This is a genomic window from Daejeonella sp. H1SJ63 (assembly GCF_029360775.1).
Lineage (GTDB): Bacteria > Bacteroidota > Bacteroidia > Sphingobacteriales > Sphingobacteriaceae > Daejeonella.
The window spans coordinates 1-109635 of sequence record NZ_JARKMZ010000032.1; the positions used below are offsets into that span (position 1 = coordinate 1).

The 109635-nt window shown below is 40.9% G+C and carries 88 protein-coding genes, 2 tRNA genes and 1 other RNA gene; 37 read left to right on the forward strand and 54 right to left on the reverse strand.

Annotated elements, in window-relative coordinates:
• Nucleotides 1-124: 124 nt before the first annotated feature.
• Complete coding sequence (locus tag P2W72_RS11430) at nucleotides 125-2356, reverse strand: DUF5916 domain-containing protein (protein WP_276362446.1); 2232 nt, start codon at nucleotides 2354-2356, stop codon at nucleotides 125-127.
• A gap of 169 nt (nucleotides 2357-2525) precedes the next feature.
• Here P2W72_RS11430 and trxB point away from each other — a divergent pair, with 169 nt between their 5' ends.
• Entirely contained in the window at nucleotides 2526-3473 is a 948-nt protein-coding gene (trxB, locus tag P2W72_RS11435) for a thioredoxin-disulfide reductase (protein ID WP_276362449.1), read from the forward strand.
• A gap of 183 nt (nucleotides 3474-3656) precedes the next feature.
• A complete protein-coding gene (locus tag P2W72_RS11440; protein ID WP_276362452.1) occupies nucleotides 3657-4289 on the forward strand; it encodes a hypothetical protein in 633 nt (210 codons plus the stop codon).
• Between the two features lie 5 nt (nucleotides 4290-4294).
• On the opposite strand, the gene P2W72_RS11445 is transcribed toward P2W72_RS11440, so the two are convergent.
• From P2W72_RS11445 to P2W72_RS11455, 3 genes are read right to left on the reverse strand one after another with little or no spacing between them, the layout of a single operon-like run.
• Complete coding sequence (locus tag P2W72_RS11445) at nucleotides 4295-4897, reverse strand: hypothetical protein (RefSeq protein WP_276362454.1); 603 nt, start codon at nucleotides 4895-4897, stop codon at nucleotides 4295-4297.
• The gene (locus P2W72_RS11450; protein WP_276362457.1) at nucleotides 4884-5378 is read right to left on the reverse strand and encodes an RNA polymerase sigma factor; all 495 of its coding nucleotides are present in this window, start codon (nucleotides 5376-5378) and stop codon (nucleotides 4884-4886) included. Before P2W72_RS11450 ends, P2W72_RS11445 begins: the two co-directional genes overlap by 14 nt.
• A 42-nt stretch (nucleotides 5379-5420) precedes the next feature.
• Nucleotides 5421-5939 (reverse strand): hypothetical protein, encoded by a 519-nt coding sequence (locus tag P2W72_RS11455; RefSeq protein WP_276362459.1) that lies wholly within the window; start codon nucleotides 5937-5939, stop codon nucleotides 5421-5423.
• 65 nt (nucleotides 5940-6004) lie between these two features.
• Between P2W72_RS11455 and P2W72_RS11460 the strand changes: the two genes are divergently transcribed.
• The 4 genes from P2W72_RS11460 to rpmA all read left to right on the forward strand — a co-directional run bounded on the left by P2W72_RS11460 (nucleotide 6005) and on the right by rpmA (nucleotide 8837).
• Complete coding sequence (locus P2W72_RS11460) at nucleotides 6005-7420, forward strand: cation:dicarboxylase symporter family transporter (protein ID WP_276362672.1); 1416 nt, start codon at nucleotides 6005-6007, stop codon at nucleotides 7418-7420.
• An 11-nt stretch (nucleotides 7421-7431) separates the two neighbouring features.
• Nucleotides 7432-7938, forward strand: a complete 507-nt coding sequence (locus P2W72_RS11465) for a hypothetical protein (RefSeq protein WP_276362461.1) — start codon at nucleotides 7432-7434, stop codon at nucleotides 7936-7938.
• A gap of 90 nt (nucleotides 7939-8028) precedes the next feature.
• Complete coding sequence (rplU, locus tag P2W72_RS11470; RefSeq protein WP_276362464.1) at nucleotides 8029-8340, forward strand: 50S ribosomal protein L21; 312 nt, start codon at nucleotides 8029-8031, stop codon at nucleotides 8338-8340.
• Between the two features lie 95 nt (nucleotides 8341-8435).
• On the forward strand, nucleotides 8436-8837 hold the full coding sequence (rpmA, locus tag P2W72_RS11475; protein WP_276362467.1) for a 50S ribosomal protein L27: 402 nt from the start codon (nucleotides 8436-8438) through the stop codon (nucleotides 8835-8837).
• A 57-nt stretch (nucleotides 8838-8894) separates the two neighbouring features.
• Here rpmA and P2W72_RS11480 read toward each other — a convergent pair whose 3' ends face one another.
• From P2W72_RS11480 to P2W72_RS11520, 9 genes are all read right to left on the reverse strand, one after another.
• Nucleotides 8895-9869, reverse strand: a complete 975-nt coding sequence (locus P2W72_RS11480) for a polyprenyl synthetase family protein (RefSeq protein ID WP_276362470.1) — start codon at nucleotides 9867-9869, stop codon at nucleotides 8895-8897.
• A gap of 126 nt (nucleotides 9870-9995) precedes the next feature.
• Nucleotides 9996-11210, reverse strand: a complete 1215-nt coding sequence (locus P2W72_RS11485; protein WP_276362472.1) for a heparan-alpha-glucosaminide N-acetyltransferase domain-containing protein — start codon at nucleotides 11208-11210, stop codon at nucleotides 9996-9998.
• Between the two features lie 163 nt (nucleotides 11211-11373).
• On the reverse strand, nucleotides 11374-13503 hold the full coding sequence (gene rnr, locus P2W72_RS11490; RefSeq protein WP_276362475.1) for a ribonuclease R: 2130 nt from the start codon (nucleotides 13501-13503) through the stop codon (nucleotides 11374-11376).
• Nucleotides 13504-13601: 98 nt separating this feature from the next.
• Nucleotides 13602-14315, reverse strand: a complete 714-nt coding sequence (locus P2W72_RS11495; protein WP_276362479.1) for a 3'-5' exonuclease — start codon at nucleotides 14313-14315, stop codon at nucleotides 13602-13604.
• 68 nt (nucleotides 14316-14383) lie between these two features.
• Complete coding sequence (locus tag P2W72_RS11500; protein ID WP_276362482.1) at nucleotides 14384-15034, reverse strand: YceH family protein; 651 nt, start codon at nucleotides 15032-15034, stop codon at nucleotides 14384-14386.
• A gap of 48 nt (nucleotides 15035-15082) precedes the next feature.
• Nucleotides 15083-15487: a hypothetical protein gene (locus tag P2W72_RS11505; protein ID WP_276362485.1), complete on the reverse strand. Its 405-nt coding sequence runs from the start codon at nucleotides 15485-15487 to the stop codon at nucleotides 15083-15085.
• A gap of 29 nt (nucleotides 15488-15516) precedes the next feature.
• The gene (topA, locus tag P2W72_RS11510; RefSeq protein ID WP_276362487.1) at nucleotides 15517-18099 is read right to left on the reverse strand and encodes a type I DNA topoisomerase; all 2583 of its coding nucleotides are present in this window, start codon (nucleotides 18097-18099) and stop codon (nucleotides 15517-15519) included.
• Nucleotides 18100-18240: 141 nt separating this feature from the next.
• Nucleotides 18241-19329, reverse strand: coding sequence for a tRNA 2-thiouridine(34) synthase MnmA (mnmA, locus tag P2W72_RS11515; RefSeq protein ID WP_276362490.1), 1089 nt, complete (start codon nucleotides 19327-19329; stop codon nucleotides 18241-18243).
• A 175-nt stretch (nucleotides 19330-19504) separates the two neighbouring features.
• Nucleotides 19505-20872, reverse strand: coding sequence for an NAD-dependent succinate-semialdehyde dehydrogenase (locus P2W72_RS11520; protein WP_276362493.1), 1368 nt, complete (start codon nucleotides 20870-20872; stop codon nucleotides 19505-19507).
• A 219-nt stretch (nucleotides 20873-21091) separates the two neighbouring features.
• On the opposite strand from P2W72_RS11520, the gene P2W72_RS11525 reads away from it, so the two are divergent.
• From P2W72_RS11525 to rlmF, 4 genes are read left to right on the forward strand one after another with little or no spacing between them, the layout of a single operon-like run.
• A complete protein-coding gene (locus P2W72_RS11525) occupies nucleotides 21092-21427 on the forward strand; it encodes an arsenosugar biosynthesis-associated peroxidase-like protein (RefSeq protein WP_276362496.1) in 336 nt (111 codons plus the stop codon).
• A gap of 7 nt (nucleotides 21428-21434) precedes the next feature.
• Entirely contained in the window at nucleotides 21435-22478 is a 1044-nt protein-coding gene (gene arsS / locus P2W72_RS11530; RefSeq protein ID WP_276362499.1) for an arsenosugar biosynthesis radical SAM (seleno)protein ArsS, read from the forward strand.
• 2 nt (nucleotides 22479-22480) lie between these two features.
• Nucleotides 22481-23095 carry a TIGR04282 family arsenosugar biosynthesis glycosyltransferase gene (locus tag P2W72_RS11535; RefSeq protein WP_276362502.1) on the forward strand — a complete coding sequence of 205 codons (615 nt, stop codon included), beginning with the start codon at nucleotides 22481-22483 and terminating at the stop codon, nucleotides 23093-23095.
• A gap of 32 nt (nucleotides 23096-23127) precedes the next feature.
• Complete coding sequence (rlmF, locus tag P2W72_RS11540; protein WP_276362505.1) at nucleotides 23128-24033, forward strand: 23S rRNA (adenine(1618)-N(6))-methyltransferase RlmF; 906 nt, start codon at nucleotides 23128-23130, stop codon at nucleotides 24031-24033.
• Between the two features lie 74 nt (nucleotides 24034-24107).
• On the opposite strand, the gene P2W72_RS11545 is transcribed toward rlmF, so the two are convergent.
• From P2W72_RS11545 to P2W72_RS11555, 3 genes are read right to left on the reverse strand one after another with little or no spacing between them, the layout of a single operon-like run.
• Entirely contained in the window at nucleotides 24108-25901 is a 1794-nt protein-coding gene (locus tag P2W72_RS11545; protein ID WP_276362507.1) for a c-type cytochrome, read from the reverse strand.
• A 32-nt stretch (nucleotides 25902-25933) separates the two neighbouring features.
• The gene (locus tag P2W72_RS11550) at nucleotides 25934-27688 is read right to left on the reverse strand and encodes a c-type cytochrome (protein ID WP_276362509.1); all 1755 of its coding nucleotides are present in this window, start codon (nucleotides 27686-27688) and stop codon (nucleotides 25934-25936) included.
• Between the two features lie 56 nt (nucleotides 27689-27744).
• Complete coding sequence (locus P2W72_RS11555; RefSeq protein WP_276362511.1) at nucleotides 27745-28893, reverse strand: serine hydrolase domain-containing protein; 1149 nt, start codon at nucleotides 28891-28893, stop codon at nucleotides 27745-27747.
• A 752-nt stretch (nucleotides 28894-29645) separates the two neighbouring features.
• Between P2W72_RS11555 and P2W72_RS11560 the strand changes: the two genes are divergently transcribed.
• Nucleotides 29646-31379 (forward strand): sodium:solute symporter family protein, encoded by a 1734-nt coding sequence (locus P2W72_RS11560; RefSeq protein WP_276362514.1) that lies wholly within the window; start codon nucleotides 29646-29648, stop codon nucleotides 31377-31379.
• 31 nt (nucleotides 31380-31410) lie between these two features.
• Nucleotides 31411-33684 carry an FAD-dependent oxidoreductase gene (locus tag P2W72_RS11565; RefSeq protein ID WP_276362516.1) on the forward strand — a complete coding sequence of 758 codons (2274 nt, stop codon included), beginning with the start codon at nucleotides 31411-31413 and terminating at the stop codon, nucleotides 33682-33684.
• A 12-nt stretch (nucleotides 33685-33696) separates the two neighbouring features.
• Here P2W72_RS11565 and P2W72_RS11570 read toward each other — a convergent pair whose 3' ends face one another.
• The 4 genes from P2W72_RS11570 to P2W72_RS11585 all read right to left on the reverse strand — a co-directional run bounded on the left by P2W72_RS11570 (nucleotide 33697) and on the right by P2W72_RS11585 (nucleotide 36062).
• On the reverse strand, nucleotides 33697-34731 hold the full coding sequence (locus tag P2W72_RS11570; RefSeq protein WP_276362519.1) for a LacI family DNA-binding transcriptional regulator: 1035 nt from the start codon (nucleotides 34729-34731) through the stop codon (nucleotides 33697-33699).
• A gap of 556 nt (nucleotides 34732-35287) precedes the next feature.
• Nucleotides 35288-35373, reverse strand: a tRNA-Leu gene (locus P2W72_RS11575).
• A gap of 57 nt (nucleotides 35374-35430) precedes the next feature.
• Nucleotides 35431-35506, reverse strand: a tRNA-Gly gene (locus P2W72_RS11580).
• 70 nt (nucleotides 35507-35576) lie between these two features.
• Nucleotides 35577-36062 (reverse strand): regulatory protein RecX, encoded by a 486-nt coding sequence (locus P2W72_RS11585; RefSeq protein WP_276362522.1) that lies wholly within the window; start codon nucleotides 36060-36062, stop codon nucleotides 35577-35579.
• 59 nt (nucleotides 36063-36121) lie between these two features.
• Between P2W72_RS11585 and P2W72_RS11590 the strand changes: the two genes are divergently transcribed.
• Both P2W72_RS11590 and P2W72_RS11595 read left to right on the forward strand, forming a co-directional pair.
• Nucleotides 36122-38581, forward strand: a complete 2460-nt coding sequence (locus tag P2W72_RS11590; RefSeq protein ID WP_276362525.1) for a bifunctional UDP-N-acetylmuramoyl-tripeptide:D-alanyl-D-alanine ligase/alanine racemase — start codon at nucleotides 36122-36124, stop codon at nucleotides 38579-38581.
• Nucleotides 38574-39164, forward strand: a complete 591-nt coding sequence (locus P2W72_RS11595) for a DUF502 domain-containing protein (RefSeq protein WP_276362527.1) — start codon at nucleotides 38574-38576, stop codon at nucleotides 39162-39164. Before P2W72_RS11590 ends, P2W72_RS11595 begins: the two co-directional genes overlap by 8 nt.
• An 80-nt stretch (nucleotides 39165-39244) precedes the next feature.
• Here the strand turns inward: P2W72_RS11595 and P2W72_RS11600 are convergent, their stop codons facing one another.
• Nucleotides 39245-41296 carry an OPT/YSL family transporter gene (locus P2W72_RS11600; protein WP_276362530.1) on the reverse strand — a complete coding sequence of 684 codons (2052 nt, stop codon included), beginning with the start codon at nucleotides 41294-41296 and terminating at the stop codon, nucleotides 39245-39247.
• Nucleotides 41297-41383: 87 nt separating this feature from the next.
• On the opposite strand from P2W72_RS11600, the gene P2W72_RS11605 reads away from it, so the two are divergent.
• A complete protein-coding gene (locus P2W72_RS11605) occupies nucleotides 41384-41869 on the forward strand; it encodes an HAD family hydrolase (RefSeq protein ID WP_276362533.1) in 486 nt (161 codons plus the stop codon).
• Between the two features lie 208 nt (nucleotides 41870-42077).
• On the opposite strand, the gene P2W72_RS11610 is transcribed toward P2W72_RS11605, so the two are convergent.
• From P2W72_RS11610 to ffs, 4 genes are all read right to left on the reverse strand, one after another.
• Nucleotides 42078-43046, reverse strand: a complete 969-nt coding sequence (locus P2W72_RS11610) for a YpdA family putative bacillithiol disulfide reductase (protein WP_276362535.1) — start codon at nucleotides 43044-43046, stop codon at nucleotides 42078-42080.
• 75 nt (nucleotides 43047-43121) lie between these two features.
• Nucleotides 43122-43781 carry a fructose-6-phosphate aldolase gene (gene fsa / locus P2W72_RS11615; RefSeq protein ID WP_276362538.1) on the reverse strand — a complete coding sequence of 220 codons (660 nt, stop codon included), beginning with the start codon at nucleotides 43779-43781 and terminating at the stop codon, nucleotides 43122-43124.
• A 43-nt stretch (nucleotides 43782-43824) separates the two neighbouring features.
• Entirely contained in the window at nucleotides 43825-44181 is a 357-nt protein-coding gene (locus P2W72_RS11620) for a four helix bundle protein (protein WP_276362540.1), read from the reverse strand.
• A 56-nt stretch (nucleotides 44182-44237) separates the two neighbouring features.
• An RNA gene (gene ffs / locus P2W72_RS11625) (signal recognition particle sRNA small type) lies at nucleotides 44238-44337 on the reverse strand.
• A 218-nt stretch (nucleotides 44338-44555) separates the two neighbouring features.
• On the opposite strand from ffs, the gene gltB reads away from it, so the two are divergent.
• A complete protein-coding gene (gltB, locus tag P2W72_RS11630) occupies nucleotides 44556-49082 on the forward strand; it encodes a glutamate synthase large subunit (RefSeq protein WP_276362542.1) in 4527 nt (1508 codons plus the stop codon).
• The gene (locus tag P2W72_RS11635) at nucleotides 49082-50554 is read left to right on the forward strand and encodes a glutamate synthase subunit beta (RefSeq protein ID WP_276362544.1); all 1473 of its coding nucleotides are present in this window, start codon (nucleotides 49082-49084) and stop codon (nucleotides 50552-50554) included. The genes gltB and P2W72_RS11635 overlap by 1 nt, the downstream gene beginning before the upstream one ends.
• Nucleotides 50555-50613: 59 nt before the next feature.
• On the opposite strand, the gene P2W72_RS11640 is transcribed toward P2W72_RS11635, so the two are convergent.
• From P2W72_RS11640 to P2W72_RS11650, 3 genes are read right to left on the reverse strand one after another with little or no spacing between them, the layout of a single operon-like run.
• Entirely contained in the window at nucleotides 50614-51414 is an 801-nt protein-coding gene (locus tag P2W72_RS11640) for a GNAT family N-acetyltransferase (protein ID WP_276362548.1), read from the reverse strand.
• A 1-nt stretch (nucleotide 51415) separates the two neighbouring features.
• A complete protein-coding gene (locus P2W72_RS11645) occupies nucleotides 51416-52075 on the reverse strand; it encodes a YdeI/OmpD-associated family protein (protein ID WP_276362551.1) in 660 nt (219 codons plus the stop codon).
• 9 nt (nucleotides 52076-52084) lie between these two features.
• Nucleotides 52085-52615 carry an RNA methyltransferase gene (locus P2W72_RS11650; RefSeq protein ID WP_276362553.1) on the reverse strand — a complete coding sequence of 177 codons (531 nt, stop codon included), beginning with the start codon at nucleotides 52613-52615 and terminating at the stop codon, nucleotides 52085-52087.
• Between the two features lie 106 nt (nucleotides 52616-52721).
• On the opposite strand from P2W72_RS11650, the gene P2W72_RS11655 reads away from it, so the two are divergent.
• On the forward strand, nucleotides 52722-53753 hold the full coding sequence (locus tag P2W72_RS11655; RefSeq protein WP_276362557.1) for an aldose epimerase family protein: 1032 nt from the start codon (nucleotides 52722-52724) through the stop codon (nucleotides 53751-53753).
• Here P2W72_RS11655 and P2W72_RS11660 read toward each other — a convergent pair.
• Nucleotides 53750-54988: an MFS transporter gene (locus P2W72_RS11660; protein ID WP_276362560.1), complete on the reverse strand. Its 1239-nt coding sequence runs from the start codon at nucleotides 54986-54988 to the stop codon at nucleotides 53750-53752. The two genes, P2W72_RS11655 and P2W72_RS11660, sit on opposite strands and share 4 nt — an antisense overlap.
• A 221-nt stretch (nucleotides 54989-55209) precedes the next feature.
• Between P2W72_RS11660 and mutS the strand changes: the two genes are divergently transcribed.
• Nucleotides 55210-57786 (forward strand): DNA mismatch repair protein MutS, encoded by a 2577-nt coding sequence (mutS, locus tag P2W72_RS11665; protein WP_276362688.1) that lies wholly within the window; start codon nucleotides 55210-55212, stop codon nucleotides 57784-57786.
• A gap of 4 nt (nucleotides 57787-57790) precedes the next feature.
• On the opposite strand, the gene P2W72_RS11670 is transcribed toward mutS, so the two are convergent.
• Nucleotides 57791-57988: a hypothetical protein gene (locus tag P2W72_RS11670; RefSeq protein WP_276362563.1), complete on the reverse strand. Its 198-nt coding sequence runs from the start codon at nucleotides 57986-57988 to the stop codon at nucleotides 57791-57793.
• A 14-nt stretch (nucleotides 57989-58002) separates the two neighbouring features.
• Here P2W72_RS11670 and P2W72_RS11675 point away from each other — a divergent pair, with 14 nt between their 5' ends.
• From P2W72_RS11675 to P2W72_RS11705, 7 genes are all read left to right on the forward strand, one after another.
• On the forward strand, nucleotides 58003-58932 hold the full coding sequence (locus P2W72_RS11675) for an RraA family protein (protein WP_276362566.1): 930 nt from the start codon (nucleotides 58003-58005) through the stop codon (nucleotides 58930-58932).
• Between the two features lie 24 nt (nucleotides 58933-58956).
• Nucleotides 58957-60456 carry a mandelate racemase/muconate lactonizing enzyme family protein gene (locus tag P2W72_RS11680; protein ID WP_276362569.1) on the forward strand — a complete coding sequence of 500 codons (1500 nt, stop codon included), beginning with the start codon at nucleotides 58957-58959 and terminating at the stop codon, nucleotides 60454-60456.
• A 132-nt stretch (nucleotides 60457-60588) separates the two neighbouring features.
• Nucleotides 60589-60891: a hypothetical protein gene (locus P2W72_RS11685; protein WP_276362571.1), complete on the forward strand. Its 303-nt coding sequence runs from the start codon at nucleotides 60589-60591 to the stop codon at nucleotides 60889-60891.
• Nucleotides 60888-61544, forward strand: coding sequence for an ATP-binding cassette domain-containing protein (locus tag P2W72_RS11690; RefSeq protein ID WP_276362574.1), 657 nt, complete (start codon nucleotides 60888-60890; stop codon nucleotides 61542-61544). The genes P2W72_RS11685 and P2W72_RS11690 overlap by 4 nt, the downstream gene beginning before the upstream one ends.
• 126 nt (nucleotides 61545-61670) lie before the next feature.
• Nucleotides 61671-62159, forward strand: a complete 489-nt coding sequence (locus P2W72_RS11695) for an NlpC/P60 family protein (RefSeq protein WP_276362577.1) — start codon at nucleotides 61671-61673, stop codon at nucleotides 62157-62159.
• Between the two features lie 70 nt (nucleotides 62160-62229).
• Nucleotides 62230-62352, forward strand: coding sequence for a hypothetical protein (locus tag P2W72_RS11700; protein WP_276362578.1), 123 nt, complete (start codon nucleotides 62230-62232; stop codon nucleotides 62350-62352).
• A 4-nt stretch (nucleotides 62353-62356) separates the two neighbouring features.
• A complete protein-coding gene (locus P2W72_RS11705) occupies nucleotides 62357-63301 on the forward strand; it encodes a 3'-5' exonuclease (RefSeq protein WP_276362579.1) in 945 nt (314 codons plus the stop codon).
• Between the two features lie 43 nt (nucleotides 63302-63344).
• Here P2W72_RS11705 and P2W72_RS11710 read toward each other — a convergent pair whose 3' ends face one another.
• From P2W72_RS11710 to queG, 4 genes are all read right to left on the reverse strand, one after another.
• A complete protein-coding gene (locus tag P2W72_RS11710; RefSeq protein WP_276362580.1) occupies nucleotides 63345-64025 on the reverse strand; it encodes a LytTR family DNA-binding domain-containing protein in 681 nt (226 codons plus the stop codon).
• On the reverse strand, nucleotides 64022-64309 hold the full coding sequence (locus P2W72_RS11715) for a hypothetical protein (protein ID WP_276362581.1): 288 nt from the start codon (nucleotides 64307-64309) through the stop codon (nucleotides 64022-64024). Before P2W72_RS11715 ends, P2W72_RS11710 begins: the two co-directional genes overlap by 4 nt.
• A gap of 11 nt (nucleotides 64310-64320) precedes the next feature.
• Nucleotides 64321-65844, reverse strand: coding sequence for a histidine kinase (locus P2W72_RS11720; protein WP_276362582.1), 1524 nt, complete (start codon nucleotides 65842-65844; stop codon nucleotides 64321-64323).
• 147 nt (nucleotides 65845-65991) lie between these two features.
• Nucleotides 65992-66924: a tRNA epoxyqueuosine(34) reductase QueG gene (gene queG, locus P2W72_RS11725; RefSeq protein ID WP_276362583.1), complete on the reverse strand. Its 933-nt coding sequence runs from the start codon at nucleotides 66922-66924 to the stop codon at nucleotides 65992-65994.
• Nucleotides 66925-67054: 130 nt separating this feature from the next.
• Here queG and P2W72_RS11730 point away from each other — a divergent pair, with 130 nt between their 5' ends.
• Nucleotides 67055-68404, forward strand: a complete 1350-nt coding sequence (locus P2W72_RS11730) for an OmpA family protein (protein ID WP_276362584.1) — start codon at nucleotides 67055-67057, stop codon at nucleotides 68402-68404.
• 44 nt (nucleotides 68405-68448) lie between these two features.
• Here the strand turns inward: P2W72_RS11730 and P2W72_RS11735 are convergent, their stop codons facing one another.
• The 4 genes from P2W72_RS11735 to P2W72_RS11750 all read right to left on the reverse strand — a co-directional run bounded on the left by P2W72_RS11735 (nucleotide 68449) and on the right by P2W72_RS11750 (nucleotide 72624).
• Nucleotides 68449-69306, reverse strand: coding sequence for a dienelactone hydrolase family protein (locus P2W72_RS11735; protein WP_276362586.1), 858 nt, complete (start codon nucleotides 69304-69306; stop codon nucleotides 68449-68451).
• A gap of 39 nt (nucleotides 69307-69345) precedes the next feature.
• Nucleotides 69346-70365, reverse strand: a complete 1020-nt coding sequence (gene ruvB / locus P2W72_RS11740; RefSeq protein WP_276362589.1) for a Holliday junction branch migration DNA helicase RuvB — start codon at nucleotides 70363-70365, stop codon at nucleotides 69346-69348.
• An 83-nt stretch (nucleotides 70366-70448) separates the two neighbouring features.
• Nucleotides 70449-71186 carry a polyprenol monophosphomannose synthase gene (locus P2W72_RS11745; RefSeq protein ID WP_276362593.1) on the reverse strand — a complete coding sequence of 246 codons (738 nt, stop codon included), beginning with the start codon at nucleotides 71184-71186 and terminating at the stop codon, nucleotides 70449-70451.
• 76 nt (nucleotides 71187-71262) lie between these two features.
• Nucleotides 71263-72624 carry a peptide MFS transporter gene (locus tag P2W72_RS11750; protein ID WP_276362595.1) on the reverse strand — a complete coding sequence of 454 codons (1362 nt, stop codon included), beginning with the start codon at nucleotides 72622-72624 and terminating at the stop codon, nucleotides 71263-71265.
• A 140-nt stretch (nucleotides 72625-72764) separates the two neighbouring features.
• Here P2W72_RS11750 and P2W72_RS11755 point away from each other — a divergent pair, with 140 nt between their 5' ends.
• A complete protein-coding gene (locus P2W72_RS11755) occupies nucleotides 72765-74015 on the forward strand; it encodes a DUF819 family protein (protein WP_276362598.1) in 1251 nt (416 codons plus the stop codon).
• Between the two features lie 117 nt (nucleotides 74016-74132).
• Here the strand turns inward: P2W72_RS11755 and P2W72_RS11760 are convergent, their stop codons facing one another.
• The 3 genes from P2W72_RS11760 to P2W72_RS11770 form a co-directional block, all read right to left on the reverse strand.
• Complete coding sequence (locus P2W72_RS11760) at nucleotides 74133-75035, reverse strand: hypothetical protein (protein WP_276362601.1); 903 nt, start codon at nucleotides 75033-75035, stop codon at nucleotides 74133-74135.
• Between the two features lie 6 nt (nucleotides 75036-75041).
• Nucleotides 75042-76220: an acetyl-CoA C-acyltransferase gene (locus P2W72_RS11765; RefSeq protein WP_276362604.1), complete on the reverse strand. Its 1179-nt coding sequence runs from the start codon at nucleotides 76218-76220 to the stop codon at nucleotides 75042-75044.
• Between the two features lie 198 nt (nucleotides 76221-76418).
• Nucleotides 76419-77453 (reverse strand): metallophosphoesterase family protein, encoded by a 1035-nt coding sequence (locus P2W72_RS11770; protein WP_276362607.1) that lies wholly within the window; start codon nucleotides 77451-77453, stop codon nucleotides 76419-76421.
• Between the two features lie 110 nt (nucleotides 77454-77563).
• Here P2W72_RS11770 and P2W72_RS11775 point away from each other — a divergent pair, with 110 nt between their 5' ends.
• Nucleotides 77564-78415, forward strand: a complete 852-nt coding sequence (locus P2W72_RS11775; protein ID WP_276362609.1) for a metallophosphoesterase — start codon at nucleotides 77564-77566, stop codon at nucleotides 78413-78415.
• Between the two features lie 324 nt (nucleotides 78416-78739).
• Here P2W72_RS11775 and P2W72_RS11780 read toward each other — a convergent pair whose 3' ends face one another.
• From P2W72_RS11780 to P2W72_RS11795, 4 genes are all read right to left on the reverse strand, one after another.
• Nucleotides 78740-79198 (reverse strand): DinB family protein, encoded by a 459-nt coding sequence (locus P2W72_RS11780; protein WP_276362612.1) that lies wholly within the window; start codon nucleotides 79196-79198, stop codon nucleotides 78740-78742.
• A gap of 498 nt (nucleotides 79199-79696) precedes the next feature.
• Nucleotides 79697-80605 (reverse strand): type IX secretion system membrane protein PorP/SprF, encoded by a 909-nt coding sequence (locus P2W72_RS11785; RefSeq protein WP_276362615.1) that lies wholly within the window; start codon nucleotides 80603-80605, stop codon nucleotides 79697-79699.
• Nucleotides 80606-80615: 10 nt separating this feature from the next.
• Complete coding sequence (locus tag P2W72_RS11790) at nucleotides 80616-91925, reverse strand: FN3 associated domain-containing protein (RefSeq protein WP_276362619.1); 11310 nt, start codon at nucleotides 91923-91925, stop codon at nucleotides 80616-80618.
• A 63-nt stretch (nucleotides 91926-91988) separates the two neighbouring features.
• Nucleotides 91989-92360, reverse strand: coding sequence for a hypothetical protein (locus P2W72_RS11795; RefSeq protein ID WP_276362622.1), 372 nt, complete (start codon nucleotides 92358-92360; stop codon nucleotides 91989-91991).
• Between the two features lie 513 nt (nucleotides 92361-92873).
• On the opposite strand from P2W72_RS11795, the gene P2W72_RS11800 reads away from it, so the two are divergent.
• The gene (locus P2W72_RS11800) at nucleotides 92874-93029 is read left to right on the forward strand and encodes a hypothetical protein (RefSeq protein ID WP_276362625.1); all 156 of its coding nucleotides are present in this window, start codon (nucleotides 92874-92876) and stop codon (nucleotides 93027-93029) included.
• Between the two features lie 127 nt (nucleotides 93030-93156).
• Here P2W72_RS11800 and P2W72_RS11805 read toward each other — a convergent pair whose 3' ends face one another.
• The 4 genes from P2W72_RS11805 to P2W72_RS11820 form a co-directional block, all read right to left on the reverse strand.
• Nucleotides 93157-94404 carry a spore maturation protein gene (locus P2W72_RS11805; RefSeq protein ID WP_276362628.1) on the reverse strand — a complete coding sequence of 416 codons (1248 nt, stop codon included), beginning with the start codon at nucleotides 94402-94404 and terminating at the stop codon, nucleotides 93157-93159.
• Between the two features lie 118 nt (nucleotides 94405-94522).
• Complete coding sequence (locus tag P2W72_RS11810; protein WP_276362632.1) at nucleotides 94523-95713, reverse strand: M14 family zinc carboxypeptidase; 1191 nt, start codon at nucleotides 95711-95713, stop codon at nucleotides 94523-94525.
• 136 nt (nucleotides 95714-95849) lie between these two features.
• A complete protein-coding gene (htpG, locus tag P2W72_RS11815; protein ID WP_276362634.1) occupies nucleotides 95850-97733 on the reverse strand; it encodes a molecular chaperone HtpG in 1884 nt (627 codons plus the stop codon).
• Between the two features lie 152 nt (nucleotides 97734-97885).
• Nucleotides 97886-99478 carry a peptide chain release factor 3 gene (locus P2W72_RS11820; RefSeq protein ID WP_276362638.1) on the reverse strand — a complete coding sequence of 531 codons (1593 nt, stop codon included), beginning with the start codon at nucleotides 99476-99478 and terminating at the stop codon, nucleotides 97886-97888.
• Between the two features lie 357 nt (nucleotides 99479-99835).
• On the opposite strand from P2W72_RS11820, the gene P2W72_RS11825 reads away from it, so the two are divergent.
• Both P2W72_RS11825 and P2W72_RS11830 read left to right on the forward strand, forming a co-directional pair.
• Complete coding sequence (locus tag P2W72_RS11825) at nucleotides 99836-100117, forward strand: type II toxin-antitoxin system RelE/ParE family toxin (RefSeq protein ID WP_276362641.1); 282 nt, start codon at nucleotides 99836-99838, stop codon at nucleotides 100115-100117.
• Between the two features lie 10 nt (nucleotides 100118-100127).
• Nucleotides 100128-100427, forward strand: a complete 300-nt coding sequence (locus P2W72_RS11830; RefSeq protein WP_276362644.1) for a HigA family addiction module antitoxin — start codon at nucleotides 100128-100130, stop codon at nucleotides 100425-100427.
• A 14-nt stretch (nucleotides 100428-100441) separates the two neighbouring features.
• Here the strand turns inward: P2W72_RS11830 and P2W72_RS11835 are convergent, their stop codons facing one another.
• A complete protein-coding gene (locus tag P2W72_RS11835) occupies nucleotides 100442-101386 on the reverse strand; it encodes a DUF2027 domain-containing protein (RefSeq protein WP_276362645.1) in 945 nt (314 codons plus the stop codon).
• Nucleotides 101387-101488: 102 nt separating this feature from the next.
• Between P2W72_RS11835 and P2W72_RS11840 the strand changes: the two genes are divergently transcribed.
• From P2W72_RS11840 to P2W72_RS11850, 3 genes are all read left to right on the forward strand, one after another.
• Nucleotides 101489-101707: a VF530 family protein gene (locus P2W72_RS11840; RefSeq protein WP_276362646.1), complete on the forward strand. Its 219-nt coding sequence runs from the start codon at nucleotides 101489-101491 to the stop codon at nucleotides 101705-101707.
• 74 nt (nucleotides 101708-101781) lie between these two features.
• Nucleotides 101782-102327, forward strand: coding sequence for a DUF3347 domain-containing protein (locus P2W72_RS11845; protein ID WP_276362649.1), 546 nt, complete (start codon nucleotides 101782-101784; stop codon nucleotides 102325-102327).
• Between the two features lie 169 nt (nucleotides 102328-102496).
• Entirely contained in the window at nucleotides 102497-103783 is a 1287-nt protein-coding gene (locus tag P2W72_RS11850) for a citrate synthase (RefSeq protein ID WP_276362652.1), read from the forward strand.
• A 457-nt stretch (nucleotides 103784-104240) separates the two neighbouring features.
• On the opposite strand, the gene P2W72_RS11855 is transcribed toward P2W72_RS11850, so the two are convergent.
• From P2W72_RS11855 to P2W72_RS11870, 4 genes are all read right to left on the reverse strand, one after another.
• Nucleotides 104241-105515, reverse strand: a complete 1275-nt coding sequence (locus P2W72_RS11855; RefSeq protein ID WP_276362656.1) for a nucleoside transporter C-terminal domain-containing protein — start codon at nucleotides 105513-105515, stop codon at nucleotides 104241-104243.
• Between the two features lie 63 nt (nucleotides 105516-105578).
• The gene (locus tag P2W72_RS11860; RefSeq protein WP_276362658.1) at nucleotides 105579-106175 is read right to left on the reverse strand and encodes a bifunctional nuclease family protein; all 597 of its coding nucleotides are present in this window, start codon (nucleotides 106173-106175) and stop codon (nucleotides 105579-105581) included.
• Between the two features lie 28 nt (nucleotides 106176-106203).
• Complete coding sequence (locus P2W72_RS11865) at nucleotides 106204-107181, reverse strand: electron transfer flavoprotein subunit alpha/FixB family protein (protein WP_276362661.1); 978 nt, start codon at nucleotides 107179-107181, stop codon at nucleotides 106204-106206.
• Nucleotides 107182-107224: 43 nt separating this feature from the next.
• Nucleotides 107225-107962 carry an electron transfer flavoprotein subunit beta/FixA family protein gene (locus P2W72_RS11870; protein ID WP_276362664.1) on the reverse strand — a complete coding sequence of 246 codons (738 nt, stop codon included), beginning with the start codon at nucleotides 107960-107962 and terminating at the stop codon, nucleotides 107225-107227.
• Nucleotides 107963-108006: 44 nt separating this feature from the next.
• On the opposite strand from P2W72_RS11870, the gene P2W72_RS11875 reads away from it, so the two are divergent.
• Nucleotides 108007-108342, forward strand: a complete 336-nt coding sequence (locus P2W72_RS11875) for a tetratricopeptide repeat protein (RefSeq protein WP_276362666.1) — start codon at nucleotides 108007-108009, stop codon at nucleotides 108340-108342.
• Between the two features lie 3 nt (nucleotides 108343-108345).
• On the forward strand, nucleotides 108346-109548 hold the full coding sequence (gene chrA, locus P2W72_RS11880; protein ID WP_276362669.1) for a chromate efflux transporter: 1203 nt from the start codon (nucleotides 108346-108348) through the stop codon (nucleotides 109546-109548).
• Nucleotides 109549-109635: the final 87 nt, after the last annotated feature.

Genomic DNA, 109635 nt, shown 5'->3' on the forward strand with positions numbered 1-109635 from the left:
TCCATGGTATTTTTTCAGCTAAGATGCGTGTTTATTCTCATTATATTTGTGTATACAGGGTAGCTACCGGCAGGCAGAAATGACGCATTCACTCTCATTTGCTCAATAAATCCTCTAAGTCTGATTACATATTCCACCAGTATGTCATTTTCAATACCAGAAACCTGTTCTTTACAGCAAATGGTGAAGGAAGATAATTATCGGTATACACCAGGAAAATATCTGAAGCCGGTTTGTACCGCCATTGCAGACGGGTATTTACATTAATATTATCGCTCTGTTCATTGTATTGTACAAAGCCTGTAAAGAAGAGTTTATTGGTCATGGTCACATCCAGTCGCGGGCCAACCAGCCAGAATTGCCTGTTATTCCACGGATGCGGAAGTTTGATATCATTATAACTCGAACTCAACGCGAAACTTACATAAGGCTGGAAGCGGTATCCGAACTCAGTGGTTATATTCAGTCGTGTTCCGTTAGAATAATATCCGCCATAACGGCTTGAAAATGAGAAAGTGTACAGGCTCTGTGGTCTTGAAACAAATTCGGTTCCGAACGACTTCCAGCTATGTTCACTTCCGGTAGGCAGGGTTGCAATCCCTGCATTGGTAGGATCGAATGGACGCAATAGTTTTACATAATCGCTGGCTCCCCATACCGAAAATGTAGCCCTGCTTCTGAAGTTCATATTATAGGCCAGATAATTGGTGTTATCGGTTCGTTTGAACGATTCGTCAAAATAGTTGGTTGTAAAAAACTTGGGTCCGTGACTTACCAGTTTGCCCGATTTCGGGAAGAAAAGATAAGATGCCTGCGGGCTCAGATTGATATAACCTCTTCTGGGTACATAGCCAACTTCGGCGTTATAATTACGTCCCACATATTCATGCTGCCAGTTAAGATCCCAGTTTCCTGTCCAGTAACGCAGGTTTCCGGCCTGCATCAGGTCATGACCTTTTTTGTCCGGGCTAAAGGATTTCATCGTTACTGCTTTCCCTGTCCATACATTGTTTGCTGATGCCAGATTATACTCTAATCCTGCAACCCTGTTGTATTTTGAAACGCCGGCTGCCGCATTATCTGCATCGAAATTCAGGGATTGTTTATTGATTACAATTGCACCTATATTGGATCGGGCAAAGACCCTTCTCTGAAGAGCAAAAACCCCGAAATTTTGTGCAGGTTCACTGGCACTTGTATTTTCGGTCTGCATATTCATAATGCTGATTCTCAGGTCTTTGTTAAGCTTTCCGCTCAGCCTGGCACCATATTGTATCGGAACTCCCAGGCCAATGCGTCTGGAGAAGAAAGGCCTGATATTCTGATATCCGAAGTTTGCAAACAAGTCGCCGTTTTCAAGAAAATATTGCCTCCGCTCAGGAAAGAAAAGTTCAAAACGGTCGAGATTAGGTACCTGTCTGTCGACTTCTACCTGCGAATAATCAGGGTTGACGGTCAGGTCGAGGTTCAGAGAAGAATTGATGGCAACTTTTACGTCTCCGCCAATTTCACCACGATGATCACGGAGGATTGGAGAAACCAGGTGGTTATTGGAGATACCGCCTAAAGTGTAAGGGATAACTGAAATATTCTGCCCCGGTACCGGAGGTGGCTGATCCCATACGAGCGATCCGGTATAGGCCAGTGATGCGGTTGCAAATTGCCTCGGAACGGGAGCCCAGCTTGATTTTTCTGTTGATTTCAGATCCATACGGCTGAAGTTGATTCCCCATCGTGTAATTCCAGGCTTATATCGAATGGATTTAAATGGAATTGCCGCTTCAAATACCCATCGGTCTGAATAGTTTTTAACTACCGATACCCATTTGTTGTCCCAGCTTAAGTCAACTTTGCTGCCATCATACATTATTCCATCCCATTGGGCTCCGGCAGCATTCGATCCGAATGAAAATCCATTGGTCAGATCATTGAACGGATCCATGAACAGAAGAAAGTTATCATTCTTGCCAAAGGCAAAATCTCTGCGGAGGGATTCTACAAAATATGGGCCCGGTTCATGATAGCATACAGCAATGATGTATAAATTATCCTTATCATAAGCCATTTTTACATCAGTTCTCACTTTTGCAAAGCTGGTATCCATAGGCTGAACCATAAAGAAATTGCTTGCCAGGTCAGCATCATTCCATGCCGGATCATTCATGACACCGTCAATTTTAATTTCGGATGTTGCCGGTTTGAGTTTTAGCTCATAAGATTCATTCTTCTTCTGGGCTGATACCTCAGAATTCGGGCAAATAAAGAAGATTATGAAGAAATATAAAAAACAGGATGAAAAAGCTGTATAAGTCCGGATAATTAAGTCTGAGTTTCCGGATTTTATAGGTTGAAGCATAGGAACGCGGATAAAATATTTTGTTTATGGCGTAATAATAGGAACAATGCCTGAATTTTTGGAAGAAAATTCGTAATTCGTAATTGTTATCAGGCACAAAAGAATAATCCTGACATTTCCATGTTGCCCATACGCATGCAATGTTTTAGATTTGTTAAAAAAAATTAAGATGTCTGAAGAAATTGAACATGTACACTGTCTGATCATAGGATCAGGTCCTGCAGGTTATACTGCCGCTATTTATGCAGCCAGAGCTGATCTTAAACCTGTGATGTATACAGGGATGGTTCCGGGCGGACAATTGACGCAAACCACCGATGTGGAGAATTTCCCGGGTTATCCTGAGGGAATTATGGGGCCGGAAATGATGGAAGATTTCAGAAAGCAGGCCGAGCGCTTTGGCACAGATATACGCTTCGGGTATGCAAGCAGTGTTGATTTCTCAGGTACCCCTCACAAGGTTATCATAGATGAAAGTAAAACCATAACTGCTGATACTGTGATTATTGCTACCGGAGCTTCAGCTAAGTGGCTCGGACTGGAAAGTGAGCAGAAGTATAATGGTTTCGGTGTTTCGGCATGTGCGGTTTGTGACGGATTCTTTTTCAAAGGACAGGATGTAGCGATTGTTGGGGCGGGAGATACTGCTGCAGAGGAAGCAACTTATCTTGCTAAACTTTGTAATAAGGTACACATGCTGGTGCGCAGAGATGAGTTCAGAGCTTCAAAAGCAATGCAGAACCGTGTTTTGAATACCCCTAACATCGAAATTCATTACAATACAGATACCAAAGAAATTATCGGTGACGGAAGAAATGTAACCGGTATCAAAGTTTCAAATAATAAAACGGGAGAGGAGAAAGTAATTGATGTTACTGGTTTTTTTGTTGCCATAGGCCATAATCCGAATACAGAAATATTCAAAGGCTGGCTGGATATGGATGAAACCGGCTATCTGATTACTCAGCCTGATAGTACAAAAACCAATATAGAAGGTGTATTTGCCTGCGGGGATGCTCAGGATAAATTATGGCGTCAGGCTGTCACGGCCGCCGGAACAGGATGTATGGCAGCTCTTGAGGCTGAACGTTATCTTGCTGCAAAGGAACATGCCTGAAACATATATTAAGATTTAATGCCAGAAATGCCTTCCTGAAATGGGAGGCATTTTTTTTTGAATAAGCACCGGAGAATGGCAGATTAATCACTTACACTGTTTTTCATTATTTAAAGGATCAATAAATTACTAAATTTGAGAATAAGGGTTTAAACATCGGTTTTAATCTTATATCTTGATCGTATGAAATTTATCAAACTGTTTTCCGGATTGTTTTTTGCTTCAGTCCTTATATCCTGTTCATCAGATGAACCGCAAAAAGCGGTATTCAGTACCCCAAAGGAGGCTAAGATTATGGAACCTTTTCGTTTTCATAAGGCTATAGAAGTGAAGCCGGGATTAACACTGGATGTGCTTAGCTGGGGGCGCGGGACTGATTCTATTGGCGGGTATTTGATTTTAAGATCAGACTCTACACATTATAGTTATCGGTCTGTTACCGGTGAGCTTAAGGGCAAAATTGTTGATTCCTGGGGTATGGATCTGGATACAGATGGTAATCCGGAATTATTTATTCAGGCAGTAAGCGCTGAAAATAAGGGAGATCTGAATATGTATGTTTACGAATACAATGAAAGTGGTACAGGTCAGCAGATCCGTTTTCCCGAGCTGAGTTCTTCAACAAAAGAAGGTTATCTGGGTGCAGACTCACTTTATATTAAAGATGGGAAACTGATGAGGGAGTTTCAGTTTAGTGCCAAAGATGATACTGCAAAAACTCCTGCCAAAATTATCAGGAAACTTGAATACAGTTTACGAAATAATTCTTTTCAGGTTAAAGAGATAAAAGAGGAAGATCAGGAGAAGAAAAAATAGACCGATCAAAATTCATTATCTTCAAATTGTTTGTGAAGTCGTTCCAGATTACTGATCATATCCTCAAGCTTAGCTTCTTCTTTTCTGATATAGATTCTCATTAAAACGAAATAGCAGAATCCTATCCAGAGAAAAGTGAAGATAAACCCGATAAGGGTAGTTATGAATGAAGCCATGTAGGAGATTTCTATAAAGTAAAGCAGAAATCCGGCTGTAAAAAACAGGGAATAGATACGGTATTTTCGGGTGTTGAAAATATAGCGCTCTTGTTTGTACCTTTTGAGATGTATGATATAATCCTCAGGCTTATCGAGCAGATGATTACTGTTCAGACTGCGGTAATTTCCGATCACTGAAATGATATAATAGAAACAGCAAAGGATAATAATGATCATTGCCAGATGGGTAGTCCACATTTTAAAAGGGCTCTCAATCCAGACCCATGTAATTATACCAGCAAGAATACTCATCCCTGTTATTTCGATCAATAATCTGCTTGTAAGACCATTCCTGGTCTTTCGTACCTTTTTCAATACATCATCGTGACTGACTTTCGGCAGCGCTATCTGGTCTTGCCAGATATTCTTCAGTGCTTCAAAATCTTTCATGTCTGTTATATAATTCAGTCAGTTTTTGTTTAATACGATGAATTTTTACTCTCAGATTACCCTCAGAAATCCCTGCAATTTCGGCGATTTCGGTATATGGTAATTCATCTAAAACCATGGTAATGATAATACGCTCATTCTCTTCCAGCTGAGCAATACATTTGTAAAGCGTTGAAACCTGCTCATTCTTCTCTGAGACCTCTTCTCCCCGGGTTTCAATAATATTGTCGGTAAGTTCGTCTTTAGCTTGTCGTTTTTCTACCCGAAGATGAGACAGACAGGTATTTACAGCAATACGATAGATCCAGGTTGATATGAGCGCCTGATTTCTGAATTTTTCCAGATTCTGCCAAACTTTCATAAAAGTCTCCTGCATCAGGTCATTGGCTGTTTCATCGTCGCCGGTATAACCATAGCATAAATGGTAGATCTTTTTGGAGTTAGCCTGAAAAATTTCTTTAAAAAGCGCTTCTTTATCCAAACCTTTTGTTTTTACTATTTGGATAAAAGTACTTAAGAATTGTTACATAAAATGTCTTTTATTAATCCATCTGGTTTCCTTTTCTGCTCTGTTCAGAATTATCTCAAATTCTTGCCGGTAATCAAACTGAAGGTCTTCATGTAGTTTTGGAATGAGTTTGGCAGCTTTCTCAAATTGGCGGGTCAATAGTCCCTGCAAAGGTTTATGACTGGTTCTCAGATCTGCAAAAATCAGGTAGTTTGAGCAAAACCACATACAAAGTTCAGTTTCTACCTGCTTTGATCCGGTATATTTGGCATATCTGTTGATCAGGCGAATAATCTTTCTTAAACTCTTTGTACTATAAAAATAGTGCTTCTGCATGCTTTTAAAATCATCAATCAGGAAATTCTTTACCTGCTCTGCATATTCCATCGGTTCGGTCGCATCAAAAAGCAGGTAGCTGAGCAGTTCTTTATTTTCCTTTTTGTATTTGGCAAGTCTCAGACATATTTCTGTCAGTTCATGCACATTATGATTTAAAAGCTCTTTTTTCAGATCACTTAACTTCTCTGGCTTCATCTGGTGCTTTCATTTGTCGGGTAAATCTAATTAATTACTTTTGTCGGATATGCTAACCACTTATGATGAAATTTAAAAATTTGGGAATTGTTGCAATGATTGCAATATTATTTTCCTCAATAATGGCTTTCATGGATCATTATTTAATTATAGAGATTCCTGATACTGTCCTGATGTTTTCCAGATGGCTGGCGATAGCCGGATTATTCCTCTATGGCTTTCAGAAGAAATCGCTCACTACCTGGATTCTGATATCGATGGTTGTAGGTGCTGAGATTGGTCATGATTTCCCGGAAATAGGTATGAAGTTACAGGTGCTGAGTAAGGTCTTCCTGAAAATGATCAAGACCATTATTGCACCATTATTATTCGCAACCCTTGTATATGGTATTGCCGGCCATTCAGACCTGAAACAGGTTGGCCGCATGGGATGGAAGTCGATTTTGTATTTTGAAGCAGTAACAACAATTGCCTTATTTATCGGATTGGCAGCCATTAATATCTCTAAGGCAGGTATGGGAATTAAAGTGCCTGTTGGGGTGCATGAAGAGCTTGAGAAAGTGGCTCCTCAAACCCTTAATGATATTATCCTGCATATCTTTCCTGAGAATATTGCCAAATCAATTGCTGAAGGTCAGGTATTGCAGATTGTCATTTTCAGTATAGTATTTGGTATTGCACTGGCCATGGTCAGGGAGGACAAGCGTCAGCCTTTGCTGAAAGCAGCAGAAAGCCTTTCTGAAGTGATGTTTAAGTTTACCAATCTTGTGATGTATTTTGCACCTATTGGGGTAGGAGCTGCCATTGCATATACCGTAGGACATATGGGTCTGGGTATATTGATTAATCTGTTTCAGCTATTAATGACTCTTTATGTGGCTTTGTTTGCGTTTCTGCTGGGGGTATTATTGCCAATTGCCCTGATTATCGGGGTTCCGGTTAAGAAATTTCTGCAGGCTATTGCCGGACCCGTCTCAATTGCTTTTGCCACTACAAGCTCAGAAGCGGCATTGCCAAGAGCCATGGAGGCAATGGAGCGCATAGGTGTGCCAAGAAAGATTGTGGCATTTGTTATGCCAACAGGTTATAGTTTTAACCTTGACGGAACCACCCTCTATTTATCGCTTGCTGCAATATTTGTTGCACAGGCTGCAGGAATGCAAATGACTTTCGGACAGCAATTACTGATTGTCTTTACCTTAATGCTTACCAGCAAGGGGGTAGCAGGGGTGCCGAGAGCCTCACTTGTTATTTTATTAGGAACAGCGGCTTCTTTCGGTATGCCGGTTTGGCCTATCTTTATTATCCTGGGTATCGATGAGCTGATGGATATGGCAAGAACGTCAGTAAATGTAATCGGAAACTGTCTTGCAACAGTAGTTATAGCTAAGTGGGAGGGCGAATTTAATCCGCCTGCAGAGCTTGAAGCTCCGGATGAAAAAAGGATACATGCAATTGAAAATCAATCAGATAAACATTAATAAATCAATCAATGAGCGACAGAGCAAAAAAAATATTTTTAGCAATTTGTATAATTACTCCATTTGTATTGTACACCGTGTATTACTATTCAATCATGGTGAAAAATGCTCCTTACAGATTTGCTGATTTTGAGTCGATTACCCTTAATTACGGATTGGGTGACAGCCTGATTAACAGATTCAATTCTAAAACAGGAGAGTATCAGTTTGTAAATACAAGAGACTCATTGATTAAAACTAATGTTAAACTTAAGAAAGACGATCTCCTGTATCTTCACAGAAAAGCAGCTGAATTAGGTTTCTGGAATTTTCCTGAAGAAATTACTGCCGATAACAAGTCTGAAGGAAGTGTTAATTCTCCTCATTATTATCTGGAGTATAAATACAAAGAGAAGACCAAGCATATTCTTTTTGATGCAGAATATAATGAAGATCCTAAGCTGAGAGATGCCGCGAAGCAATTAATTACAGAAGTTAGTAATATGATCAGTGAAGCCAGAGAGAGGCAGATGGATTGATTTCCTGTATTTTAACTCTTAATGAAATAAGTTTTTCTTTCAAAGAATAATTATCTATATTTGCACCTCATTTAAAAAAATATATTAATAATGTACGCAATAGTAAATATAGCCGGACAGCAATTCAAAGTTGCAAAAGACCAATATCTTTTTGTACACCGTTTACAGGGAGAAGAAGGCGCTAGTATTGAATTTGACAATGTATTATTAGCTGAAAACAATGGTAAATTCTCTGTTGGTGCCGATGCATTAAAGGGAGCTAAAGTAACTGCTAAAATATTGTCACATTTAAAAGGTGATAAAGTGATCGTTTTCAAGAAGAAACGTCGTAAAGGCTACAAGAAGAAAAACGGACACCGTCAGCAGTTCACTAAGATCGAGATCACTGGTATTTCGATTTAAGTTATACGATTAAGTTGTACGTTGTAAGTTAAACGTAGTAAGTTTTAAGTTTAAAATCCGGAATTGTTTATCAATTCTTTAAATAAAAAAATAAAATGGCACATAAAAAAGGAGCCGGTAGTTCCAGAAACGGTCGTGAATCGCATAGCAAACGCTTAGGTATCAAGATTTTCGGTGGTCAGGCTGCAAATGCAGGTAATATCATCGTACGTCAGCGTGGTACTCAGCATCATCCTGACAAAAATGTAGGAATTGGTAAAGATCATACACTTTTTGCTCTTATTGACGGTACTGTGATCTTCAGAAAGAAAAATGATGACAAATCATATGTTTCTATTCTTCCAAGAGAAGCAGCTGTAGTAGTAGAAGATGCTGCTCCAAAAGCAAAGAAAGCTGCAGCACCAAAGGCTGAGGCAGTTGCTGAAGAGCCTGCAGCAAAGAAACCTGCGGCAAAAAAAGCAGCTAAAAAGGATGATTCAGCAGAAGCTGAAGCATAATCTTAAAATTCAAGAAATTTTAAATAGGAAAGCCCTGATTTTCATCAGGGCTTTTTTTTATTGTTCCCGGATAAGCAATTGTTTTGCAAATGCGCTGAGTAGCTCTTTATTTGAGCTGGGTGCATTGATTTTATCCAAAGCTGTTAAAGCTTTCTCAGCATAACGCATCATTTCAGTTTCAGCTAGTACTTTTACCTTCAGTTTATTATAAATGAGGCTTACGGTGCTTACTTTAGCTTCTGCATCAAAACTATCAAGATTAATCCAATAGTTTAATTCCTCTGCAATCTCTCCTTTGGCAAGCTCCAGGGCTTTGATCAGCATAAAGGTCTTTTTGTTTGAGATGATATCACCTCCAACCTGCTTCCCGAATTTTTCAGGATCACCGTAAACATCCAGTATATCATCCTGAAGCTGGAAGGCTAAACCCAGATTTTCGCCAAAGGTATACAGTAGTTCAGACTGTTCTTTTCCCGCTCCTCCGATCAATGCACCAATCTGCATACTGCCTGCCAGTAAAACAGCAGTTTTCTTACGGATCATCTCAATATATTCGCTAATGCTTACATCACCCCTCTGTTCAAAATTCATATCTTCCTGCTGCCCCTGACATACTCCGGATGCAGTATCGCTGAAAATATCCAGTACTTTGCGGAGAATACTGTCGTCGACCCTGATCATGAGCTTATAAGCCTCAACAAACATAACGTCGCCGGATAAAATTGCTGCACTTTCATTCCATTTGGCATGTACTGTTGGTTTTCCTCTTCTCAGAGGTGCTTTATCCATAATGTCGTCATGCATCAGCGTGAAATTATGGAAGAGCTCAATACCGATAGCAGCATCAATAGCCTTGTTTATGTCGCCATCAAATAATTCAGTTGCCACAAGTACCAGAACCGGACGCATTCTTTTTCCTCCCAACTGCATCAGATAGGATATAGGTTCGTAAAGCTCTGCAGGTTGTTCGGTATATTTTGTATCGGCTATTGCCTTGTTAATGATAGTTTGAAGTTGATTTATCGAATGCATTTTTATAAAGCTAAAGCCCGGGTAAAATTAACAAAACTTCGCTTATTGAATCAGGCAATTAATGTCAGTTTAATACCTTTATTTTGATTGTTTTAATCTTATGAACAGGTAATTCTGACAGAAGTATTAAAGATAACCCAACCACCAATGTTTATGGTTTTTTTTGTACTCACTGTACCATTTGCACAGGGGATAAAGGCAAATAATGACAAAAATCCATACCAGATATACCACTTCTAATGAATAACCCTCGCCGCTGATAATGAAATTTGGAAGGATCTGATTTCCTTGATGAATGCCTTCTTCCAACCGGTGTCCGCGGGTTAGAAAGAATATCATGCTTAATGCATGAATGAGATAGAAGTGCAGTATATAATAAAAGAATGGCACCTTTCCATAAACGGTAATGATCTGGCTTATTCTGTTTCTTACACTGCCGAATCTGACCAGAAATAAGATTGCAGGTCCGATGGTCATACTCATATACAATAGTGACGGGGGATATTTTTGCGTATCAATAAAATTAAATATGCTAAGCAAGAGGCTTTTTTGCTGCGACCATTTATCCGGATCTCCATAAATATTGCTGGCCCTTAAAATAATGAAGAATAGAATTGCACTAATGCCTGATCTGATTAAAATTTTGTTTCTGTTCTTTCCTTGATAGTCTGTAAACAATCTGCCGAAACAATATCCGGCAATCATCAGTCCGGCCCATGGAAGCACCGGATAAATAATGAAAATATTAAGCTTATCTCCAATAGTGTAGAAACCCTGATGATGCAGAATTGAATAGAGGAGCGAATAGGTTCCGGTATGGGAGGCTTCGTAAAAATCAAGCGAATTGTGCCCGAATATAATTGCTATTGCAATTGCTAGAATGTACTTGAATGGTAGCCATATGATGAAGCCAAGAAGTATCATACTTATACCGATAGACCATATTGTCTGCAGGCCGATAATCTGGAAGCCTGGATCAAAAGAGAATGCAAAATTAATAACTAAAACTTCAATCAGAATCAGCCAAAGCCCTCTTTTGATCAGAAAGGAACTAAGTTCCTTTTTAGTTTTTATCTGACTCTGGAACCAGGCTGAAGTACCTGCCAGAAATACAAAAACAGGTGCGCAGAAATGAGTAATCCAACGGGTAAGGAACAGGGCAGGAGTTGTAGTTTCAAGATTTAATGGATCATCTCTCCATGCATCAATATGGAAAAAGTCGCGTGTATGGTCTAAGGCCATTATGATCATCACCAATCCCCTTAAAAGATCGATTGATTCAATCCTGATATTCTTTCCGCTTTGTTTTGCCTCTTTCTGATTGAGCATTCCTGTTTCCATAATTGAATAATTTAATGGTTCAATGCATGCAGACGGTAAGTTTGCCTGTTTCTTTATAATTTAGAGCTTACTATGCTAAATGTACTCATTTACAGCTATATAATAAAAAAAGGGTACCGAACAGATACCCTTTGTATTATATGTTAAGAAACAGTTTGATCGATTACCTGACCAGGGTAAAATCTATTTGTCTTTTACCCAGATCCACTTTTTTTACCATAATCTTCACCTCATCGCCAAGCTGGTATTTCTTTTTACGTCTCTGTCCGATGATGCAGTAATTTTTTTCATCCAGCACATAAAAATCATCATTCAGATCACGTAAACGGATCATTCCCTCACATTTGTTTTCAATAATTTCCACATACATACCCCATTCAGTTAGTCCGGAAATAATCCCGTTAAATTCTTCTCCTATATTGTTCTGAAGGTATTCGGCCTGTTTGTATTTAACAGAAGCACGTTCAGCATCTGCTGCTTTTTTCTCCATCTGAGAAGCATGCATCGATAGTTTTTCGTATTCATCCTCATTTACAGATTTCCCTCCGGCCAGATAAAGATCAAGCAGTCTGTGAACCATTACATCAGGATAACGGCGGATAGGAGAGGTAAAGTGAGTGTAATAATCGAAAGCCAAACCGTAATGGCTGTGTTTTTTAGTGGTATAAATAGCCTTAGCCATTGATCTGATAGCAAGCTGGGTCAATACATTCTGTTCTTTTTTACCTTCTACATCTGCCATCAAGAAATTTAATGATTTAGCGGTTTCCCGTCCCGAACTCATATCTATCTTATATCCGAATTTAGATGCAAACTGCGAGAAACTCAATAAAGAATCTTCCTTGGGAGAGTCATGTGTACGGTATACAAAAGTGAGTTTTTGCTTCCCTTTGCCCTTTTTTGCGATGAATTCAGCAACTTTCTTATTGGCAAGGAGCATGAAATCCTCGATCAGTTTATGTGCATCCTTACGTTCCTTAACATAAACACCTGTTGGTTTTCCCTGCTCATCCAGACGGAATTTGATTTCCACACTTTCAAAGCTAATTGCACCATGTTTGAATTTCCGGTCGCGGAGTTTATATGCTAATTCATTGAGCTTCAGTAGTTCATCGCTGTGTTTTCCGGCTTTGTTTTCTAGTATTTCCTGAGCGTCTTCGTAGCTGAACCGGGTATTTGAATGGATGATTGTACGCCCAAACCATTGTTCAATTACATTTGCCTGATCATCGAGCTCAAATACTGCCGAATAGCAGAGTTTATCTTCGTTGGGGCGCAGTGAACACAGACCGTTTGAAAGTCGTTCAGGAAGCATTGGAATAACCCTGTCAACCAGATAAACTGAAGTTCCTCTCTCAAATGCTTCTTTATCCAAAGCTGAGCCTTTTTCCACATAATGCGATACATCAGCAATATGAATTCCAACTTCTACATTCCCGTTTTTTAGATTTCTGAAAGAGATTGCATCGTCAAAATCTTTGGCATCAGCCGGATCAATGGTAAAGGTCAATACCTCCCTGAAATCTTTTCTCTTCTTTATTTCCTCTGCACTGATTGCTTCTGCAATTGCTTCTGCTTCTTTTTCAACGGATTCGGGAAATGCTAATGGGAAACCATAATCCGCCAGAATGGCGTTCATTTCTGCATTATTATCTCCCTGCTTACCCAGAACATAGGTAATCTCACCAATTGGGTTTTTAGCGTCTTCGGGCCAGTCAACGATCTTTGCAATGGCCTTGTATCCATCTTTAGCACCATTCAGACCATCCAGCGGAATGAAAATATCATGCAGCATTTTCCGGTCGTCGGGAATAAAGAATGCAAAACGGTCGGATAATTTGACAATACCGGTAAAGTCCATTTTTGCACGCTCGATGATTTCGACCACCTCGCCGTCCTTTTTCCGTCCTTTACTCTTGGCATAGACATAAACTTTAACGATATCACCATGTAATGCATTGCGGAGTTTACGGGGAGCAACGAATATATCTTCTTCGAACTCATCTTCACTCACGATATAAGCAGAACCATCCGAAGTCATATCAACCTTACCGGTTACATAAGTCTTTTGCTGCTTGAGTATGAATTTACCTTTTTCAGGTTCCTTAAGGATTCCTTTTCTTGTTTCCTCCTGAAGTATATCCAGAATCAATGCTCTGGATTCATCATCATGAAGGTTAAGTTTGGAGGCAACTTGTTTATAATTTAAAGCTTTATTTCCTGATTTTTCAAATGCATCAGTGATGAGTTTGGTCAATACCAGATTAAAGCTGTTTGATTTCTTTTTTGACATTTTTTAATATTTGCTTAAAGGTAAGGCTAATACTGCGAATAAATACCTTATTAGCAATAAGATAACATTCATGTGTTATAAACCTTTTGTTTGTTGATTCAATTAACGATTGTGATGTAATCGTCCTGCAGAGGGGCCAAGGCTTTAAATCTCAGTAATATTCTGGCGGTTGTGATTACATCTTTCTCGCAATAGTTTTTTATTCTTTCGGAGTCTTTATCTTCCCAGTAAACACTGCAGACCATGCTTCCGTCTATGTCATCTTTCGGACTCGGAATATTCAGCACGGCAGCAAGCAGATTTAATGAAGTATAGTTTTTATAATCCCCAAATTTCCAGAGGTCCATGGTATCAAGATGCATCACCTCCCAGGGTTTTTTGCCATGAATTCGGAGCTGTGAGGGTATATCCATATTGTTTATCAGCAGCCTGCGGCAGATATATGGGAAATCAAATTCCTTTCCATTGTGAGCACATAAAACCAGAGTGTCGGGCTGCTTGCTCAGAAGACCTGTAAATTCTTTTAAAATTTCTTTTTCATCATCGCCGTAAAAGGATTTTACACGAAAGGATATATTATTGGTTTTATGGGAAAATATTCCTGCTGAGATGCAGATGATTTTTCCAAATTCAGACAATATTCCGGCCCTTACATAGAATTCGGCCGGACTTTCCCCGTCTTTTCGCTGAAATCTGGTCTTTTGTTCCCATAATTGCTGCATTTCAGCAGGTAAATCGCTGAATGATGGATATTGGGGCACTGTTTCAATATCAATCACCAAAACCTGATGTATGTCTATGTTTTCAAGCATAAGCAGAATGAGATCAGTTCATTAAATTACAATATTCGCTTATTGGATAAAATTAATTGAGCAAACGGTCAGCTTAATTCAGCCATCAGCTTATTGAATGCATCTTTTAGCTCTGTCAGTTCTTTTTCCAGAGTCTGAATACGTAATTCGAGCGCGGCTCCGGATGTATGTTCTTCCATGTTTATGCTTATATCTCCGGCATCTTCCTGATAATCGCCGAGTAAGTGAACATAGCGTACTTCTTTTTGACCGGGTCTGCGACCTAACGCTTTTACAAATGCAAATTCAGGATCAACGAGCTTTTGAAGAGTATTGTTTACCTCATCCAGACTCTCAAACTCGTATAACCTGCCCGAATTATTGTTAAGTTCTCCGGGAGTTAATGCACCTCTGAGCAATAATAAGCATATGATTGAAAGCTCTGAAGGTACCAGCGGATAAACAATAGCGAGATTATGCTTGTATTTTATCACCCTGCCTGTTCCTCCGGTTACGGTGGATATCAGTCCCTTTTTCTTTAGCGAATCAAGGGTCTGAATGATTGTCTCTTCAGAGTATTGTACTATCGGTGATCTCGAACTTTTCTGATTACAGGCAGACTGAAGTCCGTTTAAGGACATCGGGTAATAATCGGGTGTTGTCCTGCTTTTTTCTATTAAAGAACCGAGTACGCGTTGTTCTTCCTGACTTAAAACCGGTAAGGTTTGTGCTGAATCCATACTCAAATATAGGATTCTGATGGGTTTTATTAACTAATTGATGTAAGATCAGCCAATCATTACTCCCGGCTTATTCAGGAGGGGAATCCGGATCAGATTAGTATCAACTATGCTTTCAGGTACAAAAATGAACTTCTTATCATAAATGTTTCCGTTCAGATAATAACTGAGCCAGTATTCATTCGTCAGTCCAAAGACCTGCTCGTCAATTAGTTCTATCGCAGCATAGGATTGTGCCTGAATATCACCTAAAGAATGGCGAAGTATTGACGTTTTAACCTGCTCACCATCTTTTTCTCCGTATCCTTTTGAACTGATCAGGACAGTCTCAAGCTTCACGTTTTTAAGGTTTAAGAGGTAAACTTTCCATGTTTTGGTCTCAGGTCCGGAAGATTCCAGAACTACAGCAATGGAAATATTTTCCACGGTGTTTTCAGGCAGATCTTTTTTCATACTAAATTTTCACGGAATGATTGTTGATACTATTTTTTTGCAGCAGCTTTCCCCGGACTTTTTCTGGCCGGAGCTTTTTTAACAGTTTTTTTCGCTTTGGCTGCAAATGCATCAGGAACCTGTTCTGTGATCAGTTTTTTGACAGATTCCAATGAGATCTCAGTAAGTTCTTCGGCGGTATATTTGTCCTTGCTTTCAGGGTTTTTACCCAGTTTCAGCATTTGTTTGCCAAAACGGATGAATGGGCCCCATCTGCCGTTTTCGATAGCGATTTTCTCTTCAGGCCATTGCTGAATAAAACGATTGGACTCTTTTTCTATCTTTTTGCTGATCAGATCTTCGATATCTGCCTGACTAAGTTTGTCGAAATTATATCGAACCGGAACATTGATAAACAGGCTGTTCCATTTAATAAATGGACCGAATCGGCCTTTACCTTTAGTTACCGGCAGGCCCTGATACTGTGCTACAGGTGCTTCAGCAATATTCTTCTCATTAATCAATTCAATTGCACGCTCCAGGTTTACTGAAAGCGGATCTTCACCCTTCGGCAATGAAATGAAGCTGTCGCCCCATTTGATGTACGGACCGAAACGTCCAATGCCGACACTAAGCTCTTTACCTTCATAATCCTCCAGCTGGAATGGAAGTTTAAAGAGATCTAATGCCTCAGCCAGAGTGATGCTTTCAATCATCTGTCCTGAGCGTAAGCTTGCATACCTCGGCTTTTCATCCTCTTCATTTTCAGCAGATTCTCCAATCTGAACGAAAGGACCATACCGGCCGATACGAACTGATATTTTCTTTCCGCTTTCAGGGTCAGTTCCAAGTTCTCGTTCGCCACTGGCACGGTTTGCGTTTTGAAGGGTTGTTTCAACTTCGGTATGGAAAGGATTATAGAAAGAACGGAGCATCTCTGTCCAGTTCTTCAGTCCCTGTGCGATCTCGTCAAATTCCTTTTCAACTTTAGCCGTAAAATGAAAGTCTACAATTCCCTTAAAATGTTCAACAAGGAAATCATTCACTACTGCACCAATGTCTGTAGGGAATAATTTATTCTTTTCGGCACCGGTATTTTCAACTTTGATGCTTTTGTTAATCTTTGAGTCTTTAAGGCTGATAACATGGATGTTACGCTTTTTGCCTTCGCGTTCCTCTTTAACTACATAGCCTCTGTTCTGGATTGTTGAGATAGTTGGCGCATAGGTTGAAGGCCTTCCAATACCTAATTCCTCGAGTTTTTTTACCAGACTGGCTTCTGTATATCTTGCCGGTGGACGGGAATAGCGCTCGGTGGCATTCATTTCCCTAAGGTTCAGTTGCTGTCCCTGACTAAGCGGAGGGAGGATTGAGTTTTCATTCTCCTCATCCAGATTTATTTCAGCCTCTTCATCAGTTGATTCCATATATACTTTCAGGAATCCATCAAACTTCATTACTTCTCCGTTGGCAACAAATAGTTCATTACGGGTCGATATGCTGATTTTAGCAGTTGTCTTTTCAAAATTAGCCTCAGCCATTTGCGAAGCAATAGAGCGCTTCCATATCAGTTCATATAATCTTCTTTCTGACGCATCACCGTTGATTGTATGCTGATCAAAATAAGTCGGTCTGATAGCCTCGTGCGCTTCCTGTGCGCCGGCTGACTTGGTTTTGAATGTCCTTCTTTCGTGATATTCCGGACCGTATGCAGATCTGATTTCGTCTGCTGCAGCCTTTAAAGCGGTATCTGACAGATTTACCGAATCAGTTCGCATGTAGGTAATCTTACCACTTTCGTACAATTTCTGAGCCACAGACATTGTTCTTGCTACCGGAAAACCCAGCTTACGGCTGGCTTCCTGCTGCAGGGTTGAAGTAGTAAATGGAGGTGCAGGATTTCTTTTTGTAGGTCTGGTTTCCAGACTTTTTACTTTATAAACCGCACTAATACAGTCGTTTAAGAATTTTTCAGCTTCTTCAGCTTTTTCAAAACGTTCTGGTAGCTCAGCCCTGAAAATTTCTCTTTGTTTATCAGTTGAGAAGATCGCAACAACTTTAAAAGCAGCCTCGGAAACGAATTTATTGATTTCCCGCTCGCGGTCAACAATCAGACGTACAGCCACTGATTGAACACGGCCGGCGGATAATGATGGTTTAACCTTTTTCCACAGAACAGGAGAGAGCTCAAAACCTACCAGGCGGTCGAGAACACGGCGTGCCTGCTGTGCATAAACAAGATTGTAATCTATCTTTCTTGGGGTTTCAATTGCCTTCAGGATGGCGTTTTTGGTGATTTCATGAAAAACTATCCTTTTAGTCTTGTCTTCCCTGAGACCCAAAGTTTCAAACAAATGCCATGATATTGCTTCTCCCTCACGGTCCTCATCGGATGCGAGCCATACCATTTCTGCTCCTTTAGCTAATTTCTTTAATTCATTGACTACTGCCTTTTTATCGGAGGGTACTTCATAGCGTTGTTCAAAATTATTGCTGACATTAATCGCATCGTCGGTCTTGATCAGGTCGCGAATATGGCCATAACTTGATTTGACAAGAAAGTCTTTTCCAAGATATCCTTCGATGGTTTTGGCTTTCGCCGGTGACTCAACAATAAGTAGATTTTTAGCCATTAAATTCAATGATATTCTGCAAATAAAGGCAATAATAAAGGGAATGACAAATTCACAGTTTACAGAATTGCATATTTTTTGTTTAAAATAGGCTGTAATTCAGATAAAACGGAATCTGTTTCAGGCTCCTGCTGAGGATGGTTAAACCAGAAACCCTCCACCAATAAGGTCGTTCCCTTCATAGAATACTGCCGATTGTCCGGGAGCAATTCCTGATACAGTATGGTGAAAATTGACTTTTATACGGTCGCCTTCCTGAGAAAGGGTACTTAAGGCTCCTGAATCTTTGTAGCGAATTTTGGTCACTGCCTCAAGTGGTTCAGTAATACTTTCATATTTAACCAGATTGATATTGCGTACCAATGCTTCCGATTTTTCAAGTTCATCGGCTGTTCCAAGCATAACGGTATTACTTTCAGGAAGAATGCGGGTAACAAACATCGGGTGCCCGAAAGCTACTCCAAGTCCCTTGCGCTGCCCGATAGTATAAAAAGGGTATCCCTGATGTTTACCTGCGATAGTGCCATCACTAAGCATGAAATTTCCGGGACCGATACGTTCATCAAGATCCTGAACTTTATTTCTCAGAAATGCACGGTAATCATTGTCAGGAACAAAGCAGATTTCATAACTCTCAGATTTATTGGCAAGTTCAAGCTGTCCCATGTCTTTAGCCATTTGTCTGATTTCAGACTTAGCGAAACTTCCCAGAGGGAAACGTGTGCGGGCAAGGTTTTCCTGAGAAACTCCCCAAAGAACATAAGACTGATCCTTATGCTCATCTTTTCCCTTGGATATTACGTATCGTCCGTTATCCTGCAGGCGGATATTGGCATAATGTCCGGTAGCAATAAACTCACAATCAAGTTTATCAGCACGTTTTAAAAGAGCTTCCCATTTGATATGGGTATTACAGAGTACACATGGGTTCGGGGTCCTTCCTGAAAGGTATTCATCTACGAAATTATCGATCACGAAATCTCCGAATTCCTCTCTGATGTCAAGAATATAATGGGGGAAACCATAAGCTACAGCCAAAGCACGTGCATCATTAATGCTGTCAAGACTACAGCAGCCTGTTTCTTTGGAAGAACCACCGGATGAGGCATAATCCCATGTCTTCATGGTTAGTCCGATCACTTCATACCCCTGCTCATGCAGCATAACTGCAGCAACCGAACTGTCGACACCGCCACTCATGGCTACTAAAACTCTTCCTTTTTTACTCATTGATTCTCAACACAGATATGACATCAGATTTTTTGCAAAGATAAGGCTTTAAAAATTAAGAGCACAGCCGAGTCAGTCAGATCAGAGTAAATAATGAACCATAAGAATATGATCTTAATAGTTAATTGAATTACATAATCAATTATTTATTAGATACTTATATTTTATTTAGTTATTATTTAATATAGACAGTTTTGGTATTCACAAATTCTCTGATACCATAGAGCCCGAGTTCCCGGCCGTAACCGGATTCTTTAATTCCTCCGAATGGTAACCGGGCGTCAGATCTGACAAATGAATTCACAAAACATGAACCTGCTTCCAGATGTTTTGAGGCGATTTCTTCACCTTTAGAAAGGTTTTGAGTATACACTGTTGCACCAAGTCCGTAAATGGTATCATTAGCAATTCGTATGGCATCCTCTTCATTATCTGCAGTAATGATGGCTGCAACGGGTCCGAAAAGCTCTTCATCGTAAGCCGGCATTCCTTTTTTAACATTGGTAAGGATTGTAGGCGGGTAATAGGCATGTCCTGCTTCAGGAATTATTCCTCCAAGGATGCATTCTGCACCTGATGCTATGCTTTTTTCTACCTGCCGATGAAGCTCATCCCTTAAGTCGGCACGTGCCTGCGGACCAATATCGCTTTTAGGGTCCAGTGGATCTCCCATAATTTTAGCACTCATTTTTTGTTTGAATAGCTCTGTAAATTCTTTTTCAATTGATTTTACAACAATAAAGCGTTTTGAAGAGATGCAGCTTTGTCCGCTGTTTACCAGACGGCTGTTGACACAATTTTCTGCCGCGAGTTCAAGATCTGCATCCTCCAGAATCAGACTCGGATCGCTGCCTCCAAGCTCCAGCACAGCCTTTTTTAACAGAGATGCAGCTTTTGCCGCTACTTTTTTGCCTGCAGCAGTACTTCCGGTCAGGCTTACTGCTTTAATATTGGGGTTTTCAATTACGACATTCACTTGATCACTTGAAATCAACAATGTTCTGAAAGTATTCTCCGGGAATCCGGCATCCCTGAAAATATTTTCTATTTCAATGGCACATCCGAAAACGTTGGAGGCATGCTTTAATACTGCGGTGTTTCCGGCCATCAGAGTTGGAGCCAGAAAACGGAAGACCTGCCAGAAAGGGAAATTCCAGGGCATAACGGCCAGTATCACACCCAGTGGTTGAAAGTTTACATAACTCTTTCCGGCATCCGTTTCAATTATTTCGTCTTTCAGGAAACCCTCAGCATGATTTGCATAGTATTCGCATACATGGGCACATTTCTCAATTTCTGCAAGGCCTCCCTGAATGGGTTTGCCCATCTCCAGCGCCATGAGTTCAGCAAGTTGATCCTTTCTGCTGCGTAAGAGAGCGGCAGCTGAAATAAAGTATTTACTGCGCTCTGAAAAAGAGATGTTTTTCCATTCTTTAAATGCTTTGTGGGTCTGATCAAGGATTTTGCCGACCTCCTCCTTATCATGTGTTTGCCAGGTGTTCAGAACATCTCCATTTGCCGGATTGATAGATTGTATTAACATGGATTAAAGTTACGAAATCGTTCAATGAGAATTTATTATTCAAAATATTTGTGCTTTTGATCATATTTCCGGGACAGGGAGCATACAGAAATATATTTACAACAATTCTTTGACATCCTGAATACATTTATACGATTTCTTATTTTGAACTTTGAGCAATAAGGGAGATGTTTGGACTAAGGAGATGATGTTCCCGTTTAATGTATGTAATTAAGTCATATGAGTAATCACTATTATAACGCAGAAGACCTTGCAAAATTTGGTAATGTAGCCGAATATCAGAAGGAGATGGCCGATAAATTTTTCTCCTATTACGGAGAAGTATTTAAGGAAGGGCATTTAACAGCCAAGGAAAAATCATTGATTGCCCTTGCAGTAGCCCATGCCGTTCAATGTCCGTATTGTATAGATGCCTACAGCAGCGATGCATTTGAAAAGGGTTACAGCGAATCCCAGATGATGGAAGCGGTGCATGTAGCTTCGGCAATTAAAGGCGGAGCTGTTTTGGTTCATGGGGTTCAGATGATGAATAAGGTTAAAGAAATTGGCATGTAAGGACTTTATGATTAAATCACTCAAAGTTTTACATCATCCGCTTGCTGAGCCGCTTAATCAGCTTGAAATTCTTGAAGCTCATTCAAAAGATACTTCATTCAGGGAAAAGCTTGGATTGTATGGAATGTTTCCCTTAAGATCCTCGGGTATTGATATTCTGCAGATCAATGTGGGTAAAATGTGTAATCAGACCTGCAAACACTGTCATGTGGATGCAGGGCCTGACCGTAAGGAGATTATGAGCAGGCAGACTATGGAACAGTGCCTTGAAGTATTGAAGAATTCAGACATTGGTACAGTTGATCTGACCGGCGGAGCACCTGAGCTAAACCCCGATTTCAGATGGTTTGTTGAAGAGATTAAAAAGCTGGGGAAGCATGTCATTGTGCGTTGTAATCTTACTATTATTCTCGCGAATAAACGTTTTCATGATCTTCCTGGTTTCTTTAAGGAAAATAAAGTGGAAGTAGTTTCTTCACTTCCGGGCTTTACCCGCGATCGTACCGACAGACAGCGTGGAGACGGAGTTTTTGAGGACTCGATCAAAGCTCTGCAAATGTTAAATCAGGTGGGATACGGAGCCGAGGGGAGCGGACTGGTCTTGAATCTCGTTTATAATCCTGCAGGTGCATTTTTGCCACCTGCTCAGCTTGCATTGGAAAAAGAATACAAAGCTGAGCTTTTATCACGCTACAATATCATTTTTAACAGCCTTTATGCAATAACCAATATGCCTGTAAGCAGATATCTTGATTATCTGCTCAGTTCCGGTAATTATGAGAGGTATATGGATAAATTGATTTCAGCATTCAATCCGGCAGCAGTTTCAAATCTGATGTGCAGAAATACCATCTCTGTTGGCTGGGATGGCTATCTGTATGATTGCGATTTTAATCAAATGCTTGAATTGCAGGTTTCAACTGAAAAGTCCCGACATATTTCAGAATTTGATCTTCAGGCTCTCAGCAACAGAAGTATTGTATTGAAACAGCATTGCTTTGGATGCACTGCCGGAGCAGGATCAAGCTGTGGAGGAAGTATAGCCGATTAATCATGACAGAACTCGAATCAGTTGCCCTTATCTTATTTGTTAAAGATCCTGTCCCGGGACAGGTTAAAACCCGGCTCGCTAAAGCTATAGGTGATCAAAAGGCTAGTGAGGTTTATCGTATTCTGCTGAAGAACACTTTAGATATCAGCCTTCCACTGGCTTGTCCTAAATTTGTTTATTATGCAGAAGCTGTAAATGAAGATGATCAGTGGAATGTTCCGGGATATATCAAGAAATTGCAGGAGGGGGAAGATCTCGGTGAGAGAATGTATAATGCCTTTAAGGATCTGTTCTATCTGGGATTTGAAAAGGTTTTAATTATAGGCAGCGACTGCTATGATCTGAAAACCGAAATTATTCAGGAGGGTTTCAGGCAATTGAATACGAAAAAGGTGGTTATTGGTCCGGCATTGGATGGAGGTTATTATTTACTCGGAATGAATGCCCTTATTCCTGAACTGTTTTTTGATAAAGCCTGGAGCACTGATCAGCTGAAAGATCAGACCGTCAATGAGCTTCGCAGAATGGATATTTCCTATAGTTTACTTCCTGAACTCAGAGATATAGATGATCTTGATGATTTCCTTGCAAGTGGAATTGTTATTTCTGAGACCTAATTAAGCAGATACCAAACCTACTATTTCGAATTATGGATCAGCCTTCGTCAATCTCAAAGCATGAACTTCACCCGCGCAATAAGCACCGGGGGGCTTATGATTTTCCTAAGCTGATTGAAGGTACTCCTGAACTTGCTGATCATGTGTTTATGAATCAGTTTCATCATCTTACTCTTGATTTTGCTGACTCTGTTGCGGTAAAGGCTTTGAACAAGGCTTTGTTACGTCATTTTTACAGGATTGAATTATGGGACATTCCGGATGGATATCTCTGTCCACCAATCCCCGGCAGAGCAGACTATATTCATTATGCTGCTGATTTAATGGCAGATAAGAATGGAAATATTCCCCGGGGCAAAAATGTCAGGGTTCTGGATATTGGTGTGGGAGCGAATTGTATTTATCCTTTAATTGGTCATCAGGAGTATGGCTGGACTTTCGTGGGTTCTGAAATTGATCAGCTGGCCATTCGTTCAGCAAGAAACATCATTGAAGCAAACGGACTGGCGAAGTTCATCAGTATCCGAAAGCAAAATTCGGCAAAATCTATTTTTAAGGATATCATTCATCGCGATGAAAAGTTTGATCTGACCATCTGTAATCCTCCCTTTCATTCTTCAATGAAAGATGCGGCAGCCGGAACAGAACGTAAATGGAAAAATCTCGGAAAGGATAAAAAAGGTTCAGAATTATTGAATTTCGGAGGTAAGAATGCAGAACTCTGGTGTGAAGGAGGAGAACAGGCTTTTCTTCTTCAGATGATCTCAGAGAGTGCAGAATATGCCGGCTCTGTGAAATGGTTTACTTCACTGGTTTCTAAAAAGGAAAGTCTTCCGGCCTGCTACAGGGCTCTCGAAAACTTAAAGGTTGCAGAGGTCAGAACAATGGTGATGAAACAGGGACAGAAGGAGAGCAGGATACTTGCCTGGAGACTGTAAATAGATTGCTCGAAGCTATAAAAAAAAGCTGACCCGAATGAACGGAATCAGCTTTCTAAGCTGTTGAACAGGATTTATTTTTTACCTGATTGCCTTACTGCAGCTACTTCTTCTTTGGAAATTGCATCAGAATTATTTCCCCAGCTTTTTCGGATGTAAGTCAGTACTTCAGCAACCTGAGCATCATTGAGGAAGCTTCCGTGAGCCGGCATAGTTTCGCTGTATGGTAATCCTTTAACAGTTATTGGTCCGGATAATCCATTTAAAACTACATTGATTAATCTAGTTCTGTCGCCGTTAACCCATTCTGATCCTTCAAGAGGAGGGAAACGGCCTCCGTCACCTTTCCCATCGCGCTGATGACAGGCACCGCAGTACATGGTATAAACTGCAGAAGCAACAACAGGCTTCCCACGGTCAAGATCATCTTTTATTGGATCAGGATCCTTTATATTGCTTGCAGTTTTCTTTCTGATCACCATTTTAGCAAGTTGTGCCGGACCGAATTTGGTTTTGTCGCCTTTGAACATTACACGCCATATTTTACCTTTTTCAGTTTCACTGATGTATAAAGAACCATCCGGTCCTTCGGTAATACCCATCGGACGGTAACCTGCAGTATTGGCTGTCAGCACAGGATCGGTTTGAATAAATCCATCTGCGAACACTTCCCATGGTCCGGTAGTTTTACCATTTTCCATAGGTACGAAAGCCACAAAATAACCTCCCTGTGGGTAAGGCTGACGGATAGTAGAACCATGCAGAACCACAAAAGCACCTTTTTTATAACGTGCAGGTAGTTGATTTCCCTTGTAAAAGAGGATATCATTCGGAGCAAAGTGCCCGGGGAAACCCATCACAGGTTTAGTCAGTTTTGCACCATTACCTTCTTTAATTTTATCACCTCCATATTCGGGATTGAGCAATTTCTTTCCTTTCATATGATCATAATAATAGTAAGGCCATCCGCCATCAATTCCCTGATGAACTTTGAAAAGCTCTTCTGAAGGCAATACCGCACTTTCCCATGGAGAATATAATCCAGGCCATAGCATTCTGAAATTATCTCTTCCGTGTACTACTGCATAAAGAGAATTACTGCTTTTATCCCAGTCCATGCCAACAATACTTCTCATACCGGTAGCATATCGTAATCCCTGTTCCTGTCTCTGATTCAGCTTGTTCTCATCAAATTTCCAGATGCCGCCATGGTCAATTAACTGCGGACATTCTTCGCCAGGAATAACAGCATCCGGTTTTCCTGCACCCATCGAACCTGGACGGCCATTGGTACATACATCAGAACCTGCTCCCCATCCCACATACATATAGCCTTTACCATCAAATGCCAGAGGTTTAGTCTGATGTGAATGACTTGGAGGATTATCGATTACAATCGTGTCTACCTTACTGTCGGGAACCAGCTGCCCCGGTTTAAGCTTCTGTCGGTAAACAATCAGATTGGAACTGTAATAAAGGTATCCGTTATGGATCTTCATGGCGGTTCCGTATTGTCCGCTTTCATATTTGCCGAAATGAGTAATGATGTCGGCTTTACCATCATTGTCAGTATCCCTTAATGCTACGTTTCCATATCCGTCAGTTCGGGCATGCAGACGGGTTTTAACATAGATATCACCATTACTGTTCACTGCAAGGTGACGCGCAAAGCCTTTCAGACTGTCTACAACAGCCAGGGCTTCAAAGCCATCAGGTAGTACAAGTCCGGCATTGTTCTTATCTCCCGGAGGTAGTTTAGGGTTCTGATTATGGGTAAACCCATAAATTGCAGCAAATATGGCCAGCGATCCGCCAATCAATAATTTTGACCTGCCGCGATTGATTAATGTTTTGAAATTAAAATTCATTTTGAGGTATTTGAGATGTTATATATGCTATTTTATTTACTTCCTGATTTTCTGACGGCAGCAACTTCTTCTTTACTTACTGCATCTGCTTTATTACCCCAGCTATTGCGTACGTAACTCAGCACTTCAGCAATCTGATCGTCATTCAGGAAGCTTCCATGTGCAGGCATATTCTCGCTGTATGGAGTCCCCTTAACAGTGATTGATCCTGAAAGACCATTCAGAACAACTTTAATTAGTCTTGTTTTATCACCTGTAACCCATTCAGAACCCTCAAGAGGAGGGAAGCGGGCTCCGTCGCCCTTACCGTCGCTTTGGTGGCAGGTTCCGCAATAGGTGCTGTAAACTGCTGATGCAACAAGGGGCTTTCCTAAGTTCAGATTATCTTTTACCGGATCAGGAGTTTTGATATTACTTGCAGTTTTCTTTCTTAGTGCCATTTTTGCAAGCTGGGCCGAATCGAATTTAGTTTTATCGCCCTTATACATTATACGCCAGATTTTTCCCTTTTCGGTTTCACTGATATATAATGAGCCATCCGGACCTTCTGTAATACCCATAGGACGATATCCTGCAGCATTAGCAGTCAGGACCGGGTCTGTTTGAATGAATCCGTCAGCGAATACTTCCCATGGACCCGTTGCTTTTCCATTTTCCATCGGAACGAAAGCTACAAAATATCCGCCCTGCGGGTAAGGCTGTCTGATTGTTGAACCATGCAATACCACAAAAGCACCCTTTTTATATCGTTCAGGAAACTGATTCCCTTTATAAAACAGCAGGTCATTGGGTGCAAAGTGCCCCGGAAAACCAACTATAGGCTGAGCAAGTTTAGCGCCATCTCCCTGTTTGATCTTATCACCGCCGTATTCCGGATTTAAGAGTTTTTTACCCTGTATCTGGTCATAATAGTAATAGGGCCAGCCACCGTCAATTCCTTTGTCCACTTTAAATAATTCATCTGCAGGCAATACTGCACTTTCCCATGGTGAAAAAAGGTTTGGCCATAGCATGTGCAGGTAATCTCTTCCGTGGACTACAGCATATAAGGAGTTAGTTGTTTTATCCCAGTCCATTCCGATAATGCTTCGCATACCGGTTGCATAACGCAGTCCCTGTGCCTGAACCTGATTTTTTTTGTTCTCGTCGAACTTAAAGATCCCGCCATGATCAATTAAATGCGGACAGCCCTCTCCGGGAATAACAGCATCAGGCTTTCCTACTCCTTTGGAGCCAGGTTTTCCATCTGAGCAAACATCAGAACCTGCTCCCCAGCCCACATACATATAACCCTTTCCGTCAAATGCAATTGATTTTCCCTGATGAATATGTGCCGGTGGATAGTCGATTACCAAAGTGTCAATAGCGCTTTCCGGAAGGAGTTCACCCTTTCTAAGCTTTTGACGGAAAACCATCAGGTTAGAGCTGAAATACAGGTAGCCGTTATGAATCTTCATTGCGGTACCGAATGGGCCGCTTTCGTAAACAGAAAAGTGCTTAATGATATCGGCTTTACCATCCTGATTAGTATCTCTGAGCGCTACGTTTCCAAAGCCTCCGCTGCGGGCATGAAAGCGGGTTTTGACATAGATGTCGCCATTATAATTAACAGCGAGATGCCTTGCGGCACCTTTCAGACTGTCCACTACGGCTAAAGCCTCAAATCCATCCGGAAGGTAGAGTCCGGCATTGTTTTTATCAGCTAAAGGTAATTTGGGATTCTGATAAATACTGAAGCCAAATGTGATGAAGAGAAGAAGGAATGGAATGATGTATAATTTTTTCATAAGTATTAATTGTATTTAGCCGGCAGTTTTTCGTTTTTCAGGTTCTTCCCTTTGTTTTATTTAATGAAATTATTAAATAAAATATTAACTCCATCTCTAAGCACATTGTTCATGCCACCGCTTGATGTTGGATTACAGCCATTGGTAATTACCACAATACCGAATTTTTCTTCAGGCTGGAAGAACATGGCACTATAGAGTCCGTAGGCTGAACCGGTATGGCCTTTCATCAGCTTGCCCGGAATCAGATCACCTCTGTTGGTGATTGCCAGTCCGTAACCTTCTTCTTCAGCAACTTTGGTCTGCATAAGTTTCGCACTTTTCTTGGATATGATCCTTTTACCATTGTATTTGCCCATATTCATGTGCATGCTCATGTATTTTGCCAGATCAGTAGCCGAAATTTTCATTCCTCCGGTGGGTGAAAAGACGGGGGTAGAATAACCCATTACATAATTCCTGATCTCTTCACGACGTGGGTTATAGGCCAGGGGGGAAGTACTGAATGTTTTACTTGAAGCATTATATTCGTGCAGTGTGGCGAACCGGCCGTTATCCAGTGAGTCAACATTGTATCCTCCATATAATCCAAGCGGATTCAGGATATGAGATTTAACGTAATTGTCAAAACGTTCACCTGAATATTTTTCAATTACTGTTCCGATCATATTATAGTTCAGGTTGCAATACTGATAACCGGCCCCCGGTGCATAATCATTATAACATTTCTCCCAATCCTTGTTCTTTGAAGGATTGATCGCATCCAGTGTGAAATATCCCTGTGAATCGTTGATACTTGAGGTATGCGAAAGCATCATTTTTAGGGTAATCACCTGATCGGGAAATTTCGGATTTCTGACTTTGAAACCAACCAAATCACTGATATCATTATCCAACGAAAGTTTTCCCGCTTCAATTAATTGCATAATTGATGTGGCAGAGAAAGATTTGGAAATGGAGGCAATTCTGAAAATATCAGAATCAGAAAGGGGAGCTTTTGTATTGATATCCTTTAGCCCAAAAGAATGGGTATAAACGATTTTTCCCTTTTTAACAACGGCAACAGAAAGCCCAACAACCTCATGCTTTCTCATCATTTCCTGTATTTCAGCTTCTGCTTTTTCATTTTGAGCAAAAGCGCACAGTGAAAACAGAGATAGGATTAAACCATAGAGTATTCCGGTCTTTAATAGTTGTCTGATCATTATGAATTGTTTTGATGATAAATCTAATGAAATTTCTTTTTGAAGCAGGTTGATTTAGTCAAATCCATCGTCGTAAACATCTTTTTTGAATTTGATCCACCATTTCCCGGATGAACGTTTTGATACTTCGAGTACGAATCTAGATTTAGAAGTGGATTTTAAATACATGCGACCGCCTACGGGCAATGTTATTATTTAAGAGTTCAGGTATGGGTTTTTGATTTAAAATTACTGTATAGAGTTTTGTGGGATTCATTGATTCGAATTTGTGTACGGGATGTTACAGGAGGTTTCCGCTTTCGGAAATGACATACTTTGTTGGGGATCTGCTTCTGATTATATTATTTTTATAGGCTATTCTTGAGGCTCTCCGATCCTGACGAAAGTCAGGATCTCCTCAATTAATAAATAATTATTGTCATCGCTGCGAATGCCGCGACCTCATTTTATTAGGATAAAATGATATTAAACTCGCCTGAACAGATTCCTAATTGCATTCGCAATTGACAGATGAATTTTGGAGAATGCCTGAACCTCACGATAATAACAAATTACATTCCCTGCAGGCGGTCGCATATTTGTTAAACCTTGGTTTTAAAATTTATCCCATCCTGTTTACTCTGCTTTTTCGGGACTGCTCCCAGTTTTTGGGAACGGTCCCGAAAAATTTCAGGCACTTTTCTCTATAAAATTGAAAGTCAGATACCATAGCTTAGTGAAACAGAGTAAATTCATAGCAGATTAAATAAAATTTGCTGCTGTTAAAGGCAGGATTTACCATCAAAAGCATTGAAATGATGAACCCCAATCCGGATACCATAGTAATATTTGTCTTTTCGGCATTTGTCTTGTGTATCGGTCTTATTTTTTCCCGAACAGGTATTAATCTAAAATCGTTTTTCGCGGGTGGAGAGTCAGTGCCATGGGTAATTGGAGGTCTTTCATTGTTTATGAGTTTTTTCTCTGCCGGAACATTCGTTGCATGGGGATCAATCGCATATAAATATGGCTGGGTGGCGATAACCATTCAGTGGACAATGTGTATTGGTGCTATTGTCAGCGGGATGTATCTGGCACCCTTATGGAAATCTACCGGTAATTTAACTGCAGCAGAGTTTATCAAGGAGCGCCTTGGTTTGAGGGTTCAGAAGGCCTATATCTATATTTTCATGCTCGTTTCACTTTTTATTAAGGGAACAGTGTTGTATCCTGTTGCAAAACTTGTCAGCGGTTCTCTGGGTTATCCGATCATACCTTCCACCATTTTCCTTGGAATTTTTATGATTGCCTACACCGCTGTTGGGGGACTATGGGCGGTGATGGTTACAGATATTCTGCAATTTGTTATTCTCACTGCTGCTGTGCTTATCATTCTGCCTCTGGCATTTGATGCAACGGGTGGGTTAGCTCAGTTTCAGGCAAAGGCTGATGCTCATTTTTTTGATCTGCTGAACGGGGAATTTACCTTCGGATTTATTCTTGCCTTCACCCTCTATCATATATTTTTTATCGGGGGGAACTGGACTTTTGTGCAGCGCTATACCAGTGTAAAGGATTCTAAATCTGCCAGAAAAGTGGCCTTCCTTTTCGCTGCATTATACCTGATCAGTCCGGTTTTATGGATGCTTCCGCCAATGATCTACAAGACTATAAATCCTGCTTTAACAGGTCTGGATGCTGAAAATGCCTATCTGATGATCTGTAAACTGGTACTGCCTCCGGGATTGCTGGGCTTAATGCTTACCGGAATGTATTTTTCAACTTCAGCATCGGCAAATACAACCCTGAATGTGGTTTCGGCCGTATTTACAAACGATATTTACAAGGGAAGGATTAATCCCGGAGCCAGCGACCGGAAGCTGATGCAGGTAGCGCGACTTTCTTCCTGGACTATTGGTATAGGCATGATCATCATCGCAATACTGGTTCCATATATTGGCGGATTGGTGAATGTTACGATCAGTGTAGGGGCAATTACCGGCGGACCTATACTGGCTCCGCCAATATGGGCTCTGTTTTCAAAGCGGCTGAATGGTAAAGCAACCTTAATCATAACCTGTATCAGTTTGGGAATTAATCTGTTCTTTAAAATCCTGCTGCCATTTCTTACAGACATAAGTCTCAGTCGGGCTGAGGAAATGCTTGTAGGAGTGGGAGTGCCTTTTGTTTTATTGATTGCTAATGAGTTATATGCAAAATCCAGAAATTATATAAGTCCGCAGTATCTGGAATTTCAGGAATTAAAGAACACAAGGATTGAAGAGAAAGCTAATCTGAGTATGGAGGAACGCTCTGAATCGCTGAAGCAAAATAAATTCGGACTGAAGATTACTGCTTTTGCATTGGCCTTTACTGCTTTTCTGCTTGTTGTACTGGCATTGATTACTAATCAGAATATACCCTTACTTGCATCTATTGCAGGGCTGATATTTTTACTGGCCTTCATACCGTTGATTGCATCAAACAGAATTCAAACAGATTCTTAATCGATTTTTATTGTTTTAAATTTTTATATCAATGATTAATAGTGAATTTTCCGCTGACGGTCGTTCTGTACAAGAGCTTGCTTTAGAAGCAGACCTGGTTTTTGTTGGGGGAGGAATTGCCGGAACTTGCGGAGCTATTGCTGCCGCAAGGGAAGGGCTAAAAGTTATTCTTGTTCAGGACAGGCCGGTTCTGGGAGGAAATGCATCGAGTGAGGTCAGGCTATGGATATTGGGTGCCACTTCAAGTATGGGCAATAATAATCGATGGTCGAGAGAGGGAGGGGTACTGAACGAGATCCTTGTTGAAAATATGTACCGTAATCCGGATGGTAATTCTATCATATTGGATACCATTTTGCTTGAAAAGGTGATCTCTGAGTCGAATATTACATTATTGCTGAATACTTCAGTGTATGATCTTGTTAAGTCTGCTCCGGATGCGATCAGTAAAGTGATCGCATTTTGCAGTCAGAATTCAACCCGTTACGTACTTTCTGCACCTTATTTCTGTGATTCGTCGGGAGATGGAATTATGGCTTTTCAGGCAGGTGCTGCCTTCAGAATGGGAGCAGAGGCCAAGGAGGAGTTTGATGAGGGCTTTGCACCGGATAAGGAATATGGCGAATTGCTGGGGCATTCCATTTATTTCATGACCAAGGATATGGGCAGACCGATCACGTTTACAGCGCCTTCCTATGCTTTGAAGGACGTCAGCCAGATTATTAAGTTCAGATCTTACGAACTGGGTGATCATGGCTGTAAATTATGGTGGCTTGAATATGGCGGTCGTTTGGATACTGTGCATCAGACCGAGGAAATAAAATGGGAATTATGGAAGGTAATATACGGCATCTGGGATCATGTAAAAAATTCAGGTAATTATCCTGAAGCTGAAAATCTGACATTGGAATGGGTAGGACATATACCGGGTAAGCGTGAAAGCAGACGTTTTGAGGGCGACTATATGCTTTCGCAAAAAGATTTGGTAGAACAGCGACAACATGCTGATGCGGTATCGTATGGAGGCTGGTCGCTGGATCTTCATCCTGCCGATGCAGTATTCAGTGAAAGACCCGGCTGTAATCAATGGCATGCTAAAGGAGTGTATCAAATTCCTTTGCGCTGCATGTATAGTAGAAATATTAAGAATCTATGGCTTGCCGGCCGACTGATCAGTGCGACACATGTAGCCTTTGGCTCCTGCAGGGTGATGGCTACAGTAGCTTATTCAGCGCAGGTACTTGGACTGGCAACAAGGTATTGTTTGAGCGAAGGACTGAGTCCATCTGAACTGGCTAATTCAGCACTGGTTGAAGATCTGCGTCAGGAGTTACTCAGTAAAGGTCATTTTATACCGGGTGCTGAACCAAAAACAAAGAATCTTGCGCATCATGCTGAAATAAAGGCCAGCACTGAGTTTAAGATTGCTGAAATTGAAGCAAGCGGCGACTGGCAAAAGCTTGAATATTCTACAGCACAGTTATTGCCCGTTAAGCAGGGCGATAAATTCAAAGTATCGCTGACTGTATTGGCAGAAGAAGATACTGTGCTTTCCATACAGCTCAGGGCAAGCGAAAAACAGATCAATTATACTCCAGAATTAATTTTAGAGAACAAGGATTTTGAACTGGAAGAGGGACTGAATGAGATTGAAATAGAGTTTAATACCATTATTGATCAGGATCGCTATGCTTTTGTTTGTTTTCTGAAGAATGAGCTTCTCAGTTTAAAAACAAGTAAAATGTTCCTCAGCGGGACCATGATGCTGATGAACCGTTATAACAAAGCAGTAGCAACCAGTGGAGTGCAGCTTCCTCCGGATGGAATTGGAATAGATTCATTTGAATTCTGGCTTCCATCCAGACGGCCATCAGATCAGAATCTGGCTCTGAAGATCAGTCCGGCATTGGATCCATACCCTTCTTCAAATATCGTCAATGGTTTTTGCCGTCCAACTCACCGGGCCAATGCCTGGGTAGCCGATTTAAATGATGAACATCCGCATATTACACTATCCTGGAAAGAGCCTGTAGATATAAAGAAGCTGGTTTTATTCTTTGATTCAGATTTTGATCATCCGCTTGAATCAACATTAAGAGTACACCCGGAGAGGCTGGTTCCGCATACGATAAGAAACTACCAGATTGCAGATGGTTCAGGCCGGCTGATCTATGAGAAAGAAGGTAATTATCAAACGATAAATGAAATAGAATTTAAAAATCTGCATACCAATTCCATCAGAATTTATGTGGAACATCCGTCTTCGAATGTGCCGGCAGCACTATTTGAAGTTCAGGTATTTTAAGTGTCCATGGGATCAGGAAGCATTGTCGGGAATAAAACTTGAATTCCTGATAATAAGGCTGGAATCAAGAGTTTTCGTAACGGCTTTCCATTGCGAAACTTCTTTATCCATCAGGTCGAGTAATAATTGCAAGGCGGTACTGCCAATAAGCTGTATAGGTTGGGCAACGGTTGTTAAACTGGGTTCGATCAGGTCAGAACCGTAATCATTGCTAAACCCGACAATGCCAATGTCCCGGGGTATACTTAACCCCATTTTTTTAATGGTTTGAATAGCCTCAATAGCTGCAGGATCATTGATGGCAAATAGTCCGTCAGGCGGATTCTCCAGTTCCATCAAATGATGTACATAGATCTTCACTTTCCCCAGAGTAAGGTCGTAGGGGATGATGATGGATTCATCCACAGGTAAATGGTGTTTTTTCAGGGCATCCAGATAACCCTGCATGCGTTTCCGGCTTGTAATTAAGGAATCCGGTCCGGCCAGATGAGCAATCCTTTTCTTGCCCGTAAGTATCAGATGTTCCACCGCACCGAATGCAGCTTCATAATCATTGATCACCACTTTAGGTACTATCATTTCATCGCATACCCGGTTAAACATCACAATAGGGATACCTTTACGCTGAAATATTTTAAGATGCTCAAAGCTCCTGGTCTCCTTCGTGATGGAAACCAGAATACCGTCTACCTGACTGGCAAGCATCACTTTAGTATTTTCTACTTCGGTTTCAAATTTCTCGTTCGACTGACTGACGATAATATTATAACCATGCTTTTGCGCCATGGCCTGTGCTCCGATAATTACCTGCGGAAAATAGGAGGTATCAAACTCAGGTACCACAATGCCAATCAGGTTGCTTTTCCTCGAAATCAGATTAATGGAAAGCATATTTCGCTGATAATCCAGTTTCCCGGCCAGCTCAAGTACTGCCTTACGGGTTTCAGCCTTAACCTGAGGATGCCCTGTCAATGCCCGCGAAACCGTTGATTTGGATATATTCAGCTCACGGGCGATATCGTAAATGGTGGTCTGGTGGACTTTCATTGTGCAGGTTTGAAGGGTAAAAATAAAATATTTGATTCGTAATTGAATTCAGGGGTAGAATTTAGTATTGCGTAATGAGTATTGCGTATTGAGATGAAGGGTGCTGAACTTGAAATGTGCAGCCTAAATTCAGTTAACAGTTAGCAGACATTACATCAATAAAAGAGAAGAACTTTTATAGAGATTTGGTCTTTAAAACAATTGACAAACTTTGTAAGATGAATAAGAGTTTTAAAAATTCACCGGGCAGACATTTAAATACAGAGTGAAATTAGTCTTATACAACGCTCTGTTAGTAGAGTAGTTTCCTTTTATGATAATTCTCTTTGATTTCCTCCAGAAGAGACTCATAGGTTTTCAAAGGGATTAGTTCCCACTTCTGAATAGGGAGCTCAGGTAATTTTTCTCCCATAACTAAATATAAACATATTGATAGTATATATTAATTCATTACTTAGAGATATCTTAAAACAATAAAATTACAGTACTAATTGTGTATGTTAATTGTATGTAAAAAACAAAAAACCCTCTCTACTTCACGTAAAGAGGGTTTTTGTACTCGGAGCGGGAATCGAACCCGCACTCGCTTTAGGGCGAACAGGATTTTAAGTCCTGCGTGTCTACCAGTTCCACCATCCGAGCAGATGGTTATTTACTATTTCAAACAAAAATTCCCTCTGTTAGGAGGGAGTTTCGTATTGGAGCGAAAGACGAGATTCGAACTCGCGACCCCGACCTTGGCAAGGTCGTGCTCTACCAACTGAGCTACTTTCGCGTTTTGGTGAGGCAAATATATGGAGAAAAGCTATTTCAACAAGTATTTTTTTAAATTTTTATTATAATTATTATAACTTATTGTTAATCAGTATATCAGAGATAAGGTCCTGCTCATATCCCTTACCAGCAGCAAAGCGTGTTAAAAGATATCTGCGCCTGAAGGGATCTTTTTCAGGAACCGAATTTGATTTCTTTTCAAGAATGTACATTAATTGCTTTAGATAATCCTCCTCATCTATCGCTTTGAGCGCTTTTTGTATCATTTTATCAGGTATACCTTTCAGCTTTAAACCTTGTTTGATTTTAATTTTACCCCAGCCCTTGATTCTGAATTTTCCTGATGTATAGGCCATGGCAAATCGTTCTTCATTCAGAAAATTTTCGCCTATAAGTTCGGTGATGATCTCTTCCACATCTTTCTGATGCAAACCCCATTCATAAAGCTTGTTTCTTATCTCATACTGCGATCGCTCCTGATAGGCACAATAGCTTTCTGCCTTTACTCTGGCCTGTTCACGGCTAAATACTTTCGGTTTGGATTCTTCGTTTCTCAAAGCATCGAAATATCGTAAATATTTGAGTTTAATGACCTAAATTTATTGAAATTCGCAGTATGAATCATAATCTGTACGGAGTTAAAGAATTAACGGAATTTATGAATGCCCGGGCAATAATCAGGCAGCAGCAGGCATTGGTTCGTACATTATTAACAGACAGCAGAAAACTGCATGATCATTCAAAGGGGCTCTTTTTTGCGCTCCGTGCCCGGCGCGATGGGCATAGTTTTATTCGCGAGGTATATGAATCCGGACTGAGAAGTTTTGTTATATCAGATCCTGATTTTGAAGCTCAGGATTATCCGGAGGCCAATTTTTACCAGGTTAAAGACACGCTTAAAGCACTTCAGGACCTTGCCGCAAAGCATCGTTCAGAATTTCATTATCCGGTAATCGGTATTACCGGCAGCAATGGCAAAACAATTGTTAAGGAATGGTTGTATCATCTGCTTCTTTCAGATTATAACATTATCAGAAGTCCTAAAAGCTATAATTCACAGATCGGAGTGCCGGTTTCTGTATGGGAGATGGGTTCTGAGCATGATCTTGCAATTTTTGAGGCCGGTGTTTCCAAAGCCGGTGAAATGAATGCGCTTGCTCGGATTATCAATCCTACGATAGGTATTCTTACCAATATTGGAGAGGCTCATAAGGAGGGTTTCAGTTCGGTAAACGAAAAAATAAGCGAGAAGTTGAAACTGTTCAGCCATGCAGGGCTTCTCATTTATTCTGATAAATATCTTGAAGGATATACGGGCGACATTCCGGGTAAAGACAAATTTAAATGGGGAATGGATGCTTCAGCTGATCTTTTCATTATTTCTGATGAAAAGACTTCAGGAAATGGAAGAATAATCTATGCTAAGTTCAGGGGAAAAGATATACAGGCCAGAATTCCTTTCAGTGATCAGGCTTCAATTGAAAACTGTATTATTTGCTGGGCTACCATGCTTGCATTGGGCTATGAACCTGATGAAGCTGCCCTAAGGCTCGGGAAGCTTATTCCGATCAGCATGCGTCTGGAAATGAAGAACGGTATTAATAACTGCTCAGTGATTGATGATTCCTATAGTCTTGATCTTTCATCACTCGCTATAGCCCTCGATTTTTTAAAACAGCAAAATCAGCACCGGCATCGCACCCTGATTCTTTCTGATATACCGGGACCTGACTCTGAGGCTGTTTACGAACAGGTCAGACATTTGCTTGAAACTAAATCGGTTAGCCGTTTGATCGCCATCGGGCCGAAAATCGGGAAATATGTAGGGAACTTTAATTGCGAGGTAGAACTTTTCGGATCAACGGCTGATTTTTTGAACCGCTTTTCAACGCTCAGATTTCAAAATGAAACGATTCTGCTGAAAGGAGCCCGTGCTTTTGAGTTTGAGAATATAAGCAGACTCTTAACTCAGAAGGTTCATGAAACGGTTCTGGAAATTAATCTGAATGCCCTGGAAAATAATCTGAACTACTATAAATCTTTGCTGGGGACAGAAACCAGGATAATGGCTATGGTTAAAGCATTTTCCTATGGTAGCGGTAGTTTTGAAATTGCCAATCTTCTGGAATTCAATAAGGTAGATTATCTGGCAGTGGCCTATGCAGATGAGGGGGTTTCATTAAGAAATGCTGGTTGTACTTTGCCGATAATGGTGATGAGTCCGGATGCCTTGGCCTTTGAAACGATCATTCAGCATAAGCTTGAGCCTGAGATTTATTCTGTTCGTATTTTGAATGAATTTGAAGAACTTTTAAACCGTAAGAATCTTGAACATTATCCTGTACATATCAAACTGGATACAGGAATGCACCGGCTGGGCTTTATGGAGGATGAAATGGATGAACTTCTTTCATTTCTGAGAGAAAGTCGCTCAATGAGAGTACAGACGGTGTTTTCGCACCTTGTAGCCAGTGAGGATGAAGCACATGACTCTTTCACATTGCAGCAAATAGATCTTTTTGAAAGAATGTCTGATCGGCTGTCTGCCGGACTTTCCTATTCCTTTCTTCGTCATCTGGCAAATACTTCTGGAATAAGTCGCTGGCCGGAGGCCCGTTTTGATATGGTCAGACTGGGAATTGGTTTGTATGGTATTGATTCGGCCTTTAAAGAGAATTCTCCTTTACAAACCGTAACTTCGCTGAAAACAAGTATTTCACAGATCAAACAGATTCCTGCCGGAGATACCATTGGATACGGACGTGCCGGTAAGATGCCTGATGGCGGAACCATTGCAACCGTGAAAATTGGTTATGCCGATGGTTATAGCAGGGCCCTGGGTAATGGCAATGGAAAGATGATTGTAGGAGGGAAAGTGGTTCCGACAATCGGGAAGATCTGTATGGATATGTGTATGCTGGATATCACTGGTATTCAGGCTGCCGAGGGGGATGAGGTAATTGTATTTAATGATGTGATTAAAGTGGAGGATATTGCATTTCAACTCCATACCATTCCTTACGAGGTGCTGACAGGAATCTCACAGCGTGTAAAACGAATTTATTATTATGAATAGGATAGTAAGAGCTTTATTTAATTATCTGGTAAGAGGTGCCCTGGTAGTTTTTCCGATTGCAGCGGCATTGTTTTTTATCTATTGGATTTTTACAAAGGTTGATTCTGCCCTTAATTTAAGCAATATGATCTGGGTTGATCAAACGGGTAAGCCGATCTATATTCCCGGATTAGGTATACTTTCTGTAATCATTATACTGATTGTAGTGGGTATTGTAGTGACAAATTTTGTGACCGATCCGATCAAGAAGTGGTTTAGCCGCTGGTTTAAGCGCCTGCCGATTTTTAATGTGATCTATACTTCATTTAAAGATCTGACTGAAGCGTTTGTTGGAGACGATAAGAAGTTCAGCGAGCCCGTAATGGTAGAAATAAATGAGACTGGTCTGAAGCAAATTGGTTTTTTAACGCAAAAAGACCTCTCGAAAATCGGATATCCTGGTGAAGTGGCGGTATATTTTCCTCTTTCTTATTCTTTTGCCGGTCAGGTTTGTATTGTGAAATCAGAGCGTGTCAAAGCTTTGAAAATGAGTGCCAGCGAAGCAATGAAATTTATTGTTTCGGGAGGGGTAAGTACTATTTAATGTCTCTTTTTTAATTAAACACAATTTTTAGAAAAAAGCGATCAGATGAATATGCACCTGACCGCTTTTTTTAAATCAATCTATTTTTCTTTAGCGGTAGCTATTCTGTACAATGACCATCCCATAAACAGGAAGAACAGGAAGCCCAGTACCTGATAGCCTCCGCTACCCAGAGTTTTTGTTAAATGTTCTTCCATATTCAGGCGTCCAACAGGGCTACCGGTTGATTCAAATGCCATCAGGAATGCATAGATAACTCCCATCAAAGCTCCGCCTGCAACAAGTCCGGTGGCAAATAAATTACCTTTCCCAAGTTCATCATCTTCGGCTGCCTTGTCTTTTTTCTTATTTTTCATATCAACCAAACCCTTTAATGCACCTCCCGCAAAGATGGGAAGGGTGGTTGAAAGAGGTAAATATGCTCCAACAGCAAACGAAAGTGATTTTACTCCGCATAACTCAATGGTTACTGCCAGAAAGACTCCTACAAGAACAAATTGCCAGTCGAGGTTGAATGAAAGTAAACCTTTGATCAGAGTTGCCATTAATGTTCCCTGCGGAGCGGGATAAGTTTCAGTACCGATGGCATGTTTGATTCCCTGTGAAGCCATTTCTGCTGTTGGCCTGTCTAAGATGGAGAGGGTAGCTCCGATTACTACTGCAGAAACTATTGCACCAACAAATAATGCCATTTGCTGATATTTAGGTGTAGCACCTACAATGTATCCGGTTTTAAGATCCTGAGAGGTAGCACCTGCATTTGCAGCCGCAATACAGATCATACTTCCAACAACAAGTGCCATTGGCTCATATAATTGTCCGGTCCAGCCAATACTGATAAAAATCAGACAGGTTCCCATCAGTGTGGCAATGGTCATTCCGGATACCGGATTGGAAGATGTTCCGATCAGGCCCACAATACGGCTTGATACTGTAACAAAGAAAAATCCGAAAACGATTACAAGCACTCCGATAAGTAATTTATTCAGTATGGTATCGCCCGGTATTTGCGGAAGGACAGCCATAAGAAGGACAAGAGCCAGGCTGCCAAAAATCACTATCCTGAATGAAAGGTCATTGTCTGTGCGCCTGGTAAGCTGTTTTTCTGCAGAGTTTTTGTTGATAGAGGCAAGGCTCGACTTAAATGAAGAAACAATGGTTGGTATGGTTTTTAGCAAGGTGATGAAACCTCCGGCAGCTACTGCTCCGGCACCAATTTGTTTAACATAGGCCTGATAAACGGCAGTTGCAGTATTTGTAAATACCATATTCAATGGATCCCAGGTACCCGGACCGCCCGAAGTATACACATCTTTCAGGTATCCCAGTTTAACAAGCTGGTAGGCAATGGTTTCGGCAGGGACAAGCGTTGCCAGAAGCGGTATCAGACCCAGCCATGCTAAAACACCCCCCGCAACAAGTACACCAGCAATTTTAGGTCCGATGATATAACCTACACCCAGGTATTCAGGAGTAATTTCGCCATTAACAGTAGCTGAAGGGAAGAACCTGTTGGTTTGAGCGGTTGCCCATGCCGGTGCTTCAGCTATCAGGTGAAATACCTTTTGTAAAATTGCATAGGCAAAAGCAAATGCGAGTCCGTAATAGGCTGTTTTAGCAAAATCACCTCCCTTTTCTCCGGCAATTAATACCGAAGCGCATGCTGTACCTTCAGGATAAGGGAGGCTGCCATGTTCATCAACGATCAGCGATTTACGCAGCGGGATCATCATCAGGGTGCCCAGAATGCCTCCTAATGCGGCTAAAAGAAAGATTGGCCAGTAGGAAAAGAATGATTCACTGTTACTTCCTGCCGAAAGGAAAAGAAATCCCGGAAGTGTGAAAACAACGCCGGCCGCAATGGATTCACCTGCAGAACCGGTTGTCTGGATGATATTGTTTTCAAGTATGGTTGTTTTAAAAAATTTCCTGCCAATAGAAATGGCCAGCACCGCAATTGGAATAGAAGCAGATACGGTTAAACCGGCCTTTAATGCAAGATAAACAGTTGCGGCCCCGAAAATAACTCCAAAAATTGCGCCCAGTAAAATAGACTTAACCGTAAACTCTGCTACAGTACTGCTTGCCGGGATATAAGGCTTAAATTCTTTGTTTGTATTTGTTTCTGTCATATTGGTTAAAATTGGTTTTTTCTAAATTAAAGATAATCTTTTATCGATATTTGAAAGACATAGTTATTTGAAAGCAATAATAATACGATGAAAAAAGCTGTTTTTCTTGACAGGGATGGAGTTTTAAATAAAGAATTGGGCGATTACGTATGCCGGTTTGAAGATTTTAAGGTTCTTGAACATAATTTTCCGGCACTGAAAGAATTACAGGACAGGGGCTATTTATTGATTGTAATTACCAATCAGGGCGGTTTGGCAAAAGGGTGGTATTCAGTTGAAATACTTAATCAAATGCACGTTCATTTGAAACAGAGCTATGCAGAGCAGGGCATTACACTCACAGAGGTGTATTATTGCAATCATCATCCTGAATATAATGGCAAATGTCTTTGTCGTAAGCCGGGTTCCTTACTTCTCGAAAAAGCAGTAGCCCGTTTTGGTATAGATGCCTCTTCTTCCTATTTTATCGGTGACCGGGAAAGGGATGTGATTGCAGGCGAAGCGGCAGGAGTGAAGGGAATACTGATAGACAGTGATCAGCCGATTGGGGAGATTTTGAACTTAATTAATTGATAATTGATAGTTGACAATTGACAACGAAGTATTGGTAGTTAAGAATAATTGTTTGGGAATAGGAATTTAATTTGCAGAGACAGAGAATTACAAGAACTAAAAAAATAGTTAAAATTCCTTTTTAAGATGCTTTTGTGCCCTTAGCGAATGGAAAGAGAATATTGTGAAATGGAGTAGAAACTTTCCAATGCAGCACAATTACAAATTGTCAACTTTCAATTGTCAACTGATTAATTATCTTTTCCGCATGAACCCTTGAGTTTTCAATAAACCAAAGGTGTGTATTCATACCTCCGCAAACTACGCCGGCCAGATAAATTCCCTTTATATTACTCTCCATAGTTTCGGGATTATGCTCAGGTACCTGTTTCTGATCTTCAGAGATACGAATTCCCAGCTTTTTCAGGAAGCTGAAATCAGGTTTGTAGCCTGTCATGGCCAGAACGAAGTCGTTAGACAGAGTGATTCTACCTTCAGTTCCCTGAATGTCCACTTCATTCTCTCTTATTGAAGTCAGGCTTGAATTAAAATAAGCTTTGATGCTTCCTTCCTGAATCCGGTTAACGATATCCGGTCTGACCCAGTATTTAACCCGTTCTCCGATCTGAGATTCTCTGATAACCATCGTTACTTCAGCTCCTTTTCTGTAGGTTTCCAGAGCGGCATCAACGGCAGAATTATTTGCTCCTACAACAATTACTTTCTGCCGGGCATAATAGTGCGGGTCTTTATAATAATGTTTAACCTTTGGAAGATCTTCGCCCGGAATATTCATTTGATTGGGCATGTCATAAAATCCGGTGGCAACAATAATATTAGCGGCTCTGTAAGTTGATTTAGAAGTTTTGATGATGTAATTGCCTTCGTCATCCCGAACATCTTCAACCTTTTCAAATAAGCGGATGTTCAGTTTAAATTGATCTGAAACTCTCCTGTAATATTCAAGAGCTTCATTCCGGTTTGGCTTTACCGATATACTCATGAATGGAACATTCCCGATTTCCAGTTTCTCTGAAGTGGAGAAGAAGGTCATGTTTGATGGATAATTGTATAGCGAATTAACCAGACAGCCCTTTTCGAGGATGATATAGGAGAGGCCGGCTTTCTGTGCCTCTATGCCACATGCAAGTCCGATCGGACCACCTCCGATAATAAGTATATCGTATTGTTCAGCCATTGCTCAAATGATGATAAAGGTATTTAAAACAAAACAGGCCCACCATGTGAGCCTGCTTTTATAGTTTAATCATGATTATTTTCCGGCAGCTTTGGCATGGTCGGCAAGGAACTGAGCCAATCCATTATCGGTTAATGGATGTTTCATTAATGCCGACATGGCCGAGAGTGGTCCGGTAATTACATCAGCCCCGATTTTAGCACAGTCAATAATATGCATAGGGTGGCGAACAGATGCTGCCAGAATTTGAGTCTCAAATCCATAATTATCATAAATTAACCTGATGTCTTCAATTAGTGTTAAGCCATCAGTTGATATATCATCCAGACGGCCGATAAACGGAGAAACATAAGTAGCTCCAACTTTAGCAGCAAGCAAAGCCTGTCCCGCAGAAAATACCAGCGTACAATTGGTTTTGATCCCTTTTGAACTGAAATATTTAATGGCTTTAATGCCCTCAGCGATCATTGGAACCTTAACTACGATTTTAGGATCAAGAGCAGCCAGAATTTCACCTTCTTTAACCATGTTTTCAAAGTCGGTAGCAATTACTTCAGCACTGACATCGCCATCAACAAGGGCACAAATTGCTTTGTAGTGATTGATTACATTTTCATCTCCTGTGATGCCTTCTTTTGCCATCAGGCTTGGATTGGTGGTTACCCCATCTAAAATTCCCAATGCCTGGGCTTCTTTGATCTGGGCGAGGTTTGCGGTGTCTATAAAGAACTTCATTTTCTTTTAAATTAGCAAATTAGTGAATGAGCAAATTAGCAAATTATGCTTTCTTACTCGTTGAGATTATTTTATTTATGATTTTTTGTATTTCAGTTAACTGTTCGTTCAAGCTGTTAAGTTCCTCATGATCATATAATTCTTTACATAACGCGAGCCAATACTCGGTTTCGTCTACTTCCTTGACCGCAATTTTGAATTTATGAATAAAATCAGCTTTGCTTTCAGCATTTTGAGCTTCTCTTACGTTTGCACCTATAGAGGTTGAGCTCTTGAAAAGTTGATTTGCCAGCGGAAAATTTTTACTTGTTTGAAGAATCTGACAATATTTGGCAGCACTGACAGCGAAAGCAAATGTCTTTAAAACGATTGGGTTTTCATCAGCCTTAAGCCTGCTCATGGGTGGAAGCAATTTTCTAATTAGCTCATTTGCTAATTAGCTCAATTTAGAAAAAAAATGGGCAAGCACCTTTTATCGCACCGCTACAACCTTCTACCCTTGCTGTGTTCCCACCCTGGGGGAGTTCAAAGGGAGCTGGTCGTAAAAGACTTGCCCGGCACAAAAGTAAGAAAAAAATGGAATTACAGGCTATATGACAATAAATTGATAATTAAAATACTAAATTGACAACAATTAGTGAGTTTAATTATTAATTTTTTAATTTTGTAATCGAAAAATGAGATTTTTTGATTGAATCGTAAAAACAATTATCAATTAAGTAAAAGAGCTGCATTTTTATTAATTTTAGGCCGTTTATAAATTTTAGATTGTTGATGACAAATACTGACAGCCAAACACAAGGTTTATACAACTCTTCGATGGAGCACGATGCCTGTGGAGTTGGTTTTATTGCAAATATTAAGGGCCGGAAGTCGCACCAGATTGTAAGTGATGCCCTTACTATTTTAGAAAATATGGAGCACCGCGGAGCTTGCGGATGCGATCCTGATTCGGGTGATGGTGCGGGAATATTAATACAGTTGCCTCATGAGTTTCTTAAACAGGAAGCACTGAAGCTGAATATCCATCTGGATAAACCTGGTTCTTATGGTGTCGGAATGATCTTCCTTCCTAAAAAAGCAACGGTAAAAGAGGCTTGCAGAAGAGCTATATCTAAAGCTGCAGATAAACTTGGCTTACAAATTCTGGGTTACAGAAAGGTGCCAATCAATACAGGAATAATAGGAGAGGCTGCATTTTCAGCTGAACCGGATATTGAACAGGTGTTTGTTGCCAAACCTGCCAATATTCACACTCCTGAAGATTTTGAAAGAAAACTTTATGTTCTCAAAAATTATGTAACTAAGCTGGTAAGGGAAACAGTTGCAGAAGCTGAAAGCCAGTTTTATATTTGTTCTCTCTCTCAGAACATCATTATATATAAAGGAGAGTTTACCAGCAGTCAGGTCAGGATTTATTTTCAGGATCTGAGCAATGAGGCTCTAACCTCAGGTTTTGGTATGATTCACTCCCGTTTTTCTACCAATACTTTTCCTTCATGGCGCCTGGCGCAGCCATTCAGATTTATAGCACATAATGGCGAGATCAATACATTGAAAGGAAACCTGAACTGGTTTTATTCAGGTATTCGCTCTTTTGCTTCTCCATACTTCAGCAAGGATGAAATGGATATGCTTTTGCCGGTAATTGATAATAATCAGTCGGATTCTGCATGTCTGGATAACGTAGTTGAATTATTGTTCCATTGCGGAAGGTCACTTCCTCATGTTATGATGATGCTTATCCCCGAAGCATGGGATGGCAATGAGCAGATGGATCCGGCTACCAAGGCCTTCTACGAGTATCATGCCACTCTGATCGAGCCATGGGATGGTCCTGCAGCAATTGCTTTCACTGACGGGCATATGATTGGAGCAACACTGGATCGTAACGGACTTCGTCCTCAGCGTTTCGTGGTAACCAGCGATGACCGTATCATTGTGGCGTCTGAAGCAGGTGTATTGCCTCTGGATGAATCACTTGTAGTTAAGAAAGGACGTTTACAGCCGGGTAAAATGCTGGTTGTAGATACTGTGAAAGGGATAATTATAGAGGATCAGGAAATTAAGAAAGAAATAACCACACAGGCACCTTACGCCGAGTGGCTTGAAGCTTATAAAATAAAACTGGAGGATCTGGATGAGCCGCGTGTAGCATTTACTCAGTTATCTAATGAATCGACCTTCAAGTATCAGCAGGTATTTGGTTATTCACGCGAAGATATCGAGACCCTGATCAAGCCGATGGCCCTGACAGGTAAGGAAGCGGTTGGATCAATGGGTACAGATACTCCGCTGGCAGTATTCTCTGACCGTCCGCAGCATCTTGCCAATTATTTCAAGCAGCTGTTTGCACAGGTAACCAATCCGCCAATCGATCCGATTCGTGAGCGTCTTGTGATGAGTCTTGCCGGATTTATGGGTAATAACGGTAATATTCTTGACGAGGATAAAATGCATTGCCATTGCGTGGCATTACCTCATCCGGTACTGAGCAATACTGAACTTGAAAAGATCAGAAGTATTGATACCGGGTCTTTTCAGGCAAAAACATTACAAACTTATTTTAAAGCTGATGGTCAGCCGGGCTCTTTGCAAAGAGGGCTCGACCGCTTGTGCCGGTATGCAGAAGATGCGGTTCATGATGGTTTTGAAGTATTGATACTTTCAGACCGTGCCATTGATTCTGAACACGCTCCGATTCCTTCTTTGCTGGCGGTTTCAGCTGTTCATCATCACCTGATCAAAAAAGGATTGCGTGGTGCTGTTGGTATCATGCTTGAGGCAGGGGATGTTTGGGAAGTCCATCATTTTGCATGCCTTATTGCTTTTGGTGCAACTGCAGTAAACCCTTACCTGGCTCTGGCAACAATACGTAAACTAAAAACTGACGAAAAGTTAGATACTAATCTGGATCTTAAGGCTTTATATAAGAACTATACTAAGTCAATCAATGATGGATTGCTGAAGATTTTCTCTAAAATGGGAATCTCTACACTGCAGTCATACCATGGTGCACAGATTTTTGAGATCATTGGTCTGAATCAGGAAGTGATTGATAATTACTTCACCGGTGCAGTTTCCAGAATCGGTGGAATGGGATTGGATGATCTGGCAGAAGAAGCTTTACGCAAGCATTATTCAGGGTTCAGACGTACAGGAATTGAGCTAAGGCTGCTGCCTGAAGGTGGTGTTTATCAGTGGAAGAGAAAGGGTGAGGCACACCTGTTTAACCCTGAAACTGTTCACTTACTGCAACATGCAACCCGCTCTAATAATTACGAGGTTTATAAGAAATATGCCCAGCATATCAACAACCAGACAGATACATTGTATACCATCCGTGGTTTGCTTGGTTTTGCTCATCACCGTCAGCCGGTTCCTTTGAGTGAGGTTGAGCCGGTTGAGGATATCCTGAAGCGTTTTGCAACAGGAGCGATGTCATTCGGATCTATCTCTCATGAAGCACATAGTACCCTGGCAATAGCCATGAACCGTATTGGTGCAAAGAGTAATACCGGAGAAGGTGGAGAAGATGAAATAAGATACGAACCTCTGGCAGATGGAGGCTCAATGCGCTCAGCAATTAAGCAGATCGCTTCCGGTCGATTTGGTGTAACCGCTAATTATCTGACCAATGCCGATGAGTTACAGATTAAAATGGCACAGGGTGCCAAGCCGGGTGAAGGTGGTCAGCTTCCGGGTGATAAGGTAGATGATTGGATCGCAAAGGTTCGTCATGCAACTCCCGGAGTAGGATTGATCTCTCCGCCGCCGCACCATGATATTTATTCAATTGAGGATCTTGCACAGCTGATTTTCGACTTGAAAAATGCTAACCGGGCAGCAAGAATCAGTGTGAAACTTGTTTCTAAAGCAGGTGTGGGTACTATCGCGGCAGGTGTTGCCAAAGCACATGCCGATGTGATCCTGATTGCAGGGTATGACGGTGGAACCGGAGCTTCTCCGCTTACTTCGATCAAACATGCCGGTTTACCATGGGAGCTTGGCCTTGCTGAAGCCCAGCAAACTCTGGTTAAGAATAAATTAAGAAGCCGTGTTGTTCTTCAGGCCGATGGTCAGTTGAAAACCGGAAAAGATATCGCCATAGCAACCTTACTGGGTGCTGAAGAATGGGGTGTAGCTACCGCTGCGCTTGTGGCAGGCGGATGTATTATGATGCGTAAGTGTCATTTGAATACTTGCCCTGTAGGTGTTGCAACCCAGGATCCTGAATTAAGAAAGTTATTCTCAGGTAAGCCTGAGCATATCGTTAACCTATTCAGATTCATCGCTGAGGAATTACGTGAGATCATGGCTGAACTTGGTTTCAGGACCATCAATGACATGGTTGGACGTGTTCAGTTCCTTAAAATGCGCGATGATGTGGATCACTGGAAAGTTAAGAATATCGATCTTTCGGGTATTTTATATTCAATGGATAACCCATCTGGTATGACTCTCTACAATAGTGAGAAACAGGATCATAACCTTAATCTGGTTATCGACTGGCAGTTACTTGAGAAGGCTAAGCCGGCAATTGAAGATAAGACACCTGTGTTTGCATCTTTTGATATTAAGAATACAGATCGTACCACCGGTACAATTCTGTCAAATGAAATTACCAAGAAGTATCAGTCGGCGGGATTGCCTCAGAACACGGTTAATTTTAAGTTTACAGGTTCTGCGGGACAAAGTTTCGGGGCTTTCTGTACCAAGGGAATTTCATTTGAACTGAGTGGTGAAGCCAATGATTATGTAGGTAAGGGATTGTCAGGAGCACAGTTGGTTATTTATCCATCAGAGAAAAGTAAGGTTCTGTCTCAGGAGAATATCATCATCGGAAACGTGGCGCTTTATGGGGCAACTTCAGGCGAGCTATTCGTCAGAGGGCAGGCCGGAGAGCGTTTTGCAGTGAGGAACTCTGGTGCGATAGCCGTAGTTGAAGGAGTTGGAGACCATGGCTGCGAATACATGACAGGTGGAAGAGCATTGATTCTGGGTAAGACCGGAAGGAATTTTGCTGCCGGAATGAGTGGTGGTATTGCATGGGTTTATGATGCGGATAGTTCTTTTGCTGAAAACTGTAATGCTGAGATGGTCGATCTTGATCCGCTTTCTCCTCAGGATGAAGTTGAGATCAAAGCCCTTCTTAACAAGCATGTCCAGTTAACAAATAGTCAGGTAGCCAAATACATTCTCGACGATTGGGATCAGGCATCTGAATCATTTATCAAAGTATTCCCTAAAGAGTACAAAAAAGTATTACATCAACAACAATTTCAACAGTCAGCGGGATAATGGGAAAAGTAACAGGATTTAAAGAGTTTGACAGGGAGCTTCCTAAGAAAATTGCCCCTGCAGAACGATTAGAAAATTATGATGAGTTTGTTCAGGAATACACACCTGAGAAGTTAAATGAGCAGGCAGCGAGATGCATGAACTGCGGAGTTCCGTTTTGTCATTCAGGTTGTCCGCTTGGAAATGTTATCCCTGAATTTAATGATGCAGTTTACCAGGGGAAATGGGAAGATGCGTATCTGATATTAAATTCAACCAATAATTTCCCTGAGTTTACCGGTAGGATTTGTCCTGCACCCTGCGAATCGGCATGTGTTTTAGGGATCAATAAACCACCGGTTGCTATTGAGGAAATTGAAAGACATATTATTGAGATCGCCTATTCTAAAGGTTATGTAAAACCTAACAGACCAATTAGCCGTACAGGTAAAAATGTTGCTGTTGTGGGTTCGGGGCCGGCAGGGTTAGCGGCAGCAGCTCAGTTAAATAAGGCAGGTCATACGGTAACTGTTTATGAGCGTGATGATCGTCCGGGTGGTTTATTACGTTATGGTATTCCTGATTTTAAGCTTGAAAAAGAGGTAATCGATCGTCGTATCGGTATTATGGAGCAGGAAGGTATTAAGTTTATCTGCAATGTTGAGGTTGGGGTGAAGAATGATATGAAAGCCTTTATCGATGAACATGATGCAGTGATTGTAGCCGGAGGATCAACTATTCCGCGTAATCTGAACATTCCGGGACGCGACCTTAATGGAATTCATTTCGCAATGGATTTCCTGAAGCAACAGAATAAAGTAGTTAGTGATATTTCATTTACAGGTGAGCGTATCAGTGCTACCGGTAAAGATGTAGTGGTGATTGGTGGCGGTGATACCGGTTCTGATTGCGTTGGAACGTCAAACAGACAGGATGCCAAATCAGTTAAGCAGTTTGAATTAATGGTTCAGCCTCCTGTTCAGCGTACTGAGAATATGCCATGGCCTACTTATCCAATGCTTCTTAAAACCACAAGTTCTCATGAAGAGGGTTGTGAGCGTTTCTGGAGTATCAATACCAAGGAATTTTTAGGCGATGCCAATGGCGATTTGAGAGCAATCCGCGTATCGGATGTAAGCTGGGAAATGGATGCACTTGGTCGTCCGGTTAAGTTTACAGAGCTTGAAGGCTCTGAAAGGGAAATTCCTTGTCAGCTGATTCTTCTGGCCATGGGATTCCTGCATCCGCAGCATCAGGGACTGGTACATAATGCCGGTCTGGAGCTTGATGCAAGAGGAAATGTTAAAGCTGATGAAAAACAGTATCAAACCAATATCAGTAAAGTTTTTGCTGCCGGTGATATGCGCCGTGGTCAGTCGCTTGTGGTATGGGCAATCTCTGAAGGAAGGGAAGCTGCACGTAAGGCAGATGAATTCCTGATGGGACGCAGCAATTTACCAAGCAAAGACAGAATCAATGAATATGTGAGCTGATTCTTCTTGCCGATTAAATAATTTTATACCCTGAATAGCTTACTGTTCAGGGTATTTTTTTATCCTAATCCTCCGCTGATTCTGTTGTAATTAAATTCTCCGTTCCACTCTCTTGTGGGGCCGAGAATCATTTTCCTTGAAGTTCTTATTTGCTGATAAGCATTTTGAATGAGGAAATCCATTCCGTCTTTATTGCTGATGGGGAATCTGAACTTGTTTTTTACTCTCATCCGTAACTTCATCAGCTCTGTACCGGCTTCAGCATCATTTGCCATGATGGCATTTTCAAAAAAATTCGGAAAATAAACTCCGGCAAGTTGATTTTCTTTTAAATACATCAGCGAGCCATTTAAACGATCATTTAAGATGCGTTCTCTGTTTTCGCCCGAAGTGTTTTTATCCAGTTTCAGGATGTCTTCACGATATTTTTCCTGAAAAGGAATCACCGCAGCAGGATTATTCAGATTCTGATTAATCAGTTCGCCATCCAGATGAACGTATTCGATTTCTGTTTCAAAACCAAGCTTTTTGTATACCGGAAACCCCATATCAGTTGCATCCAGATATACAGTTCTGATCTTTTTTGCATGTGCGCGGTCCACAAGTTCTGAAGTCAGTTTTTGCCCGAGACCCTGATTTCTGAAATCCGGATGTACAATTACATGTGCAAGCCAGGCAGTATCCGGATGCCGGATCGTGGTTCCAACTGCAGCGATCTGTTTGCCATCACAAATCTTTATCGTATCACAGCAGGGGGAAGAGATATAATAATAAAAATAGGGACGTATATCTTCCCATCCCGCGGGTTGTAATTGATTTAAGATGTCGATATCTGCGCTTTGTATATTGAGAATCTTCATTTTATTTTTCTGTTGGGTTCTTTCTGCCGGTACTTAATTTTTCTTCCATTTTGAGGATACGTTCATTTCTGGTCTTTTCCTGTTTTGCAGTTAAAATCCAGACAGCATATTCTTTTTTGTTTGTATACGACAGTGTATTGAAAAAATCTAATGCCTTTGTGCTAAGAACTTTAAGCAGATAATCAGGCAGAGTGATTGTGCGTTTATCTGTATTGATACACTCACTCAGATCATTCTTCCTGATTGCTGATTTACTTATGCTGCTTCTTTTTACAAGCTCTTTTGGTTTAAGCCTGATGGCTGTCCATGTTTCATCAATAGCTGCAGAAGCTACCGGACTAAGATTGAATTCAGCAAGTTCAGACCATATATTGTTCATGCTGAGGTCTGAAGTAATTTTCGATGACTTTTTAGGGTACATCACCCACAGTATTGTATCCGGTTTGAAAAAAGGACTCAGTCTTTTTAATTCCGACTTCAGGGATGATTTATCCAAAACGAAAAGGTGGATGGAGTTGAAGCTTCCGTTTGCTTCATTACTGAATTCTATTTCTCTGGCAAGAGGATCGGTTAATGAAATATAGTTTGCCGGATTATTGATCAGCAAAACCCTGCTTCCGGCTTTCAGTAATAATTTTTTTGAAAGGATACTACCGGCCATCTCAGAAATTTAAAATTTTAGTTTCGCAAAAAAGTCCCATAATACGATCCCTGCCGAAACAACGATATTGAATGAATGTTTGGTGCCAAACTGAGGGATCTCAATACACAGATCGATCATTTTCATGGCTTCATCACTAACTCCGTTTACTTCATTTCCAAAGATCATGGCATATTTTCCGGCCCTGTCGGGCATGAAATCATTGAGCATAGTACTATTTTCTGCCTGTTCAATGGCAATTATTGTATATCCTGATTCTTTCAGATCCCTGATTGCTGCACAGGTGTCTTCATAATAGAGCCATTCAATAGAATTTGTTGCTCCAAGCGCAGTCTTTTCGATCTCACGATGTGGTGGCTGTGCAGTAATTCCGCATAAACAGATCTTTTCAATGGCAAATCCATCTGAAGTACGAAAAATGGAGCCGATATTATGCATGCTCCTGACATTGTCGAGTATCACTACAATAGGTAATTTTTCCTGTTTTTTGAACTCTTCAATTCCTACTCGTCCCAGTTCCTCAGTTTTTAATTTTCGCATTTTCAAAAATAGCTTCTTCAGGCTTAAGACTTTTTATTTTTTGGATTTTATTAAAGAATTTAACTAATTTTCGCTCCCCCAGTTATACATCAATTCAATTTTCACGATGGACAATTTTAAATCAGAAGTATTATTTCAGCATAATGCTCAGGATGTTTATCTCTACACACTGAGAAATATCTGGGGCGTTGAAGTTACTGTCAGTAATCTTGGGGCAATTGTTCGCTCTTTTAATGTGCCTGACAGGGATGGCATTCCAACAGATATTGTGTTGGGCTATGACAAAATGGAGACCTATCTGAATGGAAATCCGGCTTACCTCGGTGCTATGGTAGGGCGATTTGCCAATCGTATAGGGAATGCTTCGTTTGAGATTGACGGCGAGTCTTATCAGGTTTCTTCCAATTTGCCGCCTCACCAGCTTCATGGGGGTTTTGAGGGTTTTGACAAAAAGGTATGGAGTCCGGTTTCTGAAGAGAATGTTCCTTTCAAAAGGGTTCAGATGTCATACCTGAGTCCTGATGGTGAGGAAGGTTTTCCGGGAAATCTGACTGTTAATGTTTGTTTTGAATTGAATGACAGGAATGTGCTTACAATTTATACGGAGGCCAGTTCTGATAAAGCTACCCCATTTAATCTTACACATCACGATTATTTTAATCTCAATGGAGGTGCTTCAATAATAGATCATAGGGTAGAGATATTCTCAGATTTTTATCTGGGTCAGGATGCAGATTATGTAGCAAACGGTGAACTCCTGCCTGTTGAAGGAACTCAATATGATTTCAGGAAGTCAAAAAAGATCAGTGCAGATCAGGGCCCCTCAGAAGGGTATGATCAGTCTTTTCTTATCAATAAAGATTATGCTACCTGGGGAAAGGCAGCGACTGCAATCTCAGATCAGAACGGAATAATGCTGGAGGTTTTTACCGATGAGCCTACTGTTCATTTTTATACCGGGAAATACCTTAATGTTAAGGGCGCAAAATACGGTCAGGAGTATTCAGCCTTCACCGGATTTTGTTTTGAAACCCAGCATCATGCCAATGCTGTAAATATTCCGGGCTTCCCATCTACTATTCTTCGCCCCGGAGAGCTTTACAGACATAAAACATCTTATCAGATCAGTGCGGTTTAAGAGGCGGAGGCGTATTGATTTTTGCGCCATTCCCTGATCCGGTTCAGATTATTGATGATGAAAAATCCTGCAGAAGTTAAGATACAAATTCCGGTCATAACCCACCAGAACAGAGAATAACCTCCGTAATCGATCAGGAAGGCTCCGTATATCGGGCCGATGATCTGGGCTACAGACCATGCGATTGTATATAAACCTGCATATTCTCCTCTGTTATTTTCTTCAGACCGGCTGATCCAGAACGTGTTCATGAAAGGCATAGACAGCATTTCTCCAATCGTGATTAAAATGATGGATATCAGGGCTACCCATGCCGCCGCAGGCATCAGGTTAAGAAATGCATAGCTGACTGCAGCAATAATTACTCCGGTACCGATAAGGAATAAAGGAGGCTTACGGCCTTCAAGATTGCTGACGATGATCATTTCAGTACCCACAATGATTAATCCATTCATCGCCATTAATCCTCCGATGAATTGTTCGGATAAATGCCATTCAGATTTGAAGAAAACGGTCTGCAATGTGAAAAACTGGAAGAAACAGGAAGCAAACAAAGTGGTAAGCAGGATAAAGACAAGATAAAGTTTATCACGATATGCAGAGCGGATAACAGGTTTTTCATCTTCATGTTTTTCTGTCTTTTGCTTTTTTACTGCTGGTAACAGTTTAATAAGCAATAAAGCTGAAAGTATATTCGTGCTGCCATCCAGAATAAATAGTAAATGATAATCAAAGGAGGCTATAAAGCCGCCTAAAGCACCTCCGAATGACCACCCCAGGTTTACTGCGAGCCTGTTTAAAGAATAGGATCTTGTACGCGTATTCTCATTGCTGTAATAGGCCACTGCCGTTGAGTTTGCTGGTCTGAAAGATTCATTACACATGCTTAGTATGAATGTTCCCAAAGCCAAACTCAGAAATGATTCCAGAAATCCGATCAGTATGAACATGAGGCCACCGCTTAGCAAGGCTCCAACCTGGAGGTAATAAAAGCCAATTTTATCGGTGATCTTTCCCCCGATAAATGCTCCAAATACTGATCCAAGGCCGAATACCGACATGATCATCCCGGCCTGAACAATGCTGAAATTTAGTTTTTGTGTGCAATAAATTGTTAGAAAGGGTACTACCATGGTACCGCTCCGGTTTAAAAGCATTACCAGCGACAGATACCAGTTTTCTTTACTTAGTCCTGAATAGGCCTTTCTATAAATATTGACAGAACTTGCAAACACGAAGCAAAGATAGATTTAACTTTATATTGATTGATATTCCGGATTTTAGACGACAGGAAACAGGTATAATTACACTTCGGTAAAAGATAAAATACTTCTGACTTTTCCAACATTAGTCAGTTTTCCACAAATCTTCTAATAACTAAGCAATCCATTAACTTTATCCCTTTATTAATTGAGCTAACTTGTCGAAGAAGAACGAACAGAAGGAAACACCTTTAATGCAGCAGTACAACGCCATTAAGGCGAAATACCCAGGGGCATTGTTATTATTTCGCGTAGGTGACTTTTATGAGACCTTCGGACAGGATGCGGTGAAAGCCGCAGGGATTTTGGGAATTGTACTTACAAAACGGGGAAGTAGCTCGGGTACGAATACAGAACTCGCCGGATTTCCTCACCATTCTCTTGAAACTTATTTGCCTAAATTGGTTAGAGCAGGTCAGAGGGTTGCTATTTGTGATCAGCTGGAGGACCCTAAAGCAACCAAGACGATCGTAAAAAGGGGGGTTACCGAGCTTATAACTCCCGGTGTTTCCTATAGTGATAACATCATTCAGCAGAATACCAATAATTATCTGGCATCCCTTTATTTTGAAAAGAATTCAATTGGGGTGGCATTTCTGGATATCTCAACAGGTGAGTTTCTGGTTGCGCAGGGGAATTCCGATTACATTGATAAATTATTGCAGAGCTTTAAGCCAAGCGAAGTAATTTTTCAGAAAAGCAGAAACCGCGATTTTACAGAAACCTTCGGCGACAGGTTTTATACTTATCAGCTCGATGAGTGGATATACAGCGGTGATTATGCTGCTGAGTTTATGCTTAAGCATTTTGATGTTAAATCGTTAAAAGGTTTTGGTATTGATAAACTGTCCCTGGCGGTAACTGCCGCAGGTGTTGCTCTGCACTATCTGAATGAAACAGAACATCGTAATTTGCAGCATATATCTTCAGTATCGAGAATTGAAGAAGATCGCTATATGTGGCTCGACCGCTTCACGATCCGCAACCTTGAGCTGATAGGTTCTGCAAATGAGAATGCGGTGAGTCTGGTTGACGTTCTTGATAAAACCTGTTCTCCGATGGGTGCACGTTTGCTTCGCAGGTGGATCATTATGCCATTGAAGGAACTGAAACCGATCAAAGAACGTCTTGACGTGGTTGAATTTCTGGTCAATCAGGAAGAACTGCGTGAAAAATTACTTCATGAACTCAGGCAAATCGGAGATCTGGAAAGACTGATCTCCAAGATCGGCCTGCAGAAGGCCAATCCCCGTGAAGTTATCCAGCTTAAGCGAGCTTTATATGCCATTTCCAATTTGAAGGAGTTGTGCCGAAATTCAGAAAATTATGCGTTGCAGGCCATTTCAGAACAGCTTAATCCCTGTCTGCTGATCAGGGAAAAGATTGAAAGGGAATTAAACCCGGATCCTCCGGTGATGATTATTAAGGGTGGAGTAATTGCTGATGGTGTTGATGAAGAGCTCGACCGTTTAAGAAAAATTGCATTCGGCGGCAAGGGTTACCTGCTTGAAATTCAAAAGCGTGAGGCTGAGATAACTGGTATTCCATCACTTAAAGTAGCGTTTAACAATGTATTCGGGTATTATCTGGAGGTTACCCACACACATAAAGATAAAGTTCCTGCCGAATGGCTCCGCAAACAGACATTGGTAAATGCCGAGCGTTATATTACACCTGAACTGAAAGAATATGAGGAGCAGATTCTGGGCGCTGAAGAAAAGATTCAGGTGCTTGAGTCGCGCTTGTATAATGAGCTGACTTTTGCACTTTCTGAATTCATTAAACCTATACAGCTCAATGCTCAAATGGTTGCACAGCTTGATGTTTTACTGAATTTTGCCAACCTTGCAATAAAGAATTACTATGTCAAACCATTGATTGATGATAGCAGCATCATTGATATAAAAGGTGGCAGACATCCTGTTATTGAAAAAAACCTTCCTCCCGGAGAAGAGTACATCACAAATGATGTTTTTCTGGATAGCGACAGCCAGCAGATCATTATTATAACTGGTCCGAATATGTCGGGAAAATCGGCATTATTGCGGCAAACAGGATTGATCGTGCTGATGGCTCAGATGGGTTGTTTTGTCCCGGCTAAAGAGGCTCAGATCGGACTGGTAGATAAGATATTTACCCGTGTAGGAGCCTCAGATAACCTTACTTCAGGCGAATCAACCTTTATGGTTGAGATGAACGAAACAGCCAGTATTCTGAATAATTTATCTGCCAGAAGCCTGATATTGATGGATGAGATTGGAAGAGGTACCAGTACTTATGACGGTATTTCTATTGCCTGGTCTATTGCTGAATATCTTCATAATCATCCGGCGGCCAGAGCAAAAACCCTGTTTGCAACCCATTATCATGAATTGAATGAACTTACTAATTCATTCAACAGGATCAGAAATTATAACGTTTCAGTTAAGGAAGTTGGAAATAAGGTGATCTTCCTGCGAAAACTGGTACCCGGAGGGAGCGAGCATAGTTTCGGTATCCATGTCGCCAAGATGGCCGGGATGCCTTCAAAGCTTATTGGGCGTGCCAATGAGATCCTGAAGCGCCTGGAGCAGGAGCGTACCGGTGGCGAGGATATTAAAGACAGTCTGAAAAAAGTTCAGAAACAGGCTTATCAGCTTCAGATGTTCTCTATTGACGACCCTGTTCTGGTTAAGATCAGGGATATGCTGAATAATCTGGATGTAAATACCTTAACGCCTGTTGAAGCCCTGATGAAGCTCGATGAGATTCAGCGTGTGATCAAAACCTAGATTTTTACTGATTTATTTCTTGTTCAGGATCTGTAATTTGATCTGGCTTTTGCCAAATCTGATCAGAACCGGTTTTCTTTTGCATTATCCCTTTTTTATCATTTTGTTCCTGCATTTTAATTGATAAATTAGATATCATGTTAAATGAATCCTGGAGAACTGTTATTGCATAATTGGTGGTAATAATTTCCTTTTCTATCATTTGAATTCAGAATTATGTACAAAAAAACGTTGTTTATTCTTTTATTTCTTGCAAGCGGGCTCTGTGTAAATGCTCAGCGATTAGGCTCATCTCCCGAATATATTAGAGAAATGACCTCCCTGTGGAAGGGCGAACGTTTTGCAGATGGCCGGCCCAAAGTGCCCGATTTTCTTCTGGAGCGATTGGAGTACAATACTCTTGAACAGATTTGGGGTTATCTGTACGGTAAAGGCTACCGGAATCAGGTAGAGAAGAACTGGGTAATTCTTAAACCCGGACAGACTATGGTTGGACGTGTTCTGACTGCGCAGTTTATGCCTTCGAGGCCTGATCTGGATACATTAGTGAAAGCACAGGGAAGAAGGGAGGGACGTTCTCAGCGGGGTGGAAATAATATCTGGCCGATTGATATCCTGACCAAAGGTGATGTATATGTTGCCGACGGATTTGGTAAAGTTAAAGACGGAACACTGATCGGATCGAGTTTGGGCAACTCAATTTATGCCAAAACAGGTAAGGGGGTTATTTTTTATGGGTCAATCAGGGATATGCAGGAACTTAAAGATACTCAGGGATTTAATGCCTGGGTAAAGGGGCACGATCCTTCCTACATTAAAGACATGACCCCTACATCCATAAATGCACCGGTACGCATAGGGGAAGTGACAGTATTTCCGGGTGATGTGGCATTTGCCAATGAATACGGGGTAGTATTTATTCCGGCGCACCTTGTTGAGGATTTAGTCAGGGCCAATGAATTAACCGGTTTACGCGATGAATTTGAGAGGGTTTTGCTCAAACAGGGTAAATATCCTTCAGGAGAAATTCATGGCGACTGGGCAGATGTTATTAAAAATGAGTTCAGGGCATGGCTGGCAAAATATCCAAAGAAAACCATGTATACTCCTGAACAACTGGATAAATATCTGGGGCAGAAACATTGATTTTAAAATTCAGACATCAATTATATGAAAAGTACTTTAAAACAATTAGTTGAAAAAAGCCGGGAAGAAGAAAAGGCCTATTCTGCTGCAAGACAGGCTGAAATCGATAGTCCGGAGACCGGAACAAACCGGAGAGATTTTCTGAAGAAGACAGCTCTGGGAGGAATCGCCCTGGGTGGACTGATGAGTCTGTCAGTTGAAGATACCATTGCTCAAACTACGCAGAATGTAAGACGTTCTTCCAATCCATCAGATTTGAAGATTACAGATATGAGGTACTGCCTGACCAATGTAATGGGAGGTACGGCAATCATTAAGATTGATACTAATCAGGGTATTTATGGCCTTGGAGAGGTTAGGGATGCTGCAGATGCGCGTTATGCTTTGATGCTTAAAAGCCGTATTCTGGGAAGAAATCCATGTAATGTGGAAATGATCTTCAAGATCATTAAGCAGTTTGGCGGTCCTGCCCGTCAGGCCGGAGGTGTTTGTGCAGTTGAAATGGCATTATGGGATCTTTGCGGTAAGGCTTATGGCGTGCCTGCCTGGCAATTACTTGGAGGAAGATACCGGGATAAGGTAAGGTTATATGCTGATACTCCCGAAGCAGGAACACCTGCAGAACAGGAAAAGCTGATCAGATACCGTATTCAGGAGCAAGGTTATACCTGGTTGAAAATGGATATTTCCATCAATGAATTAAAGGGAAAGCCGGGAACCACAGTGAATTCAAAGTTCTGGCAAAATCCTGCCGGAGATCTTGCGCAATGGGGAGATATGACCAATCCGATGTCGTATGCAAATACAGCACATCCCTTTACGCAGGTTCAGATCACTGAAAAAGGCCTCGAAGAATTAAGCCAGATCGTTGATAATGTGCGGAATATGGTGGGTTATGACACTCCGATATCTACAGATCATTACGGACATTTTGATTTAAATAATAGTATTCGTTTGGGTAAAGCTTTAGATAAGTACAGACTGGCCTGGTTTGAAGATATGGTGCCATGGACTTACACCGAGCAATGGAAAACAATTTCGGATGCTCTGGAAACGCCTACCACCACAGGGGAGGATATGTATCTTCTGAAAGATTTCAAACCTCTGATTCATGCAAGAGCCGTTGATATTATTCATCCTGATCTTGCTTCATCGGGTGGTTTACTGGAAACTAAACGAATTGGAGATTATGCTGAAGAATATGGTATTGCTATGGCTATGCACCAGGCCGGAACACCGGTCTCTTTCATGGCAAGTGTGCATTGTGCTGCCGCCACGCAGAATTTCCTGGCTCTTGAGCATCATTCTGTAGATATTCCATGGTGGGAAGACCTGGTAAAAACAACAGATGGTAAGAAAATGATCGAAAAGGGTTTTGCCATTGTGCCGCTTAATTCTCCGGGATTAGGTATTGAATTGAATGAAGATGTGCTGAAACAGCACCTGAAATCAACTGATAAGAGCTATTTCGCGCCAACCAATGAGTGGAATGAAATACGCTCTCATGATAGGACTTACAGTTGATAATCTTTTTTATATAAGCTTTGCAGGGATAAATGGAGGTATAAAACCAATATTTATCCCTTTTTGATATCAGGTTCAAATGTCCTGCAGGTTGAATAAGTTTAACTAATTTGTTTCAAATCTTAAGATTTAATGATAAGATACATTCGTTTAACATTTACTTTTTACAATACCTACAGTATCTCAAGTATTGTCATTTCTTTACTTTCTGCAGGCATTTTGAGGATAGGTGGAATGTCTTTTTTGGTTATTGTTTTCTGGTTTAAACTTATTTCGATGGGATTTATCAGAATATTCATAAATAGTTACAGGGAAAATGAATATTTCTACTACCAAAACCTTGGTTTATCAAAGACTGCTTTATGGACCGGCAGCTTTGTATTTGATTTTGTTTTATTTCTGACTTTAATTTGGGGCGCCTATCATCTGAGATGAAACATTTACTGGAAGTTGATAGTGTTAGTTTGAATTTTTCAGGAAGGGTGATTCTCTCTGATATCTATTTAAAGGCTGAAACTGGAAAGATTGTTGGTCTTTTAGGTAGAAACGGACAAGGGAAATCCTGTCTGATGAAAATCATTTCCGGTACTTTAAAAGCAGAAAGCAAATCTGTTCGGTTTGACGGAAAAACTGTTTTTAAACTGACCGGACGATCAGATCTTTTAGTATACCTGCCACAGTTTAATTTTATTCCTTCATTCCTTACATTATTGAGAGTTTTTAAAGATTTCTGTTTAAAGATTTCTGAGTTTGAAACGTATTTTCCTGAATTTATTTCAAAATCTAAATTGAAAATTTCAGAATTCTCTGGAGGAGAAAGACGTCTGATTGAGCTTTATGTTATTATTAAATCAAAATCCCAATTTGCCCTGCTTGATGAGCCTTTTACCCATATCAGTCCCATGCAGATTGAAAGAATTAAAAAGTTGCTTATTCAGGAAAAAGAAAATAAGGGCTTTATTGTCTCTGATCATATGTTCAGAGATATTACTGAGATAGCTGATAGAATTTACATATTGAATGATAGAAAACTACATTTAACAAATTCTGTAACAGATCTGGAAAAATTTGGATATGCCAGATTTTGACTTTTTTGGTACTTTATTTATTCACAGCTGTGCAAAATGCCTGCTTTGTTTTTGCTTTTATAAAGATGAACTTAGATTATGCACAGATCAGGGAATTTGCTAATCGTCTTAGGGCTTCTTTTATGCTTGTACACATCCTGTAAAAGCAAAAAAATACTCACTGATGCTTCCAAAGCTAAATCTGTAAGTCAGGGAAGCCTGACAGAGCGTTATGCAGCTTTATTGAATGTAAATGAGAAAGACCTTGTAAATGAGAAGCTTTATAGTTTTATAGACAGCTGGATGGGGGTTCCGCATCGTTTAGGGGGCATGGATAAAAAAGGAATTGACTGCTCAGGGTTTGCATATTTGCTTGAAAAGGACGTTTATGGCAGGTCGCTTACCCGAACCGCTAAGTCAATGGCAGAGGAAGTGAAGCGGAAATATGAGCAGGAACTGAAGGAAGGAGATCTGGTATTTTTTGATTTTGAGGGACAAAAATACAGTCATGTTGGGGTGTATCTGCATAATAATAAATTTGTTCACGCCTCTACCTCTAAAGGGGTTATAATCAGCGACTTAAAAGATCCATGGTATTATAAATATTTTAGCAGGGCAGGAAGTATCAAACCGTAGCCTCAATTCATTCATGGATTATCTGTTTTAATCAGTAATTTTAGCCTCATAATTAATCCCGGGGATATTTATGAGCAAGAAAAAAGGCGACTATACATTCTGGATAAAATATAAACGTTTTGCCACTACAGAAATACTGATGTATCTGATCATGGTACTGGGTATTATTGCCGGTATAATAATCTTTAGTTAATCGCATGAAATTAAACCTGAAACGTCCGCTTGCTTTTTTTGATCTTGAAACAACCGGTGTAAATGTTGCAACCGATCGTATTGTGGAAATCTCTATTCTGAAGGCAATGCCTGATGGTACTGAGCAGATTAAAACCATGCGAATCAATCCCGGTATCCCAATCCCGCTAGAGTCATCATTGATTCACGGAATCTATGATGAGGATATCAAACATGCACCAACATTTAAACAGGCAGGAGAGGAACTGGCCAGATTTCTGGATAATTCTGATCTGGCAGGATATAATTCAAACCGCTTTGATATTCCTGTCTTAATGGAGGAATTTCTCAGAGCCGGTATTGACTTTGACATTGATAACCGTCATTTTGTTGATGTTCAGAATATTTTTCATCAGATGGAGCAGCGTACCCTGAAGGCAGCGTATCAGTTCTATTGCGGTAAGGTAATTGAAAATGCACATTCAGCGGAGGCTGATATTAAAGCAACTTACGAGGTTCTGAAGGCCCAGATAGAAAAGTATGAGGATCAGGAATGGGAAGATAAGAAAGGTCTGATCAGCAAGCCTGTTCAGAATAATATTGAAGCACTGCATAAGTTTACCAATCTGAATAAACCGGTAGATTTTGCTGCCAGAATGGTTTATGATGAAAATGGGGTTGAGGTTATCAATTTTGGTAAGCATAAAGGAAGGGCTGTTGAAGATGTATTTCAGTCAGAACCAAGTTATTATAACTGGATGCTGAATGGTGATTTTCCTCTCTATACCAAGCGCTGTCTTGAAAAAATATGGAACCGTTTTAATGCTAAAAAGGAACAGCTGAGAACAGACAGACAGACTGCACCCTCCGCCCAAAGACCTGAACAAACTGCTCAAAAAAGCTCTAAAGAAGAAGCTAAACCCATCACAACAGATCATTTGGAGCAGTTAAAGATGAAATTTGGGAAGTAATTGATTTTAAACTGATGAATTTGCCTTTCAGTTTACAATGAACTCATCGTTTATCTAATTCATTCAGATTAGACATATAGGATTCACTTACAGGGATTACATAATCCTGTATATGAATCTGGTGCCGTTCGATTTTTTGGATGGCAGGAATGGCTGCCATATAGGAACGGTGGGTTCTTATAAATTTGTCTTTAGGCAGTATGATCTCAAGTTCTGAAAATGTCATGCGTGAAAGCAGACTTTTATCCTTCAATACAAAATTGACATAGTTTCCAGCCGCTTCAAGGTATAAAATGTCTGAGAAAAGTACTTTTTCCTGTTCGTAACCGGTTTTAAGAAAGATAAAATCAGTATTTCCGGTCTTATTTCTCAACTGATAGAGTTCGTAAGCTTTATTGCAGCCTTTAATAAATCTGCTTAACGAAAATGGTTTAAGCAGATAATCGATTGCATCCAGTTCAAAGCTGGTTACGGCATGCTCAGAGTATGCCGTAGTGAAAATAACCATGGGTTTTTTGTTCAGGCTGTTCATAAAGTCAATCCCTGAAATATCCGGCATTTTGATGTCCAGAAATATCAGATCGACATTCTCTTTCTGAATATATTCCATTGCTTTAAAAGCATCTGTAAATTCGGCTTTCAGATTCAGAAATGGAACCTTTGAAGCATGGCTGCGAACTACTTCCAGAGCTAAGGGTTCATCATCTAATGCAATGGCTATCATGGTATAAATGTATCATTTAAATGAATTTTTTCAATGACATTGTCGATTGTCCGGATTGCTGCAATATGTTTTTTTATAAAATGTACGAAGCTCTTTCGGTCAAGCCATTCTTTGATGATATGGCAATCGTGATCTGTTATAAAATGTCTGGTATCACCAAAAGACTCGTTCAGGATGATTGCGTCTGTTTTATGGTTTGCCTTTGGGTAAGATTCAGTCCATGAATTATTATAGCAGGAGGTAAATAACACGCTAAAGATCAGTATGCATATTCGCTTTTCCATGGTCTGAATGGTTAATCCAGTTGAATGGTCAGGTGAATGAAAAACTCTTTTCCGCTTTCACGGATCGATAATTCATGCTTGCCCGGGTATAAAAGCCGGAGTCTTTGCTGCACATTATTTAAACCTATCCCATTATTGTCTTTTTCCGGATCATTTAACGCCTTGGCATGGATGCTGTTTGAAACATCAAAATACAAGGTCTTTTCTTTAGTAACAAGGCTTATCCTGATACTTGACGGCTCTTTCAGGCTGATACCATGCTTGAATGCATTTTCTACAAAAGGGATGAGCAGCATAGGAGCAATTTGCAGGATACCCGTATGATCTTCAATTTCTGTATGGATTTGTATATCAGGTGAAGATTGCGTGCGTAAAGTTTGAAGACTTATATAATTATTCAGGTATTCAATTTCTCTCGTCAGAGATATTTTTTCCTGCAGATTCTCACGAAGCATAAAACGCATCATATCGCCGAGTCTTTGAATGCCTTCAGAAGTTCTTTCTGCTTTTTCCTGCAATGCTGTGCCATAAAGGGTATTCAAAACATTGAATAAAAAATGAGGATTGATCTGGTTTCGAAGGAAATTCAGATCGGCATTGGAACGGCCTAGTGCTGTTTGAAGTCCCTTGATCTCATAATCAACAGTGGTTCTGTATTTGTAAACATACCAGGAAAGCGGTGCAGTCAGCAATAATTGAAATCCGATATTGAACAGGCTGGCAACCACGGCTATTTCTTTATGTTGGTTAGGTAACAAAACTATCAGGACGCCAAAAATCGGTACGGTACTTAATAATGAGATCTTAAAAAATGTTTTTAGATAAGTCCAGAATGGTCGCGATTTTTTGTAAATATCAGGTAAAATAGCATACATGGAGTAGCAGTATAAAGCTATCCCGGTAAGAGAACAGGCTGCGATTACCATCATAACGTCCGCATCAATTTGTCCGATCAGCAACAGAAATAAGCTGATCATCCATAGTATGAATGCATAGATTCCATCGCGGGTGATTACTCTGTACTGAGACTGGATCAGTTCTGAATTTTCGAGCAGATAAATCGCGAAAAATTTAATAATTGTATACAAAGAAAACATCATCATTAGCCAGAATGCATAAATGGCACTTTCCTGAAAGAGTTTTGAATAAAGCTCAGCCTCTGAATATTTGCTGAAAAGATATCCCTGAATCCAGGTATCCGTGGTGGCAAGGACCACACTAATCAGATAAAATATGAATAATGTGAACAGGATATTCAGGGTAATATTCTCTTTTCGGCTGAGAGGAGGTACAATCAAGAACGTAAGCAGGCAATAGCTGATATAAAACGTAAAATACCGGCATATCATCGGCAGAAAGTGGTTGCTGAAGTAGGAATATTGCTGATGGGCTTCTTTGAACTCATCTTGTCCGGGCTGCCAGCTATTGTTTATAGCCCCCGACACCAGAAAGAATATGGAGAAGACGAACATCGTACTTGCCGCCCAGTATTCAATCCGGTTAATATCAGAAGGGTTTTTTATTAAATTTTTCATTTCAGTATTTTTGTTTACCAATTGCTGTAATAAATTATAGCACAATGATAGTTCTGTCAGATATGCAATGCTAATAAATGTGATGGGATAGGTGATAAATGTGATGAATTGCTGAGTATCCTGAAATTCTGCAGGAAAAGAAATTTGTTATATAGATTTCAGAAAATCAATATTTCTCTTCAGACCTTTGAATTTAGTTCTTTTAACCGCTGAGTTTTTGAACACCTTATTAAATGTTTCTTCCGTAAGTTCCTGCCAGTCTGAATGTTTAAGTCCGAGAATAGCTTCATTCGGACTGAAATTCTGTTCTGTATTTAGTACAGAAAATTTATTCCAGGGACAAACATCCTGACAAACGTCACAACCAAACATCCAGTTATCCATTTTCCCTCTGAACTCTGTTGGCAGCTCATTCTTCAGTTCAATCGTAAGATAGGAGATACAACGGCTTCCATCTACTATATAGGGGGCTACAATTGCTTCGGTTGGGCAGGCATCAATACATCGGGTGCATGTACCGCAATGATCTTTCGATGGATTTACATCATATTCAAGGTCCAGATCCAGGATCAGTTCGGCCAGAAAGAAGAACGATCCTGCATTTTTATTAATCAGGTTACTGTGTTTTCCAACCCAGCCTAGTCCTGATTTCTTTGCCCATACCTTATCCATAACCGGAGCTGAATCAACAAAAGCACGTCCGGTTACCTCTCCAATTTCTTCCCGGATGACTTCCATAAGCAGTTTAAGCTTGTCTTTGATCACAAAATGATAGTCGGTTCCAAAGGCATACTGACTTAATTTGGGTGCTGTGGGGTCTTCCTGTTTTTGATCAGTATAGTAATTGAGAGATAATGATATGATCGATTTGGCTCCTTCAACAAGTATTCTGGGGTCGAGTCTTTTGTCAAAATGATTCTCCATATAGCTCATTTCACCCTGAAAGCCATTTTTTAACCAGTTTTCCAGCTTCGGAGCTTCTTCCTCCAGAAATCCTGCTTTTGAGATACCACAAAACCGGAAGCCTAGTTTAGAAGCTTCCGTTTTAATGAATTTAGAATATTTTGCCCTGTTGACCATTATTTAGTCCAAAGATAGAAAATAAGTAAACGTGGTTCTTCTGTCGGCGTGGGCATTTAAAGATGTTAAAGCAGGTATTTTTCTTTATGGTATAGCATTTGCGATTACTTCTCAAATTAATCGAAAAACTATGAAAGCACATTATCTGAAATTTTCAGTCCTGGCATTTGGCTTAATGGCCACTGCCGGAGCAGATGCTCAGGAAAAGCCGGAGCGTCCTAAACTGTTCCCGCCATCATCCTCATTCAATACATGGTCTTTTGGTATCAATGGCGGGATACTTGCTCCAACGGTTATCAGCGGAAAGAATGATTTTACGAATTGGAAGGCCGATATTGGATATGGAGCAACCATTAAAAATCAAATATTACCTGCATTAGGAATTCAGGCAGATTTTTTAGCCGGAAAGCTTAAAGCGGATAACAGTAGGGACTGGGGTAACGGAATGGCGCCTGTGAGTCAGTATGATTCTTTTGAAACCAAAGTCTCTTATGCAGCAAGCCTGAGCGCAAATTTAACTCTGGCAAATATTTATTGGATGAATCGTGAAAACGTAGTGAGACCATACATGACCGCCGGCTATGGATTGATGGGTTACAAAGTAACCTTAAAGGATCAATCAGGAGTTCAGACTAAGTTCAATGCAGGTGAAAATGTAGAAGAAGCGTATTTGCCGGTAGGTCTTGGTTTAAAATTCAGTTTATCCAATTCAGTGAATCTGGATTTAGGTTATACGATGAATTTTGTAGACGGAGACAATCTTGACGGTTATCGTTCCGGTCCTCAGAATGATAAATTCTCTTATTCACATATCGGACTTGAATTCGCTTTAGGACCTAAATCAAAAACTCAGCTATCTTCATATAATCCGGTTGCTGCATTACAGGATGATTATATTACCAGAAATGCCTCGCTTCAGGCAATGCTTGAAGCCGACAGAGCCAGGCATGCTGCGCACATGGAGGAGATGAATAAAGAAAAAATGCGCTTTCTGAGTGATAGTGATAAGGATGGTGTTTCAGACTACTTTGATAAATGTCCGAATACTCCTGCGGGAATACAGGTAGATGGGGCCGGTTGCGAGATCAAAGTAACAACAGTTGTTAATCCTGTTCGGGTAGTTGTAACAGAAGAAGACAAAAAAGTGGTTGCTGAAGCAATCCGAAATCTTGAATTTGATTTTGCTAAATCTACCATCCGCTCAACTTCATATCCAAGTCTGAACAGAGTTGCAGATCTTTTAAAATCTAAAGATTTCAGTCTGAAATTAGCGGGTCATACAGATAATGTAGGCAGCAATGCTGCAAATATGAAACTGTCAAAAGATCGTGCTGAATCAGTTAAATCGTATCTGGTTAGTCAGGGTGTTAACCCATCAAGAGTTGAGGCTACCGGATATGGCGAAAGTCAACCAATAGCAAGCAACAAAACAGCTAAGGGTCGCCAGCAAAACAGAAGAGTAGAATTTACATTATACTAACCAAGCATTATAAACCGAATGGCTGCTCATTTGAGCAGCCATTTTTATTTTATCGTTTTGTTAAACAGTTCCAGTGTTCTTTCCCAGGCCAGTTTAGCTGCTTCGGCATTGTAACGTTCGCCGCCGGTATCATTATTAAAAGCATGTTGTACACCTTCATAAATAAACAACTGATAACCGGTGCCTGCTGATTTCAGTGCTGCTTCATAAGCAGGAATGCCTGCATTAACACGTTCATCCAAACCCGCATAATGCAGCATTAATTTGGCTTTGATCTTTGGAACATCTGCAGCATCCGGCTGACCGCCGTAATAGGCCACTGCAGCATTCAATGATGCTGAATTTACCGCAAGCAGATTTGTCATTCTGCCTCCCCAGCAGAAACCTACACAGGCTGTTTTACCATTACTTTCCTTTCTGGATTTAAGATAATCGAGGGCATTCAGAAAGTTATTCAGATTCTTTGGCGCTTCGATTTTGCTGAACATTCCTCTTGCTGTATCTGTATCTGCCGGTGTTCCGCCAAAAGGGGAGAGCGCATCGGGTGCCATGGCCATAAAGCCGGCCTTTGCAAGCCTGCGCGTAATATCTTTAATATGCGGGTTTAATCCTCTGTTTTCATGGATCACAACCACGCTTCCGAATTTACCGCTGTTCCTGGGTTTTGCCAGATAGCCTTTCATGGTACAGCCATCACCGGCATAGGTAATTTCTTCGGTAATCAGATCATTGTCCTGCTCTGAAACGGTTTCAGCATTCGCATAACCTACTTCCAGAACTGAAAGTGCAGAAACTGCCATGGCCGCACTGCCGGTAAGCTTAATCAGTCTGTTCATAAACTGCTTTCTGCTCAGTGGTTTATGAGTATACTCGTCGTAAAGATTGATGATTTTCTGATCCATGAGATTTACATTTATTATAAATATAAACCTTAACTCAGATCAAAACAAGGTATTACCGCCCGATTTAATTCTGCCGAGGTGCTTGTAGGCGTTCTCGGTACATTCGCGCCCTCTTGAAGTACGCATGATATAACCTTCCTGTATCAGAAATGGCTCATAAACTTCCTCGATGGTGCCTTCATCCTCGCCAACAGCTGTTGCAATGGTCTTAAGTCCCACAGGCCCACCTTTGAATTTATCAATGATGGTGATGAGTATTTTATTGTCCATTTCATCAAGACCATGTTCATCTACATTAAGCGCATTAAGCGCATATTGAGCAATTTCTGTATCGATTACTCCGGTACCTTTTATTTGTGCAAAATCTCTTGTCCGGCGCAGAAGAGCATTGGCGATACGTGGTGTTCCGCGACTTCTTCTGGCAATTTCATAAGCTCCTTCATCAGATATTCTGGTCTTCAGGATCTCAGAGGAGCGCAGAACGATTGTAGTTAGCAATTTAGCATCATAATACTCCAGCCGGCTGTTTATACCGAAGCGGGCTCTTAAAGGAGCTGTAAGCAATCCTGAACGGGTAGTGGCTCCAACAAGGGTAAACGGATTTAAAGATATCTGAACTGAACGGGCATTAGGACCTGTTTCGAGCATGATATCGATCTTGAAATCCTCCATTGCTGAATAAAGGTATTCTTCAACCAGAGGACTTAAACGATGAATCTCATCAATAAAAAGAATATCTCCCTCTTCAAGATTGGTTAGTAGTCCGGCAAGATCACCCGGTTTATCCAGAACCGGCCCTGAAGTGATTCGCATATTTACTCCCATTTCATTTGCAATGATATGAGACAGGGTAGTTTTGCCAAGTCCGGGAGGGCCATGAAGTAAAACATGATCCAGAGATTCTCCGCGTAATTTTGCAGCCTGAACGAATATCTTAAGATTCTCCAAAATCTTTTGCTGTCCGGTGAAATCTTCAAATGCCTGCGGACGCAGAACCTTTTCGATCTCCCTTTCTACGGGCGACAGATTCTCTTCTCCTGGATCAAGAATTTCGTTCATTGGGAATTTCTTTTATTTTTAACAATCCGGTTGGATTGAAATTGAACAGTAAATATATGATTTCGGTGATTAAATCCTGAATCTTAGCGAACTCTTGAGTAATTTCTGAAGAAACTGCTCAGCTTGATCTGAATAACGCCCAGAAACGCTTCTCTGAAGATTTTGGTACTCATTTTAGATGTTCCTTCTGTGCGGTCAGTAAAAATAATGGGTACTTCCACCACATTGAAACCATACTTAATTGCGGTGAACTTCATTTCAATTTGAAAGGCATATCCTATAAACCGGATTTTATCAAGAGGTATCGTTTCAAGAACTACTCTTCTATAACATTTAAAACCTGCAGTGGCATCCTGAATATTAATTCCGGTGATTATTCTCACATAAACTGATGCAAAATAAGACATCAGTACCCTGCTCATTGGCCAGTTTACCACATTAACCCCCCTGATGTACCTTGAACCAATGGCCAGGTCGGCATCTTCAATACAGGCAGTTTTTAAACGAATTAAATCATCCGGGTTATGTGAAAAATCGGCATCCATTTCAAAAATGAATTCATAGCTGCGTTCCAGAGCCCATCTAAAGCCATGTATATAGGCTGTACCCAATCCGAGTTTACCCTTACGTTCCTCAATGTGCAGCATGCCTTCATACTCATTCTGAAGACTTTTTACAATGTTTGCAGTACCGTCGGGAGAGCCATCGTCGACTACCAGAATATGGAATACGTCAGGAAGTGAGAAAACTTTTCGGATGATGTTTTCAATGTTCTCTTTCTCGTTGAAGGTTGGGATAATGACAATGCTGTCTGATAACACGTATTAAAATTTATGATTGCGAATATAAGGCTTTAAACGAAAAGAGAGATGGGTTTAGCATCTCTCTTTTCCGATTTTATTCTGATTTTCCATCAGACATAGTTTCCTCAGAAAAGTCTTCTGCTCCATGGGCCAGTCTTTTCAATGGTTTTAGCATGGCAATTACTATAGCTCCGATAAGAGTGCAGAAAATTGCTATTCCGGTAAATATTTCAAGCTCACCTGCAGTTTGAGACCATACGCCAACCCATCCGGCTACGTAATTTCCAAGTCCGGTAGCTGCAAAAAAAAAACCCATCATAATAGAAGCATATTTTACAGGTGCCAGCTTTGTGATATACGACAGAGCCACCGGAGATGCACATAATTCGCCGATGGTATGAAACATATAGGCAAGCACTAGCCATGTCATAGCTGAAGAACCTTCGTTTTGAAATTGAACTGAAGCAGCAGTCATGAAAAGAAAGCCCCAACCCATAATAATCAGGCCGATAGCGATCTTGAAAATTGACGACGCTTCTTTTCCTTTTTGTTTCCAGTTAAACCAGAAAGCGGCAATAGGGATACCCAGGGTAATAATAAAGAATGAATTTACAGATTGGAACCAGGTTGCAGGCACCGTGAAGTTCAGAAATCCAATCAGCCGGTTTGTTTTTTCAGAAGCATACAGGTTCATTAATCCACCGGCCTGTTCAAATGCGCCCCAGAATACGATAATCATAAGGAAAGAAAGCAGCATTACCTTAACTCTGTCCTTTTCAACAGAAGTAAGCGCCTTGTTTTGCTGTTCCTGTTCTTCGGTGGATAGGGCTTTAACAGCTTCTCCAACACCCCTCAGGTATTTATGTCCCGTTAGAAAAATGATAAGTCCTGCTGCCATACCGATACCTGCAAGTCCGAATCCATAATGCCAACCCATTGTTTCACCCACATATCCGATAATAATACCTGCAAGAAATGCACCAACATTAATACCGATATAGAAAATTGTAAATCCTTTATCGCGGCGATCATCACCTTTTGGATAAAGTCCGCCAACCATAGTTGAAATGTTTGGTTTCAGGCAGCCAACTCCGGCAATAATCAATCCAAGACCTAAATAAAAAGTAAAAAGAGATTGAAATGCCAGAATACTGTGTCCGGCTACCAAAAGTAGCCCCCCTAATATTACAGCCTTTTTTTGTCCGATATATTTGTCGGCTATGATACCTCCGGGAATAGAGGAGAGGTAAACAAGGAATGTATAAATTCCATATAGCTTTAATGCTTCGCTGCTTGTCCACCCAAAACCCGGATTTTCACCATTAACAGAAGAGACCAGAAAGAGAACCAGTAATGCCCGCATTCCGTAATAGCTGAATCTTTCCCACATTTCTGTAAGAAAAAGCACGTACAGACCTCTTGGATGCCCGAAGAGCTGCTTTTGTTGTAATTCCATAAGATTTATTAATAATTGATTGGTTTGTTTATAAAGGGTCTTTATATTTCTGTCTGATCTTTAAACAGAACTAAAAGGTTCAATTATAATTAAAATTTACTAAAATTGAGGCTTAATCCGATAAGTTAAAATCCAGCTATATGACCGAACAAACCTCTCTTATTACAAATGATGCTGTTGTTTTAGGAATTTTAATGAGTATTTTGGGTTTGGTTTTTTGGTCATCGGAGACCAATATTCCTTTCTTTAAGAAAGTTTATTCTGTTATTCCCCCAATACTTTTATGTTATTTTCTTCCTGGAGTGCTTAACTCCATGGGGATTATCTCAGGGACAGAGTCTGGTCTTTATACCATAGCTTCGAGGTATTTGCTGCCTGCGAGTCTGGTATTGTTTACTTTAAGCCTTGATCTGAGAGAGATATGGAAGCTGAGAAAGAAAGCAGGACTGATGTTTATTACCGCATCTGTCAGTATTATGTTTGGCGGACCAGCTGCTGTTCTGATCGTTTCTTTATTTGCTCCTGATATTGTAGGAGGTGAGGGAGCCGATGCCGTTTGGCGGGGCTTGAGTACAGTTGCCGGTACCTGGATTGGCGGCGGAGCTAATCAGGCAGCGATGTATGAGATATTTAAACCAAGTTCCGATCTGTTTTCGGCAATGGTAGCTCTTGATGTGTTCATTTCTTATTTATGGATGGCACTGTTGCTATTCGGGGCCGGAAAGAATATTCAGATAAACAAATTTTTAAAGGCTGATGATCAGTCGGTAACTGATATTAAGGATAAGATTGAGAAGTATCAGCTGAGTATTATGCGAATTCCTAAAATGGAAGACATTATTCTGATTCTTGCTATAGCATTCGGAGTAACCGGACTTGCACATTTTGGTGCCGATAATATTGCACCCTGGATCACTGCCAATGCCCCTTATTTAAGCACATTCAGTCTCACGTCCGGCTTTTTCTGGCTGGTAATTATTGCAACAACCGTGGGAATGCTGCTTTCATTTACGAAACTAAGAAATCTTGAAGGTGCCGGAGCATCAAGAATGGGTAGTGTTTTATTATATGTACTGATTGCTACAATCGGCATGCAGATGAATATTATGGCAATTTTTGAGCGACCGGGAGTACTGATCGTAGGATTGGTTTGGATGATGATCCATATTCTGATCATAGCTCTGGTAGCTAAACTGACCAAAACACCATTCTTTTTTATGGCAGTGGGCAGTATGGCAAATATTGGCGGACCGGCTTCAGCTCCGGTAATCGCAAGTGCATTTCATCCCTCGTTGGCACCGGTGGGGGTACTACTTGCCGTTTTTGGTTATGTGATCGGAACTTACGGGGCTTATATCTGTGGATTGATGATGCAGGCGGTATCACCGTAGTTGATTGCTGTCAGTTACCTGTTACCAGTTGGCTGTTGTCAAATAGCCCTGACAAATTATAAACTGAATTGACAACGTATAACTTAAAACTTACAACGTATAACTTACAACGTATAACTAATTCCCCCTCATCTTTTTAGGATCATTGAAATTATCATCCTGATCAGTGGGGGCATTTTTTAATTCCAGATCCTGTACAAATTTCCATCTTCCATTGCTAAGCTTGAATCCGTCATAAGAGAAATCAGGACCATAGAGCTCATATTTGCCTTTTAATTTGGGATCCGGAGGAGCAAGGTGGTCGAATACAATGGTTCCGATAGAGGGTTCAAAGTTCAATAGCATTGATGCTTTTCGGTCGTATTCAAATACGATACGTTTTTTGCCGGCATTATCCTTGTCGCCATCAAATACAGGCATGCCAAAATATGCTTTTCCGTCCCTGAAGTAGAGTATTTCAATTACTTTTTTTGTTGATTTTATGGTATTTCCTTTCCAGCCTAACAGCAAATAATAAGGGGTCAGTACATTACTGCTTACAGAAATAATTTTGTAATACTGGGCACCGAACCATTTGTCATTCGTAGTTACAGTATCCTGTGGATTTTTTATGGCGGGAGTATAATCTACAAGAGGGAACATTTCAAGCTTTCCGGCGGCATTATTCATTTGAATAGTTCCATAATAACGATAGCTGCCATCATTATTCATAACATGCCAGCTGAAAATTCTGAAACGTTTATCAGGAGCGGTTTGTATAGAAACAGTTTTGAGCGAATCAAATGGGAAATTAAATGAATAGGGTGTTTTAAGGGTATTTACGAGCGTCTTTATAAAGGTATAGGAAGCATTGTAACGCTGAGGTTCTATACTGTCGTTGATCATGATAAAGCTCAATCGCTGAAGACTATCCTGCATTGAAAACAGAGGCTGAAGGCTCTTATTGTTGTCTGAATGCTGCGCTTCGCTTTTACCCGGGATCAGATTTAAAACAAACAGAAATAATATTAAACGTTTCATTGATAATTATTGCAGATTTTCAAGAACGATTGCACTGGCTCCGCCGCCACCATTACAAATTGCAGCGACACCGATTTTTCCATTGTTCTGTTTCAGAACATTTAACAGGCTTGTTACTATTCTCGCACCTGAAGCCCCCAGTGGATGTCCCATTGAAACAGCTCCTCCATTGGTATTAACTCTTTCCGGATTTAAGTTAAGGATTCTGTTATTGGCTATAGAAACAACAGAAAAAGCTTCATTTATTTCATAATAATCAATATTCTCAGGCTTTAATCCTGCTTTTTGAAGAGCCAGAGGAATAGCTTTTGCCGGACTGGTAGTAAACCATTCAGGGGCCTGCTGCGCATCTGCATAAGATAGGATTCTGGCAAGTGGCTTAAGATTTAATTCTTCTGCTTTTGATTTGCTCATTAATACCAGTGCTGCAGCTCCGTCATTCAGGGTAGACGCATTAGCAGCAGTGACAGTTCCGTCTTTTTTGAAAACGGTTTTAAGAGCAGGGATTTTGTCAAAATTAACGGAATGAATTTCCTCATCAGTATCAATTAAATTGATTTCGCCTTTTCTGTCTTTGATCTCAACTGCTGCTATTTCAGTTTTAAACCGACCTGCTGATTGTGCTTTCTGAGATCTTTTGTATGATTCAATAGCATATGCATCCTGATCTTCGCGACTGATATTACATTCTGCGGCACATAATTCAGCAGCTGATCCCATGTGGTAATTATTGTAAACATCCCAAAGTCCGTCTTTAACTAATCCGTCAATTAATTGCCCATCTCCCAGACGATACCCATTTCTTGCTTTATCAAGATAATAGGGGACATTACTCATGCTTTCCATCCCTCCGGCAATCACGATGTCATTATCACCGATCATAATACTTTGAGTAGCCAGCATAATGGCTTTAGTCCCTGATGCACAGACTTTGTTAATGGTAGTTGCAGGAATATCCGGTAACCCGGCAAATTTTGCAGCCTGCGTTGCAGGTGCCTGTCCGAGGTTTGCAGATAATACATTACCCATATACACTTCCTGAACCTGTTCAGGTTTAATTCCTGCCCGTTCAACTGCTGCTTTTATAGCTACTGCCCCCAGCTGACTGGCCGAAAGTGATGAAAGCACACCTCCAAAACTGCCAATAGGGGTTCTTGCTGCAGATATAATATAAACTTCGTTCATTTTTCTTATTCTATGAGTAAGTATTCGCAAGTTAAGAATTTGGGTGTAACACCTGGGTTAATAAACGTTATTTTGAAGGATTTGTTACCGGTAAGATATCTTTAAAGATACCTGCTTAATTACCTGAATCTGTTTAAATGTTAAATTATTTATATAAACTATTACTTTAAATGTTTTGTATAAAATATTTATTTATTTTTATTTATGATTTAATTTTTCAAGTCTTGATACCCCGTTAAATCCGATTACCGAATCCGGTAGGCTGCTAAGGTCAATCTCTATATTACTTTGGGGTACAAAGGTTCTGTACCTGAATTGATCAGCTCTTTTCAGAGGCACATCTATCAGAGTATATGACTTTCTTGGCGGAGTATCGTTACCGATAAGTTTTCTTGGACCGTCGCCGATGGCTCCGGCATTCAGAAAGCGGATGCCTTCTTTTTCGGCAGGGTAATAAGCATGCTGATGTCCGCTGATATAGAGGTCGAGGCCATTGGCTTTAAAAAATTTCAAAGCGGCTTCCGGGTCAGAATTTACTTCTCCGGCTTTATTTTTACTTTCTGTAATGGCATAAAGTGGCAGATGCCCGGTAAGTATTCTTAATTTTGCTTTCCGAGCTGTTTTAGCATTAAGCTGCATTTTCATCCAGTCGAATACCTCCGGACTGATCTGAGCCCCTGCAGCATCCCAACTCATAAAAAATACTTTATCTTTAATATAGCTATAATAAAACGGGTAATGGGTAGAATCAACAAAGCTTAGTCCTGTTGATTCTGCATTGTCAATCCAGAATTTCCGGCTTAATTTCCGATCCTTAATATAAGATGGAGAGGCATCGTGATTCCCAACTGTAAAACCAAAGGGGATCTTTAAATTTTGGATCGGATCCAATACGGTTGATTTGAAAGCAGCCCACATGGCATTGATATTTTCCTCAGTGAGTGTCGCTTTTTGTCCTGCAACCATATCACCTCCGCACACAATAATGTCAGGTTTTATTGATGACAGATCCTTGATGAGTGCTTTAACATCATTACTGTAGGTAGTAGAGCCGTAGCTGGAATTAAGGTCAGAGATGACGCATATTCTGAGGGTTTTGTGCTTCTTCTCAGGTATCCCTGACGGGTCTTTGGGCCGGTGATTGTATGATTGGCCGTTGCCTGTGCTAATAAAAGAACTGAACAATAAAAAAAGGGACAGAACCGCCGGTATGGCTGATAATCTTAGTTTCATCGATACAATCTTAGTTGGAGTTCAAAGCTAATTAATTTATGAGGATTGATTTAACAATATGATGATGTAATTATGTTGCCGAAATCAGTTCTGTTGAGGATATTTACTGCATGATGAAAAGATATTACATCCTCAGTGGTTTTGTATTAGCTGCTTTTTTATTTCTGGCAGGCTGTGCATCCAGGCCATTTACTTTTTTCCAGATGGCGGATACCCAATTCGGGTTTTTTAATGCCAACAAGGAGTTTAGCCGTGAAACAAAGAACTTTGAGGCGGCAATTACAGCCACAAACAGGCTCAAACCAGCATTCGTGGTTGTTTGCGGAGACCTGGTGAATAAACCTGCAGACTTGCCACAGATCACAGAGTATAAGCGGATAGCAGCCATGCTTGATCCTTCTATCAAATTATATAGTGTTTCAGGAAATCATGATGTTGAGAATATACCAACTCCTGCAAGTCTTGCCGCGTATAAACAGCATTTTGGTGCAGACCGTTATACCTTTCGGTCGGGCAATATTTTTGGGATTGTATTGAACTCTTCATTGATTAAAGATCCTTCTCTTGCACCGGAAGAAGCAGCGGCACAGGATGTATGGTTGAATTCGGTTCTTGAAAAAGCAAAAAAATCAAGTGCCAGACACATCATGGTATTTGTGCATCATTCCTTCTTTTTATCAGATCCAAATGAGCCTGATCAATATTTTAATATCAATACAGAAAGAAGAAAATATTATCTGAATCTTTTTGAAAAATATGGTGTTAAACAGGTTTTTGCCGGGCATTATCACAGAAATGCTTATGGTAAGGCAGGGCAACTTGAAATGATTACTACAGGGCCAGTTGGGCGGCCTTTGGGGGCCGACAGTTCAGGGTTCAGGATAGTTAATATCAAAGGGAATATTGTGGGGCACAGGTATTATGCTCTCGATTCACTCCCGAACCGGATAAAAATTAAATAGTAAAACCGTTAATTGATTATAATAAAGGGGTTTTATTTCCCTTTAACGAAATTTATTTCTTAAAAATATTTCGGCTGCAACTTATTTGAATTGGTCAATTTGATTACCATCATTTTGTTTTACAGTATTCCCGCCCATCTGACTACAGACAAGTTTAATGAGGGTGTTTTATCCTTTGTCATCATAATATCGGGGCTTATTATGATGCTGGGAATTTTGATGTCAAAGAAAAAGTTCAACCTAGAGAATGAACTGGCTCCCTGAATGCTGAGTTTCTGTTATAAAGGTTTGTGAGTGATTAATAACCTGCCGGTCAGGATAACACTATGCAATTAATCTTTTTAATGCTGTCATGCAACCCAGATGCAATCCTTCATGGAATATTAAAAAGTCCATGGCATCTTCAAAAGAGGAGATTTCAACATCAAATCGTGTAGTCCAGTTTGGATATTCCTGAAATATTCCTTTCTGGAAATCGTCTTCCAGGTAATCAATAGATGAGATTAGTAATGATTTTATATTCTCAATTTCCTCACTTTCGAGTTCTCTTTCAGGTTTTGATCCCATTTTATAAGAATCGAAAAAAGTCTGGTCAATCCTTAGATTATGCCCACCCCGAAGGTATAGTATGCCTTCCTGAGCAGCAATCAGGTGTCCCAGATTCCAGATGATGTTATTATTAAATCCTGCAGGGATTTTGTTTAATTGGTCCTGACTCAGACTATTAACGAGGTCAAGCATTTTTAGTCTGGTTTTTCTTACGGCATTAATCTGTTTATTCATTATAAAGTTTAAAAACGTGAAATTAAGGATAGTTTGTAATTTTAAAGAATTAACAGAAAAGTATAATGTTTGGGCTATTTTCAGACTATGTCATTAAAGTCAGAGATTCAACACATAATTGGTGAGTGATTCAAAATATGATGCGGTTGCAGTAGGATACTGCCTCAGCTTTGGGACTTGATAAGAACATCTATGTCAATCTGTTAAGTCCATTAGTTGAGAAATGGCCTAAACTGATATCAGATATACTGGGTCCTTTACGCATTCCGGATCATCCTTTGGATTTTTGCCGCCTCATTTGCATTTTCCTCCCTTATAAGCCCCGAAACCACGGGTCTTGTTAAGGGAACCTTAAAAACCTCCAGGGTTTATGGTTTGGGCTTGCATTCACCAGTATCGGACTGGAGACAAACTTTGCAGATCTTTTTAATAAACGGAGTAAGAAACCTTTTTACGCTTTTTTGATCGCTCAAGGATTCAATATAATTGTAACCTTGATTATTGCTTTGATTCTTTTTTGAGTTTAAATTTATAAGCCAGCATAATTTCGTGACTTCCTGAATTGAATTCGATCAACTTGGTTATGCTCCGGTCATAAGAATATCCCATACTGATCTGTGGTGTAATATTTACTTGCAGTAATACTCCGATTGCTTCACTGATGCGGTATTGCAAACCTACTGAGAATTGATTTTTTATCCACATATTCGCGTTCAGATCTAATCTTACCGGAGAGCCCTGCATGCCCCTTAGCAGAAAGGAGGGGCTGAGTTTAAAATCCTCACTCAGTTGGAATTCATATCCGGAAGTCAGGAAAATGTTTAAGTGTTGTCTTGAAACCAGCCCATCAGAGGTTTCATCATAATCAGTCCTGAGCCTGTTTCTTAAAAGATGTGGAACTGAGAAGCCAACATAAAATTTTTCAGTATTATAGTAGGCTCCGGTTCCAAAATTCAGGAACACTTCATTTATGTTTTGAGAAAATGCCTGATCCTGCCCCTGAGACCCCAAATTAACTGAATTCAGATCAGCTTTAATATGCGATGCTCCACCCTGTAAGCCAAACGCCAGGGTGGATGCAGAGAAATTTATACGATAGGAATAACTCAAAAATGCACCATTAAGATTTGTTATTCCCATTTGATAATTGAATGCCTGAATACCCAAACCGATCTTCTTATTTCGCAATGGACCATCGTAAGATACTGTTTTGGTTACAGGGGCGCCTTTTATCCCGACCCATTGAGTACGAAACAAAGCAGAGGCGCTGCTGATACCACGGCTCCCTGCATAAGCAGGATTAATTGCCAGTTTGTTGAACAGATACTGCGAATACATGGCATCCTGCTGACCGAATACACCCAATTGGCACAGTATTACAGAAAAAAGAAATATAATTCTTTTCATATTGCTGTTCCTATCGGGTTATAGTAATAAATGAAGCATAATTTTCATTATTGTTTCTTTTGCTAACGATATAGTAATATGTTCCGTTAGGAATTTCCTTTCCCGAATAGTTTCTCTGATTACTTAATCCTGCCCAGTCATTTTTATAATTTGTGTTTTTATAAACCAGGGCTCCCAGTGAATTAAACACCTGAAGGCTGATTTGTTCATTATCTAAATTCTCTATTACAAATTGATCATTAACTCCATCACCATTAGGTGAAAATCCTTCCGGAATACGTACGGTTACTTTCTCCAGCATTACTATTGTGGCGTTGCTTTCATCCGGAATGCCATTGTTATCGGGATCCGGATTAGATCCAGTTGTTGAAATATCCTCTGCTGGCTTCCCATCCGGATCGCTTGCACTTGCTTTTGCAGAATTATAATACGGACCCATGATGTTATCATACGGAGTTACTTTAATGGTAAATTGAATTGTATCAGTCTCACCGGCTTGCAGAGTATTTCCTGATTTCAAAAGATTATTATTAACTCTACCATCATAGGCTGAACTTGGTACGAGAATTCCTTTCGATGTGGAAGGAATACCCTGTATAGTGAATTTAGTAGGAAAAGGAAAGCTAATTGTCAGATCATCAGTGACCTGTAAATTCTTTAGTGGTAAGTTTCCATAATTCCTTACTGTTATTTTATAAGTTAAGATATTGCTATTAAACCCATCTAACTGCCTCATTGGGGTAGATACTGTTTTTGCTATCCCTAATAACTGACTTCCGGTTACAATGATGGTAACAGTACCTGTATCACAAAAATTTGGAAATTCATTATCACAAGAACTATAGGTAAAGCTATCCCTGCCTGTAAAATTACCCGAAGGTGTATAGGTAAATCCGCCATCAGAATTCAGGATAAGTGTACCATTAGCAGGCGAGCTGACAACAGTGGCTGTAAGCGTGTTATTATCCGGATCAATATCATTCTTCAGTAGTCCTCCCGAACCTGAAATAAACAATGGAGTGTTCTTTACTGTTGTATAGCTATCATCGGAAGCTACCGGAGAGCGATTTATGATGTTAAGAGTTATTTTAACACTATTACTGTATACCATGGGGCAAATGCCTGAGCTTACCCCTCTTCTGAAAAAGGTGCTTTGTGTAAGCATAGGCGGGCTATAGTTCTGTTCGGAATTGATTCCTGCAGCGGGTACAAACCCTGAGGTGTCACTTAAAGTACTGCTTTCCCAGAGATATACTTTCTGAGTATCTCCGCCTTCAGGCACCGTACCGGTTAACTTTTCAGGTTTATTATCCGATGTAATTGTTTGTTCCCCGGATATTATATTATTCACCAAAGGCTGTATAATAGTGATAATTATTGTATTGCTGAGATAAACACAGTTTCCGGAAATTACCTCACGCCTGAATTCGGTAGTCTTTGTAAGTACTCCGGGATTATAATCTTTTGAGGTTGCCCCGCTGATTGGCAGGCAAGGGCCATCTTCTGTAGCAAACTTCCACTGATAGGTATAGTTTCCACCTCCACCATCCGGAGTGCTGCCAGTGATCAATCCCGGCTCAGCACTCTGGCAGAAAGTTAATATGGAAGGTGCATTGATCAGATTATGGCTTATGGCAGGCGCGACTGTGATCGTAACAGTATTACTTGCTATGGGAGCAGAATTGTAACCCTGCGAGCTTACTAATCTTTTATACCATGTGGTCTGACTTAAGTTGCCCGGTGCATAATCAATACCTGTAGCTTCTTCAATATCGTAAAAACCGGTGCTTGAGCTTAAGGTTGATTTTTGCCATTGATAGGTGTAAATACCGCTTCCTCCGGTAGCCGCTGACGTTTGAATCAGTGGAGCTGTTATTCCTTCACATATAAGCTGATCGCTGCCAATACTTCCTGCTGTAAGCGGAATAGTTTCAATACTTACTGTTACCAGATAATTCAGGGTGGATGCATCTGCTGCAGTAACCGTATAAGTTACCGGGCTGCTGAAATTATTGGCTGTTGTTCCGCTGGTCTGTGTTACTCCGCCTACCCTGACAGATGCGCCTGTGGTAGTAAAACTTGCTACCAGCGCTGTAAGATTTGTGCCATAAGGCAGGGTCACGGCAATGGTTTTTGCACTTTCATTTACTGTACCGTTGCCGAGTATAGTAAAAGCGGTGATCGATTTGGCAGGATTTTTTGCCATATTTACCGATACCACATAGGCTTGGGTTGAAGCATCAGCTGCAGTAACTGTATAGATCAGCAGGTTGCTGAAGTTGTTGGCAGTTTTGCCACTGATTTGCGTTACCTCACCGACTTTAACGGATACCCCTGTCGTACTAAAAGTTGCCACCAGAGCTTTGGGGTCAGTGCCAAATGGCACTGTAACAGTAATCGTTTTTGCATTCTCATTGATTGTTCCTGTCCCCAGTATGGTAAAAGCTGTGATTGCTTTCGCATTACTAGCCGTAAGGCTAACCGTAACTACATAATCCTGGGTAGTGCCATCAGCTGCTGTAACGGTATAGGTTACAGGGCTATTAAAGTTATTAACTGTTGTTCCGCTGATCTGTGTTAGTCCGCCCACTTTGACGGATGCACCTGTAATCGTAAAACTTGCAGCCAAAGCAGTCAGGTCAGAACCGTAGGGTAGGTTCACAGCGATGGTCTTATTACTTTCATTTACCGTACCGTTACCAAGTATTGTAAATACAGTGATTGCCTTAGCAGGATTAGCGGCTGTATTTACCCTTATGGAATAGTTTTGAGTGGTGCCGTCAGCGGCTAATACAGTATAAATTACAGGATTACTAAAGTTATTGATGCTTGTCCCGCTGATCTGTATTACCCCACCCACTTTAACGGATGCACCTGTGCTTGTAAAAATTGCTGTCAATGCAGTCAGATCGGTACCGTAAGGCAGGGTCACATCAATGGTCTTTGTACTTTCATTGACTTTACCGGTACCAAGTATTGTAAATGCAGTGATTGCTTTGCTTGTGATACTGGCCACAGTCACAGTAACCACATAATTCTGGGTGGAACCGTCAGGAGCAGAAACAGTATAGGTTAGGGGAGTACTGAAATTATTGACTGTTGTTCCACTGGTCTGCGTTATTCCGCCTACTGTGACAGACGCACCTGTGGTCGTAAAACTTGCAGTCAATGCATTCAGGTTTGTTCCATAAGGCAAGGTCACAGCAATGGTTTTTGTACTTTCATTGACCGTACCGTTACCCATTATGGTGAAGGCGGTTATTGCTTTGCTTGTATTGCCCGCCACACTAACCGTGACCACATAATCCTGAGTGCTGGCATCAGCTGCTGTAACAGTATAGGTTACCGGGCTATTGAAGTTATTGGCCGTGGTTCCGCTGGTCTGTGTTATTCCGCCTACTTTAACGGAAGTTCCTGTAGTGGTAAAGCTGGCTGTCAATGCAGTTAGGTTTGTGCCATAAGGAACGGTTACGGTAATGGTCTTTTCACTTTCATTGACTGTACCGTTGCCCAGTATTGTAAAAGTGGTGATTGCTTTGGCCGGGTTTGCCGCTATGGTTACCGTTACCATATAATTCAGGGTAGAGCCATCTGCAGCAGTTACGGTATAGGTTAGGGGAGTACTGAAATTATTGACTGTTGTTCCGCTGATTTGTGTTACTCCGCCTACCTTAACAGATGCTCCTGTAGTAGTAAAACTTGCTGCTAATGCAGTCAGGTCTGTACCGTATGGCAGAGTTACGGTAATGGACTTCGTACTTTCATTAACAGTACCATTACCAAGTATGGTGAAAGCGGTTATTGCTTTGCTTGTATTGCCCGCCACACTAACCGTGACCACATAATCCTGAGTGCTGGCATCAGCTGCTGTAACAGTATAGGTTACCGGGCCGCTGAAGTTATTGGCCGTGGTTCCGCTGGTCTGTGTTATTCCGCCTACTTTAACGGAAGTTCCTGTAGTGGTAAAGCTGGCTGTCAATGCAGTTAGGTTTGTACCATAAGGAACAGTTACTGCAATGGTCTTCGCATTTTCATTGACTGTACCGTTGCCCAGAATGAGAAAAGCAGTAATCGCTTTGGCGGGATTAGCGGCCACAGTGACGGTGACCACATAATCCTGTGTTGTGGCGTCTGCAGCAATAACGGTATAGGTTACCGGACTGCTGAAATTATTGGCCGTTGTTTCGCTGGTCTGTGCTATTCCCCCAACTTTGACGGATTCTCCCGTAGTGCTGAAGCTGGCTACCAGTGCGCTAACATTTGTACCGTAAGGCAGGGTCACGGCAATGGTTTTTGCACTTTCATTGACCGTACCGTTACCCATTATGGTGAAGGCGGTTATTGCTTTGGCTGGATTAGCCGCTACAGAAACCGTGACCACATAATCCTGAGTGGTGGCGTCTTGCGCCGTAACGGTATAGGTTACCGGACTGCTGAAATTATTGGCTGTTGTTCCGCTGGTTTGTTCAGTGGACCCCACCTTTACGGATACTCCTGTAGTGCTAAAACTGGCTACCAGAGCGCTAACGTTTGTGCCATAAGGCAGGGTCACGGCAATGGTTTTCGCAGTTTCATTAACAGTACCATTACCCAAAATGGTGAAAGCGGTGATCTCTTTGGATGGATCAGGTGCCACACTAACCGTGACCACATAATCCTGTGTGGTGGCGTCTTGCGCCGTAACGGTATAGGTTAGCGGACTGCTGAAGTTATTGGCTGTGATTCCACTGGTCTGGCTCACCCCGCCAATTTTAACAGATGCCCCTGTAGTGGTAAAACTGGCTACCAGTGCGCTAACATTTGTACCACAAGGCACGGTCACGGCAATGGTTTTTGCACTTTCATTGACCGTACCGTTACCCATTATGGTGAAGGCTGTTATTGCTTTAGCCGGATTAAGTGCTCTGGTGACGTTTATGGTATAGGTTTTGTCGCTTTTGCCGCTTTCACTGACTACAATAAGGATGGTTTTTTGTACTCCGGCTGTTAAGGCTATGGCTGCTGAAGCTGTTTCACTGCTCACGATCGTCCCGTTGACGGTGATGGTTCCCGGGCCGGTTGGAGTGATGGTAATGTTGTTGATAGTGTTTGTTACTGTTACTCCATTGTAAGTATAGGTTCCCGAAGCAAAAGTATAAGCGGAAGGATTGCCGCTCAGGACTAAACCGGTCAGGTCGGCGCTGGCGGCCTGGGTATAAGCGGCGCTTCCGATGGCGCTGTTATCCAAACCGGCTTTCACCGCCAATGCCTTTAAGGTTAGTGCTGAATTGATAGCCACCGGAGCAGCATATAGCGTACTGGCTATGGTCGGATCGGATCCATCTGTGGTATAATAGATGGCATCGGCTCCGGCTGAAGTAATGGCCACGGTAAACCCAAAAGTAATGGCACCTGCCACAGGGTCGAAGGTTGGTGTGGCCTGTGCTGCGCCGTTCCTGGTGATATTGATGGTATAGGTTTTGGCGCTCTTACCGGTTTCGGTGGCGACAATGACAATAGCTTTTTGTACTCCGGCAGTTAAGGCTATGGCTGCTGAAGCTGACCCGCTGCTTACTGTTATTCCATCTACCGTAATGGTGCCCGCTCCGGTAGGAGTGACGGTGATGCTGCTGACCGCATTCAGGACTGTTACCCCATTGTAGGTATAGGTTCCGGAAGCAAAGGTATAATTAGAAGGACTGCCGCTCAGGACTAAACCGGTCAGGTCGGCGCTGGCAGCCTGGGTATATGCGGCACTTCCGATAGCGCTATTATCATAACCGGCTTTCACGGCTAATGCTTTTAATATGAGTGCGGAGTTGATAGTTACCGGAGCAGAGTATAAGGTACTTGCTATGGTAGGATCTGATCCATCGGTGGTATAGTAGATAGCATCAGCTCCTGTTGAGGAGATGCTTACAGTAGTTCCAAAGGCTATGGCACCGGCAACCGGGCTAAAGATTGGAGTTGGTGTGATATCATTCCTGGTGACATTGATTGTATAGGTTTTGGCGCTCTTACCGGTTTCGGTAGCCACAATGACAATGGCTTTTTGTACTCCGGCAGTTAAATTTATTGCTGCCGAAGCCGATCCGCTGCTTACGGTTGCTCCATCTACCGTGATGGTACCCGCTCCTGTAGGAGTGATGGTAATGTTGCTGACCGCATTCAGGACTTTTACTCCATTGTAGGTATAGGTTCCTGAAGCAAAGGTATAATTGGAAGGACTGCCGCTAAGGACTAAACCGGTCAGGTCTGCGCTGGCAGCCTGGGTATATGCGGCACTTCCAATGGCACTGTTTGGTGATCCCGCTTTTACAGCCAATGCTTTAACTGTGACTGCAGAATTAATAACAAGCGGAGTTGTCGCCTGATTGGTCGATGCAGTGGTCGGATCAGATCCATCTATGGTATAATAGATGGCATCGGCTCCGGCAGAACTGATGGTCACAGTTGTTCCGAAAGCAATGGCTCCGGCTGCCGGGCTGAATGTTGGTGTGGCCTGGGCTGAAAAATTCCAGTTGATATTATTGCTGTTGTTTATGTTAGTACCGTTATCTGCACTGATAGTGGTTCCTCCACTTGCATCAGAATACGAAGCAGAAACATAAGAAACACTTTGAGTAACAGGAGCATTAATTTGCCATTTAGTGGGTGATGCAGAAGGAACGAGGCTGAGCAGCTGCCCTGAAGCTCCTGTTAAAGTAAGACTGTTACTTACAGTTTGAGCTACCCCGCTTTGAAAAGTTACTGTCCTGGCTGCAGTACCGGCGATGGATAAATTATACCAGGTATTGGCATTATTTATAGTCTGCGCGCCTGCACCATTAAAATTAAAAGTGCTTCCTGTCGAGGTAAATGTGCCGGTATTGGAGAAGTTCCCGCCAATGGTATGAGTAAAAGATCCTGCCGTAAATGAGGTACCGCTGCCTATTGTAAAGTTTCCTGTCGTATTTATTGCTGCAGCCGCTGTTGCAGAAGCACTTCCTGACATAGAAAAAGAATTTCGCAAACTTAAAGTTGTACCCGGCATGGTCTTGGTTCCAGTACCGCTAAGGATTAAATTATTGTAGCCTGGAGTCGCTCCGTTTGGATTTAATACAGTCTGATCCCCGCCATTATACTCGACAGAGGTATTCAGTCCTGATGCACCCCATATTCCATTATTGGTAATCACGCCGCCAATCCGCATTGTACTACCGATTGTCATCCTCAACGCTCCACCTGAATTAATCGTCACATTGTAGAAATTTGTTGCACCGGATATATTGGCTGATGCATTAGTAAAAATTACTGTACCTGTACTTGGATTAAATGTACCTCCGATATTGCTCCAGGCGCCGCTGGCACCAGAGATGGTAAGGGTGGAGGTTGCAATTGCGTTCAAAATTCCCCCACTTTCAATTGTCAATCTTTTGACCGCAATTGATAGGCCTAATGTCGGATCATTAGGGGTTGTCGACGCATCGGGAATAATGACATCGGTCAGGTCTGATGGAACACCGGGTGGAGTCCAGTTACCCGGGTTACTCCAGTCTGTGTTAACTGAACCAGTCCAGGTAGAACTTGAGATGGCAGTATTAGCCAGCGTCCAGGCCATTGAACCAAATGCTGTTGGTAAATATGATACATCCAGGGCTGAGAGTCTAACCCAGTTGTTCGTCAGGTCATAATTTGATCTTCCATGCTCTTCCACATCTCCCGGAGGGGAAGGAAGATGGGCATCCCATAAAACCAGATTGCTTTCTGTATTCCCATTGAGTTCGGTATCAAGGTAGTGCAAGGATAGAGCCACAGCGGTGCCACTTCCTCCAGTTCGGATAATATCATAAGTCCTCTGGACAGCACCCGTTTTCCACGATGGCGCCGATCCGATGCTGATTTTCACACTGATTTCTGTCGGCAAGGTTCCCTCATTCCTAAAGCTGATTGTTGTGTACTCGTTTCCGAAGGTATATGAAGTAGCGGCAACCAGGCTTGTCCGTTTAACAATCCCGGTCACGTCTTTCGCCCCTGTAGTAGTTGCAGATCCTCCCATGGTCAACACATAAGGGTCTGTTACTGCCAGGTTGCCGCCACTCAGGCTGAGGATACCATTCACTGTGGCATTAGCGTTAAGGGTGGCATTACCTGCTGACTGGTTGATGGTCAGGTTATTGTAGGTTAGGGGCGCAACGGTCTGTGAGCTGCCGTTGTAGGTAACTGTACCTGTACCGGCGGTAAATGTTCCATTATTAGTCCAGTTACCGCTAACAGTTAGTGTACCAGAGCCCATCGTGATCGCACCTGTTCCGATAATGTTGCCCGTGACGGTCGCGTTTGCGTTAGTAGTAAACGTGGCTGTTCCCCCTGTCGTGCTAAAATTTCCCGCAACAGAAAGGGTTCCATCAGCAGCAACTGTCTTCGTACCGATGCCCGAATAAGTCAGGTTTTGATAGCCCGGTATTACAGAAACAGTTTGTGCGGCACCAGAGGCATACTCTATGGTCGTTTCGGCTGAAATATTTCGGGTTGTAAATGCTGGAAATGTTGTAGCTGTACCTGAACCGCCAAGTTTAAATGTACCTGAAGTAAGATTAAGAGTGCCGGTACTTGTTAGCTGGAAGCCGCCATCATTAAAAATGCTGTTTGACGTAACATCTCCAATAGTCAGAGTACTTACAGTGATTGCATTCGCAAGTGCTGCCTCGGTTGAATTATTTATTTTAAGGGTTGAAAAAGTTGTTGACCCTGTAATTGTCTGTGAGCCCGAACCATTTAAATTGACCGTCCCGCCATTGTGTGTAAAAGTGCCGCTGTTAGAAAAATTGCCGGCTAAATTCAGAATGCCTGATGTGGAAGTGAGGGAACCGGCACTGATGGTTAGTCCGTTCAGAGTAAGCGTATTGCTTCCAAAACTAAGAGTGCCGGCCCCTGTCTTGGTCAAAGTTCTTGTTGCCTGAGAAATGGTTCCGCCAAGGGTCAGGGTATTTGCTGATACCGTTATTTGACGATCAGCATTCATACTTACATTCCCGGCTCCGAGATTTAAACTGTTTGTGCCGGTAAAAGTAAAATCAGCATTTAAAGCCAAAGGATAATTCAAAGTAGAAATACCTGAGGTTGAGGCATCTATTGTACCTCCTGCAATGGTAAATGTACCCGCAACAGTACCGAGTGCCTGATTATTATCAATATTTAAGGTGCCTGCATTAAGGCTTACACCACCGGCGAATGTATTTATTCCTGAAATTATAGCTTTACTTGTACCGGTTTTTGTTAAGCCAAGGGTTCCTGAAGAATTACTGATTACTCCTGATAAAGTTAAATCCTGGCCTTCAGCACTTGCAGCAGTTGTACCTCCGATATTCAGATTAAATGTACTTCCTGAGGCGTTATCAATCACAGAGCTGATTGTACGGGATAATCCGTAGGCATCTATACCTGAATTGGCAGCGGTAACTGTAATCGGGCGGCTAAAAGTAGTAACATTGCTTTGTATTGTTCCGCCATTTAAGTTTAAGCCGCTTGCGTTATTGCCAAAGGGTCCGTTTGTTGAGGCAATAATGTTAGTTGTATTTGCGCGCAAAATACCGGTACTCACAGTTGTTGAACCTGTATATGTATTTGTACCGGATAGTATAGCTGTACTTGTACCAATTTTAGTTAAACCCAGTGTACCGGTTGAATTACTTATGATTCCTGATAAAGTTAATTCCTGACCTTCTGCACTTGCAGCGTATGTTCCTCCGATATTCAGATTAAATATACCTGCAGTTGCGAGTGTAATAGCTGAACTGATCGTTCTTGCTGAGCCATAGGCATCTAAGCCGGAATTGGTAGCCGTAACAGTAAGCGGACGGCTGAACGTTGCCACATTGCTTTGTATCGTTCCGCCATTTAAAATTAATCCGCTTGCATTATTGCCGAATGGACCGTTAGTTGAAGCAACTACGGTATTATTTTCAGCACGTAAAACCCCACCGGTCACAGTGCTTGTACCGGTATAGGTATTAAGCCCGGATAAGGTCCATGTACCTGTCCCTTGCTTTACGACCGTGCTGGTGCCTGATCTGACCCCGGAATAGTTGCCAATTCCGTTTCCATCCAATGTTAATGGAAAGTTGCCACTGATATTTCCGCTAAGGCTGAGTGTGCCTGAATTGGTGGCGCTGATGGTTGCTCCCGGTGTTATTAAGGTAATATTGCCACTAAAAGAAGCATCAATCCCTGTATTTGTCAATGCACCTGCACCCGAAACACCCGTACCTGCAAGGCTGGTTATTGCCTCGGCTGTACCGAGGGTAAATCCATTCAGATCCAGTGTAGCACCAGAGGCGATAGTTGTAGCTGCGGCTGTGGTTCCTAATGGAGTATTAACGGCTCCGCCATTCGCTCCCAGTTTTAAGATGCCGGCACTTATGGTTGTCAGGCCTGTGTAAGTATTATCTCCGGATAATGTCCAGGTACCTGTTCCGGTTTTAACTATGGTACCGCTCCCTGATCTTACTCCCGAATAGGTACCGGTTCCGTCTCCATCCAATGTTAGTGCGAAATTGCCGGAACAATTTCCGCTAAGGGTAAGTGTACCTGAGGTATTGGCGTTAATTGTTGTGGCTGCTGCAAGGGTAATTGCCCCGCTGTAGGAAGCATTCCCTCCGGTATTTGTGAGAGCACCTCCTAGTGAAACTCCTGTTCCGCGCAGGGAGATTGCCTCTGCTGTGCCCAAAGTAAAGCCATTCAGATCGAAGGCTGCACCATTGCTTACTATTGTAGAAGCAGCAGTAGTGCCCAAAGGCCCGTTGGTGCCATCTCCGCTTGCTCCAAGTTTTAATGTTCCGGCACTGATTGTTGTTAAGCCTGAGTACGAATTGTTTCCGGCAAGTATCAGTATCCCGCTACCTGCTTTTGTTAAGGCTACGGTACCACTTATTACTCCTGAAATAGTTAACTGATCAGTGGTATTAGTCTCCGAAAAGGTAGTGGCGACACTAATGGAAAGGGGACATGAAATAATTGCTGTTCCTGTAACAGTTGTTGTTGCTGCAAACGTAAGAGTTAAAGTGCCTGTACCAGAAATGGAAGCTCCATTTCCCATCGAAGTTATACTTCTGATCGTAAAGGAATTAGTTCCAAGATCAGGGTAATTTGTTAATCCGGTTGGAATGATTACAGAATAATTGTCACCGCCATTTCCGTTAAAAGGAACCAAGCCACCGTTCCAATTACCTGCAGTATTCCAGTCAGTGCTTATTGCTCCGGTCCAGGTGGCAGTAACGTTTGCTGCCCTTGCTTCATTCCCAACAGCATAGATCAGTATGGTCAATGCTAAAATAAGGAAATATTTCAGGGACAATTTCATCAGATGTTTTGTTTCGATATGTTTTATGCTTCCTTTGTTTCGTTTTTAATAAGTATTTTTAAGTTAAAAAAAGAGATTCGCTTTCCGGAAAAATTCTGGTACAGCTACAATCATATTCTTTTCTTTAAACAAGCTGACCGCCCGGATCCCAATTAATCCAAACCAGAATATTGGTGGCGCAAAGAATGGAAAACCAAAGATAGAAATAGCTGAGCTGAGGTCCATTTCAGGACTGATTGCAGTCAGTAGGTCTGCTGTTGAAGATAAAGTAAAAACAAGGATAGCGGCGATACCAAAAATCAGAATCAAACGATTTTCATTGGAATGCTTCGTATTGATTATTTCTTCTGAATGATAGGGAAGCGTCAGTACAGGTGAAGTTATGCTAAGAACAGTAGTCCATGAATATAATGAACTGCTATAAAAAGGGGCCAATAATTTGACACCCGGAAGCTCAGCGGTTATCGGCTTTGAACCTTTAATTATTAATACTAAAAATAATATATATCGATACCTGCTTATAATATCCATAGATCATATCTGCCTCTTTTTAATAAGAGGGTATATTCCAATTACGATAAAAAACAATCTTTTTTATCGTAATTGGATAAAAAATTCGTTTGAATTATTAATTAAAACAGAATTGTACAGGACTTTAAAACTATTTTAGAAGGGCTGTCAGTTCTGTTAAAAACTCTTTATACGGTAACTCTTTTCCTTTTTCCTTTGAATTCTATGAATTTAGCAAATTTTACAGAATTAACCTAATACTACTACATTAAGGATCGAATCTCATATCGAAATGATCAATATAAACCAAGCTTGAGTCTCAATTCAGGAAGGTATTGGCGGGGAGTTTAGCAATACTCCTTTGCTCGCTGGCTCAAACTCGTCATCAGAAGTGCAGAATCAGGCGCACCGGCTTTTGAATATTGTATCAGAAAGGATATGACCAATCCTATGGGGATTTTGCATGGGCGTGTTAGCGCCGGAATTATTGATGATAACATTGGCGCAACAGTTTACACCATGGATCTGAGCCATCCTTTTTCGATTATTAATAATTATATCGATTGTTTTGTCGGAGCGTCTGAGGATGAGTAGATTGAAGCACATACTTCAGTAGTGAAGGTGGGCAAACAAATTATAAATCTGCAATGTGATACCTGGCTTCATTCTAAAAAGCGTCTGATTGCTTCCGGTATTCCAACATGATCCGAATAGATAAGTCTTAAGCCTGAATGGTATGTCCGAAGAAGAGATAGGCCAGAAAAATGGCAGCGATCAGACCAGCAAGGTCTGCAATTAACCCGCACATCAAAGCGTATCTTGGTTTTTTTATGCCAACAGAACCAAAATAAACCGCCAGAACATAAAATGTAGTTTCTGATGAACCCTGAATAATACTGGCCAGCCTGCCCTGGAAGGAGTCAGCGCCGTAGGTAGTCATTACATCAACCATTAATCCTCTGGCACCTCCGCCGCTTAGCGTTTTCATTAACCCTACTGGCAGGGCAGGAACAAACGAGGTATCGAGTCCGAATAAAGCTACCAGAGATCCTATTGCGTTTACTACATAATCCATACAACCGGTGGTTCTGAATGCACTGATTGCAACAAGAATCGCGATCAGGAATGGAATAATCATTACTGAAGTGCTGAAACCTTCTTTTGCTCCATCTATAAAAGCTTCGTAAACATTTATTTTTTTTGCCGCCCCATAAACTACAAAAAGCGTGATAAGCGAAAAAATAATAAATCCACCCAGCAAGCCCGCATAAACCTGAATCTGGTCGGGTGGGAGACTGCCTAACCAAAAATAAAGCCCTGACATAATCGCAATAAAAAATCCGAAAAATGCCAGAATTGGCAGCTGAAGTAAATTGATTTTTTGATAAACAGCCACCGCGATCATGCCAGCCAGAAAAGAAACGAATGTGCCCAGCAAACAGGGAATAAAAACATCTGCAGGGTTTGCAGCTCCATTGGCCATTCTAACAGCAATTACACCTGTTGGAATTAAGGTAATACCGGCAGTATTCAATACTAAGAACATGATTTGGGCATTGCTGGCAGTATCTTTTTCAGGATTCAGTTCCTGCATCTCCTGCATAGCCTTCAAACCTACAGGTGTTGCGGCATTATCAAGTCCCAGCATATTGGCTGAAAAGTTCATGATAATAGAACCGTTAGCAGGATGATTTTTGGGAATTTCCGGAAACAGCCTGCTAAAAAAAGGACTCATTCCCCTGGCAAAAAGCGAAATCATTCCTGCCCGCTCTCCGATCTTCATAATACCCAGCCAAAAGGTCATGATGCCGATTAGTCCCATAGATATTTCGGCTCCTGTTTTTGCACTATCGAACATCCCGTTAACCACATTGTTGAAAATCGCGGTATCTCCGAAGAATATTAGCTTTACTAATGCCACAACAAATGCAATGACAAAGAAGCCGATCCAGATGTAGTTTAATGCCATTTTTTTTCTGTTTTCTGTTACCTGTTACCAGTTAGCTGGTACCTGAATAAAGACAGCTCATTTTATAATTAGTAGTTTTCTATCTCAATACGCACTACTCACTACTCACTACTCAATACTAATTCACTACTCCATTCTCAATGGAGAGCAGAATGTTTGTTCCCTCATAGATAATTACATCTGCTACTTCCTCAAGTTCTATTTTTCTTGTTTCGGTGATACTTAAAAATTCACAATTCAATTCCTCGTAGCCAAAATAATCAGAAAGATCACCAAGATCAGCAACAATATAGGAATAAGTGACAGACCTCCGATCATCATTTATCTTTTGATCCAGAGTCAGGCCGATGTCCTGTGTATAACTGATTCCGTTTCTTTGAAGCTTGCAGTTTCTTAATAAAATATCAAAATGGAGCTTTTTGTTCTCCGGAATGGTAAAGTAATCCTCTGTTTTTACATCAGAATAGGTTTTTCCGGCAATGCTTAATATTCCCGAAAGCATTGCTTTAAAAAACATTTTGCGAATAAACTGTTTCTCCAGGTCGTTGTGATATCCTCCTGCTTCTATCAAAATAGTGCTGGTGCCCGCTCCCTGAAAATTATCACCGAAAGCCCGGGGTTCATGTTCATCGTTAAATCTGCCAACATGCTCCGGAATGCTTTCCTGCAAAGCAGAGTTCATTATGACAATCACCTTCATAGCATTAGCTCTCACGGTGTTAACATTCAGTTCCTGATCATAAGCGGGTGCAAGCAGCGAGATTGTTGCAGGATTTCCGGTATTTCCTGCAGACCATGCAGTAGTCTGATCATGAAGATTGAATCCAAAATGCGGGTTAATTTCATCCCTTAATGAACGCAATAATCTTCCTTCCGGACTTTGCTGATGAATAAAATCGCGGTTAATATCGATTCCCAATGCATTTCGCCTGTTAAAGACTTCGGCACCGTCAGGGTTTACCATGGGAAGAATAAAAAGTGTACAATTTTTATTAATGGATTCCCTTAATTCCCTGAATTCTTCGGTGTCAGAAAGGAAAAGCAGGAGATCAGCAATAGCCATAGTTGCCGTGGCCTCATCGCCATGCATCTGGCTCCATAGAAATATTTTGCACGGGCCTGTTCCCCAGCTAATCAGGTTTATGGAGCGTTTCTCAGCAGAAAATCCGGCTTCACGAAGGTGAAAACCCGGCAGTTCACGAACCGAATCAAGAACTTGAATTAAGTCTGAATGCTTAAAAAAACGATCATTCAGGCGGTTATCCTGATATAAATGATAGTTTTCAAGGAGAAGATTGAGCGAATCCATTCGACTAAATTAATATTTAGCGGCGGATTATCCCTGATTGTGGAAATTTCGACAGACTGAAAATAAAAACACCCTTTCCGGATCAGAAAGGGTGTTTATTGAAATCAGATTGGAATTTAACCTGTTGTCTTATTTTTTAGATCAGACTAACGCTTCGGTTTACGAATTCAGTTAATTCAGATCCGGTAAGCATTCCCTGTGAGAGCAGGGCAAGATCAAAGGCCTGTTTAGCCAGTTGAGCCTGTTCAGCTTCATCCTGTGTTTGCAGAATTTTGCCGATCAGTTTATGGTTTCCGTTAATTGCCACATTGTAGTTATCAGGCATTGTGCCATAGAATCCCATACCACCGCCTAATTTGGCCATATCCTTCATTCTGCGCATAAATTCGTCCATGGTAACAATCACCGGGAGTTCATCAGGATTCAGACTTTCTACAACAACTTTCATATTCGGCTTAACAATTGCCTTCTCAAAAATGGATTTCACTTTCTCCTTTTCCTCATCATTCAATACCGCAAGGGTCTGATCATCCTTACTGATGATCTTATCTGCTACATCGGCATCTACTCGTTTTAGTGCAGTTTTCTCCAGTTTTTGTTCCAGCTGACTAATAAAATGCGGGTCGATAGGAGAGTTCATCAATAGAACATCGTATCCTTTTTTATTTGCAGACTGAATAAATGAATCCTGCTTTTCTGCATCAGTAGCATAAAGATAAACCAGCGTATCGTTTTTGTCGGTTTGAGCAGCTTTAACTTTCTCGCTGTACTCTTCCAGAGTGAAATATTCATTATTGGTATTGTTCAGCAGAACGAAATCTTTTCCCTTTTCATAGAATTTCTCTTCACTGATCATTCCATATTTAACGAACAGGCCGATATCGTTCCATTTCTCTTCAAAGGCTTTACGATCAGTTTTGAACAGGGAAGATAATTTATCAGCTACTTTTTTAGTGATATAGCTGTTTATCTTTTTAACGGCACTGTCGGCCTGCAGGAAGCTTCTGGATACGTTTAACGGGATGTCCGGTGAGTCAATTACCCCGTGCAGCAGCATCAGGAACTCAGGAACAACATCTTTTACTTCATCAGTGATAAATACCTGGCGCGAAAATAAACGAATTTTATTTTTCTGAATTTCAAATTCGTTCTTAACCTTAGGGAAATAGAGTACACCGGTCAGGTTAAACGGATAATCTACATTCAGGTGGATCCAGAATAATGGGTCTTCAGAGAATGGATAAAGCTCTCTGTAGAATTCCAGATAGTCTTCATCTTTCAGATCAGAAGGTGATTTTGTCCAGATAGGACTGGTGTTATTGATGATATTATCAACTTCAACAGATTTGTATTTTGGTTTGCCGTCCTGATCTTCGCCATCGGGCTGAGATTCTGTTCTGGTACCAAACTGAACAGGAATTGGCAGGAATTTGCAGTATTTGTCGAGTATCTGGCCTAATTTGGATTTGTCAAGAAATTCTTTTGAATCCTCGTTAACATGAAGAATGATGTCAGTTCCTCTGGTAGTTTTGTTACCGGCACTAATCTCAAATTCGGTACTTCCGTCACAAATCCATCTTGCCGGTTCAGCATTTTCCTGATAAGACAAAGATTGTATCTCAACCTGATCTGCAACCATAAAGGCTGAGTAAAAACCGAGTCCAAACTTTCCGATTATTTCATTGGCATCTTTGGCATCCTTGAATTTTTCTACAAACTCAGTAGCTCCCGAAAATGCGATCTGATTGATGTATTTTTTAATTTCCTCAGCAGTCATCCCCAAACCGTTGTCGGAAATGGTGATTGTTTTATTCTTTTCATCAAAGGAAACAGAGACTTTAAGTTCGCCCAGTTCACCTTTGAATTCACCAAGTGATGAGAGGCGTTTGATTTTTTGAGTGGCATCAACAGCGTTGGCAACCAGCTCTCTCAGGAAGATCTCGTTATCTGAGTATAAAAATTTCTTAATAATTGGAAAAATGTTCTCGGTGTGGATCGAAATGGTTCCTTTTTCTTGCATCTTCTTTAATATTTATGGTTAACAGGTGGTGCTTATCAATCCTTATTCCAAAAGAAAATTATGTCAGTTTGGCATTTTTTATTCATCCGACGATTTTATAGCATATCATGTCTGACCTGTCATCGGATGAATTCTCCTGATGAAGACTTGTTTTATGCCTTAACTTTATTGAATTCTGATGTATTATGGAATTCAACCTCCGGAAAATCGCGTTTGGCCAGGTTCAGTGTCCAGTCATTATCAGCGAGGAAAACAGGGTTCCCATCCTTATCTGTGGCAATATGATGATGCCTGCGCTGAATGATTTCATTGATGTTTTTCTTGTCTTTAGAAGTCATCCAGCTTGATTTACGGAAAGAAAGTGGTCTGAATGCACATTTTGCACCATATTCATGCTGTAGTCTGAACATAATTACTTCATACTGAAGCTCACCCACGGTTCCAACGATCTTTCTGTTGCCCGGCTGTTGTACAAAAAGCTGTGCAACCCCTTCATCTGTAAGCTGTTGTAAGCCTTTTTCAAGCTGTTTCGATTTTAAAGGATCTCTGTTTTCTACCTCTTTAAAGATTTCGGGAGAGAAGCTTGGAATACCCTTAAACTGCAGGTTTTCCCCTTCAGTCAGCGTATCGCCGATCTTGAAATTGCCGCTGTCATACAATCCGACAACATCTCCGGGCCATGCTTCTTCCACCAGACTTTTCTCATTCGCCATAAAATCGACAGGGTTGGAGAATTTTAACTTTTTACCCAGACGGGTATGATGGTAAAACTTATTACGTTCAAATTTTCCGGAGCATATTCTTAAAAAGGCAATCCTGTCACGGTGATTCGGGTCGAGGTTGGCATGGATCTTAAATACGAATCCTGAAAAGTTCTTTTCATTTGCCATGACCATGCGTTCGTTGGCTTCACGGCTTTTCGGACTCGGAGCAATGGAAACGAAGGTGTCGAGCAGTTCACGGATACCAAAATTATTAATCGCACTTCCGAAAAATACAGGTGCAAGCAGACCTTCAAGGTAAAGGTCTTTGTCGAGGGTACCGTAAACGCCATCCACAAGCTCCAGATCATCCTGAAGTGTTTTTAATTCCTTTTCCTGCAGGAATTTACCAAGCAGTGGGTCGTTCAGGTCATTGACCTGAATAACCGGTTCTGTAATTTTTGATTTATCCGGTTTGAAAAGGTTCAGCTGCTTTTCAAAGATATTGTAAACGCCTTTAAAATTATGTCCCTGACCGATAGGCCAGGAAAGCGGACAAACACTGATTTTCAGATTGTCTTCCAGTTCATCCAGCAGGTCGAATGTATCTTTACCTTCGCGGTCAAGTTTATTAACGAATATAATCACCGGTGTATTACGCATCCGGCAAACATCCATCAGTTTTTGAGTCTGCTCTTCAACCCCTTTAACACTATCAACCACCAGAATAACACTGTCTACCGCAGAAAGTGTCCGGTAAGTATCCTCCGCAAAGTCCTTGTGGCCCGGAGTATCCAGAATATTAATCCGCTTGCCATTGTATTCAAAGCCCATCACAGAAGTAGCCACAGAAATACCACGCTGTTTTTCGATTTCCATGAAATCGGAAGTGCTGCTCTGGTTTGCTTTATTCCGTTTTACCGTTCCGGCGGTATTGATCGCTCCCCCAAAGAGTAGAAATTTCTCAGTAAGGGTGGTCTTACCGGCATCGGGGTGACTTATAATTGCGAATGTTTTTCTTTTTTCAATTTCTGGATTGACCATAATTATGCTGAAACGAGGGGATTAAAGGGAAGGGTTATAAAAATCGAAGAGAAATAAGAACAGGGGTGCTGGTATTCATATTGCCGCAAAGATAAGAATTATTTGAAAGGCTTTAGGGGTAAATATGATAGCAGGTTTTTCTTCCCAGTAGCTCCATATGATCAGCGACAAGCAGGAAGCCTATCTGGTTTAAATCCGGCTTCTTCAAAGAGGTTTTTTACCTTCATCTCTTCGAGATTTTACCCTGCTGGTGCGAGCTTTTAGCTCGTATCCCGCCAGCAAAGCAAATTACTCTCAATACTTGTCCAATCAAAATAAAATACTAACTTTTGACGTTAGTAATGCAATGCGGTATTAATGATAAAGTCTTTTGGAGATAAAGAATCCGAAAAAATATGGAATGGAATTCGGTCGAGAAAATTGCCAAATGAAATTCAGGATGTTGCGCGTCGAAAATTAAGAATGATCAATAACGCTCAGGATGTTAATGATCTTAGAATTCCTCCGGCGAACAGACTTGAAAAACTGAAAGCTGATCGTCAGGATTTTTATAGTATCTGCATTAACAATCAATGGAGAATCATTTTTCAGTGGATTAATAATGATGCTTACGAAATTAGTATAATAGATTACCATTAATTGAACAGATATGTCAGCCATTAAAAACATTCATCCGGGAGAAATCCTTTTAGAGGAATTTTTAATTCCCATGAAGATTTCTGCATATCGTTTGGCGAAGGAAACTTTTCTTCCACAAACGCGCATTTCTGAAATCGTCAAAGGGAATCGTAGAATTACTGCTGATACAGCCCTCCGTTTTTCGAAATTTTTCGGTACCAGTGCAAAGTTTTGGTTAGGTCTTCAGGATGATTATGATCTGGAAGAGGAGAAAAATCAAAAGGAGAAGGAAATCAATAATATTAAGCCATTGGAAGGAAATGCTGCATAAAAAGCGTTCTCTTGCTATTTCAAAACCACCTCTGTTGCCCCATAACCAAATTTTTCTTTATAGGCATCCATAAAAGTCTTTACCTGCGGATGTTTGCTGATAGCTTTATGAATTTCATTTCTGAGTGTTCCGTTACCTGATCCATGAATGAAAACAATAGAGCCCTGCTTATGTACTATGGCAGCATCCAGACATTTTTTGAAATGGTTTAGTTGAATCGTAAGTATTTCAGAACCTGAAAGAAACTGATGATCATCCCTTAATTTCTCAATGTGGAGATCAACTTCTTTGCCCGGACCGGGTATTTCTGCTTTTTCAGATGCCGGCTTATAAAAGCTTTCTTTAAGTTTCACAGGATCAATAATAGCAGCATTTGAATCCAGCTGGATCATCCATGCCGCATGATCAAGAAGTTCGTGATTCTTTTTTGCACCTGCAAAATCTTTAGCTCTGAATTTATCCGAGTATATCAGAGGTTTCTGAGCCTCATGTTTTGCTGTACTATACAGTAAGGCCTGAATATGGAATTTTGGCCAGAGATCAAGTTCATTCAATGATGCGGTATAGATCTTCACGGATGATTCGGGATTGATTATACCGGCAAACTCACCTTTGAATTTATTCTGACTTTCAGTCTTAAAGCTTAGCATTAATTGCCATGAACTCTGGTTAACTAAATAAAAGTTTACAACTGAACCGATACGTTTGTCGTCAGAAATAGCCAGATAAATACCATTAGTAATGAATTTATTCTGAGAGGGAGAATTTATTGTTTTCTCTGATGCGGGTTCAGCTACTTCGCTTTTACCATGAACCCTGGTTACCTGACTTGCCAGAACAGGTATCTCAAATCCGTCATCATCTGTTACGGCAATAGTTTGCTCGTCTATTATCCGGGTGATATACCCCTCTCTGCGTTCATTTACGAAACGAACAAATTCCCCCAGTTTATAATTCATGATTTCTGATCTTTCTGCAAAGCTATAAAATTAAGGGTATTGGATATCTTAATAATGATTATGCGAAATTGCTTCATACATTTGAATTTCATAACAAAAGATATGAGTAAAGACCCGCTTCATGGTAAAACCCTGGAAATGATTATCAATCATTTAGTTGAACATTATGGCTGGGAAAAGCTCGGTAAATTGGTCAGGATTAATTGTTTTAATGACAATCCGAGTGTTAACTCCAGTTTAAAATTTTTAAGAAAAACAGAATGGGCGAGGAGGAAGGTAGAAGAACTTTATCTCAAAACTATCACAAAGGATACCAACTAATAGCTATAGAAATTATATTTTTCTTAACGCATTCATCTTAAATCACGATATTTGAGTTTTAAAATACCCTAAGCATGCAAAAAATCAATATTTCAATCTTTGCCTTACTTATAGCATTTGGATTTGCTTCCTGCAATCAGTCGCAGGAAACTAAAGAGGCCCCTCAAACTGATTCTGTTGAAACAGTAGCGGCAGTTCCAGCTGTTCCTGTTGAATTAAAAGATCCGGATTCAAATAAAGCCTATAAGCTTTACATCAACCTGAAGGATGTACTGGTGAAGTCAAGCTCAGCTGAAGCACAGGCTGCCGCAAAAGAGCTTTCAGCAGTGCTGCATAAACTACCCAGCCAGACGAATACTGCTGCTCTGGCTGATAAAATTGCAGAGTCAACAGATCTGAAGGAGCAAAGAGTGAGTTTTACCACTTTAAGTAATGACCTGATCGCAATGTTTAAGAAGGCCGAAGTAAATTCCGGAAGCATTTTCGTTCAGTATTGCCCGATGGCTAATGAAGGAGAAGGTGCTTATTGGCTGGCGTCTGAAGAAGAGATCAGAAATCCATATTATGGGGATGAAATGCTTAATTGTGGAGAAGTAAAAGAAACAATTGCCAAAAAATAATTCTTTGCCGGGGTATTTATGAAGAAATATTTCTGCTGATACCTTTTATATTTTCATTTATTGCAGCTTTTTTGAATTTATTAACAAAAATATTGCAAAACCTTTACTGAAAATTAGCTCAAAAACGAGCATAATTATTAGTTTTGTCTATTAACTATTTTAAACTAACATGTCAGAATCAGCATCCTTAAAGATAGGAGAAAACACTTACGAACTGCCAATTATAACAGGTACTGAAGGCGAAAAGGCCTTGGATATTTCAAAACTTAGGGATGCAAGCGGATATATAACCCTCGATTCTGGGTATAAGAATACAGGTGCTACCAAAAGTTCCATCACATTTCTTGATGGAGAAGAGGGGATTTTAAAATACAGAGGTTATGGTATTGAAGAATTAGCAGAGAAATCGACCTTTCTTGAGGTTGCATACCTGTTGATTTATGGCAACCTTCCAACAAAAGCCCAGCTTGATGCATTTCAGGCTATAATATCAAGACATACTCTTGTACATGAAGATATGAAGAAGTTTTTCGATGGTTTCCCATCGAAATCTCATCCAATGGGGCAGCTTTCTTCATTGGTTTGTTCATTATCAGCATTTTATCCGGAATCCTTAAATTCCGGGCAAACGGCAGAAGAACAAAATCTTACTATTATTAAGCTTTTGGCTAAGATGACTACTGTGGTTTCATGGATCTACAAAAAATCACTTGGCCATCCGGTTATTTATCCTCAGAACAATCTGGATTATGTAAGTAACTTCCTGAACATGACTTTTGGTCAGCGTACAGAGCAAATTGAAATTGATCCGGTTGTTGCTAAAGCGATGAATGTGCTGTTTATACTTCATGCTGATCATGAGCAAAACTGTTCTACATCAACAGTAAGAATGGTTGGATCATCAGAGTGTAATCTGTATGCTTCTATTTCAGCAGGTATTTCTGCATTATGGGGCCCTCTGCATGGTGGGGCAAATCAGGCAGTTATTGAAATGCTTGAGCAGATTAAGAATGATGGCGGTGATACTGAAAAGTGGATTGCTAAAGCAAAAGACAAGAATGATAGTTTCCGTCTGATGGGATTTGGTCACCGTGTTTATAAGAATTTTGACCCAAGAGCAAAGATCATCAAGAAAGCTTGTGATGATATTCTGGATAAACTAGGAATTGATGATCCTGTTTTGGACATCGCAAAACAACTGGAAGCTACAGCATTAAGCGATCCTTACTTTGTTGAGCGTAAACTATACCCTAACGTAGATTTCTACTCCGGAATTATCTACCGTGCATTAGGCTTCCCAACAGATATGTTTACAGTTCTGTTTGCCTTAGGACGTTTACCGGGATGGATTGCACAGTGGAAAGAGATGCGTGAGAACAAAGAGCCAATCGGCAGACCAAGACAAATATTTACAGGAGAAACTGTTCGTCAGTATGTAGATATTGAAAACAGATAATATCTCTTAAGTATATTAGCGAAGAGCCGTTGAGTTTATTTCAACGGTTTTTTTTTTGTGGGTTTTTGTGTGTAATTATTTTAGGACGAGACAGAAAGCCCTAATATTTTTGGATTGTAAATTGACCCGGAAAGGGTCAAATGTCTATAGCAATATATGAACACATAAGTCCCGATCCCGAAGATGATCGCATGTCTATGACATCTTTCACATACGACACCTTCGGCGTTGGAACCTGGTGGTCATGACATTTCTATAAATATTCGACGACCTTCGGTGTCGGGTAATCAAATTTACCCTGAATATTTATGGGTACACGGTAGGCCAGCGGGGGATATACACGTCGGATAAGACAGTCCTTAATTCGAAAGAATAAATCAGTTTAATTTATAGCCACTGAATCCTGTAGGACTAAAAAACAATTATCACAGTAAATGATCAGATAATCTCTGAGATTCTACATCAAAATTCCGGCAATAGTCGCAGATAGATAAGAGGCGAGGGTACCGCAGATCAATGCTCTCATTCCAAGTTTGGCAAGGTCTGTTCTTCTTTCCGGAGCAAGCTCCCCAATTCCTCCAACTTGAATCGCAATGGAGCTGAAATTAGCAAATCCACAGAGTGCAAAGCTGGTAATCAGAATGGTTTTTGGATCTAAAGTTTCCTTGACTTTGGCAAGATCAAGATAGGCCACAAATTCATTGATCACCATTTTGGTTCCCATCAGCGATCCTGCAATCTGTACATCTTTGCCGGGTACTCCCATGGCATAAGCAAATACAGAGAATAGTGAGCCAAGAATCTGATTCAGGCTAAGGGTTTTAAGTTCAATGTCAATAAATGACAGGGATAAGCCAAGGCTGTCGAGCCCAAATCCAATCTTACCCAAAACAAAATCGACCAGTGCAATGATCGCTATGAAACCGATCAGCATAGCTACTACATTCAGTCCTACTTTTAATCCATCACTGGCACCATGAGATATGGCATCCACAAGATTGGCATTAGTTTTTTTAATTTCCAGCGAGACCTTTCCTTTTGTTTCAGAAATTTCAGTTTCAGGCCATACAATTTTGGATATCACAAGGGCTGCCGGTGCAGCCATCAGACTGGCCGCAATCAGGTATTCTGCCGGAACTCCCAATGCAATGTATACTGCCATTACACCTCCGGCAATGCATGCCATACTTCCGGTCATGGAAGCCAGCAGCTCAGACATAGTCATTCCTTTTAAATATGGTTTGATCATAATCTGCGCTTCAACCTGACCAACAAATGCACTGGCAACGTTAGATAGTGCCTCAGATCCTGAAACTCCCATTAATTTGTAAACCAGATAGGCTATAAGTTTGACAAGTCTCTGCATGATGCCCAGATAATAGGCAACACTAACAAGTACTGCAACAAAAATAATTGTGGGTATAATGTTAAAGAAGAAAATAAACTCATTTCCATTGCCGAAAGCTTTGCTCATATTGGCAGTATTCACCAGCGGGCCAAATACAAATGAGGCTCCTGATTGAGAAAAATTAAGAATCCTGGTGATTGCATCGCCAAGCCAGGAAAATATGGTTTTTCCAAGCGGTATTTTCAGAATGAAAATAGCAAGTGCTGTTTGTATTGCGAGACCCGATAATACCAATCTGTAATTTATTGCCTTCCTGTTATTTGACATCAAAAAGGCGATTGCAAAAATTAAGACTACGCCAATTAAACCGGTAAATCTCTCCATAAAGAAATCTGATTCTTATTTAATTTTGAATTTAGTATTCAATTTAAACCTCTTTCGGGCTATTTACGATGATTTTCTTCTTGAAAGCTCGTCACGGATTTTAGCAGCTTTTTCATATGCTTCTTCAGATAGGGCGTCTTTTAGCTTTTCTTTCAGCTCATTGTCGCTTAATGAGCCATAGTTCAATGCAGGACTAACTGTTTTTTCTTCTGCATTTGGCTCAATATTATCAAGAAATACAAACTCATTTCCTTCAATTACAATACCCGCAGTAGCTAAAATAAATTCATAGGTATAGATGGGGCAATCAAATCTTACTGCTATAGCTATAGCATCAGATGTTCTGGCATCGATTTCCGAGGTCTTCTTTCCATCAGAACAGATTAGCTTGGCATAAAATATCCCGTCAACCAGGTTGTAAATGATGATTTCCTGAATGCTGATGTTGTAGGCTGTGGATAAGGATTTAAACAGATCATGAGTAAGAGGGCGACTAGGCGTCATTTTTTCAATTTCAATGGCAATCGCCTGAGCTTCAAAACTTCCAATTATAATAGGCAACCTCCTGCGGCCGTTTATTTCGCCCAAAACCAGTGCATAGGCCCCGGACTGGGTCTGACTATAGGATAAGCCGACAATATCTAATTTTATTTTCTTCATTAATTAAGCTTCAAACAAATTCTGATTATCAGGACTGTGCCTTGTATGCTTTAACTGCTTCAATTAATTTGGGCACAACTTCAAATGCATCGCCAACAATACCGTAATCAGCAACTTTAAAGAACGGAGCTTCAGGATCCTTATTAATGACCACAATGGTCTTGGATGAACTGACACCTGCAAGGTGCTGGATAGCTCCTGAAATGCCGATTGCGATATAAAGGTTAGGGCTTACAGCAATTCCTGTCTGACCGACATGTTCTTCGTGCGGACGCCATCCTGCATCAGAAACGGGCTTTGAACAAGCCGTTGCAGCACCGAGTACTGATGCAAGTTCTTCAATCATAGCCCAGTTTTCAGGGCCTTTGAGACCTCGTCCGGCAGATACTACAAGCTCGGCATCAGGTAATGCAATTTTGTTGCTTGCCCTTACAATTTCTGCAACCATGGTACCGAAGTCAGATTCTTTTATGTTGGCCTGAAAATCTTCAACACCTGCAACAGATCCATTTTCCTGTAGTTGATAAGAGTTAGGATTTAATGCAATAACCTTCACTTTTGAGTTTAACTCAACATGTGCAAATGCTTTTCCTGAAAATGCAGTTCTTTTTATAATGAATTTATTACCCTCTGTTTTAGGCAGTTCGACAGCCGCATCTGCTAGTCCGGCTTTTAGTTTTACCGCAATACGGGGTGCCAAACCTTTTCCGCTGAAAGAATTGGACAGGACTACCACATTTGAGTCTTCTTTTTGTGCTGCTTCTGCTATAACAGATGCATAGGCCTGATTAACGAATGATTTTAATTTATCGTTGGAAACACTCAGCACTTTAGATGCACCATATTTTCCCAGATTACTCAGATCTTCCTGTTTAACATCACCTATAGATATTGCTGTTAATCCTGTATTTAATTGATTTGCAACTGCAGCAGCATACGAAACTACCTCAAAAGTTGATTTTTTGAATTTGCCTTCGGCGTTTTCAACATATACTAATACTGACATATTTTCTTTTTAAGCCCCCGGTGGGATATTAACGTCTTAACTATTAGATTACTTTAGCTGCAGTGTGAAGCAGACTGACCAGCTTTTCAGTTTCATCAGATGAAAGCATTGTTACCGCACCTCTTGGAGCCGGAACAGAATAAGATTCAAATGAGACCAATTTTTCTACCTCTATGGCCTCAATAACTTCCAATGGTTTGGTTCTGGCCGACATAATTCCTCTCATATTAGGAATTTTTGGTTCAGCCACACCTTCAGCGCAGCTTGCTATAAAGGGGAAGGAAACTGACAGAACCTCTTTGCCTCCCTCAATCTCACGAACCAAACTTGCTTTATTACCTTCAATGTCAAGTTTCTTAATGATAGATATTGATGGAATGTCGAGAAATTCTCCAACCATAGCTGCAACCTGAGATCCATTATAGTCAATGGATTCTCTGCCGGTCAGGATCATATCAAAACCTTTTGATTTAGCGTAGTTAGCCAGCTGAGCAGATACAAAATATGAATCGCGCGGAGCTGCATTAATTCGCACTGCATCATCTGCACCTATTGCAAGTGCCTTTCTGATGGTTGGTTCGGCATTTGCTTCCCCAACATGAATTACCGTTACAGACCCTTTATCACCTTCACTCAGTTCAATTGCACGTGCCAAAGCGATTTCGTCATATGGATTTAATATGAATTGAACTCCTGCAGTATTGAATTGGGTATTATCCGCGCTAAAAGTTATTTTTGTCGTTGTATCCGGTACATTACTGACACAAACTAAAATTTTCATATAGATTTCTCTTTTTACAAATCTACTTAAAAAAGCTAAATTAAATGCATCATATCCGATTACAAAAGCTTTTGGAATTTCTGAAAAATGAACCCAATGACCCATTTTTGAAATATGCTCTGGCTACTGAATATTTTAATATTAAGGAGTATGATAAAGCATTGTTTTTTTATGAAGATCTTGTTTCCAAACATCCGGATTATGTAGGTACTTACTACCATCTTGGTAAATTATATGAGGTACTTGGACGTAAACCGGAGGCTATTGAAGTTTATAGAAATGGAATGAATGTTGCCCGAAAAGCTGGAGATAATCACGCATATTCTGAATTGCAAACTGTATTCAATTCAGCATCAGGACTAGATTACGAAGACGATTAATTTATGCTCAGTAAACGCCAGCTGATATTTTTGTATGATGTAATTTGGTTTACATTCACAGCTTTTGGCGGTGCTCAGGCACATATTGCTATGATGCTTAAAATTTTCGTTCATAAGAGAAAGTATATATCCGAAAGTGAGTTACTGGAGTTAAATGCACTGACACAGATTCTTCCGGGTCCATCGTCTACTCAAACTCTTGTTGGAATTGCTTATAAAATAGGGGGGCTCCCCATCGCAATCACAACTTTTCTGATCTGGATATTGCCCTCAGCTGCCCTGATGTGTTTTGCTGTGCTGAGTTATACTTTACTCGGACAGAAGGAGAAGTTTGATCAGATTCTTAAATACATACAGCCCCTTGCAGTTGGAATAGTGGCTTTTGCTGCATATTCATTTGGCCGGACTATTCTGAAGACCCGTACAGCAATTTGGCTTGCAACAGGTTCATTATTTGCAACTTTACTGCTTAGAAATGCCTACGCATTCCCGATTTTGATTCTGATTGGTGGAATCGTTTCATCTACTGTAGAGTCTGCAATGGAAGAAAGTCAGTTACGATCAAAATTGTTCTCCAATATCAATCCTAAAAAAATAGCCTATTTTATTGGTGTTTTACTGCTTTTTGCAGGACTGGGAGCATTGATAAACCGTACTTCACCTTTCAGTTTGCCGATACGTTTATTTGAGAATTTCTACCGTAATGGGATCATGATTTTTGGCGGAGGGCAGGTGCTGGTACCGTTTATGTATACAGAATTTGTGGAGATGAAAGCCTATCTCAGTTCTGATCAGTTTATATCAGGTTATGCATTTCAGCAAGCATTACCAGGACCTACATTTTCATTTACATCTTTTGTAGGCGGAATGACTTTGAAAAATGCCGGATATAGTGTTTACGGACAAATTCTTGGTGCCGTTATTGCTGTGGTTGGTATCAATCTTCCGGGCTTGATCCTTATACTTTTCATTGTTCCCTTTTGGAATGAGCTGAAAAAAATTACCAGGATAAAAAAGTCACTTTCGGGTATCAATGCCGTTTCAGTGGGATTTATGGGCGCCGCTTTTATTTTGCTGCTTAAGCCCGTAGGAATTGATCTTTTTTCAGCCAGTCTGATAGTGATTACGTTTTTGCTGCTTGCTTTCACTAAAGTGAAAACTCCGGTCATAATCCTGGCCGGAGTTTTATTGGGTTTATTTCTTTAAGTTTTTTTGAATTTTAATTCACTGTTGTCCGGAATAATTTTTAGGAAAGTCTCGACCAAAAAAAAGCCCAGTCGCAAGACCAGGCTA

Excerpts from the sequence above, each read along its gene's own strand:
- P2W72_RS11430 (WP_276362446.1), bottom strand. The coding sequence starts at position 2,356 with ATGCTTCAACCTATAAAATCCGGAAACTCAGACTTAATTATCCGGACT.
- trxB (WP_276362449.1), top strand. The coding sequence starts at position 2,526 with ATGTCTGAAGAAATTGAACATGTACACTGTCTGATCATAGGATCAGGT.
- P2W72_RS11440 (WP_276362452.1), top strand. The coding sequence starts at position 3,657 with ATGAAATTTATCAAACTGTTTTCCGGATTGTTTTTTGCTTCAGTCCTT.
- P2W72_RS11445 (WP_276362454.1), bottom strand. The coding sequence starts at position 4,897 with ATGAAAGATTTTGAAGCACTGAAGAATATCTGGCAAGACCAGATAGCG.
- P2W72_RS11455 (WP_276362459.1), bottom strand. The coding sequence starts at position 5,939 with ATGAAGCCAGAGAAGTTAAGTGATCTGAAAAAAGAGCTTTTAAATCAT.
- P2W72_RS11460 (WP_276362672.1), top strand. The coding sequence starts at position 6,005 with ATGAAATTTAAAAATTTGGGAATTGTTGCAATGATTGCAATATTATTT.
- P2W72_RS11465 (WP_276362461.1), top strand. The coding sequence starts at position 7,432 with ATGAGCGACAGAGCAAAAAAAATATTTTTAGCAATTTGTATAATTACT.
- rplU (WP_276362464.1), top strand. The coding sequence starts at position 8,029 with ATGTACGCAATAGTAAATATAGCCGGACAGCAATTCAAAGTTGCAAAA.
- rpmA (WP_276362467.1), top strand. The coding sequence starts at position 8,436 with ATGGCACATAAAAAAGGAGCCGGTAGTTCCAGAAACGGTCGTGAATCG.
- P2W72_RS11480 (WP_276362470.1), bottom strand. The coding sequence starts at position 9,869 with ATGCATTCGATAAATCAACTTCAAACTATCATTAACAAGGCAATAGCC.
- P2W72_RS11485 (WP_276362472.1), bottom strand. The coding sequence starts at position 11,210 with ATGGAAACAGGAATGCTCAATCAGAAAGAGGCAAAACAAAGCGGAAAG.
- rnr (WP_276362475.1), bottom strand. The coding sequence starts at position 13,503 with ATGTCAAAAAAGAAATCAAACAGCTTTAATCTGGTATTGACCAAACTC.
- P2W72_RS11495 (WP_276362479.1), bottom strand. The coding sequence starts at position 14,315 with ATGCTTGAAAACATAGACATACATCAGGTTTTGGTGATTGATATTGAA.
- P2W72_RS11500 (WP_276362482.1), bottom strand. The coding sequence starts at position 15,034 with ATGGATTCAGCACAAACCTTACCGGTTTTAAGTCAGGAAGAACAACGC.
- P2W72_RS11505 (WP_276362485.1), bottom strand. The coding sequence starts at position 15,487 with ATGAAAAAAGATCTGCCTGAAAACACCGTGGAAAATATTTCCATTGCT.
- topA (WP_276362487.1), bottom strand. The coding sequence starts at position 18,099 with ATGGCTAAAAATCTACTTATTGTTGAGTCACCGGCGAAAGCCAAAACC.
- mnmA (WP_276362490.1), bottom strand. The coding sequence starts at position 19,329 with ATGAGTAAAAAAGGAAGAGTTTTAGTAGCCATGAGTGGCGGTGTCGAC.
- P2W72_RS11520 (WP_276362493.1), bottom strand. The coding sequence starts at position 20,872 with ATGTTAATACAATCTATCAATCCGGCAAATGGAGATGTTCTGAACACC.
- P2W72_RS11525 (WP_276362496.1), top strand. The coding sequence starts at position 21,092 with ATGAGTAATCACTATTATAACGCAGAAGACCTTGCAAAATTTGGTAAT.
- arsS (WP_276362499.1), top strand. The coding sequence starts at position 21,435 with ATGATTAAATCACTCAAAGTTTTACATCATCCGCTTGCTGAGCCGCTT.
- P2W72_RS11535 (WP_276362502.1), top strand. The coding sequence starts at position 22,481 with ATGACAGAACTCGAATCAGTTGCCCTTATCTTATTTGTTAAAGATCCT.
- rlmF (WP_276362505.1), top strand. The coding sequence starts at position 23,128 with ATGGATCAGCCTTCGTCAATCTCAAAGCATGAACTTCACCCGCGCAAT.
- P2W72_RS11545 (WP_276362507.1), bottom strand. The coding sequence starts at position 25,901 with ATGAATTTTAATTTCAAAACATTAATCAATCGCGGCAGGTCAAAATTA.
- P2W72_RS11550 (WP_276362509.1), bottom strand. The coding sequence starts at position 27,688 with ATGAAAAAATTATACATCATTCCATTCCTTCTTCTCTTCATCACATTT.
- P2W72_RS11555 (WP_276362511.1), bottom strand. The coding sequence starts at position 28,893 with ATGATCAGACAACTATTAAAGACCGGAATACTCTATGGTTTAATCCTA.
- P2W72_RS11565 (WP_276362516.1), top strand. The coding sequence starts at position 31,411 with ATGATTAATAGTGAATTTTCCGCTGACGGTCGTTCTGTACAAGAGCTT.
- P2W72_RS11570 (WP_276362519.1), bottom strand. The coding sequence starts at position 34,731 with ATGAAAGTCCACCAGACCACCATTTACGATATCGCCCGTGAGCTGAAT.
- P2W72_RS11590 (WP_276362525.1), top strand. The coding sequence starts at position 36,122 with ATGAATCATAATCTGTACGGAGTTAAAGAATTAACGGAATTTATGAAT.
- P2W72_RS11595 (WP_276362527.1), top strand. The coding sequence starts at position 38,574 with ATGAATAGGATAGTAAGAGCTTTATTTAATTATCTGGTAAGAGGTGCC.
- P2W72_RS11600 (WP_276362530.1), bottom strand. The coding sequence starts at position 41,296 with ATGACAGAAACAAATACAAACAAAGAATTTAAGCCTTATATCCCGGCA.
- P2W72_RS11605 (WP_276362533.1), top strand. The coding sequence starts at position 41,384 with ATGAAAAAAGCTGTTTTTCTTGACAGGGATGGAGTTTTAAATAAAGAA.
- P2W72_RS11610 (WP_276362535.1), bottom strand. The coding sequence starts at position 43,046 with ATGGCTGAACAATACGATATACTTATTATCGGAGGTGGTCCGATCGGA.
- fsa (WP_276362538.1), bottom strand. The coding sequence starts at position 43,781 with ATGAAGTTCTTTATAGACACCGCAAACCTCGCCCAGATCAAAGAAGCC.
- P2W72_RS11620 (WP_276362540.1), bottom strand. The coding sequence starts at position 44,181 with ATGAGCAGGCTTAAGGCTGATGAAAACCCAATCGTTTTAAAGACATTT.
- gltB (WP_276362542.1), top strand. The coding sequence starts at position 44,556 with ATGACAAATACTGACAGCCAAACACAAGGTTTATACAACTCTTCGATG.
- P2W72_RS11635 (WP_276362544.1), top strand. The coding sequence starts at position 49,082 with ATGGGAAAAGTAACAGGATTTAAAGAGTTTGACAGGGAGCTTCCTAAG.
- P2W72_RS11640 (WP_276362548.1), bottom strand. The coding sequence starts at position 51,414 with ATGAAGATTCTCAATATACAAAGCGCAGATATCGACATCTTAAATCAA.
- P2W72_RS11645 (WP_276362551.1), bottom strand. The coding sequence starts at position 52,075 with ATGGCCGGTAGTATCCTTTCAAAAAAATTATTACTGAAAGCCGGAAGC.
- P2W72_RS11650 (WP_276362553.1), bottom strand. The coding sequence starts at position 52,615 with ATGCGAAAATTAAAAACTGAGGAACTGGGACGAGTAGGAATTGAAGAG.
- P2W72_RS11655 (WP_276362557.1), top strand. The coding sequence starts at position 52,722 with ATGGACAATTTTAAATCAGAAGTATTATTTCAGCATAATGCTCAGGAT.
- mutS (WP_276362688.1), top strand. The coding sequence starts at position 55,210 with ATGCAGCAGTACAACGCCATTAAGGCGAAATACCCAGGGGCATTGTTA.
- P2W72_RS11670 (WP_276362563.1), bottom strand. The coding sequence starts at position 57,988 with ATGATAGAAAAGGAAATTATTACCACCAATTATGCAATAACAGTTCTC.
- P2W72_RS11675 (WP_276362566.1), top strand. The coding sequence starts at position 58,003 with ATGTACAAAAAAACGTTGTTTATTCTTTTATTTCTTGCAAGCGGGCTC.
- P2W72_RS11680 (WP_276362569.1), top strand. The coding sequence starts at position 58,957 with ATGAAAAGTACTTTAAAACAATTAGTTGAAAAAAGCCGGGAAGAAGAA.
- P2W72_RS11685 (WP_276362571.1), top strand. The coding sequence starts at position 60,589 with ATGATAAGATACATTCGTTTAACATTTACTTTTTACAATACCTACAGT.
- P2W72_RS11690 (WP_276362574.1), top strand. The coding sequence starts at position 60,888 with ATGAAACATTTACTGGAAGTTGATAGTGTTAGTTTGAATTTTTCAGGA.
- P2W72_RS11700 (WP_276362578.1), top strand. The coding sequence starts at position 62,230 with ATGAGCAAGAAAAAAGGCGACTATACATTCTGGATAAAATATAAACGT.
- P2W72_RS11705 (WP_276362579.1), top strand. The coding sequence starts at position 62,357 with ATGAAATTAAACCTGAAACGTCCGCTTGCTTTTTTTGATCTTGAAACA.
- P2W72_RS11710 (WP_276362580.1), bottom strand. The coding sequence starts at position 64,025 with ATGATAGCCATTGCATTAGATGATGAACCCTTAGCTCTGGAAGTAGTT.
- P2W72_RS11715 (WP_276362581.1), bottom strand. The coding sequence starts at position 64,309 with ATGGAAAAGCGAATATGCATACTGATCTTTAGCGTGTTATTTACCTCC.
- P2W72_RS11720 (WP_276362582.1), bottom strand. The coding sequence starts at position 65,844 with ATGAAAAATTTAATAAAAAACCCTTCTGATATTAACCGGATTGAATAC.
- queG (WP_276362583.1), bottom strand. The coding sequence starts at position 66,924 with ATGGTCAACAGGGCAAAATATTCTAAATTCATTAAAACGGAAGCTTCT.
- P2W72_RS11730 (WP_276362584.1), top strand. The coding sequence starts at position 67,055 with ATGAAAGCACATTATCTGAAATTTTCAGTCCTGGCATTTGGCTTAATG.
- P2W72_RS11735 (WP_276362586.1), bottom strand. The coding sequence starts at position 69,306 with ATGGATCAGAAAATCATCAATCTTTACGACGAGTATACTCATAAACCA.
- ruvB (WP_276362589.1), bottom strand. The coding sequence starts at position 70,365 with ATGAACGAAATTCTTGATCCAGGAGAAGAGAATCTGTCGCCCGTAGAA.
- P2W72_RS11750 (WP_276362595.1), bottom strand. The coding sequence starts at position 72,624 with ATGGAATTACAACAAAAGCAGCTCTTCGGGCATCCAAGAGGTCTGTAC.
- P2W72_RS11755 (WP_276362598.1), top strand. The coding sequence starts at position 72,765 with ATGACCGAACAAACCTCTCTTATTACAAATGATGCTGTTGTTTTAGGA.
- P2W72_RS11760 (WP_276362601.1), bottom strand. The coding sequence starts at position 75,035 with ATGAAACGTTTAATATTATTTCTGTTTGTTTTAAATCTGATCCCGGGT.
- P2W72_RS11765 (WP_276362604.1), bottom strand. The coding sequence starts at position 76,220 with ATGAACGAAGTTTATATTATATCTGCAGCAAGAACCCCTATTGGCAGT.
- P2W72_RS11770 (WP_276362607.1), bottom strand. The coding sequence starts at position 77,453 with ATGAAACTAAGATTATCAGCCATACCGGCGGTTCTGTCCCTTTTTTTA.
- P2W72_RS11775 (WP_276362609.1), top strand. The coding sequence starts at position 77,564 with ATGATGAAAAGATATTACATCCTCAGTGGTTTTGTATTAGCTGCTTTT.
- P2W72_RS11780 (WP_276362612.1), bottom strand. The coding sequence starts at position 79,198 with ATGAATAAACAGATTAATGCCGTAAGAAAAACCAGACTAAAAATGCTT.
- P2W72_RS11785 (WP_276362615.1), bottom strand. The coding sequence starts at position 80,605 with ATGAAAAGAATTATATTTCTTTTTTCTGTAATACTGTGCCAATTGGGT.
- P2W72_RS11790 (WP_276362619.1), bottom strand. The coding sequence starts at position 91,925 with ATGAAATTGTCCCTGAAATATTTCCTTATTTTAGCATTGACCATACTG.
- P2W72_RS11800 (WP_276362625.1), top strand. The coding sequence starts at position 92,874 with ATGACCAATCCTATGGGGATTTTGCATGGGCGTGTTAGCGCCGGAATT.
- P2W72_RS11805 (WP_276362628.1), bottom strand. The coding sequence starts at position 94,404 with ATGGCATTAAACTACATCTGGATCGGCTTCTTTGTCATTGCATTTGTT.
- P2W72_RS11810 (WP_276362632.1), bottom strand. The coding sequence starts at position 95,713 with ATGGATTCGCTCAATCTTCTCCTTGAAAACTATCATTTATATCAGGAT.
- htpG (WP_276362634.1), bottom strand. The coding sequence starts at position 97,733 with ATGCAAGAAAAAGGAACCATTTCGATCCACACCGAGAACATTTTTCCA.
- P2W72_RS11820 (WP_276362638.1), bottom strand. The coding sequence starts at position 99,478 with ATGGTCAATCCAGAAATTGAAAAAAGAAAAACATTCGCAATTATAAGT.
- P2W72_RS11825 (WP_276362641.1), top strand. The coding sequence starts at position 99,836 with ATGATAAAGTCTTTTGGAGATAAAGAATCCGAAAAAATATGGAATGGA.
- P2W72_RS11830 (WP_276362644.1), top strand. The coding sequence starts at position 100,128 with ATGTCAGCCATTAAAAACATTCATCCGGGAGAAATCCTTTTAGAGGAA.
- P2W72_RS11835 (WP_276362645.1), bottom strand. The coding sequence starts at position 101,386 with ATGAATTATAAACTGGGGGAATTTGTTCGTTTCGTAAATGAACGCAGA.
- P2W72_RS11840 (WP_276362646.1), top strand. The coding sequence starts at position 101,489 with ATGAGTAAAGACCCGCTTCATGGTAAAACCCTGGAAATGATTATCAAT.
- P2W72_RS11845 (WP_276362649.1), top strand. The coding sequence starts at position 101,782 with ATGCAAAAAATCAATATTTCAATCTTTGCCTTACTTATAGCATTTGGA.
- P2W72_RS11850 (WP_276362652.1), top strand. The coding sequence starts at position 102,497 with ATGTCAGAATCAGCATCCTTAAAGATAGGAGAAAACACTTACGAACTG.
- P2W72_RS11855 (WP_276362656.1), bottom strand. The coding sequence starts at position 105,515 with ATGGAGAGATTTACCGGTTTAATTGGCGTAGTCTTAATTTTTGCAATC.
- P2W72_RS11860 (WP_276362658.1), bottom strand. The coding sequence starts at position 106,175 with ATGAAGAAAATAAAATTAGATATTGTCGGCTTATCCTATAGTCAGACC.
- P2W72_RS11865 (WP_276362661.1), bottom strand. The coding sequence starts at position 107,181 with ATGTCAGTATTAGTATATGTTGAAAACGCCGAAGGCAAATTCAAAAAA.
- P2W72_RS11870 (WP_276362664.1), bottom strand. The coding sequence starts at position 107,962 with ATGAAAATTTTAGTTTGTGTCAGTAATGTACCGGATACAACGACAAAA.
- P2W72_RS11875 (WP_276362666.1), top strand. The coding sequence starts at position 108,007 with ATGCATCATATCCGATTACAAAAGCTTTTGGAATTTCTGAAAAATGAA.
- chrA (WP_276362669.1), top strand. The coding sequence starts at position 108,346 with ATGCTCAGTAAACGCCAGCTGATATTTTTGTATGATGTAATTTGGTTT.